We start from the raw sequence: 115,343 nt of genomic DNA, 5'->3' as shown, positions 1-115,343 counted from the left end.
CGCAGATCCAGACTTTCGGATTCAATCACTTTACGCGCAGACGCATCCGCACGAACGTTGAAGCCAACCAGGATAGCGTTGGACGCAGCAGCCAGGGTTGCGTCGGTTTCGGTGATACCACCTACGCCAGAACCGATGATCTTCACTTTCACTTCGTCGGTAGACAGTTTCAGCAAGGAGTCGGAGATCGCTTCCACAGAGCCCTGAACGTCGGCTTTCAGCACGATGTTCACTTCGTGAACTTCGCCCTCGGTCATGTTGGCAAACATGTTCTCGAGTTTAGATTTCTGCTGACGAGCCAGTTTAACTTCACGGAATTTGCCCTGTCGATACAGTGCCACTTCACGCGCTTTCTTCTCGTCACGCACAACGGTCACTTCGTCACCGGCTGCCGGAACACCGGACAGACCCAGGATTTCCACTGGAATGGACGGACCCGCTTCCAGCACTTCCTGACCCAGTTCGTTACGCATCGCACGAACGCGACCGTATTCGAAACCGCACAGAACGATATCGCCTTTATGCAGCGTACCTTCACGAACCAGAACGGTAGCAACCGGGCCACGTCCTTTATCCAGGAAGGATTCGATAACCGCACCGCTCGCCATACCGTTACGGATGGCTTTCAGCTCCAGAACTTCGGCCTGCAGCAGGATCGCGTCCAGCAGTTCGTCGATACCGGTACCCGCTTTCGCAGACACGTGTACGAACTGGCTTTCGCCACCCCACTCTTCCGGCAGGATACCGTACTGGGAAAGTTCATTTTTAACACGATCGGGATCCGCTTCTGGCTTATCGATCTTGTTCACGGCAACCACAACCGGCACACCGGCTGCTTTCGCATGCTGGATAGCTTCGATGGTCTGCGGCATGACGCCGTCGTCCGCCGCAACAACCAGAACAACGATATCCGTCGCCTGAGCACCACGAGCACGCATAGAGGTAAACGCGGCGTGGCCCGGGGTATCCAGGAAGGTGATCATACCGTTGTCAGTTTCTACGTGGTATGCACCGATGTGCTGGGTAATACCACCCGCTTCGCCAGAGGCAACCTTGGTAGAACGAATGTAGTCAAGCAGAGAGGTTTTACCGTGGTCAACGTGACCCATGATGGTCACTACCGGTGCGCGCGGTTCTGCCGCAGCACCTGTGTCACGGTCGCTCATTACTGCTTCTTCCAGCTCGTTTTCACGACGCAGGATAACTTTGTGGCCCATCTCTTCCGCAACCAGCTGTGCAGTTTCCTGATCGATCACCTGGTTGATGGTTGCCATCGCGCCCAGCTTCATCATCGCTTTGATGACCTGAGAGCCTTTAACCGCCATCTTGTTCGCCAGTTCGCCAACGGTAATGGTTTCGCCGATCACAACGTCACGGTTAACGGCCTGAGCCGGCTTCTGGAAGCCCTGCTGCAGAGCGGAACCTTTACGCTTGCCGCCTTTACCACCGCGAACCGCCGCGCGTGCTTCTTCACGGTCAGCTTTGGATTCAGCGTGCTTGTTACCTTTTTTCGCCGGACGCGCTGCTTTTGCATTACGACCACGGCCACGGCCGCCTTCTACTTCACGGTCGTTATCATCTTCAGCCTGACGTGCGTGCTGAGAAGTGGTCACGTGATAGTCGCTGGTGTCTTCAGACTGCTCAGCGGTATCAACACCGTTCTTCTCATTTTCTTCAGCCATACGACGCGCTTCTTCGGCGACGCGGCGAGCTTCTTCTTCCAGCTTACGGCGGGCTTCTTCTTCCGCTTTACGCTTCAGCTCGGCAGCTTCATTTTCACGGCGGGCTTTTTCAGCCTGGGCGGTTTTGGTCATTTCGTCTGTCTGTTGATTGCTCACTTTGTCTTTTTCCGCAGCGTCACGCTTCACTTTATCACTTGCGTCGCGTTTCGCTTTTTCTGCGGCCTCACGTTCAGCTTTTAATTCTGCTTCACGTTTGGCGGCTGCTTCCGCCTCACGCTGAGCTTGTTCTTCCGCTTCACGCTGTGCCTGCTCTTCCGCAGCAAGGCGTTCTGCCTCTTGCGGATCACGTTTTACAAAGGTGCGCGTCTTGCGGACTTCAATTTGTACCGATTTGCTTTTGCCACCGGTACCAGGGATGTTTAACGTGCTACGCGTTTTGCGCTGCAGCGTTAACTTGTCAGGCGTAGAGCCGTGTTCACGGTTCAGGTGCGTTAACAAGGTTTGTTTTTCTTGCGCGGTCACCGAGTCATCAGCGGACTTCGGGATCCCTGCATCAGCAAATTGCTGTACCAGGCGGTCCACGGAGGTCTGAATCTCAGCAGCCAGCGATTTTACAGTTACATCAGTCATGCTGTTCCTTCCTGCTACAGTTTATTACGCTTCGTCGCCGAACCAGCAAATATTACGTGCGGCCATGATGAGCTCGCCGGCTTTCTCGTCGGTTAAACCTTCGATATCAGCCAGGTCATCAACGCCTTGCTCAGCGAGATCTTCCAGCGTACAAACACCACGGGCAGCCAGCTTGAACGCAATCGCACGATCAAGACCTTCCAGATTCAGCAGGTCATCAGCCGGCTTCTTATCGCCAAGGCTTTCTTCCTGAGCCAGTGCCAGGGTGGTCAGTGCGTTTTTAGCGCGTTCACGCAGGGCTTCAACGGTTGGTTCATCCAGACCGTCAATTTCCAGCAGCTCTTTCATTGGCACATAGGCCAGTTCTTCCAGCGTAGAGAAACCTTCTTCAACCAGAACAGTGGCGAAGTCTTCGTCAATATCCAGGTATTTCGTGAAGGTATCGATCGCCGCATGGGCTTCAGCCTGATGCTTAGCCTGCAGGTCATCAACGGTCATGACGTTGAGTTCCCAGCCGCTCAGCTGTGACGCCAGGCGTACGTTCTGACCGTTACGGCCGATTGCTTGCGCCAGGTTGCCCGCTTCAACAGCGATATCCATGGTGTGTTTGTCTTCGTCAACAACGATAGACGCCACATCAGCCGGAGCCATTGCGTTGATCACGAACTGCGCCGGGTTGTCATCCCACAGAACGATATCAATACGTTCGCCGCCCAGCTCAGTAGAAACTGCCTGGACACGCGCACCGCGCATACCGACGCAAGCACCGACCGGGTCGATACGCTTGTCGTTGGTTTTCACCGCAATTTTCGCACGGGAGCCCGGATCGCGAGCCGCCGCTTTAATCTCAATAACTTCTTCACCGATTTCCGGTACTTCAATACGGAACAGTTCTACCAGCATTTCTGGTTTAGAACGGGTCACGAAGAGCTGTGCACCACGCGCTTCAGGACGAACGGCGTACAGAACACCGCGAATACGGTCGCCTGGGCGGAAGTTTTCACGCGGCAGCATATCTTCACGCAGGATCACGGCTTCAGCGTTACCCGGCAACCCTTCGGATTTGATCTCCAGGGAGATGTTGTCGCGGTTCACTTTCTTCACCACGCCGGTGATGATTTCGCCTTCCTGATCGCGGAACTGATCGACAACCAGCGCGCGCTCGGCTTCGCGCACTTTCTGCACGATAACCTGTTTAGCGGTCTGGGTGGTGATACGGTCGAAGGTCACAGATTCAATCTGATCTTCAACGTAGTCACCCACGTTCAGACTTTCGTCTTCAAAACGGGCGGCTTCCAGCGTGATCTCTTTGGTCGGCTGGGTCACTTCTTCAACGATTACCCAACGACGGAATGTATCGAAGTCACCGCTTTTACGATCGATTTCTACGCGAACATCGATCTCTTGTTCGTATTTTTTCTTGGTTGCTGTAGCCAGTGCACTTTCCAGCGCTTCAAAAATCTTCTCACGCGGCAGTGATTTCTCGTTGGAGACGGCTTCAACAACAGCCAAAATTTCTTTGTTCATCGCGGGCTTTTCACCTCAATCCAGACTGTTAAAAGTGGGGAACCAGGTTCGCCTTCTGGATATTACTCAGCGCGAACACTTCATCTTTGCCTTCGACTGTCACCGTGATCATTTCACCATCAACGGCTTTGATAATTCCCTGCCATTTACGGCGGTTCTGTACGGCCATACGCAGAACGAGAGCCACTTCTTCACCGGTAAAGCGCACATAGTGCTCGGCCGTGAACATCGGGCGATCGAGGCCAGGTGAGGAAACTTCCAGGTTGTACGCAACGGTAATTGGGTCTTCAACATCAAGAACCGCACTCACCTGGTGGCTGACATCAGCACAATCATCAACATTGATGCCATCTTCACTATCAATATAGATGCGCAGCGTCGATGTACGGCCGCGAACGAATTCGATGCCGACCAGTTCGTAGCCCAGTGCTTCGACCGGTGCAGTAATCATCTCTGTTAATTTTTGCTCTAATGTGGACAAGCCCACCCCCAAGACATAAAAAAAGGGCGTAAAGCCCAGTTATTCTGTAGTCAGATAACAAAAAACCCCGATAAATCGGGGCTTTAGATAACTGAACCCTATAGCCACAACTGTGGCCTGGAGCACTTTCCTAAAGAATTTTTTCAAATCCAGCTACGAAGGCTCTAAGTCTTCACAGTATATTTGAAAAAGAACTTTATGGGAAAGTGGTTGCGGGGGCCGGATTTGAACCGACGACCTTCGGGTTATGAGCCCGACGAGCTACCAGGCTGCTCCACCCCGCGCCTGAAACGTGGCAAATTCTACGCGTTTTGGACAGAATTTGCAAATAATGCTGGGATTTGGTACCGAAGACGGGACGTAAAATCGGCGTTTAGTATATTGATAGTTGACCCCACCTGTCAAGGCGACTTCCGCCAGATCGATCAGACCAAAATTTTTACAAAAAACGCACGAGTCTCTTCCGGTCTTCGCCAAAAGATGATTAAATGAATACTCACTTATTTTGCATAAAAATGCACAAGAGAGCGAAAGCGGTCTCTAATCAGTCAATCAAGCAGGGTTTTATTCTATGACGACGATTCTCAAGCATCTTCCGGTAGGACAACGTATTGGCATCGCTTTCTCAGGTGGCCTGGATACCAGCGCTGCACTGCTGTGGATGCGCCAGAAGGGAGCGGTTCCGTATGCCTATACTGCGAACCTGGGTCAGCCGGATGAGGACGATTATGATGCTATTCCTCGTCGCGCGAAAGAGTATGGTGCAGAGAACGCGCGCCTGATTGACTGCCGTAAGCAACTGGTCGCGGAAGGTATCGCGGCGATTCAGTGTGGTGCATTCCATAACACCACCGGCGGCCTGACCTATTTCAACACCACTCCGCTGGGCCGTGCGGTGACCGGCACCATGCTGGTTGCCGCCATGAAAGAAGACGGCGTTAACATCTGGGGTGACGGCAGCACCTATAAAGGAAACGATATCGAACGTTTCTATCGTTATGGCCTGCTGACCAACGCCGAACTGCAGATTTACAAACCGTGGCTGGATACCGACTTCATCGACGAGCTGGGTGGTCGTCATGAAATGTCCGAGTTTATGATCGCCTGCGGTTTTGACTATAAGATGTCAGTCGAGAAAGCTTACTCCACCGACTCCAACATGCTGGGTGCGACGCACGAAGCGAAAGACCTGGAATTCCTGAACTCCAGCGTGAAGATCGTTAACCCAATCATGGGCGTGAAGTTCTGGGACGAGAACGTGAAGATCCCGGCAGAAGAAGTGACCGTTCGTTTCGAACGCGGTCATCCGGTTGCGCTGAACGGCAAAACCTTCTCTGACGATGTGGAGCTGATGCTGGAAGCAAACCGCATCGGCGGTCGTCATGGTCTGGGCATGAGCGATCAGATTGAAAACCGTATCATCGAAGCGAAAAGCCGTGGTATCTATGAAGCCCCGGGGATGGCGCTGCTGCACATCGCTTACGAGCGTCTGCTGACCGGCATTCACAACGAAGACACCATTGAGCAGTATCACTCTCATGGCCGTCAGCTGGGCAAACTGCTGTATCAGGGCCGCTGGTTCGATCCGCAGGCGCTGATGCTGCGTGATGCGCTGCAGCGTTGGGTGGCGAGTGCAATCACCGGTGAAGTGACCCTGGAACTGCGTCGCGGTAACGACTACTCCATTCTGAACACCGTGTCTGACAACCTGACCTATAAAGCAGAGCGTCTGACCATGGAGAAAGGTGAATCCGTGTTCTCACCGGACGATCGTATTGGCCAGCTGACCATGCGTAACCTGGACATCACCGATACCCGTGAGAAGCTGTTCAACTATGTTGAGAACGGTTTGCTGTCAGCCAGTTCAGGTAACGGCCTGCCGCAGGTTGAAAACCTCGAGCACAGCGATAAGAAATAATCGCTGATGTAGCATGCAAAAGGCGTCCTGCGGACGCCTTTTTTATTTGGCCTTTCGTAGGGCGGGTAAGCGCAGCGCCACCCGCCATTTTGCCCGGTGGCGCTGCGCTTACCGGGCCTACGAAAAACTACACATAATTTACAGACGAAAAAAAGACGTCTTTCGACGTCTTTCTTCTGGAATATTGGTACCGAGGATGGGACTCGAACCCACAAGCCCGTTAGGGCACTACCACCTCAAGGTAGCGTGTCTACCAATTCCACCACCTCGGTACAGAATACTTAGTGCGGGATATCGCTGGTTGGCTTAGCCGGTGCAGCTGGCTGAGTCTGCTCAGTTTTCGCTGGCGCGCTCAGGTTTTCCCACTCGCTTCCTTTGCTGGTCTTGTTGCTGTTGATATTGCCAAGCACCAGGCTGATGATGAAGAACAGCGTAGCCAGAATCGCCGTAGTGCGGGTCATGAAGTTCGCAGAACCACTTGAACCAAACAGCGTACCGGAAGCGCCTGCTCCGAAGGAGGCTCCCATATCAGCGCCTTTACCTTGCTGCAGCATAATCAGCGCTACGAGAGCGATGGCTACAATAAGGAAAACAACTAAAAGAGCTTCGTACATAATCAACCTGTTCCTTGCGGATTTGCCGCATACCAATGCTTCGACCAATTAGCAGGATTTTTGTTTCCCACTGAAGCGGGTGTGAATACTAACCAAAGCGAATCACCTTCGCAAGGGCATTTTCGACGCATTGTATCAACTGCGGAAAAAAACAGCAAAAAGCCATTAATTGCTTAAAACAAAGGCGGCAAACGCCGCCTTTTTAAACATTTAGCGTGCAAGATTATGCAGCTTTTACGGCATCCGCAATACGGTGCGCAAATTCGGTTACCTGCGCTTCGTCTTCGCCTTCCACCATTACGCGGATCAGCGGTTCGGTACCAGACTTACGCAGCAGCACGCGTCCACGGCTGCCGAGGGCCGCTTCAACGTCAGCCATCACCGCTTTCACGTTCTCATTTTCCAGCGGGTCGCCTTTGCCGGCAGTAAAACGTACGTTGACCAGAATCTGTGGGAACATTTTCATGCCGCTGCACAGGTCGTGCAGGCTCATATGGTTGCGCGCCATCGCGGCAACCACCTGCAGCGCGGCCACAATACCGTCACCGGTGGTGGTTTTGTCGAGCAGGATCACGTGACCTGAGTTCTCCGCGCCGATACGCCAGCCCTTCTCCTGCAATTTTTCCAGCACATAGCGGTCACCCACTTTCGCGCGAACGAACGGAATACCGAGCTGTTTCAGCGCCAGTTCCAGGCCCATGTTACTCATCAGCGTCCCGACCGCACCGCCGCGCAGCTGACCCTGACGCAGACCTTCACGCGCAATAATGTAGAGGATCTGGTCGCCGTCGACCTTGTTACCTTCGTGATCAACCATGATCACGCGGTCACCGTCGCCGTCCAGCGCAATGCCCAGATCGGCTTTTTCTGCCAGAACGCGCGCCTGCAGGGCACGAACGTCCGTCGCGCCGACCTGCTCGTTGATGTTCAGACCATCCGGCTCACAGCCAATGGCGATCACTTTCGCACCGAGCTCGCGGAAGACATTCGGGGCGATGTGATAGGTCGCGCCATTTGCGCAGTCCACCACAATTTTGAGGTGCGCCAGGCTCAGCTCATTCGGGAAGGTGCCTTTACAAAATTCGATATAGCGACCCGCCGCATCAACGATACGGTTCGCTTTACCCAGCTCGGCGGAATCAACACAGGTGATCTCTTTTTCCATTTCAGCTTCAATGGCTTCTTCCACCTCATCCGGCAGCTTAGTGCCATCAATTGAGAAGAATTTAATGCCGTTGTCGTAGAACGGGTTATGAGAGGCCGAGATGACAATCCCCGCTTCCGCACGGAAGGTGCGCGTCAGATACGCGACCGCAGGCGTTGGCATTGGGCCTGTAAAAGAGGCGGACAGTCCAGCCGCCGCCAGACCCGCTTCCAGCGCGGATTCCAGCATATAGCCGGAAATACGGGTGTCTTTACCGATGATAATTTTACGTGAGCCATGACGCGCCAGAACCTTGCCGGCAGCCCAGCCGAGCTTCAGGACAAAATCAGGGGTGATGGGAGCATCGCCTACGCGCCCGCGGATACCGTCGGTACCAAAATATTTACGATTACTCATAGCGTTTGTTTTCCTTCGCTGCCAGTGTGGCTTCCACCACACGCATGGCTTCTACTGTTTCTTTGACGTCATGGACACGAATGATGTGCGCACCCTGCATCGCCGCAATCACCGCGCAGGCCAGGCTGCCGCTCAGGCGTTCGCTCGGGCCTACATTCAGCAACTGGCCAATCATCGATTTCCTCGACATCCCCACCAGCAGCGGCAGGCCAAAGTGATGAAATTCAGATAAGCGCGCAAGCAGCGCATAGTTGTGGGAGAGATTTTTACCGAAACCGAACCCCGGGTCGAGCAGCAATTTCTCTTTTGGGATACCTGCACGTTCGCAGCGTTCGATATGCTCAATAAAGAAGCGGTTTACGTCGGCAAAGACATCGTCATACTTCGGCGCGTCCTGCATGGTTTTCGGCTGCCCCTGCATATGCATCAGGCAAACCGGCAGCCCGGTTTCCGCAGCCGCCTCAATCGCCCCCGGTTCGGTAAGTGAACGAATATCATTGATAATGTGAGCGCCCACTCTCGCCACTTCACGGATCACTTCCGGTTTGGAGGTATCAACGGAGATCCACACTTCAAACCGCTGCGCGATAGCTTCAACGACCGGCACCACGCGCGCCAGCTCTTCTTCCACAGACACGTCCGCCGCACCGGGACGCGTCGATTCGCCGCCAACATCAATGATGGTGGCACCTGCATTGATCATTAAATTCGCGTGCTTAACCGCCTCGATAAGCGTGTTATGCGTGCCACCGTCAGAGAAGGAGTCAGGGGTAACATTCAGGATCCCCATCACATGGGGATGTGAAAGATCGAGATGCGAGTCCTGAGCGAATAATTTCATGGCGAAATCCCTGATATCTAAATGGTTAAACAGAAATGAAAAACCCCGGAGCAAGCTCCAGGGTTTGAGTTACAGACAAACGCTTCAACAGCAGTGACTTACTTATCGCCCAACTGTTCTGACATGGTGTTGCCCGGGTTTGGCGTACGCGGTTCATCAACCGGACGCGGCGCACGCGGGGTGCCATTGTTGTCAGAGTTATTGGAAGCGCCTGGGTCTTCCCAGCCTGCTGGCGGACGCACTTCGCGGCGCGCCATCAGGTCGTCAATCTGCGGTGCATCGATGGTCTCATATTTCATGAGCGCATCTTTCATGGAATGCAGAATGTCCATGTTGTCATTCAGGATCTGACGCGCGCGACCGTAGTTACGTTCAATCAGCGCTTTCACTTCCTGGTCGATGATACGAGCCGTTTCATCGGACATATGTTTCGCTTTTGCCACGGAGCGGCCCAGGAACACTTCGCCCTCTTCCTCTGCATAGAGCAGCGGACCGAGTTTGTCGGAGAAGCCCCACTGAGTCACCATGTTACGCGCCAGGTTTGTCGCCACTTTAATGTCGTTCGACGCACCGGTAGAAACATGTTCCGGACCGTAGATAATCTCTTCGGCCAGACGACCGCCGTACAGGGTTGAGATCTGGCTTTCCAGCTTCTGACGGCTGGCGCTGATCGCGTCGCCTTCAGGCAGGAAGAAGGTCACACCCAGCGCACGACCGCGCGGAATAATCGTCACTTTATGCACCGGATCGTGTTCCGGCACCAGACGACCGATAATCGCGTGACCGGCTTCGTGGTAAGCCGTGGACTCTTTCTGCGCTTCCGTCATCACCATGGAGCGACGTTCCGCACCCATCATGATCTTGTCTTTCGCTTTCTCGAACTCCACCATCGACACGACGCGCTTGTTACCGCGAGCGGCAAACAGTGCAGCTTCGTTGACCAGGTTAGCGAGATCCGCACCGGAGAAGCCCGGAGTACCGCGCGCAATGATTGCCGCGTCGATGTCGGGTGCCAGCGGTACGCGACGCATGTGAACTTTCAGAATCTGTTCACGACCGCGAACATCCGGCAGACCGACAACAACCTGACGGTCGAAACGGCCTGGACGCAGCAGCGCCGGGTCAAGAACGTCCGGACGGTTAGTCGCCGCGATAACGATGATACCTTCGTTACCTTCGAAGCCGTCCATCTCAACCAGCATCTGGTTCAGCGTCTGTTCACGTTCATCGTGACCACCACCCAGGCCTGCGCCACGCTGGCGGCCTACGGCGTCGATTTCATCGATGAAGATTATGCACGGTGCTGCCTTCTTGGCCTGCTCGAACATGTCACGCACACGAGATGCACCAACACCCACGAACATTTCGACGAAGTCAGAACCTGAAATAGTAAAGAACGGCACCTTCGCTTCACCCGCGATGGCTTTCGCCAGCAGGGTTTTACCGGTACCCGGAGGGCCAACCATCAGCACGCCTTTCGGGATTTTACCGCCCAGTTTCTGGAAACGGCTCGGCTCACGCAGGTATTCAACCAGTTCACCGACCTCTTCTTTCGCTTCGTCACACCCGGCAACGTCCGCAAAAGTGGTCTTGATCTGATCTTCCGTCAACATACGCGCCTTGCTCTTACCGAACGACATGGCACCTTTGCCACCGCCGCCCTGCATCTGGCGCATAAAGAAGATCCAGACGCCGATAAGAAGCAGCATCGGGAACCAGGAAATGAAGATAGAAGCCAGCAGGCTTGGTTCTTCTGGCGGCTCACCTACCACCTTGACGTTTTTAGTCAGAAGGTTATCAAGCAGCTTAGGATCGTTCACCGGGATGTAAGTCGTGTAACGGTTACTATCTTTCTTGGTAACGTTGATCTCACGTCCGTTGATACGCGCTTCGCGAACCTGGTCCTGATTGACCTCCTGCAGGAAGGTAGAATAATCCACCTTGCGGCCATTCGACTCGCTGGGCCCAAAGCTCTGGAATACTGACATCAGCACAACGGCAATGACCAGCCAGAGTATTAGGTTTTTCGCCATGTCACTCAAGGGATTAACCTCATATTACAACTGTGTTAAAAACAGCGTCAGGATACTCTATATCCAGTTTCATTCAAACTTTCGTCTGAAATCTCCCGGTTATCATTTTCGCCCGGTCGCTACAATATACACTTCACGGGAACGGGCCCGGGAAGAGTCCGGCTTACGAACTTTGACCTTCGCAAACAGGGAGCGAATTTCCTTAAGATACTCCTCGAAACCTTCGCCCTGAAACACCTTCACAACAAAACTACCACCAGGCGCTAGTACATCACGACACATTTCTAACGCTAGCTCCACCAGATACATGGCGCGGGGGATATCCACCGCCGGTGTTCCGCACATATTTGGTGCCATATCTGACATGACAACCTGGACCTTACTGTCACCTACACGATCAAGTAACGCTTTCAGCACTAATTCATCACGAAAGTCGCCCTGAAGGAAGTCGACACCGACGATGGGATCCATTGGTAAAAGATCGCACGCGATGATTCGGCCCGTTCCGCCGATCTGCGTTACCGCATACTGAGACCATCCGCCAGGTGCCGCACCGAGGTCAACAACCGTCATCCCCGGCTTAAAAAGTTTGTCACTTTGCTGTATTTCATCAAGTTTAAACCAGGCACGGGAACGCAACCCCTTTTTCTGTGCCTGTTGAACATATTTATCGCTAAAGTGTTCCTGGAGCCAGCGGCTGGAGCTGGCAGAACGCTTTTTACCTGTCATTTAACATTTCCGTCCTGGTTCATCGTTGCTTGCCTGTGACGTAAATTTCTACGCAGCTATTTGGCGATATAAGGGAGATGGCGGTAGAATGAACCGTTTTCAATCCCAACGTAAGCAAAAATATACGATGAATCTGAGTACTAAACAAAAACAGCACCTTAAAGGTCTGGCACATCCGCTCAAGCCTGTAGTGATGCTTGGCAACAATGGTTTGACCGAAGGGGTGCTTGCCGAGATTGAACAAGCGCTGGAACACCACGAGCTGATCAAGGTGAAAATCGCCTCTGAAGACAGAGACACTAAAAACCTGATCGTGGAAGCCATCGTGCGCGAAACCGGCGCCTGTAATGTACAGGTCATCGGTAAAACGCTGGTGCTCTACCGCCCGTCTAAAGAGCGTAAAATCTCGCTGCCACGTTAAGGATATCCTGAATTAAACACATTTTCTGTGTGAAACGAGGGATTTCTGTCAGCAGGCGAGCAAAATGCCATGCTCCTTGAGTTGATAAAAGGCCGCTACGCGGCCTTTTTCTTTTCTTTACAATGTATCAACATCTTAGTAGAGAAGCGAATTACAGGTATTCAACCTTAATAATTTCGTATTCTACTTCACCGCCAGGGGTGCGGATGGTGACAACATCGTCCTGCTCTTTGCCAATCAGGCCGCGAGCAATCGGCGAGTTCACCGAAATCAGGTTCTGTTTGAAGTCAGCTTCATCATCACCCACGATGCGATAGGTCTGCTCTTCGTCGTTGTCCAGGTTCAGCACGGTAACGGTAGAACCAAAGATCACACGGCCATTATTCGGCATCTTAGTGATATCGATAACCTGTGCATTGGACAGCTTTGCTTCGATATCTTTAATACGCCCTTCACAGAAACCCTGCTGCTCACGCGCGGCGTGGTATTCAGCATTCTCTTTCAGGTCGCCATGCTCGCGCGCATCCGCGATAGCGGCGATGATTTCAGGACGACGCACGGATTTCAGGAAATCCAGCTCTTCGCGCAGTTTTTCGGCACCACGTAAGGTCATCGGAATAGCTTGCATTTGTTATACCTCTTAAACATTCCTGTTGGGAGCAGTGTTCCCTGCTCCTGCCCCCCTTTAAGCGGGCAAGAAGCAAAAAGAAAACCGACCCGGGAGCGATGCCCCAGGTCAGCAGCAATTTTTCAATTTGATACGCATTTTACCGCGAAGTTCACTATGGGTCATCGTTTACTTTGCAGTGCCATGCACCGTAGTATGACGGTTTGTTTTCGGGTTGTTAGCGCGAGATTATGCGATTTTCCAGTTTTATCATCGGATTGACTACCAGTATAACGTTCACCGCTCAGGCCGCGAATGTTGATGAGTACATTAATCAGCTTCCCGCAGGCGCGAACCTCGCCCTGATGGTGCAGAAGGTTGGCGCACAGGCTCCCGAGATTGACTATCACAGTCAACAGATGGCGCTGCCTGCCAGTACCCAAAAGGTGATCACCGCCCTCGCCGCCCTGCTCCAGCTCGGGCCTGACTTCCGTTTTACGACCACTCTTGAAACCAAAGGTAACGTCGAGGGTGGCGAACTGAAAGGCGATCTTATCGCCCGTTTTGGCGGCGATCCGACCTTTAAACGCCAGGATATCCGCAATATGGTTGCGGTGCTGAAAAAAACCGGCGTGCAGAAAATTAACGGCAATGTGCTGATCGATACCTCCATCTTTGCCAGCCACGATAAAGCCCCGGGCTGGCCGTGGAACGACATGACGCAGTGCTTTAGCGCCCCGCCCGCCGCCGCGATTGTTGACCGCAACTGCTTCTCGGTTTCGCTTTACAGTGCGCCAAAGCCGGATGATTTAGCGTTTATTCGCATAGCGTCCTACTACCCGGTCACCATGTTTAGTCAGGTCCGCACGCTGGCCAAGGGCTCTCCTGATGCACAGTACTGCGAACTGGATGTGGTGCCAGGCGATCTTAACCGCTTCACGCTGACCGGCTGCCTGACGCAGCGCGCCGATCCGCTGCCGCTGGCCTTTGCGATACAGGATGGCGCAAGCTATGCAGGCGCCATTCTGAAAGATGAGCTGAAACAAGCGGGAATAACCTATTCCGGTACCCTGCTTCGTCAGACGCAGGTCAACCAGCCCGGCACGGTCATCGCCAGCAAACAGTCTGCGCCGTTGCACGATTTACTGCGAATTATGCTGAAAAAGTCGGACAACATGATTGCCGATACGGTGTTCCGCATGATTGGTCACGCCCGTTTCGGCGTGCCGGGAACCTGGCGCGCGGGTTCAGACGCGGTTCGGCAGATCCTGCGCCAGCAGGCGGGGATCGATCTGGGTAATACCATCGCCGTCGATGGCTCCGGACTATCGCGCCATAATTTGATCTCTCCGGCCACGATGATGCAGGTGCTTCAGTACATTGCACAACATGACACTGAACTAAACTTTATTTCAATGCTGCCGCTGGCCGGGCATGACGGTTCACTGCAGTACCGCGCAGGGCTTCACGCCGCGGGCGTGGATGGCAAAGTCTCCGCGAAAACAGGCTCACTGCAGGGGGTTTATAACCTTGCAGGCTTCATCACTACCGCCAGCGGACAGCGCATGGCATTCGTGCAGTATCTTTCCGGCTATGCCGTCGAACCGACCGACCAGCGCAATCGTCGTATTCCACTGGTTCGCTTCGAAAGCAGGCTTTATAAGGACATCTACCAGAATAACTAGCGATGAAACTACTTATAGTTGAAGACGATCTGTTATTGCAGGAAGGGCTGGCGCTGGGGCTGGCCAATGAAGGGTATGCTCTCGACTGTGCAGGCACGGCAGCAGAGGCGGATGCCCTGATCCAGAGCGGCGAATACAGCCTGGTGATCCTCGATTTGGGCTTGCCGGATAAAGACGGCGCCACGCTGCTCAGCCAGTGGCGACGTCGCGGCATCGCCAACCCGGTATTGATCCTGACGGCACGTGATGCCATTGAAGACCGTATCACCGGCCTCGATGCAGGCGCAGACGATTACCTGGTGAAGCCTTTTGCGCTCGCGGAGCTGCAGGCTCGGGTGCGAGCGTTGATTCGCCGCTATCAGGGCCATAGTGATAACTTACTGACCGACGGCGATATTACGCTGAATTTGCAAACCCAGCAGGTGCTGCGTCAGGATCAGGCCGTAGAGGTGACGCCAAAAGAGTTCGCCTTGCTTACGCGTCTGATCATGCGCAGCGGGCAAACGGTACACCGAGAAACGCTCCAGCAGGATATCTACTCCTGGCAGGACGATCCCGGGTCAAATACCCTTGAGGTCCATATTCATAACCTGCGGCGTAAGCTCGGCAAAGACAGGATCAAAACCGTTCGCGGCGTCGGCTACCGTCTGGAGAGCCAGAAATGAACAGCATGCGTCGGCGTTTGATGGTGCTGCTGGCGGTCATTCTGTTATTTTTCCAGCTGATAAGCGTCATCTGGCTCTGGCATGAAAGCCGTGAACAAATAGGGTTTCTGGTCAACGAAACGCTGTCAGCGAAAGCGCGCAATAATCACGTTGAGAAAGAGATCCGCGAAGCGATTGCCTCGCTGCTGGTCCCTTCCCTGGTGATGGTCGGTTTTACCCTGTTCTTCTCCTTCTGGGCCGTCACCTGGATAACCCGGCCGCTGAATAAGCTCCGCGACAGCCTCGCTAACCGCTCAGCCGATAACTTAACCCCGCTTCCTATGTATTCCGACATGGAAGAAATTGGCGCGGTGACGACCTCCCTGAACCAGCTGCTGGCCCGGCTGGATAGCACCATTCAACAGGAGCGTCTCTTCACCGCAGACGCCGCACACGAACTGAGAACGCCTCTGGCCGGTATCCGGCTCCATCTGGAGCTGATGTCGCAGTCAGGTGCGCCTCAGGCCGCCACGCTGGTTAGCCGTATCGATCAGCTCATGCATACCGTCGAACAGCTGCTGATGCTGGCCCGTGCCGGACAGGCAATGGCGAGCGGCCACTACGAAACCGTGAGCTGGACGGAAAATATCATCGAACCTCTCGGCCTTGGGCATGAAGCCAAAGAGCATACGGTGATTTGGCCCGCTAAAAGCGCGCTCACGGTTCAGGGAGACGCCGTTCTCCTGCGCCTGATGCTGCGCAACCTGCTGGAGAATGCCGGGCGCTACAGCCCGGCAGGGACAACGATTACAGTGACATTAACCGAGGTCGACGGCGGGACGCAGATCAGCGTTATCGATCAGGGCCCGGGAATTGATGAAGCGCATCGACAGTCCATTACCGAGCCATTCCGCCGTCTTGACCAGCGCTACGGAGGCAGCGGTCTGGGCCTGAGCATCGTACAGCGTATCCTCCAGCTCCACCACGGCAGGCTGACGCTTGAGAATGGCGCTGAAGGCGGTTTAATCGCCAGTTGCTGGCTGCCCGCAACGCTGGAATAAAAAAGCCCCCATAACGGGGGCTTTGAACAGCAATTAGTGCTTGTAGATGAACTCGACGCCTTCTTCGTCGTCTTCATCCCAGTCATCGTCCCAGTCTTCATCGTCTTCTTCCGCTTCCAGCTCTTCGAGCTGCTGGCGGTGGTAGTCATCCCACATGAATTCGACTTTTTCAGGCTGTTTGACTTCTTCCGCCTGAACAATTGGGTTCTCAATGATGAAGGTCATCACATCCCAGCACAGATCTTTCACGCCGACCTGGCTTGCCGCAGAGATCAGGTAGTATTTATCTTCCCAACCCATCGCTTCAGCAATGGCTTTTGCTTTTGCTTCCGCTTCGGCTTTGTCCATCAGGTCGATCTTGTTAAAGACCAGCCAGCGTGGTTTGTTCGCCAGTTTCTCGCTGTATTTCTCCAGCTCGCCAACGATAATGCGGGCGTTTTCAACCGGATCGGAACCGTCGATAGGATCGATATCGATAAGGTGCAGCAGCACGCGGCAGCGCTCAAGGTGTTTCAGGAAGCGAATACCCAGACCCGCCCCTTCCGCGGCGCCTTCAATCAGACCCGGAATATCGGCGACCACGAAGCTCTTCTCGTTATCCATACGGACAACGCCCAGGCTTGGTACCAGCGTGGTAAACGGATAGTCCGCCACTTTTGGCTTGGCTGCAGAGACGGCGCGAATAAACGTCGATTTACCCGCGTTTGGCATACCCAGCATGCCCACGTCAGCCAGAAGCATCAGCTCCAGCTGCAGGTCGCGCTTATCGCCCGGCGTACCCATCGTTTTCTGACGCGGCGTACGGTTAACGGAAGATTTGAAACGGCTGTTACCCAGACCGTGCCAGCCGCCTTTCGCCACCATCAGGCGCTGACCGTGTTTGGTCATGTCACCCATGGTTTCACCCGTCCCCTGGTCAATCACACGCGTACCGACCGGCACTTTAATGGTGACATCTTTACCGCGTTTCCCGGTACAGTCACGGCTCTGGCCGTTCTGACCACGTTCAGCGCGGAAGGATTTTTCGAAACGGTAGTCGATCAGCGTGTTGAGGTTCTCATCCGCCTCCAGCCACACGTCACCACCATCCCCACCGTCGCCGCCATCAGGACCGCCACGAGGGATATACTTTTCACGGCGGAAGCTCACGCAACCGTTGCCGCCATCACCAGCCACGACCAGGATCGTCGCTTCATCAACAAACTTCATTTTACTCTCCGTAACTCATTCGCCTGAGCGGGGGACTACTACAACCGCTTCATTTTTGCGCCAACGTCCCCAGAGACGATGACCAATGGCGGAATACATCGCGCCCGCAACCACGACAAACGCACCGAGATAACCCAACAGGTTGAGCATCGGTCTGACGAAGACATCGGGCCAGGCCATTGATAACAAATCTGAAAATAACAGCGTAAACAGCGGGGTAAGCGTGATCAACGCGCTCACCTGTGCTGCCTGCCAGCGCGCCATCGCTTCGGCCAGCGCGCCATAACCGACCAGCGTGTTCAGCCCACAAAAAATGAGGCACGCCAGTTGCCAGTCGCTAAGCTGGGTAATTACGCCCGGCTTCGCTAATGGCAGTAATGCTATTGTACACAAAGTGTACAGCAAAAAGAGGATCTGCTGTGAGGCAAGCCGACGCAATAACACCTTTTGCGCGACACCATAGCTCACCCAGACCGTTGCTGCCCCCACACCGAAAATGACACCCCATGTGTAATCCGTCAGGCGGGTAAAAATCTCGATCAGACTGGTGTTGAAGAACATCACCAGACCGCACAACAGCATGCTCGCCCCGATAATCTGCGTACCGCGCATCTTCTCCTTGAGGATAAAGACGCTGGCAACCATCATGCCCACCGGCGAAAGCTGACCAATCACCTGCGACGCCGTGGGGCTGAGATATTGCAGGGAAGAGCTGAACAGGATGAAATTACCGAACAGACCGCCCGTCGCGATAGCCAGCAGCACCAGCCAGCGCGGTTTACGGAAGAGCCGCAAGGGTGGAAGCTTACCTTTGACGGCCAGAATCGCCCCGAGGCCGATGCTTGCCATCAGAAAGCGATAAAAGACCACCGTAGGCGGCTCCATCACTTCCAGTACCTGCTTCATTGCAATTGGCAGCGCACCCCAGCACATTGCGGTTGTGAGCGCCAAAAGAATTCCTATGCCGGCCTGCTGCTTCATGCCCGTTTTCCCTACAGAAAAAATTACCGGGTTTCCAATGTAAAAAGCCCCGCAACTGGTTGCGGGGCTTTAATCCGTTACCGGACCGAGAAAACCTTACTCAGCAACGATGCTGATGTATTTACGGTTGTTCGGGCCTTTAACTTCAAATTTCACTTTACCGTCTGCTTTAGCAAACAGAGTGTGGTCACGACCGCAACCTACGTTGTTGCCAGCGTGGAATTTGGTACCACGTTGACGAACGATGATGCTACCCGCCAGAACGGATTCGCCACCGAAACGCTTAACGCCCAGGCGTTTAGCTTCTGAATCGCGACCGTTACGTGTGGAGCCGCCAGCCTTTTTATGTGCCATTTAAATCTCTCCTCAGGTCTTAGGCGCTGATGCCAGTAATTTTCACATCAGTGAACCACTGACGGTGGCCCTGCTGCTTACGGTAGTGCTTACGACGACGAAACTTAACGATTTTAACTTTCTCGCCACGACCGTGTGCAACAACTTCAGCTTTGATAACGCCGCCATCAACGAAAGGAACGCCGATTTTGACTTCTTCACCGTTTGCGATCATCAGAACTTCTGCGAATTCAACAGATTCGCCAGTTGCGATGTCCAGCTTTTCCAGGCGAACGGTCTGACCTTCGCTTACTCGGTGTTGTTTACCACCACTTTGGAAAACCGCGTACATATAAACTCCGCTTCCGCGCACGTCCTCGTATGAATCAGAGTGCGCTATAAATATTCACAATAGGGCGCGAATATTACGCAAAACGCGAGCCTTTGACAAGTGCTACCGTCAATACATGAAGAAAAAAAACACAACACGTACGGTAACGTTTATCTGAGCCGTTTTTTCAGTACAATCAGCACTACTATTGATAAACCGAAACCCTTCGTTACCCCATTGAAGATGGGATCAACAGGATAAAAAGCCCGGCTTTTGCGATGAATTTAGAAAAAATCAACGAGTTAACCGCGCAAGATATGGCGGGTGTGAATGCAGCAATCCTGGAGCAACTCAACTCTGACGTTCAGCTGATCAATCAGTTGGGCTATTACATTGTCAGCGGCGGCGGTAAACGCATTCGTCCGATGATTGCCATTCTGGCTGCCAGAGCCGTTGGTTATCAGGGAAATGCTCACATCACTATCGCAGCGCTCATCGAATTTATCCACACGGCGACGCTTCTGCACGACGATGTGGTGGATGAATCGGATATGCGTCGTGGCAAAGCCACGGCTAACGCCGCGTTCGGGAACGCCGCCAGCGTCCTGGTGGGGGATTTTATCTATACCCGCGCCTTCCAGATGATGACCAGCCTGGGTTCCCTGAAAGTGCTGGAAGTAATGTCTGAAGCCGTTAACGTCATCGCTGAAGGCGAAGTGCTGCAGCTGATGAACGTCAACGACCCGGACATCACCGAAGAAAACTACATGCGCGTCATCTACAGCAAAACCGCGCGTCTGTTTGAAGCGGCGGCCCAGTGTTCCGGCATTTTGGCTGGCTGTACCGAAGCACAGGAAAAAGGCCTGCAGGACTATGGCCGCTATCTGGGCACAGCCTTCCAGCTGATTGACGATCTGCTGGACTACAGTGCGGACGGCGAAACGCTCGGCAAAAACGTTGGCGATGACCTGAACGAAGGCAAACCGACCCTGCCGCTGCTCCACGCCATGCGTAACGGAACGGCAGATCAGGCGAAAATGATCCGTGAAGCGATTGAGCAGGGAAATGGTCGCCATCTTCTGGAACCCGTGCTGGAAACCATGGCGATCTGCGGCTCGCTGGAATGGACGCGTCAGCGTGCGGAAGAAGAAGCCGACAAAGCCATCGAAGCACTCCAGGTCATTCCCGACAGCCCATGGCGCGAGGCACTGATTGGCCTTGCCCACATCGCCGTTCAGCGCGACCGTTAATCTTGCTTTCTCTCCCCGCGTTCCTGGCGGGGAGATTCCAGTACACACCCGTAAATTCCGCATTCACGTAAATTCATCGGTTTAGAGACCGCATGAATAAAGCCGTGTCTTATTCTGAATATTCCTTCAAGTAACGCGAACTTTTTAGAACAAGAGTTCGAAATGGGTATAGTAAACCCGTCGTTTCAGAAGAAACGGCGTAGGTGAATCCGAACTTAAGGACGGCGTTATGGATACGAAATTTATCGACTGGCACACGGCTGATATTATTGCCGCACTGCGCAAAAGAGGCACTTCACTGGCAGCAGAGTCCCGCCGCCATGGACTGAGTTCTTCAACTCTGGCAAACGCCCTCACCCGCCCCTGGCCAAAAGGAGAATTAATTATCGCGACGGCGCTGGATACGCATCCGTGGGTGATTTGGCCTTCGCGCTACCACGATCCCGTTACCCATGAATTTATCGACAGATCGCGCATGATTCGCCAGAGAAAAGTAAAAAAAGAACCGCAGGAATAACGCGTTTTTTGACAGGAACAGCAACCCCCCGGTCATGTCTGGCAGGGGGCTGCCGGAACGATTACTCGCCCTTCACACGCTCGATATTGGCACCCAGCGCGCGCAGTTTATCTTCGATACGCTCATAGCCACGATCGATGTGATAAATACGATCCACGATCGTTGTACCTTCCGCGATACAACCCGCCAACACCAGGCTGGCAGACGCACGCAGATCGGTTGCCATCACCTGAGCGCCGGACAGTGTCTCAACGCCATGGCAAATCACGGTATTACTTTCGATCTCAGCACGTGCACCCATACGGATCAGCTCCGGTACGTGCATAAAGCGGTTCTCGAAAATGGTTTCAGTGATGAAGCCAGTCCCTTCGGCGACCAGGTTCAACAAGGTGAACTGCGCCTGCATGTCCGTTGGGAACGCCGGGTGTGGCGCCGTACGCACATTGACCGCTTTTGGACGCTGTCCATGCATATCGAGGCTGATCCAGTCTTCACCGATTTCGATATCCGCTCCGGCATCACGCAGTTTCGCCAGCACCGCATCCAGCGTATCAGGCTGTGCGTTGCGACAAACAATCTTCCCGCCAGAGATCGCGGCAGCGACCAGGAAGGTACCGGTTTCGATACGGTCCGGCAGTACGCGATAGACACCCCCGCCCAGACGCTCAACGCCTTCGATGGTGATACGGTCGGTACCCTGACCGGAGATCTTCGCGCCCAGTGCCACGAGGAAGTTAGCGGTATCCACAATTTCCGGTTCGCGCGCGGCGTTTTCGATGATAGTGGTCCCTTCTGCCAGCGTTGCCGCAGACATAATGGTTACCGTTGCGCCTACGCTCACTTTGTCCATAACAATGTGCGCGCCTTTCAGACGACCATTGACGGACGCTTTAACGTAGCCTTCTTCCAGCTTGATCTCTGCGCCCAGTTTTTCCAGACCAAAGATGTGCAGGTCAACTGGACGCGCACCGATGGCGCAGCCGCCCGGCAGCGAAACCTGACCCTGACCGAAACGCGCCACCAGCGGGCCAAGCGCCCAGATGGAAGCACGCATGGTTTTCACCAGATCGTAAGGGGCAGAGAAGTTGTTTACCTTGCTGGCATCGATCCAGACGGAACCGTTACGCTCGACTTTCGTGCCCAACTGAGTGAGCAGCTTCATGGTGGTGTCGATATCTTTCAGCTTCGGTACGTTCTGAATCTCTACCGGCTCTTCCGCGAGCAGCGCAGCAAAGAGGATGGGCAGCGCGGCGTTTTTCGCGCCAGAAATTGTGACTTCGCCCTGGAGACGCGTTGGCCCCTGTACACGAAATTTATCCATTGTGTGCTCTCTTATAAATTCAACCGTGCTGCGGGCCTGTCGCCCTCAGCTCAAAAACCGTTTAGTTTGCGATCGCGTGCCCACTCTTGCGGGGTGAACGCTTTAATCGACAGGGCGTGGATGCGGTTATCCGCAATATATTCCATCAGCGGCGCGTACACAGCCTGCTGTTTCTTCACACGGCTCATACCGTCGAACATCTCACCCACAGCAATAACCTGGAAGTGACTGCCATCGCCAGTGACGTGGGCTTCCTGAAGGGAGAGTGCATTCATCAGCACTGTCTGGATTTCATGATTTTCCATGGGTTCTTAATCATCTGATAGTGAAAACAAGCCCAACATCTTAGAGCAAAGTGGCGTCGTCTTAAACAAGCAAAAAGCCCCGACGATGAAACTGTCAGGGCTTTCGGAAGTAACGCACTGAAAATATTAACGAGGCAATACGTCCTGAGGGAGATTGTAGAGCTGCGCAAGGGTCACGACATTCTCGCTCGCGCCGCGAAGCGTGACGCTCGCCCCCTGCTTTTTCCCTACCGCAACCAGATGGGCAAGCAGCGCAACGCCTGCCGTATCCACCCGCGTGACGTCAGTTAAGTCAATGAGCGTCACGCCCTGCATGGCCTCATGGCGTTTATCCCATAAGGGGTTCAGCAGATCCTGATCCAGCTCACCGGACAGCTTTAACGTCTCGCCTTCACGCGACCAGCTGAGTTGCTGTGACATTACTTCTTCTCGTCCAGCGTGATTTTCTGACGAGCAATGGACTGCAGCTGCGCGGTCAAGCCATCAATCCCCTTGGTGCGCAGCAGGTCGCTCCACTCGTTCTGTTTGGTGGTGATCATGCTTACGCCTTCGGCGATCATGTCATACGCCTGCCAGTGGCCGGTCTGGCTGTTTTTACGCCACTGGAAATCCAGACGCACCGGCGGACGGCCGTTAGGATCGTTGATCGTTACGCGAATAGGGACGATGGTCGCATCACCCAGCGGCTGCTCAGGGGCGATCTGATAGGTCTGACCGTGGTACATCGCCAGCGCCTGACCATAAGCCTGCTTCAGGTATTCACGGAAAGCGGCAAAATAGGCCTCACGCTGCGCCGGGGTCGCGTCTTTGTAATAGCGGCCCAGCACCAGCGCTCCTGCATATTTGATCTGCACATACGGCAGCAGCTCCTGGTCAACCACGTCACGCAGGTAATCAGGATTAGCACGAATCTTAGGCTGCTCGTTTTTAAGACGATCGAAGGTTTTCTTCGCGGCCTCGTCCATCAGTTTGTACGGGTTACTCTGATCCGCCGCGTGGACCGCGGTGAGAGGGGCGATGACCAGCATGGCAACCATTAACAGTCGTTTAAACATGAATGACTTCTCCTGATATTAATTCGCAGCACCTGGGGTCGGCGCGGCATTGGTATGGTCTTCACTCTGCGCAGGGGCATTGTCAGACTTTTTATCATCCCCTTTACTGTTGTAAAGGAACTGACCAATCATATCTTCCAGCACCATGGCGGACTTGGTGTCCTGGATCACGCTCCCGTCCTTAAGGATAGTCGTTCCCAGCTCGGGGTCTTCAAAACCGACGTTAAGCGCCAGATATTGTTCGCCCAGCAGACCGGAAGTCCGGATAGACAGGGAGCTGGTGTCCGGAATATGGTTGTAACGCTCTTCGATATCCATCGCGACGCGCGGCAGATAGGTCTTCTCATCCAGCGTAATGTCAGATACGCGGCCGATCACCACGCCGCCAATACGGACCGGTGAACGCGCCTTCAGCCCGCCGATGTTATCGAAGGTGGCATAGATGCGATACGTCGGCTCGGTGCGCACAGACGTGATATCTGCCGCTCTCAGGCAGATAAACAACGCGGCCAGCAGCGCCAGCAGCAGGAATACACCGACCCAAATTTCATTTTTTCTCGTTTGCATGAACTCAATTCCCAAACATCAGTGCGGTGAGCACAAAATCCAGACCCAGTACGGCCAGCGACGAATGAACGACTGTACGTGTAGTAGCGCGGCTAATGCCCGCCGACGTCGGAATCGCATCGTAACCATTAAACAATGCAATCCAGGTAACCGTAATGGCAAATACCACGCTCTTAATCAGGCAGTTAACCAGATCCATTCGCAGGTCAATGGCGTCCTGCATGGCAGACCAGAAGAAACCGGCGTCAATGCCTTTCCAGTGCACGCCAACCAGCGAACCGCCCCAGATACCCACGGCGACAAACAGTATCGTCAGCAGCGGTAAAGAGATAACCCCCGCCCAGAAACGCGGCGAAATCACGCGACGCAGCGGATCGACCGCCATCATCTCCATGCTGGAGAGCTGCTCGGTCGCGCGCATCAGGCCAATTTCAGCGGTTAAGGCTGACCCCGCGCGACCGGCGAACAACAGCGCCGCCACAACGGGCCCCAGTTCACGCAGCAGCGAGAGCGCCACCAGCATCCCGAGGCTGGTTTCCGCACTGTAGGTTGTCAGCACCAGGTAGCCCTGCAGACCCAGCACCATCCCGATAAACAGACCGGAGACAATGATGATGAGCATCGACAGCACGCCGACATTATAAAGCTGGCGCACCAATAGCGGCGCGTGTTTACGGAATTCCGGCTTGCCGACCAGCGCGTTGAATAACATCAATCCGGCACGCCCGAACGTCCTGATGGTTTTTATGCCACGGTGTCCGAGAGCGGCCAACGCATTTAACAGCATGAGTGGCTTAACTCCCTATTCCCAGTAAATCGTCACGATAGTCGCCCGCCGGGTAGCGGAACGGCACAGGGCCATCGGCAATACCGTCAAGGAACTGCCGCACGCGTGGATCGCAATTTTCCTGCAGCGCCTGGGCGCTACCGTGTGCGACGATCTTTTTGTCCGCTACGATGTAGGCGTAATCGGCAATGCTCAGCACTTCAGGTACATCGTGAGACACTACAATGCAGGTGACGCCAAGCGCGCTATTCAGTTCAGAGATGAGCTTCACCAGCACGCCCATCGTGATGGGATCCTGCCCGACAAACGGTTCGTCGAACATGATTAAATCAGGTTCTAGTGCGATGGCGCGCGCCAGCGCGGCACGACGCGCCATCCCGCCGGACAGCTCCGAAGGCATCAGTTTCGCGGCGCCCCGCAGCCCGACGGCTTCAAGCTTCATCATCACCGTGCTTTTCAGCAGCGCAGGCGGCAGGCTGGTATGCTCGCGCAGCGGATAGGCCACGTTATCAAAGACGTTCATGTCGGTGAACAAGGCCCCCGACTGAAAGAGCATGCTCATGCGTTTGCGAACAGTATACAGGCGCGAGCGTGACATCTCCGGGATGTTTTCGCCATCAAAGAGGATCTCACCGCTATCCGGTGGGATCTGCCCGCCAATAAGGCGAAGCAGGGTCGTTTTACCGATCCCGGACGGCCCCATGATGGCAGTGATCTTGCCACGCGGCACGGTCAACGAAATATCATCAAATATCAATCTGTTGGCGCGAGAAAAACTCACCCCGCGGACATCGACTAAATTCGCCATAGTTTGGCTCATTTATGGTTCCTTTCTTATCCTGCTCACGTTAAGGCATGTAGCCTGAATCAGCCCTAAACTCAGCATTTTTACAGAATAATAACCGTAGAGGTTAGCGAAAGCTGGCATTTGTTTTACTTTTCCGGCGCATAAAGTCAAAATTAGGAATTCGTTACGCCTCAGACTGTATGCAGTCCAGCCATTCCCGAGCAATGGACCGACGAGTATACCTGAAGAAAGGACTTTTGATGCTTTTAGCAACAGCACTGTTAATAATTGGTTTACTGTTGGTGGTCTACAGTGCTGACCGTTTAGTGTTTGCTGCATCTATCCTGTGTCGCCTGAGTGGCGTACCGCCTGTCGTCATCGGGATGACCGTGGTCAGCGTAGGAACGTCACTTCCTGAAATCATCGTCTCTGTCTCGGCATCGCTGCATGGCCAGGTAGACCTGGCAGTCGGCACCGCGATTGGCTCTAACATCGTCAATATTTTATTGATTTTAGGCCTGGCCGCGCTGCTCCATCCATTTCGCGTGCATTCTGATGTTCTGCGCCGTGAATTGCCGCTAATGTTACTCGTAAGCCTGCTGGCAGGGTGCGTATTTTACGATGGCGTACTGAGCTACAGCGACGGCATTTTCTTGCTGGCTCTGGCCGTTATTTGGCTGCTGTATAGTGTTAAAATCGCCCGTCAGGCTGAAAAGCAGGGTCAGGATAGCCTCACGCGTGAGCAGGTCGCCGAGCTTCCACGAGAAGGCACGCTGCCTGTTGCCCTGCTCTGGCTGGGCGTCGCGCTGATCATCATGCCGATGGCAACGCGCATGGTCGTGGATAACGCGACGGTGCTGGCGAACTATTTTGCCATCAGCGAGCTGACCATTGGCCTGACGGTGATTGCCATCGGCACCAGCCTGCCGGAGCTGGCCACCGCCATTGCGGGGGCCCGTAAAGGTGAGGATGACATTGCCATTGGTAATATCATCGGCTCTAACATTTTTAATATCGCCATTGTGATGGGCCTGCCGGCCCTGATTTCGCCAGGGCCCTTTAATCCCCTGGCGTTCTCACGTGATTACGGCGTGATGTTGCTGGTCAGCGTGATTTTTGCCCTGCTCTGCTGGCGGCGGCAACGACAGATCGGTAAAGGCGCAGGCGCGCTGCTGACGGGTGGATTTATCGTATGGATGGCGATGCTGTACTGGCTCTCGCCTCTTCTCTCTGGGTAAACGGAAACGCATTATGTCGCAAATAGAATTGCAGCCGGGTTTTGACTTTCAGAAAGCAGGCAAAGACGTTCTGGAGATTGAACGTGAAGGTCTGGCGCAGTTAGATCAGTACATAAATCAGGATTTTAGTCTGGCATGTGAGAAGATATTCTACTGTGCCGGCAAAGTCGTGGTGATGGGGATGGGCAAGTCCGGCCACATTGGACGCAAAATGGCGGCAACCTTTGCCAGTACCGGCACCTCGTCCTTCTTTGTCCACCCGGGGGAAGCCGCGCACGGGGACCTGGGTATGGTCACGCCGCAGGATATCGTCATCGCGCTCTCCAACTCCGGTGAGTCCAATGAAATCCTGGCGCTGATCCCGGTACTGAAGCGACTGCAGGTCCCGCTGATTTGCATGACCAGCCGTCCGGAAAGCAGCATGGCGCGCGCAGCCGATATTCATCTGTGCGTGAAGGTTCCCAAGGAGGCCTGTCCGCTCGGCCTGGCTCCGACCTCCAGCACCACCGCGGCACTGGTTATGGGCGATGCGCTTGCCGTGGCGCTGCTGGAAGCCCGTGGCTTTACGCCGGAAGATTTCGCGCTGTCCCACCCGGGCGGCGCGCTGGGGCGCAAGCTCCTGCTGCGGGTAAACGATATTATGCACACCGGGGATGAGATCCCTCACGTCAGTAAAGAAGCCTCCCTGCGTGATGCGCTGCTGGAAATCACCCGCAAGAATCTGGGGATGACGGTCGTGTGCGACGATCTGATGAAAATTCAGGGGATCTTCACCGATGGCGACCTGCGTCGCGTGTTCGATATGGGTGTCGATGTCCGCACGCTCGGTATTGCCGATGTGATGACGCCCGGCGGCATCCGCGTGCGTCCGGGTACGCTGGCCGTGGACGTGCTGAACCTGATGCAGTCCCGCCATATCACCTCCGTTATGGTTGCCGATGGCGACCAGTTGCTGGGTGTGGTACATATGCATGATCTGCTGCGCGCAGGCGTAGTGTAATGAAGGATAAGACAATGAGTAATGCGGGTGCATCCCTTGCAACCTGTTATGGGCCGGTCAGTACACAGATGATGGCAAAGGCGGAAAACATTCGTCTGCTGATCCTGGATGTGGATGGGGTCCTCTCCGACGGCCTGATTTACATGGGCAATAATGGTGAAGAGCTGAAGGCGTTTAACGTTCGCGATGGCTACGGTATCCGCTGTGCGCTCACCTCGGGGATTGAGGTGGCGATCATCACCGGGCGAAACGCTAAACTGGTAGAAGACCGCTGTGAAACCTTAGGTATTACCCATCTGTATCAGGGTCAATCCGATAAGATGGCGGCGTTCAATGATTTACTGGGTAAACTGGCTATCGCGCCGGAAAACGTGGCTTACGTCGGGGACGACCTGATTGACTGGCCCGTGATGGCTGAAGTTGGGCTGAGCATCGCCGTTGCCGATGCGCATCCGCTGCTGATTCCGCGTGCCGACTACGTTACCCACATCAACGGTGGCCGCGGCGCTGTCCGTGAAGTCTGCGATCTGCTTCTGCTGGCGCAGGGCAAGCTTGATGAGGCCAAAGGGCAATCGATATGAGTAAAACCAGACGTTGGATTATCATTTTGCTTTCGCTTGTCGCACTGGTATTGATTGGCGTGAACCTTGCCGATCGCGACGATACGCAAACGGAAGTGATCAACAATAACGATCCAACCTATAAAAGCGATCACAGCGACACCGTGGTCTACAGCCCGGAAGGCGCGCTGAACTATCGCCTGATTGCCCAGCATGTTGAATATTTTTCAGATGACGGTATTTCGTGGTTTACCCAGCCTGTCATGACCACCTTTGATAAGGACAAAGTGCCGACGTGGTCAATTAAGTCAGATCGGGCAAAACTGACAAATGACCGTATGCTTTATCTGTATGGTCACGTTGAAGTCAACGCCCTGACCGCCGACTCGCAACTGCGAAAAATTACGACGGATAATGCCCAGATCAACCTGGTAACCCAGGACGTGACGTCGCAGGATCTGGTCACACTGTATGGCACAACATTTAATTCCAGCGGTTTGAGAATGCGCGGGAACTTACGCAGCAAGAACGCCGAGCTGATTGAAAAGGTTAGAACCTCCTATGAAATTCAAAACAAACAAACTCAGCCTTAAAGTAATTATCGCCAGCGCGATGCTGGCGACCAGTCTCCCCGCGCTTGCTGTAACGGGCGATACCGACCAGCCGATCCATATCGAGTCCGACACCCAGTCTCTCGATATGCAGGGTAACGTCGTCACCTTCACGGGTAACGTCGTCATGACCCAGGGCACCATCAAAATCAACGCCGACAAAGTGGTCGTGACCCGTCCGGGTGGCGAGCAGGGCAAAGAGATTATCGATGGCTATGGTAATCCGGCGACCTTCTACCAGATGCAGGACAACGGCAAGCCGGTGAAAGGCCGCGCCACGCACATGCACTATGAGCTGGCGAAGGACCTGGTCATCCTGACCGGCAATGCCTATCTGGAACAGCTGGACAGTAACATTACCGGCGACCAGATTACCTATCTGGTTAAAGAGCAAAAAATGCAGGCCTCCAGCGAGAAAGGCAAACGCGTCACCACCGTTCTGGTTCCGTCGCAGCTGCAGGATAAAGGCAAGGGCCAGGCCCCGGCACAGAAGAAGAGTAACTAATTCGTTATGGCAACATTAACTGCAAAAAATCTCGCGAAGGCCTATAAGGGCCGCCGTGTCGTAGAAGATGTCAGTCTGACCGTTAACTCCGGCGAAATCGTCGGGCTGCTTGGCCCGAATGGTGCGGGTAAAACGACAACCTTCTACATGGTCGTGGGTATTGTGCCGCGCGATGCCGGCAACATTATCATTGACGATGAAGACATCAGCCTTCTGCCGCTCCACGCGCGCGCGCGTCGCGGGATCGGCTATCTGCCGCAGGAAGCCTCCATTTTCCGTCGTCTCAGCGTTTACGACAACCTGATGGCGGTCCTGCAAATTCGTAACGATCTGACCAACGAACAGCGTCAGGATCGTGCCAACGAGCTGATGGAAGAGTTCCACATCGAGCATCTGCGCGACAGCCTCGGTCAGGCACTCTCCGGGGGCGAACGCCGTCGTGTTGAGATTGCGCGTGCGCTGGCCGCAAACCCGAAATTTATCCTGCTGGATGAACCGTTTGCGGGCGTTGACCCGATCTCCGTTATCGACATCAAACGTATCATTGAACACCTGCGCGACAGCGGGCTTGGCGTACTGATCACCGACCACAACGTGCGTGAAACGCTGGCCGTGTGTGAACGCGCCTATATTGTGAGCCAGGGCAATCTGATCGCCCACGGTACGCCGCAGCAGATCCTCGAAGACGATCATGTTAAGCGCGTCTATCTTGGGGAAGACTTCAGACTCTGATAGGGTAGAGGTAACGTAACGCCGAACCGGAGAAAAATGCTCTGAACATGAAGCAAGGTTTGCAATTAAGGCTCAGCCAACAACTGGCGATGACGCCGCAGCTACAGCAGGCAATTCGCCTGTTGCAACTGTCCACGTTAGAACTTCAGCAGGAGCTCCAGCAGGCGCTGGACAGCAACCCCCTGCTGGAACAAACCGATCTTCATGACGAGGTAGATACCCAGCAATCGCAGGATACAGAAGCGCTCGATACCGCGGATGCACTCGAACAAAAAGAGATGCCCGACGAGCTTCCGCTGGATGCCAGCTGGGATGAAATCTACACCGCCGGCACCCCTTCCGGTACGCGTGCAGACTACCAGGACGATGAGCTACCGGTCTATCAGGGAGAAACCACCCAGTCGCTGCAGGATTACCTGATGTGGCAGGTGGAACTCACCCCCTTCTCCGATACCGACCGCGCGATTGCCACGTCAATTGTCGATGCCGTTGACGACACTGGCTATTTGACCGTCACGCTGGACGATATTCTGGAAAGCATGGGCGACGACGAGATTGAGCTTGAGGAAGTTGAAGCTGTTCTGAAGCGCATCCAGCGTTTCGATCCGGTAGGCGTAGCCGCAAAAGATCTGCGCGACTGCCTGCTGATCCAGCTTTCTCAGTTCAGCAAAGAGACGCCATGGCTCGACGAGGCGCGCCTAATCATCAGCGATCACCTGGATCTGCTGGCGAACCACGATTTCCGCACTCTGATGCGCGTCACGCGCCTGAAAGAAGAGGTGCTGAAAGAAGCGGTGAATCTGATCCAGTCGCTCGATCCGCGCCCCGGTCAGTCGATCCAGACCAGCGAACCCGAGTACGTGATCCCGGATGTGCTGGTCAGAAAAAATAACGGCCGCTGGGTCGTTGAACTGAACTCTGACAGTATCCCTCGCCTGCAAATCAACCAGCAGTATGCCTCCATGTGCACCAGCGTGCGTAACGACTCCGACAATCAATATATTCGTAGCAATTTGCAGGAAGCGCGATGGCTGATCAAAAGTCTGGAGAGCCGAAATGATACGCTGCTACGCGTCAGCCGCTGCATTGTGGAACAGCAGCAGGCGTTCTTTGAGCAGGGTGAAGAGTATATGAAACCGATGGTACTGGCGGATATCGCCCAGGCCGTCGAGATGCATGAATCAACCATTTCCCGTGTCACCACGCAGAAGTATCTGCACAGTCCACGCGGTATTTTTGAGCTTAAGTATTTCTTCTCCAGCCATGTGAATACCGAGGGCGGCGGCGAAGCGTCGTCCACGGCCATCCGTGCCCTGGTGAAGAAGTTGATCGCCGCGGAGAACCCCGCGAAGCCGCTAAGCGACAGTAAGTTAACCACCATGCTGTCCGATCAGGGTATTATGGTGGCACGTCGTACTGTTGCGAAGTATCGAGAGTCTTTATCCATTCCGCCGTCCAACCAGCGTAAACAGCTGGTCTGACACAACCGATAAGGAAGACACTATGCAGCTCAACATCACTGGACAAAACGTCGAAATTACTGAGGCTTTACGCGACTTTGTGAACACGAAGTTTGCAAAACTCGAGCAGTATTTCGAAAGGATCAATCAGGTCTATATTGTGTTGAAAGTGGAGAAAGTGACTCATATCTCGGATGCCACCCTGCATGTTAACGGGGGAACTGCATGCCAGTGCGGAAGGGCAAGACATGTACGCTGCTATCGACGGCTTGATTGATAAGCTTGCGCGACAGCTCAATAAACATAAAGATAAACTGAAACAACACTAATTGTCCGGGCAGTTAACGGGTGCAGGACGGCCTGTTGTGAAACACAACAGGCCATTTGTACAGTTAGCGCTTAGGTGAAATTATGATGAACAACGATTCCGCTCTTCAACTGAGCAATGTCCTTAACCAGGAATGTACCCGCAGTGCGGTTCACTGCCAGAGCAAAAAACGTGCGCTGGAGATCATCAGTGAACTGGCCGCAAAACAGCTGGGCCTGCCGCCGCAGGTGGTGTTCGAAGCGATTCTGACCCGTGAAAAGATGGGCAGTACCGGTATCGGCAACGGCATCGCGATCCCGCATGGCAAACTGGAAGAGGATACCCTGCGTGCCGTCGGTGTGTTTGTGCAGCTTGAAACACCGATCGCCTTCGATGCCATTGATAACCAGCCCGTCGATCTCCTCTTCGCGCTGCTGGTGCCTGCTGACCAGACGAAAACCCATCTGCATACGCTGTCGCTGGTCGCCAAGCGTCTGGCTGACAAAACCATTTGCCGTCGACTGCGCTCGGCTCAAAGTGATGAAGAGCTCTATCAAATTATCACTGAAGCAGAAGGCAATCAGGATGATGCATAACCAGGAGATGGCCTTCACATCTGTTGTCCTGAGGAGAAACGGAACATGGTGCTGATGATTGTCAGTGGCCGTTCAGGGTCGGGGAAATCCGTTGCTCTGCGCGCGCTGGAAGACATGGGTTTTTACTGCGTCGATAACCTGCCGGTCGTGTTATTGCCCGAACTGGCCCGTACGCTGGCGGAGAGACAAACCTCGGCCGCCGTCAGTATCGACGTTCGTAACATGCCTGAATCGCCAGAGATCTTCGAACAGGCCATGAGTAACCTGCCCGATGCGTTCTCGCCGCAGCTGCTGTTCCTTGATGCAGACCGTAATACCCTGATCCGCCGCTACAGCGATACCCGTCGTTTGCACCCGCTTTCCAGTAAGAACCTCTCTCTGGAGAGTGCTATCGATGAAGAGAGCGATCTGCTGGAGCCGCTGCGTTCTCGTGCCGACCTGATTGTCGACACCTCTGAGATGTCCGTTCACGAGCTGGCTGAAATGCTGCGTACCCGGTTGTTGGGTAAACGCGAGCGCGAACTGACGATGGTGTTCGAATCCTTTGGCTTCAAGCACGGTATCCCGATCGATGCGGATTATGTTTTCGACGTGCGCTTCCTGCCGAACCCGCACTGGGATCCGAAACTGCGTCCTATGACCGGTCTGGATAAACCCGTCGCGGCCTTCCTCGACAGGCACACAGAAGTTCACAATTTTATCTACCAGACGCGAAGCTACCTTGAGCTATGGTTACCTATGCTGGAGACAAACAATCGTAGCTACCTGACGGTAGCGATTGGCTGTACCGGCGGTAAACATCGTTCGGTTTATATCGCCGAACAGCTGGCCGACTATTTCCGCTCGCGCGGGAAGAACGTTCAGTCCCGTCATCGCACGCTGGAAAAACGTAAAACATGACCGTAAAACAGACCGTTGAGATCACCAATAAGCTGGGCATGCATGCGCGCCCGGCGATGAAGCTGTTTGAGCTGATGCAGGGTTTCGATGCAGAAGTTCTGCTGCGGAATGACGAAGGTACCGAAGCGGAAGCGAACAGCGTGATCGCGCTGCTGATGCTGGATTCCGCCAAAGGGCGTCAGATTGAAGTCGAAGCCACCGGCCCCCAGGAAGAGGAAGCGCTGGCGGCGGTGATTGCGCTGTTTAACGCGGGGTTTGACGAAGATTAAGGTCTCTGCCCTTCAGGCGGGTGGCGCTGCGCTTACCCGCCCTACATAAGTTTGTTGCTCTCCATAAACCCTTCTCCTCCCAACTGACGCATCTGGCGCATGATCCACGCCTGACGGCTACGCACGTAGCCTGATGGGGCACTGGCTTTAAAACGGATGGGATTAGGCAGAACAGCCGCGAGCAGCGCCGCCTCCGACATGCTCAGCTTGCTGGCGGGTTTATTAAAATAGCGTTGTGATGCAGCTTCGACACCAAATATCCCGTCGCCAAACTCGGCAACGTTGAGATACACGGTCAGAATGCGCTTTTTGCTCCAGACCGTTTCCATGCCCAGGGTTAATCCTGCTTCCAGCCCCTTTCGCACCCAGCTGCGGCCGTCCCACAGAAACAGATTTTTGGCCGTCTGCTGCGACAACGTTGACGCGCCGCGCACGCGGTTTTCATGACGTTCGTTATGCGCCAGCGCCTTCTCAATCGCGGCCACATCGAATCCCCAGTGCTCCGGGAATTTCTGGTCCTCCGCTGCGATGACCGCCAGCCCCATGAACGGCGAGATCTCGTCCATGCTTACCCAGTCAGAATGGGCGACATAGCCGAAATCACCGCTGAGCCACGCACCGAGCTGACGCTCAACCATCACGGCGGAGAACGGGACCGGCATAATGCTGAACAGGGCGAGTCCACCGCCCCAAAACACCGCCAGCACCAGAACGATGCGCAATAAAGTACGTTTTACCCACGCACCTGCGCCGGATTGACGACTCATTCAGCCAGCACCAGCACGCGGGCGACCAGCTTTTCGATTCCCGTGGCCGCTTCTGCAATATTCTGCGCCAGCATATAGGCCGGCGTGGTGACAATTTTATTATCTTCATCAACCACAATGTCATCCACCGGGCACGGAACGTGTTCGCCCCCCATTTCCTCGACGATCTCCGCGGTATCAATATCCGTCCCGATGGTCAGGCGCAGCGGGAAATCAAAAATCTTAGGCAACATCGCCGGTGCGATACAGATAAAGCCCAGCGGTTTCCCTGCCGCATGCATGGCCTGCGACAGCGCTTTGAGATGAGGATCGATCTGACACTCCGCGCCCTGCGCGGCAAAGGTACTGAGATTTTTGGCCGCGCCAAATCCACCCGGCACAATGAGCGCATCAAGCTCTGCGGCGTCTGCCTGAATAAGAGGATGGATGTCACCTCGCGCAATACGTGCGGCTTCAATCAGCACGTTACGGGTTTCCGCCATTGGTTCACCGGTCAGATGGTTAATCACATCCGCCTGATTTTTGTCTGGCGCAAAACAAATCACCTCTGCTCCCTGCTTAGCCAGGGCCAGCAGCGTAATGACGGCTTCGTGTATCTCAGAACCATCGTAAACACCACATCCGCTGAGCACGACACCAATCTTTTTCATCATGACAATCCTTTTCTGCAACTTGCTGAAGCACATTAATAATTTTGATTAAAACGCTATGCTTCACACATTTCACTGATTCATGTAACAAACCATTTAAGATTTGCTATCTTATCTGCGTGCGGCCTAAATTTTTCAGGCAGCGCCCTTTCGAAAATAACGTTTAAAAACAGGCGCAGCCACGATTTCCCTGGTGTTGGCGCAGTATTCGCGCACCCCGGTTAATCCGGGGTCATTTTTTTCTGGTGTCAACCCAGGCTTTAAGCACCGCCACATCGTTTTGCCACTCTTGCTTCATCTCTTCAACCCAATCACCCACGTTATCTTCCCATGCAGGTAAATCAGGCGACTGAATCTGTTGCCCCAGCTGCTGCAGGTGGCGTAAACCAACAGAGCCGGCTGCACCTTTGATTTTATGTCCTTCTTCCACGATCCCCTTCTGGTCACGGGCCGTCAGGTTGGATTCCAGCACGCTCAGATAGCCCGGCATCATTTTTTCGAACACGGCCAGACCGTCGGTAATCAGTTTCGGCCCCACCAGATCGATATACTGCTCCAGCATCGCGGTATCGAGTATCGTTTGGGCTTTTGCGCTATCAACAGACGTCATGGTGCTCTCCTCTTCATCATGGGTATCCCAGAACTTTTTGATCATAGCGGTCAGAGCAGGCACCGCCAGCGGCTTGCTGAGTACATCATCCATACCGGCATCGAGATACTCTTTTTTATCTTTCAGCACGTTCGCCGTCAGGGCAACCAGCGGCGGCAGTTCGTCGGCCGCGTACTGACGCGTCAACTCGCGCGAGATATCCAGCCCGGTCATATCCGGTAATTGAATATCCAGCAGAACAAGATCGTATTCGCCGGGTTTAAACATCTCCAGCGCGGCTTTGCCGGTCATCGCGACATCCACGCTGTTGCCCAGTTTTTCCAGCACCGAGCGCGCCACGATCACGTTCAGCTCAATGTCTTCCACCAGCAGGACGTGCAGGGCAGGCAGCGGCATATCGTCATTTTCAAAGGTATCTTCTACCTCTTCCGCCACCGCTGGTGCATGGACCGTCAGCGTGAAGGTTGACCCTTTGCCCGGCTGGCTGGCTACGGTGATATCACCGCCCATGCTCTTCGCCAGACGTTTAGAGACCGCCAGGCCAATGCCTGTTCCGGTCGCCGGTTTCCCGCCGTTGCTGTCTTTCACCTGGTAGTACATGGCAAAGATCTTGTCCTGCTCCTCCTGCGGAATACCAATTCCGGAGTCCTCTACCTCGAAGTGCAGCATGTCGCCTTCGTCATAACGGATACGCACCGCCACCTGCCCCTTCTGGGTGAATTTCACCGCGTTGCTGATCAGGTTCCACAGGATCTGGCGCAGTCGCGTGCCGTCAGTCACCACTTTATGCGGCAGCGGCAGGGTGGGCTCCATAACAAAACTCAGGCCCTTCTGCTGCGCCTGCAGGCCGGACAGGTTTTCCAGATCGGCAAGGAAGCTGGTGAAATCAACCGGCTGGTTATCAAGCTGAACTTTACGGCGCTCCATCTTATCCATATCAATAATATCATTGAAGATATTACCCAGCGTGACCGCTGAGACATGGATAGTCTTGAGGTATTTTTCCTGCTCTGCGGTCAGGTCGGTATCCAGCAGAATACGACTCAGCCCGACAATGCCGTTGAGCGGCGTACGCAGCTCGTGGCTGATGGTGGAGATAAAAGTGGTCTTGTCGCGGCTGGCACGCTCAAGGGCATCCTGGTAGCGCTTACGCTCGGTAATGTCGCGGCCAAAGCCCATCAGGCCGTGGCGTTTGCCCACGCGGTCATAGTAGGGCACCTTACGGATCTCAAAGCAGGCTTTGCGTCCGTCCGGGTAATCCAGCCACTGTTCATAGGTCAGCGAGACGTTATGACGGAAGACTTTTTCGTCGGTCTCCATGACCTTGGCAGCCGCCTCTTCAGAGTAAACGTCCTGCGGCTTCAGGTGAATCAGCTGCTTCTCGCTTTTCCCGGTAAGCAACTCCATCGCCCGGTTACAGCCGGAAAATTCTTTATCTTCATTACGGTAGAACACCAGATCCGGCGACGCATCCAGGAACGACCGCAGGAAGGAGGATTGCTGCTCAAGCTGGATCTGCGTGACCTCGCGCTCTTTCATTTCAATTTTCAGCTGCTCCAGGGTGGCCTGACGCTCGGCCTCCGCCTTCTCACGATCTGAAATCTCCTGATTCAGCTGCGCAATGTTGTCTTTGAGCTGGACGTTGAGCTTCAGGTCGCGCTCGCGCATCTCTTCCAGTTTATCCACCAGCTTAGACAGACGCTGACGGGACTCTTCCAGCTGTTCAACCACTACGGAAAGGAAATAGACCGCCCAGGGCGTAATGAGCAAGCCAAAGAAGATGGAGCGGATGACGTCGATACTCTCGACCTGACCATGCAGAACCATGGTAACCGCCATTTGCACGACAATCGCCAGAACGACCAGCGCCAGCGCAAGCAGCATGGAAAAACGCACCAGCCCAAGCTTCATCATCAGGTCGACGTAATACTGGGCAAGCATTCGAATTTGCTTCATAGAGGATCCCTTCACGACGTTATCGCTCAATAATACTCAAATTCGCGGCGGGACGTTGAAGGTTGTGAGAAAAAGTGCGGGGTGAAACAGGAGATTAGCCTCGCTCCCGGGTAACCGGAAGCGAGGTAAGGTCAATCAGGAGCGTTTCAACAGCAGCCAGAGACTGATCAGGAGGAAGCTGGCGCTTGGCAGCAGCGCACCGATAATCGGCGGAATGCCATAAACCAGCGTCAGCGGACCGAAGATCTGATCGAGCACGTAGAACACAAAGCCGAAGCTGATGCCGGTCACGACGCGAACCCCCATCGGCACGCTGCGCAACGGGCCGAAGATAAACGACAGCGCCATCAGCATCATTACCGCCACGGACATCGGCTGGAAGATTTTGCTCCACATGTTGAGCTGATAGCGTCCCGCATCCTGTCCGCTCGACTTCAGGTATTTCACATAGTTGTGCAAACCACTGATGGAGAGCGCGTCAGGATCCAGCGCCACGACGCCGAGCTTATCGGGCGTCAGGTTGGTTTTCCACGTACCCGTTACCGTCTGAGAACCCGTAATCTGTTTCGGATCGGTCAGGTTAGATTCATCAACCTGGGACAACCGCCACTGCTTATGTTCGGCGTCAAACTTCGCCGAAGAGGCGTGGCGAACGGACTGCAGACGGCGCTGGTCATCGAAAGCGTAGATGCTCACTCCGCCCAGTTCATCATTCCCCTTCACCCGTTCGATGTAGACAAAGTTTTTACCGTCTTTCGCCCATAAACCTTGCTGAGTCGAGAGCAGTGATCCGCCGTACATCGCCTGAGCACGATAGTTACGCGCCATCTGTTCGCCCTGCGGCGCGACCCACTCGCCAATCGCCATGGTCAACAGCACCAGTGGGATGGCGGTTTTCATTACCGACAGCGCGACCTGCATGCGGGTAAAACCCGAGGCCTGCATAACGACCAGCTCGCTGCGCTGCGCCAGCATACCCAGCCCCAGCAGCGCCCCCAGCAGGGCCGCCATCGGGAAGAAGATCTGCACATCTTTCGGCACGCTGAGCAGGGTATACATCCCCGCGCCCAGCGCGTCATAGCTCCCCTGCCCGGCTTTTTTCAGCTGATCGACAAATTTGATAATGCCGGAGAGCGACACCAGCATGAACAACGTCATCATGATGGTGGTAAAAATGGTTTTACCGATATAGCGATCAAGAACGCCAAACGCCTGCATTAGATGGCTCCTTTACGCGAGAATCGGGCACGTATGCGGCGCACAGGCACCGTATCCCACAGGTTTAACCCCAGCGCCAGTAAGATGTACAGGCTGTTGACGAACCACGTCCAGACCATGGGATCCAGCTTGCCCTTCGCGCCGTTGGAGCGAATCGAGGTTTGCAGCAGGAAATAGATCAGGTAAAGCAGCATCGCCGGCAGCATAGAGAGCACGCGTCCCTGACGCGGGTTCACCACGCTCAGCGGAACGACAATCAGCGCCATCATAAACACGGTGAAGACGAGCGTAATACGCCAGTGGAACTCAGCGCGCGCTCGGTTGGTATCGGTATTCCAGAGGGTACGCATGTCCATTTGCTCGGTATCCGTTGGATCGAGCGACACCGTCTGATGGCCGATAATGGCCTGATAGTTCTGGAAATCCGTAATGCGGAAGTCACGCAGCATCGCGGTGCCTTCGAAACGGGTGCCTTTGTTCAGCGTCACGACCTGAGAACCATCTTTGCGCTGAGCCAGCTGACCGGAATCTGCCACCACCACGGAAGGACGTGCGTTACCTTTAGGACGCAACTGCGCCAGGAAGACATCGTTGAATTTACTGCCGTCAACGCTCTCAATAAACAGCACGGAGTTTCCGTCGGTTGCCTGCTGGAACTGCCCCTGGGCTAACGCCGCCATACCGGGGTTGGCTTTCGCTTCGGCCAGCACTTCGTCCTGATGGCGGGAAGACATGGGGCCCGCCCACATCACATTCACCGCCGCAACGATACCCGTGAACAGCGCCAGTATCATGGCGGCTTTCACCAGGACCGCTTTGCTCAGGCCACAGGCATGCATCACCGTGATTTCACTCTCGGTATAGAGTTTCCCAAGCGTCATGAGCAGGCCAAGGAAAAGACTTAGCGGCAGGATAAGCTGCGCCATTTCCGGGATCCCTAAACCAAGCAGGGAAAGCACCAGATTTGTTGGAATTTCGCCGTCAACGGCCGCACCGAGGATCTTAACCAGCTTCTGACAGAAAAAAATCAGCAGCAGGATGAAGAGGATCGCCAGTTGGCTTTTGAGCGTCTCCCGCACCAGATATCTTATGATTATCACTTTAAATACGCCCGTAAAAACCCGTCTCTTTGCTGGAAAATCGCTTGTTTCATGGCTTAAACGTCATTTATTCTCTTGAGTCGTCGAAATCATCGCTAAGATTAAAACATCCGGCGGATTCACGCTTCAGGACTTTTTCTGACGTGTCGAAACCGTAGTAACGTAAGATTAACACGAAGTCACCACAACAGCGGACATGAGTTACGAAAGGTTTCAATTCTATCCGTAGCAGCCGCCGTTGTCTTTAAGATTCAGGAGCGTAGTGCATGGAGTTCAGTGTAAAAAGCGGTAGCCCGGAGAAACAGCGGAGTGCCTGCATCGTTGTGGGCGTCTTTGAACCACGCCGACTCTCCCCGATCGCCGAGCAACTCGATAAAATCAGTGACGGCTATATTAGCGCCCTGCTGCGCCGTGGCGAACTGGAAGGCAAACCTGGGCAGACGCTGTTACTGCACCATGTTCCGAACGTACTCTCAGAGCGCATTCTGCTGATTGGCTGCGGCAAAGAACGCGAGCTGGATGAACGTCAGTATAAGCAGGTGATTCAGAAAACAATCAATACGCTGAATGATACAGGTTCAATGGAAGCCGTCTGCTTCCTGACCGAGCTGCACGTTAAAGGGCGTAACACCTACTGGAAAGTGCGTCAGGCGGTCGAAACGGCAAAAGAGAGCCTGTACAGCTTCGATCAGCTGAAGACCAATAAAAGCGAGCCGCGTCGTCCGCTGCGTAAAATGGTCTTCAACGTGCCAACCCGCCGCGAACTGACCAGCGGCGAACGCGCGATCCAGCACGGTCTGGCGATTGCTGCCGGCATTAAAGCGGCTAAAGATCTCGGCAATATGCCACCCAACATCTGTAACGCGGCGTACCTGGCCTCTCAGGCACGTCAGTTGGCCGACGCCTACAGCAAAAACGTCATCACCCGCGTCATCGGCGAACAGCAGATGAAAGAGCTGGGAATGCACTCTTACCTGGCAGTCGGTAACGGCTCGCAGAACGAATCCCTGATGTCCGTCATCGAGTACAAGGGCAACCCGGCCGAAGACGCGCGCCCTGTCGTGCTGGTCGGTAAAGGCCTGACCTTCGATTCCGGCGGTATCTCCATCAAGCCTGCCGAAGGCATGGACGAGATGAAGTATGACATGTGCGGCGCGGCGGCGGTTTACGGCGTCATGCGCATGGTCGCGGAACTTCAGTTGCCCATCAACGTGATCGGCGTTCTGGCGGGCTGCGAAAACATGCCTGGCGGTCGCGCTTATCGTCCGGGTGACGTCCTGACCACCATGTCCGGCCAGACCGTTGAAGTACTGAACACCGACGCCGAAGGCCGTCTGGTACTCTGCGATGTGCTGACCTACGTTGAGCGCTTCGAACCTGAAGCGGTCATTGACGTCGCCACGCTCACCGGCGCCTGTGTGATTGCGCTGGGCCACCACATTACCGGCCTGATGTCGAACCACAATCCACTGGCGCACGAGCTGATTGGCGCCTCGGAGCAGGCAGGTGACCGCGCATGGCGTCTGCCGCTGGGTGACGAATATCAGGAGCAGCTGGAGTCTAACTTCGCGGATATGGCGAACATCGGCGGACGTCCTGGCGGGGCGATCACCGCGGGCTGCTTCCTGGCGCGCTTCACCCGTAAGTACAACTGGGCGCACCTGGATATCGCGGGTACCGCATGGCGCTCCGGCAAGGCCAAAGGCGCAACCGGTCGTCCGGTAGCGCTGCTGTCGCAGTTCCTGCTCAATCGTGCGGGTTTTAACGGCGACGAATGATATAAAATGCCGGGTGGCGGCTTCGCCTTACCCGGCCTACAACGTCATTCAACCGTAGGCCGGGTAAGCGTAGCGCCACCCGGCTTTGCATTTGAATCCAAAACTAAGAAGCCCCATATATGAAGAATGCAACGTTCTACCTTCTGGACAACGACACCCATCAGGATGGCCTCAGCGCCGTCGAACAGCTGGTGTGTGAAATTGCCGCAGAACGTTGGCGCGCAGGCAAACGCGTGTTGATCGCCTGTGAAGATGAGCAGCAGGCGATTCGTCTCGATGAAGCGCTGTGGGCTCGCCCGCCGGAGAGTTTTGTTCCGCATAACCTGTCAGGCGAAGGGCCACGCGGCGGGGCGCCGGTTGAAATTGCCTGGCCGCAAAAGCGCAACAGCAGCGCGCGCGACATTCTGATTAGCCTGCGGATAGATTTTGCAGATTTTGCCACCGCTTTCACAGAAGTGGTAGACTTTGTCCCTTACGAAGAATCTTTGAAACAACTGGCGCGCGAACGCTATAAAGCGTACCGCCTGGCTGGTTTTAACCTGAATACGGCAACCTGGAAATAATGGAAAAGACATATAACCCACGCGATATCGAACAGCCGCTTTACGAGCACTGGGAACAGCAGGGCTATTTCAAGCCTAACGGCGACGAAAGCAAAGAGTCCTTCTGCATCATGATCCCGCCGCCGAACGTCACCGGCAGTTTGCATATGGGTCATGCTTTCCAGCAGACCATCATGGACACCATGATCCGCTACCAGCGCATGCAGGGTAAAAACACCCTGTGGCAGGCGGGGACTGACCACGCGGGTATCGCGACCCAGATGGTGGTAGAGCGTAAAATTGCCGCTGAAGAAGGGAAAACCCGCCACGACTACGGTCGCGACGCGTTCATTGACAAAATCTGGCAGTGGAAAGCGGAATCCGGCGGCACGATTACCCGTCAGATGCGCCGCCTCGGCAACTCCGTGGACTGGGAGCGCGAGCGCTTCACCATGGATGAAGGCCTCTCCAACGCCGTGAAAGAAGTCTTCGTCCGCCTGTACAAAGAAGACCTGATTTACCGTGGCAAACGCCTGGTCAACTGGGATCCGAAACTGCGTACCGCCATCTCTGACCTGGAAGTGGAAAACCGCGAGTCTAAAGGCTCCATGTGGCATATCCGCTATCCGCTGGCCGACGGCGCAAAAACCGCCGACGGTAAAGATTACCTGGTGGTCGCGACCACCCGTCCGGAAACCCTGCTGGGCGATACCGGCGTGGCCGTTAACCCGGAAGATCCGCGTTATAAAGATCTGATTGGCAAATTCGTGGTGCTGCCGCTGGTAAACCGCCGTATTCCGATTGTGGGCGACGAACACGCCGACATGGAAAAAGGCACCGGCTGCGTGAAAATCACCCCGGCGCACGACTTTAACGACTATGAAGTGGGTCGTCGTCACGCCCTGCCGATGATCAACATTCTGACCTTCGACGGCGATATCCGCGAAAGCGCAGAAGTGTACGACACCAAAGGCAACGAATCCGACGTTTATTCCAGCGACATCCCGGCCGAGTTCCAGAAGCTGGAACGCTTTGCCGCGCGTAAAGCGATTGTGGCTGCCGTTGACGCACTGGGCCTGCTGGAAGAGATCAAGCCTCACGACCTGACCGTGCCGTACGGCGACCGTGGTGGCGTGGTTATCGAGCCAATGCTGACCGACCAGTGGTACGTACGTGCCGACGTGCTGGCGAAACCGGCTGTGGAAGCGGTTGAAAACGGCAGCATTCAGTTCGTACCGAAGCAGTACGAAAACATGTACTTCTCCTGGATGCGCGATATTCAGGACTGGTGTATCTCCCGTCAGCTGTGGTGGGGTCACCGTATCCCGGCATGGTACGACAACGACGGCAACGTTTACGTTGGTCGCAGCGAAGATGAAGTGCGTCAGGAAAACAACCTGAGCGCAGACGTTGCCCTGCGTCAGGACGAAGACGTGCTGGATACCTGGTTCTCCTCCGCGCTGTGGACCTTCTCTACCCTCGGCTGGCCAGAAAACACCGACGCGCTGCGTCAGTTCCACCCAACCAGCGTGATGGTGTCCGGCTTCGACATTATCTTCTTCTGGATTGCCCGCATGATCATGATGACCATGCACTTCATTAAAGACGAAGACGGCAAGCCGCAGGTTCCGTTCCATACCGTCTACATGACCGGTCTGATCCGCGACGACGAAGGCCAGAAGATGTCCAAATCCAAGGGTAACGTCATCGACCCGCTGGATATGGTTGATGGTATCTCTCTGGAAGAGCTGCTGGAAAAACGCACCGGCAACATGATGCAGCCGCAGCTGGCGGAGAAAATCCGCAAGCGCACCGAGAAGCAGTTCCCGAACGGGATTGAGGCTCACGGTACCGACGCCCTGCGTTTCACCCTGGCGGCACTGGCCTCGACCGGTCGTGACATCAACTGGGACATGAAGCGTCTGGAAGGTTACCGTAACTTCTGTAACAAGCTGTGGAACGCCAGCCGCTTCGTGCTGATGAACACCGAAGATCAGGATTGCGGCTTCAACGGCGGCGAGATGACCCTCTCCCTGGCTGACCGCTGGATCCTGGCGGAATTCAACCAGACGGTGAAAGCGTTCCGCGAGGCGCTGGACAGCTACCGCTTCGACATCGCGGCGGGCATTCTGTATGAATTCACCTGGAACCAGTTCTGTGACTGGTATCTGGAGCTGGCGAAGCCGGTCATGAACGGCGGCACTGAGGCAGAGCTGCGCGGCACGCGCAACACGCTGATTACCGTTCTGGAAGGCCTGCTGCGCCTGGCGCACCCGGTTATTCCATTCATCACCGAGACCATCTGGCAGCGCGTGAAGGTGATTGCAGGCATCAACGCCGACACCATCATGCTGCAGCCGTTCCCGGCATTCGATGCGGCGAAAGTCGATGAAGCGGCGTCTGCGGATACCGAGTGGCTGAAGCAGGCGATCGTGGCGGTACGTAACATTCGTGCTGAAATGAACATCGCCCCGGGCAAACCGCTGGAGCTGCTGCTGCGCGGCTGCAGCGAAGCGGCCGTTCGTCGCGTCACCGAGAACAACACCTTCCTGAAAACCATGGCGCGTCTGGAAAGCATCACCGTGCTGCCTGCGGATGATAAAGGTCCGGTTTCCGTGACCAAAATCATCGACGGTGCCGAGCTGCTGATCCCGATGGCAGGTCTGATCGACAAAGACGCCGAGCTGGCTCGTCTGGCGAAAGAAGTGGCGAAAGTCGACGTGGAAATTGGCAAAATCGAAAGCAAACTGGCGAACGAAGGCTTTGTTGCCCGCGCGCCGGAAGCGGTCATCGCGAAAGAGCGTGAGCGTCTGGTTGCCTTCGCCGATGCGAAGACCAAGCTGATTGAGCAGCAGGCGGTTATCGCTGCCCTGTAATGCTTTTACCCCTTACGCTTCAGGGCGTAAGGGGTAACCTTCCTGAAAACTCCTCGCTTGCACTCCCCTTTCTGCGGTGCTATTAACAGCAGTTATGTGTCAATTTTTGTAATGAGTAATGCTATGAGCGTGATTACCCCCGTCGCGACGACGATGCGTCGGATCACTGAGCAGGATAATCCGGCTATCGCCGCCGTTATTCGCACCGTTTCTGCCGAATATGGCCTGACGGCTGACAAAGGCTACACGGTTGCCGACCCGAATCTGGACGCGCTTTTTCAGCTTTACAGCCAGCCGGGGCATGCCTACTGGGTAATCGAGCAGAACGGCCAGGTAGTCGGCGGCGGTGGCGTGGCGCCCCTCAGCTGCAGCGAGCCGGATATCTGCGAACTGCAAAAAATGTATTTCCTGCCAACGGCACGCGGACAAGGACTGGCCAAAAAGCTGGCGCTGATGGCGCTGGACCACGCGCGCAAGCAGGGCTTTACCCGCTGCTACCTGGAAACGACCGCCTTCCTCAAAGAGGCCATCGGCCTGTATGAACATCTGGGCTTTGAGCATATCGATGCGCCGCTGGGCTGTACCGGCCACGTTGATTGCGAAGTCAGGATGCTGAAAAGTCTGTAACTTTTGTTCCTGCCCTCTTCTGTTAAGCGGCTGTAAACTGAATGCTCTACACTCTCAGTTCACACCACAACGGGGGAAACACGATGTCGAAGATAAAAAGCTACGCCGCACCGCAGGCGGGTGCAGAACTTGAGCTGTACGAGTACGATGCGGGCGAACTAAAAGCAGAAGACGTCGAAGTACAGGTTGATTACTGCGGGATCTGCCACTCGGATCTCTCGATGATCGATAACGAATGGGGCTTCTCCAGCTATCCGCTGGTTGCCGGACACGAAGTCATTGGCCGCGTCGTGGCGCTCGGTAGCGCCGCGCAGGACAAAGGGCTGAAAGTGGGCCAGCGCGTAGGCATTGGCTGGACAGCGCGCAGCTGTGGTCACTGCGATGCCTGTATCAGTGGCAATCAGATCAACTGCCTCGAAGGCGCCGTTCCCACCATTCTGAACAAAGGCGGTTTTGCCGATAAACTGCGCGCCGACTGGCAATGGGTTATCCCGCTGCCGGAAAGCATTGATATCGAATCCGCCGGCCCGCTGCTGTGTGGTGGTATCACCGTCTTCAAACCGCTGCTGATGCACCATATCACCGCCACCAGCCGCGTCGGCGTCATCGGTATCGGCGGACTGGGGCATATTGCCATTAAGCTGCTGCACGCGATGGGCTGTGAAGTCACGGCGTTCAGCTCGAACCCGGCGAAAGAGAAAGAAGTGCTGGCGATGGGGGCGGATAAAGTGGTGAACAGCCGCGATCCGCAAGCGCTGAACGCGCTGGCGGGCCAGTTTGACCTGATCATCAACACCGTTAACGTGGATCTCGACTGGCAGCCGTACTTTGAAGCGCTGGCCTACGGCGGTAACTTCCACACCGTGGGTGCGGTGATGAAGCCGCTGCCGGTTCCGGCGTTTACCCTGATCGGTGGGGATCGCAGCATATCCGGTTCTGCAACCGGTACGCCGTACGAGTTGCGCAAACTGATGAAATTCGCCGGACGCACCAAAGTGGCGCCGACCACCGAACTGTATCCGATGTCGAAAATCAACGAAGCGATCCAGCACGTGCGCGACGGCAAAGCCCGTTACCGCGTGGTGTTGAAAGCAGATTTCTGATGTGACAGTGCCGGGTAATGGCTTCGCCTTACCCGGCCTACTTTCACTGCTGCGCCAATACGTCAAATACTTCCGCTACCGCGACCGCTCCCGGATCCATCACCCCATCCAGGTTCTCTTTATTGACATACGACGAGCGTCCCGCGCCGGCTTTCGCCATTTTCGACGTTGCTTCTGCGCCCTGCTGCGCGGCCTGCGCTGCCGCCTGAATATTGCCTTTCTGTAACGCCTCCAGTGCCGGTTGCAGCGCATCGATCAGCGTGCGATCGCCAAGATCCGCTCCGCCGTACTGCTTCATCTGCGCAAGTCCGCTGAGCAAGGCCTCCGGGAGCGTCTGACCATCGTGAAGCTTTTGCCCGGCCGCGGTGAAGAAGATCGACATCAGCACCCCGCTCGACCCGCCCATCACCGTGGCTAGACGCTCGCCAACCAGCAGTAGCAGCTTAGACACGTCATTAAGCGGGAGCGTGTTCTCCTCCAGGCGCTGCGCAATATCCCGCGCCCCTTGCGCAAAGGTAGAGCCGGTATCGCCATCCCCCACCCTGGCATCCAGCGCGTTCAGGCGGTTTTCCAGCTGGATCAGCGTTGTCGACACGGAGGAGACAAACGCACGCACCTGGGGATTGTCAGAGGGGGTATACTCCACACGGTCATGAATGGCGCTATGCGCCACGGTACGCAGTGGCGCAAACGCGACGGGCTTCTGCCAGCCCAGCGTCTCGACGTCGGCGTGAATCGCCTTTTCGAAGAAATCGTTGAGCTTCAGCAGCGTCAGAGAAAAGCCTTTCATATCCAGCGCGCTGACCAGCGGCGCAGGGCCAATCAGGTACGCGATACTCTCTTTCAGCGCCGAATGCGCCAGCTCTTTGGTCAGCAGCGCCATCTCCAGCGCCGATACGCCGCCAAGATTGTTAATCAGCACCGCAAAACGCCCCTCACCCGCCTGCGCGCTTAACGGCGTCACCAGGGTGTCGATAATGGCTTTGCTGTTTTGCGTATCTACCACGGAAGCCCCGGGCTCGCCGTGAATGCCCAGGCCCAGCTCGACATGGCCTTGTTTAATGCGCCCCTCTTCATCGTCGCTGCCCGGCAGGTTGCAGGTTTGCATCGCCACGCCCAGGCTCCAGAGGTTATCGCAGGCCAGTTGCGCAATATCCCGCACCTCGCTCAGCGATTTCCCCTGCTCCGCCGCGTAGCCCGCAATCTTGTGCACCAGTGCCGTACCGGCAATACCGCGCGGCTGCTTGTTATCCGGCAGCGCGATATCGTCTGCCACAATCACCATCTCCACCTTCAGGCCGTAGCGTTTGGCCTTCTCGGCCGCCAGGCCAAAGTTCAGGCGGTCGCCGGTGTAGTTTTTGACGATCAGCAGACAGCCGCGATCGCCCGTGACCGCGACAATGGCATTCAGCACCGCATCCACGCTCGGCGAGGCAAACAGATCGCCGCACACTGCCGCCGTCAGCATCCCTTTGCCGACAAACCCGGCGTGTGCGGGTTCGTGGCCTGAGCCGCCGCCGGAGATCACCGCCACGCGGCTTTTGTCCCAGTCGCCGCGGGCGACGATCCTGATGGCCGGATCGATATCAAGTTTGACGAGATTGGCATGTGGCGCAGAAAGCAGTATGCCTTCAATGGCATCGTTGACCAGCTGTTTGCGATCGTTAAAAAAGAATCTGGACATAGTTTCCCACTATTTTGTGAACCGTATGCAAAAGCATAGTCCGCGCTGGATAATGCGCCGCAAAGTCAGGAATTTACTCAACCAAATTGCTATCAGGTCGCCTATACTCCACCCAGGACTAAGAGAGGAAGCGCATCATGAGTACACCATTGTTAATTGCCCGGACGCTGGAAAAAGAGCTCTATTTACTGCCCGCGATGGCGAACCGCCACGGTCTGATCACCGGCGCGACCGGGACGGGGAAAACCGTCACCCTGCAAAAGCTGGCGGAGTCGCTTTCGGAGATTGGCGTACCGGTCTTTATGGCTGACGTAAAAGGCGATTTAACCGGTGTGGCTCAGGAAGGGACGGCCTCTGAAAAACTGCTCGAACGGCTGAAGAATATTGGCATCACGGACTGGACGCCCCACGGTAACCCGGTGGTGGTGTGGGACATCTTCGGTGAAAAAGGCCACCCGGTACGCGCCACCGTCTCCGATCTTGGCCCGCTGCTGCTGGCCCGTCTGCTTAACCTCAACGACGTGCAATCCGGCGTGCTGAATATTATCTTCCGCATTGCCGATGACCAGGGGCTACTGCTGCTTGATTTCAAAGATCTGCGCGCCATTACGCAGTACATCGGCGATAACGCCAAATCCTTCCAGAACCAGTACGGCAACATCAGCAGCGCCTCGGTGGGCGCTATTCAGCGCGGGCTACTGACGCTTGAGCAACAGGGCGCTGAACATTTCTTTGGTGAACCCATGCTGGATATCAAAGACTGGATGCGCACCGACAGCAGTGGCAAAGGCATTATTAACATCCTGAGCTCAGAGAAGCTCTACCAGATGCCGAAACTCTACGCCGCCAGCCTGCTGTGGATGCTCTCCGAACTCTATGAACAATTACCCGAAGCAGGCGATCTGGAAAAACCGAAGCTGGTGTTCTTCTTTGACGAAGCGCATCTGCTGTTTAACGATGCACCTCAGGTACTGCTGGATAAGATCGAACAGGTTATCCGCCTGATCCGCTCCAAAGGCGTCGGCGTCTGGTTTGTCTCGCAAAACCCGTCGGATATCCCCGACAACGTGCTCGGGCAGCTCGGCAACCGCGTGCAGCATGCCCTGCGCGCCTTTACGCCGAAAGATCAGAAAGCGGTGAAAGCCGCCGCGCAAACCATGCGCGCCAATCCGGCCTTTGATACCGAAGCGGCGATTCAGGCGTTAGGCACCGGTGAAGCGCTGATCTCGTTCCTCGATCCGAAGGGCAGCCCGTCCGTGGTGGAACGTGCCATGGTCATTGCGCCTTGCTCGCGCATGGGGCCGGTGACCGACGATGAGCGCAACGGCCTGATTAACCACTCTCCGGTTTACGGGAAATATGAAGACGAGGTGGATCGCGAGTCCGCGTTCGAGATGCTGCAAAAAGGGGTCCAGGCGACAACGGAATCGCAGGATGCACCTGCCGCTAAAGGGCAATCAGTCGCCGTGGATGACGGCATTCTCGGTGGGCTCAAAGACATTCTGTTCGGCAGCACCGGGCCGCGCGGCGGCAAGCGCGATGGCGTAGTGCAGACCATGGCGAAAAGCGCAGCCCGACAGGTCACCAATCAGATCGTGCGCGGCATGCTGGGGAGTTTGTTAGGCGGCCGTCGCCGGTAGACGCGGAACCCACGGGCGGCCCAGCGCCGAACCCTGAACGCCGTTCTCCTGCAGGTAGCGGTCTATTTCCACCATCCCCGTCCAGCGGTTCTCACACCACAGCGGTGCCAGAAGCGTTGGGCGGCGGGCGCTGGCCGAGATGCGGTGGTAGACAATCTCCGGTGGCGTGTGGCGAATCATCTCCCCCGCCGTCACCGTATAGTCCTCAAGCTCGATACCGCTTAACCGCCCGGCCTCCCAGGCTTTCGCCATAATGCTGCCTTTCACGATATGCAGCGGATGCAGCTTGATGCCGTCCACGCCGGTTTCAACGACCCTTTCCAACGTTTCAAGGCCATGCTGTTGACCTTCGCCGGGTAACCCAACAATCAGGTGCGAACAGACCTTCAGCCCGCGCTCGCGGGCCAGCCGCGTGGTGCGTTGGTAGCAGGCAAAATCATGCCCACGGTTAATGCGGTGCAGCGTTTTGTCATGTGCCGTTTGCAAGCCCAGCTCCAGCCAGATCTCGTAGCCTTGTTCTTTGTACTCGCTGAGCAGGTCCAGCACCGCGTCCGGTACGCAGTCCGGGCGGGTTCCCACGCACAGCCCAACGATACTGGCCTGGCTGACGGCCTGCTGATACATCGAACGCAATACCTGCACCTCCGCCCACGTGCTGGTATAAGCCTGAAAATAGGCCAGATACTGCTTCGCGCGGTTCACCAGGCTGGCCTGGTGGGCAAGCTGCTCAGCGATAGAATGGTGCTGCTGCGCTTCATCGGCAAACGACGCGACGTTACAGAAGGTGCAGCCGCCGCGCCCGATGGTGCCGTCGCGATTCGGGCAGCTAAACCCGCCGTGCAGCGTCAGCTTATGAACCTTTTGCCCGTACCGCTGCAAAAGATCCCCACCAAACATATTGACTAATTTCTGTAACTGCATAATCTGATAGACCGTCCCGGAGAAAGGGGACAAGCCTGCCATTTTTAGCCTCTGTCGGCGATGACCTGGATCAATCGCCCTGGACGGCCTTTATCTATATGAATAAATACTCAGGATTACTGCAATTTCATTCACGCCGTACGTAATTACTTTTCCTTATGTTCTGATTGTTTTTTTCATTTATAGCGCCAGCACTGAAAAACAGTGTGTTTATGCGGGTTTGCAGACAATGCCAGATTATTATTCTGCTATAAAACCGCTATTCAGCACGCTACATTGATAATACCGCTTTCATATAGTGAGTCAGATCACACTCCGCTGCGCTCTTTCAGGGCATTCAATCAATGTAAAACTAGTTAAATAACCTTTAAATACAATTAGATAATCTCTCTTTAGCACATTTTTGTATAAATAAGATTGCCATTTGACCTGTGTACCAATTCCCGATAAGTTGGAAATCCGCTGGAAGCTTTCTGGATGAGCGGCCTGCTCATCATATTTATGCAGTAATTGAGATTCCCTCTGAAGCAAGTCCTCAAACTTGTTTACCTGCGCGAAAGGATGAAAAAGAGGGCGAATGCGAGGTCCGCGTATGAAACGCAAACCCCGTCGCCATGCTCTTTCTGTGCCTGTGCGCCACGGTAAAGTTCAGTGGGAAGCCCGACGAGCCTGGGGAGGTTCACTGATATGTTGTACGATAAATCCCTTGAGAAGGATAACTGTGGTTTCGGCCTGATCGCCCACATAGAAGGCGAACCTAGCCACAAGGTAGTGCGTACTGCTATTCACGCACTGGCCCGTATGCAGCACCGTGGCGCCATCCTTGCCGATGGTAAAACCGGCGACGGTTGCGGCCTGCTGCTGCAAAAACCGGATCGTTTCTTCCGTATCGTGGCGGAAGAGCGCGGCTGGCGTTTAGCCAAAAACTACGCTGTCGGCATGCTGTTCCTGAATCAGGATCCTGAAAAGGCTGCCGCCTCACGCCGCATCGTCGAAGAAGAACTTCAGCGTGAAACCCTGTCGATTGTCGGCTGGCGCGATGTGCCAACCAACGAAGGGGTGCTCGGTGAAATCGCCCTCTCCTCGCTGCCTCGTATTGAACAGATTTTCGTCAACGCGCCTGCGGGCTGGCGTCCGCGTGATATGGAACGCCGTCTGTTTATTGCCCGCCGCCGCATTGAAAAACGTCTCCAGGACGATAAAGAGTTCTACGTCTGTAGCCTCTCTAACCTGGTGAACATCTATAAAGGTCTGTGTATGCCGGCTGACCTGCCGCGCTTCTACCTGGACCTGGCGGACCTGCGTCTGGAATCGGCCATTTGCCTGTTCCACCAGCGCTTCTCCACCAACACCGTACCACGCTGGCCGCTGGCTCAGCCGTTCCGCTACCTGGCGCACAACGGCGAGATCAACACCATCACCGGTAACCGCCAGTGGGCCCGCGCCCGTACCTATAAATTCCAGACGCCGCTGATCCCCGATCTGCACGATGCCGCGCCGTTCGTGAACGAAACCGGCTCGGACTCCAGCTCAATGGATAACATGCTGGAACTGCTGCTGGCGGGCGGGATGGATATCGTGCGTGCTATGCGTCTGCTCGTGCCGCCGGCCTGGCAGAACAACCCGGATATGGATCCTGAGCTGCGCGCGTTCTTCGACTTTAACTCCATGCACATGGAGCCGTGGGACGGTCCGGCGGGCATCGTCATGTCCGACGGTCGTTTTGCCGCCTGTAACCTGGACCGTAACGGCCTGCGTCCGGCGCGCTACGTCATCACCAAAGACAAGCTCATCACCTGTGCCTCTGAAGTCGGCATCTGGGATTACCAGCCAGACGAAGTGGTCGAGAAAGGCCGCGTCGGTCCGGGCGAGCTGATGGTGATCGACACCCGCGGTGGGCGCATCCTGCACTCCGCCGAAACCGACAACGATCTTAAGAGCCGCCACCCGTACAAAGAGTGGATGGAGAAAAACGTGCGTCGTCTGGTGCCGTTTGAAGATCTGTCGGACGAAGAAGTGGGCAGCCGCGAGCTGGACGATGACACCCTCGCCAGCTACCAGAAGCAATTTAACTACAGCGCGGAAGAGCTGGACTCCGTCATCCGCGTGCTCGGTGAAAACGGCCAGGAAGCGGTCGGCTCGATGGGTGACGATACCCCGTTTGCTGTGCTCTCCAGCCAGCCGCGCATCATCTATGATTACTTCCGTCAGCAGTTCGCGCAGGTGACTAACCCGCCAATCGATCCGCTGCGTGAAGCACACGTGATGTCGCTGGCCACCAGCATCGGTCGCGAGATGAACGTCTTCTGCGAGGCCGAAGGCCAGGCGCACCGTCTGACCTTTAAATCGCCGATCCTGCTGTACTCCGATTTCAAACAGCTCACCACTATGAAAGAGGAGCACTACCGCGCCGACACGCTCGACATTACCTTCGACGTGAACGAGGCGAGCCTCGAAGAGACGGTGAATGCGCTGTGTGACAAAGCCGAACAGATGGTGCGTAACGGTACCGTGCTGCTGGTATTGTCCGACCGCAACATCGCGAAAAACCGTCTGCCGGTACCGACCCCGATGGCAGTGGGCGCTATCCAGACGCGTCTGGTCGATAAGAGCCTGCGCTGCGACGCCAACATCATTGTTGAAACCGCAAGCGCGCGCGATCCGCACCACTTTGCCGTGCTGCTGGGCTTTGGCGCGACGGCGATCTATCCGTACCTGGCCTACGAAACGCTGGCCCGTCTGGTGGATACCCGCGCGATCGACAAAGATTATCGCGCGGTGATGCTGAACTACCGTAACGGTATCAACAAAGGTCTGTACAAGATCATGTCCAAAATGGGCATCTCGACCATTGCCTCCTACCGCTGCTCGAAGCTGTTTGAAGCGGTCGGCCTGCATGACGAGGTCGCCAACCTCTGCTTCCAGGGCGTGGTCAGCCGCATCGGCGGCGCCGGTTTTGCTGACTTCCAGCAGGATCTGGTGAACCTGTCCAAACGCGCCTGGCTGGCACGTAAGCCGCTGGATCAGGGCGGTCTGCTGAAATACGTTCACGGCGGCGAATACCACGCCTACAACCCGGACGTGGTGCGCACGCTGCAGCAGGCGGTTCAGAGCGGCGAATACCGTGATTATCAACAGTATGCTGAGCTGGTGAACAACCGTCCGGCGGCAACGCTGCGCGACCTCATTGCCCTGAATCCAGGTGATGAAGCGGTCAGCATTGACGACGTTGAGCCGGCATCCGAACTGTTTAAACGCTTCGATACCGCGGCGATGTCCATCGGCGCCCTGAGCCCGGAAGCCCACGAAGCGCTGGCGGAAGCCATGAACAGCATCGGCGGTAACTCTAACTCCGGCGAAGGCGGTGAAGATCCGGCCCGTTACGGCACCAACAAGGTGTCTCGTATCAAGCAGGTGGCATCCGGCCGCTTTGGCGTGACGCCAGCGTACCTGGTCAACGCCGACGTGATTCAGATTAAGGTCGCTCAGGGTGCGAAACCGGGCGAAGGCGGTCAGTTACCGGGTGATAAAGTCACGCCGTACATCGCCAAACTGCGCTACTCGGTACCGGGCGTGACGCTGATCTCCCCGCCGCCGCACCACGATATCTACTCTATCGAGGACCTGGCGCAGCTGATTTTCGACCTGAAGCAGGTCAACCCGAAGGCGATGATCTCCGTGAAGCTGGTTTCCGAACCGGGCGTCGGCACCATCGCGACCGGCGTGGCGAAGGCCTATGCGGACCTTATCACCATCGCCGGTTATGACGGCGGTACCGGTGCAAGCCCGCTCTCCTCCGTGAAATATGCGGGTTGTCCGTGGGAGCTTGGCCTGGTGGAAACCCAGCAGGCGCTGGTGGCTAACGGTCTGCGTCATAAGATCCGTCTGCAGGTGGATGGCGGTCTGAAAACCGGCCTCGACATCATCAAGGCGGCGATCCTCGGTGCGGAAAGCTTCGGTTTCGGTACCGGTCCAATGGTCGCGCTGGGCTGTAAATACCTGCGTATTTGCCACCTTAACAACTGCGCAACCGGCGTTGCAACCCAGGACGAGAAGCTGCGTAAGAACCACTATCACGGCCTGCCGTTCAAAGTGACTAACTACTTTGACTTCATCGCCCGCGAAACCCGCGAGCTGATGGCGCAGCTGGGCGTGAAGCGTCTGGTAGACCTGATTGGCCGCACCGACCTGCTGAAAGAGCTGGAAGGCTTCACCGCCAAACAGCAAAAGCTGGAGTTGAGCAAGCTGCTGGAAACCGCGCAGCCGCATCCTGGCAAAGCGGTCTACTGCACCGAGAACAACCCGCCGTTCGATAACGGCGTGCTTAACGCGCAGCTGTTGCAGCAGGCGAAGCCGTATGTGGACGACAAGCAGAGCAAAACGTTCTGGTTTGATATCCGCAACACCGACCGTTCCGTGGGTGCCTCCCTCTCCGGTTACATCGCGCAGACGCACGGTGACCAAGGGCTGGCGGCCGATCCGATTACCGCGCACTTCAGCGGTACCGCGGGTCAGAGCTTCGGCGTGTGGAACGCAGGCGGCGTTGAGCTATATCTGACCGGCGATGCTAACGACTACGTCGGCAAAGGCATGGCGGGTGGTCTGCTGGCGGTGCGTCCTCCGGTCGGCTCAGCCTTCCGCAGCCATGAAGCCAGCATTATCGGTAACACCTGCCTGTACGGCGCGACCGGCGGTCGTCTGTTCGCAGCAGGTCGTGCGGGCGAGCGTTTTGCGGTGCGTAACTCCGGTGCCATCACCGTGGTGGAAGGCATTGGCGATAACGGTTGTGAATACATGACGGGCGGGATTGTTTGCGTTCTGGGTAAAACCGGCGTGAACTTCGGCGCAGGCATGACGGGTGGTTTTGCCTACGTCCTGGATGAAGACGGTGAGTTCCGCAAACGCGTGAACCCGGAGCTGGTGGAAGTGCTGGACGTTGACACGCTGGCTATCCACGAAGAACACCTGCGCGGTTTGATTACCGAACACGTGCAGCATACCGGTTCTTCGCGCGGCGAAGAGATCCTGGCGAACTGGCCGGCGTTCTCTGCGAAATTCGCGCTGGTTAAGCCGAAGTCCAGCGATGTTAAAGCCCTGTTGGGTCACCGTAGTCGTAGCGCAGCAGAGCTGCGCGTGCAGGCGCAGTAAGGAATTCAGATGAGCCAGAACGTATACCAGTTTATCGACCTGCAGCGTGTTGATCCGCCAAAGAAACCGCTGAAGATCCGTAAAATTGAATTTGTTGAAATCTACGAGCCGTTTTCAGAAGGCCAGGCCAAAGCACAGGCAGACCGCTGCCTGTCCTGCGGTAACCCTTACTGCGAATGGAAATGTCCGGTACATAACTACATCCCGAACTGGCTGAAACTGGCCAACGAAGGACGTATTTTTGAAGCCGCCGAGCTCTCTCACCAGACCAACACCCTGCCGGAAGTGTGCGGCCGCGTGTGTCCTCAGGACCGTCTGTGCGAAGGTTCCTGTACGCTGAACGACGAGTTCGGCGCGGTGACCATCGGCAACATCGAGCGCTACATCAACGATAAAGCGTTTGAGATGGGCTGGCGTCCGGACATGACCGGCGTGAAGCAAACCGACAAGCGCGTGGCGATCATCGGCGCGGGCCCGGCGGGCCTGGCCTGTGCGGACGTGCTGACCCGCAACGGCGTGAAGGCGGTGGTCTTTGACCGTCATCCGGAGATCGGCGGCCTGCTGACCTTCGGTATCCCGGCCTTCAAGTTGGAAAAAGAGGTCATGACCCGTCGCCGCGAAATCTTCACCGGCATGGGCATTGAGTTCAAACTGAACGTGGAAGTGGGCCGCGACGTGCAGCTCGACGACCTGCTGAAGGATTACGACGCCGTGTTCCTGGGCGTGGGCACCTATCAGTCCATGCGCGGCGGTCTGGAGAACGAAGACGCGCCGGGCGTGTACGACGCGCTGCCGTTCCTGATTGCCAACACCAAGCAGATCATGGGCTACGGCGAAACCGCCGATGAGCCTTTCGTCAGCATGGAAGGCAAACGCGTGGTGGTGCTGGGCGGCGGTGATACCGCGATGGACTGCGTGCGTACCTCCATTCGTCAGAATGCGGCACACGTGATCTGCGCCTACCGTCGTGACGAAGAGAACATGCCGGGCTCTAAGCGCGAAGTGAAAAACGCGCGTGAAGAGGGCGTGGAGTTCCAGTTCAACATCCAGCCTCTGGGTATTGAAGTGAATGCCAACGGTAAAGTGAGCGGCGTGAAGATGGCGCGTACCGAGATGGGCGCACCGGATGCGAAAGGCCGTCGTCGCGCCGAGATCGTGGCCGGTTCTGAACACGTGATCCCGGCCGACGCCGTGGTGATGGCGTTTGGTTTCCGTCCCCACAGCATGGAATGGCTGGCGAAGCACAGCGTTGAGCTGGATTCACAGGGCCGTATTATTGCGCCAGAAGGTAGCGATAACGCGTTCCAGACCAGCAACCCGAAAATCTTCGCCGGTGGCGATATCGTTCGCGGTTCCGACCTGGTAGTGACGGCGATTGCCGAAGGCCGCAAGGCGGCTGACGGGATACTGAATTACCTGGAAGTGTAAGAAAAAAGGGAATAAACCTTCCGGTTTATTCCCTTTGCTAAATAAAGCGTAATTAAAATATAAATTACAGATATTTCAGCGTAAAAGTTGCCTGCCCATCAATGCTGGTATCATCGGTAATTGCCAGCGTCGTGGTGTCCTGAATCGCAAGCGAAATAGCCATTGGTACAACGGCCTGAGTAAAGGCCAGTGGTGCCGTTTCTCCGGAGGTTGCAACAGTCACAATTTCACTGGCGTTATTCTGCATCAGCGAACCCACGTTAGACCAGGACGTTCCATTATCTGAGCTGTAGGTCACTCCGACTGCATTACCATCTGCCGTTACGCTGTCGGTTTTAACAAACATGCTGTAGTTACCAATCTTCACGTTGCCTGCCGTGGTGTTTACGCCAAACAGGTTTACCGGCTGGAGGACGTCAACACCGGCTACGGTACCGTTTTTAACGACCACATTCGCCGCCGTGCCGCTACGGTCATCATTCACGCTAAAGCCCACTTTGATAGGCGCCTGGCAGCTAATCGTCAGGGAGAAATCTTTTTGTCCCAGTTGGTTAACTGCGGTGGCGCTCAGCGAGCCCAGATTGACGGTGCCGTAGTCAATGGTGCCACCGCCGCTCAGCGTTGGGGTACAGGACGCATTAGTTAACGTACCTTTTAACTTCAAAACGGCGCTCGGGTCAGCTGCAAATGCAGAAGAGACACAAAGAGACAGAACAGTTGCAAGCCATACTTTTTTCATTCGTTAATCCTTAACGTTTAATCTATTTATAACAAACCAATTACGGCATTCATGCCGTTAAATGAATATATATCTTTCCTCCCAGCGCATTCACTTATCAGAAAGGATAAAAATATTCATTTCATCGACGACAAAAATAATGAAGCTTATTTTCTCTTCATGATTTTTATTTATTACCCGAACCACTACTTCGTCAGGAGGGTCCAGGTTAAATCACTTTCCAGTGCGGTTTGATCGGTGATGCGGCTAAACGCATTGTCATCCAGCACGGGTGATAGCGTCACCCGGAAATTCATCTGCTGGCCTGAAGGCACCTGATTATTATCAACCGCAATAACCGCTTCATTATTACGCACATAAAACGGCGAAGGGGTGCCGCTTTGCGGAGTAAAATTGAGCTGGTCGACCGTTTTACCGACGGTATAATTTTTACCATCGACGGTCATCTCATCGATTTTCACCGCCATCCCGCCAGACTGGCCGAATGTGAAGCGCCCTTTATCGCCTGCCGTCCCCTGCAGCAACACCGCCATTTGCTGCGGCTGCGGACAGTAAACGTTAACGTTGAGGGTACGGTCCGCCATTTTGTGCCAGTTCTGCTGGGTTTTATCGATATTATCTCGACGCATTTCGTGGTAATCCACCACTGGCTGCGAGAGCGTTATTTGGCAATCTTCCGCATGTGCAGTCGCCGCGAAGAAAAGTATCCCCAGCGCGGTTAATCCAACTGTTTGTTGATAATTCATCGGCATACTCCGTTTACTTCTTCATAGAAGGCATCTTCATCGCGTTTCTCTGGAAGAGCGAAATCGAGTTTGCACAGACGATTGTTGTTGGCATCCATGGCGTAGAGCGCCGATAGCTGATCCGCATCGTTGATAAAGACATGACCATCATCAACGACCGTAACAATGTAGTTGCCCTTCTCATCCACGACCGTCAGCCCTTTTTTCAGCGGCTGACCATCGGCTTGCTTCATACGCAGCATCACTCGACGGCTGTTTAGCACCCTGAAGTCAAGCTCGCTGACTGAAGCGTGACCTGCGGCGATATATCGGATGCCGTTTGCCAGCGTCATATTCTGCGGCAGCTTGTTGGCATCCACTTCAATACGCGAATTGCGCCACTCGTTAAGCGAAGGTACAACCGCCTGTCCCCAGGCATCGGTCCAGACCGTACCCTGTGGCGTGGCGATTTCTACCCCGCTTTTCTTCTCGCTCAGTCTGGCAATGGCAAAGGTATCGCGAATCGCATACGGCGAGAACGTCACGCCATTTTTGTGCATAGCGATGCCGCCCGCCAGGGTGGCGTTATAGTTACGCTGATTATCACCGCTGGTGCCGCCACCCACGCTCAGCTGGGTATAGTGCAGGTTGGTGTTGATGTTACCGTTGAAGCTATTATCACTGGAGGACTGGTCACGATCCGCGGCGATATAGTAGTGCGTGTTGTCGCCCAGTGAGCCGCTGTTGGCGACACCGTAAGTGGTATTGTCGCCCTGCTTGCGCATGTAGGTGCTCACAGATTGCCCTGGACTCAACGGAATGCTGACGTTGATGTACAGCATTTCATCATCCTGGTCATCATCGACGTTGCCCACAGCGCTTTGCCAGTTGGCAGTCACGCTGGCATATTTGAACGTCTTACCCCACGACAGAAGCAGATAGCGGGAATCTTCATAGTCCCCGCTGCTCTGGTTGTAGTTGAAGCCTGCTGAGAAAACGCCTGCCAGATCGGATGAAAAATGTACGCTGCCGGAATAGGCGTTATCGTATCCCTGGTAATCGTCGTCCATTGCTTCTGCCATCTCACGATAGCCGCCGCTGTAGTGCGTCGCGCTGGTGGAAAGCGAGACATGGGAGGAAAGCGTAAGGTCGCTTCCCAGCTCGGTTTTAAGGCCACTGTTGCTGTCACCAAACGATTCCTGGCTTGCCGCAACCGTCGTGGAAACGGACCAGAGGTCGTTAATCAGAAAATCGGTGCGACCGCCAGCCGCCTGGTAATCCTGAGCGGCAGTACCGGAGGCCAGAAGATTCATCCACGGGAAAATGCGCCAGCCGTCGGACACGTTCATCACCAGCGGATCGCTGTAGTCGCTGTCGATGCTGCGCACCTGACCCGCTGACACGGTAAGCCCCTGCGGGCGTGAAAGGTTGCGCTGCTTCACGGCGGCTGCAGGAACAATAAAGTGATTCGTTGAGCCGTCAGACTCCACGACGGAAACGTCCAAATCGACGTTGTTACGCGCAATCGGGACGTCATCCAGCGTAAATGGCCCCGCGGGCACGAGCGTACTGAAAATCAGCTGATTATTCTGGCGAATCTCCACGCGAGCCTGGGAAGAACGGGCAATGCCGGACACGCTGACGCCGCTACCGTCTCTTGTCAGCCCGTTGGTCGGCATAAGCTGGATGCCGGTAATGGGTATGCCGCTCAACACATTAGACAGGGCGTTAATTTCACCGACCTGCATGGTTAACTTCTGCGGGACAAAAACATGCTCCGCATAGGTGTAAATGCTGTCGGCATTTTTCTTGCCATTGTCATCCGTCAGGATGTAATTACTGCGAAGCGACCAGTCAAAAGCGTTGAAACCCGCTTCCAGATTGGCCTGCGAGTAGCGGGAATTGTCGCTACCGCCATATTCGTTACGGGTACTGAACAGCGAATAGTTGAGCATCCCGGCGGCACCGCCGTGCTGGAAGTTTCGGATATCCGACGACAGGCTGTTTACCGCTTCAGGCGGCAGGTATAACTCAACGGCTTCCTGGTTTGGCAACGCGTTGATTACCGCTTTCGGGTAATCGTCACGGATGTCATGGCACGCCTCGCCTGCCTTCAGCGGAACCGGCATAAGACCGGCGAAATCAAGCAGATCGTTATCAAAACACAGCACGCCGTCCTTATCGAAACGGACGGCGGCCATGCCGCGATCTTCACCATTCACTTTGACGTTCACGGAATGGGTTCCGGGCAGAAAACGCGGTGCTTCAGCGAAGTAATGGTTCAAATCGCTCGTTAACCCCAGCGTTTTCATTACTCCCGTATCAAACGTCACTTCCCTTGCGAGTACGGAAGCGGAGTCAAACATCATCAGAGGCAAGGTGCCGCAGAGAACTGCGCGGACACAAAGTGCAATACGGCTTTTTTTATTCACCGTTTTATCCCTATTTTATTTATTTAATTCAGAGGTAAAGCTCGGCACTTCAACGCCATAGCGGCTGGCCGGGAAAAATTTAACGTGGCTGTCACCACTGGTTGTTTTATTCAACGCAGCCGTCATCGTCTCACCTGGCAGAAGGTAAGTTTTGGAAAGCGTGGCGTTTGCGCCTGAAGGCTGTAATACGACTTTTTGCGCCAGACGGACAACGTACTTACTTGGGTTGGTGACTTTTACAGACGACCCGACGGTTGACCATTTGAGGTATTTCCATGCGTCCGTCACAACCCCCAGCGTAGCCGGGCGTATTAGCACTGGAATATCCTGGCGGATGTTAATACCAATTTTAATTTTTTTATCGTCATTTTTTGGCGGAATGCCGTCAAACGTTACGCGTTTGAAATGCTCAACGTCCAGCGGTTGCTTGCTTTGCAAAATAAAACGAAGCTGCTGCGTTTGACCGGGTTCAAGGCGAACGACAGGCTGCGTGACGATCAGCTTAAGCCCCTGATCATCCGGCAGGTCAACCACGTTTGTATATAAAAGGGATGGGTGTGAATCCGTATTTTTTACGTTGATGGTACCGCTGTGCGTGGCTTCATCAATAATCAGCAGACTGGTTTCCGGCACCATACCTTCTGCATGTACTGCAAAATGGGTAGAAAATAAAGCGAGGGTGAAAAGTGTTTTAAATATATTCGATTTTACGCATTGCATAATATTATCTCCTTGATAGCCCAACAGAACATTCCATGTTTATCGCGCTGTTAAAAAGAGAGTAAATGCAGAACATTCACTCTCTGGATTATTTTAAAATTACTTTTACTCAATAAAGTCTTACAGATAACGCAGGCTGATGGTCAACTGACCGTCAAGCTGAGTATCGTCGGTAATCGCCAGAGTTGCGGTGTTCTGAACAGCCAGTGAGGTTGCCAGCGGGAAGGTCGCGGTCTGGAAAGCCAGCGGGTCCAGAGTGCCCGTAGACGCGACGGTGAAATCACGAATATGGCTGCCCTGACTAGAACCGTTGGTAGACTTGGTCCAGTTGCCCGTTGCGTTCTGCTGATAGATTGGATCTGCCGCAGCACCATCAGCCGTTACGCTGTCAACTTTAACCATCAGAGCGTAAGTACCGATGTTAACGCCACCCGCAGTTTTGCCCACACCGTAAGTTTGACCAGCGCCGCTAAGAGATCCGCCACCAACCAGAGCGTTTGCAACGGTCAGGTTCGCATTAGAATCAGAGCGGTCATCAACCATATTCCAGGACACTTTTGTTGCCGCGGTGCAATTAATGGTCAGGTCGATATTTTTCTGGCCCAACTGGTTGGTTGCAGTCGCACTCAGATCGCCCAGGTTAATTGTACCGTAGTCAACAGTACCGCCGTTGCTCAGAACGGGTGTACATGCTGCATTGGTCAGCGTACCTTTAACCTTCAGTACCGCTGAAGGGTCTGCAGCAAATGCTGATGTCACACACAGAGAAAGCGCAGTCGCGAGTAAAACTTTTTTCACTTGTTAATCCTTAACATATGAGTAATTGCAATATTTAATCTAGTAATGATAAATACCTTTACCAGTTACTGATTGTCGTCATGCTTGTCAGCATGTGCACATAGTATTGTTTTTATAAATACATGCAATTTAGCAAAATTAACGATTCTATTAAGGATAACGAAAAACTGATCTTTTCCTTAATTTATTAAGGAATTACCCATTTAAAAAAAGAGATTAACATCAAAAAAAGAATACTACTCTGAATTTAACTTTACTTTTCTCAGCGCTTTGATATTACTTTACACCTCATTGATTCACACCATTTATAAATCTAGTTAATTATTAACCAGACAATAAAGAAATAAGAGATATAAACAATGCTTATTTAAAAATGTTGCAGCGGTTGATGGATATAAAGAAAAAAGCCAGTGAATCACTGGCTTTTATAAACGGACGACAAAGGGATTTATTTGACGACGCGTAGCGCCGGGCGACCACCGCGCGGAGGCGGATCGTCATCAGGGTCATTGTCGTCGTGATGATCGGGTTTGTCGCCATCGATAAGTGACATCACCGTGTCGCTTTCGCGCTCATCAGATGCATTGTCATCATTTAGGCTGGCAACCTCTTCATCGTACGCCGCTTCCGGCTCAAACATAGTACCCGCCCCGTTTTCACGGGCGTAGATAGCCAGCACAGCGGCCAGCGGCACGGAAACCTGACGCGGTACGCCGCCGAAACGCGCGTTGAAGCGCACTTCATCGTTCGCCAGTTCCAGATTACCCACCGCGCGCGGGGCGATGTTCAGTACGATCTGTCCGTCACGTGCGTATTCCATTGGAACCAGCACGCCCGGCAACGTCACATCCACAACCAGGTGCGGCGTGAGCTGGTTATCCAGCAGCCATTCATAGAAGGCGCGCAGCAGATACGGACGGCGTGGGGTAAGTTGTGACATTTCCACAGTCATTAGCCTCGGCCGAGACGCATTTCACGTTCCGGTTCAGTTAAAGATGCCAGGAAAGAGTCGCGTTCGAATACGCGAGTCATGTAGCCTTTCAGCTCTTTCGCGCCAGGACCGCTGAACTCTACGCCCAGGGTTGGCAGACGCCACAGCAGCGGTGCCAGGTAGCAGTCTACCAGGCTGAACTCATCGCTCAGGAAGAACGGCTTCTGACCAAACACCGGGGCGATTGCCAGCAGTTCTTCACGCAGTTGCTTACGCGCAGCGTCGGCTTCGGCAGCGGATCCGCTGGTAATCACGTTCATCAGCGAATACCAGTCTTTCTCGATACGCTGCATGTACAGGCGGCTTTCACCACGCGCAACAGGGTAAACAGGCATCAGCGGCGGATGTGGGAAACGCTCATCCAGATATTCCATAATGATACGGGATTCCCACAGGGTCAGCTCGCGATCCACCAGCGTCGGTACGCTTTGGCTCGGGTTGAGATCGATCAGATCCTGAGGCGGGTTATCCTTTTCCACATGCTCGATCTCAAAACTGACACCCTTCTCGGCCAGCACGATACGAACCTGATGGCTATAAATGTCAGTAGGACCAGAAAACAGCGTCATTACCGAACGTTTGTTGGCAGCGACAGCCATGAAAACCTCCAGGTATATTCAGAATTTTTACTGCTACCAGCCCAACAGGGGCCAGCCAGATGTTGTATCGCCCATCCCAGAGAAGACACATTGTTCAAGAATCGAACAAAAATCGAGTATTCACCGATATTTGGGCAGAAAATTGGATGATAGTTTACCAGATTTTGATGGCTTTGTGGTGAGGGGATTCTGGAAATGTGGAAAAAGAGAAGATATATGCATGGATATTGTGGATAACCTGCGCATTATCCATAAAAAAACCCGCCGAAGCGGGTTTTTCGCCAATCGTTCTGCGTAAGCAGAATGGATTAACGTTTGGAGAACTGTGGACGACGACGTGCTTTACGCAGACCCACTTTCTTACGTTCAACCTGACGCGCGTCACGAGTAACGAAGCCAGCTTTACGCAGTTCAGAACGCAGGGATTCGTCGTACTCCATCAGAGCGCGGGTGATACCGTGACGGATCGCACCTGCCTGACCGGAGATACCACCACCTTTAACGGTGATGTACAGATCCAGTTTTTCTACCATATCAACCAGTTCCAGCGGCTGGCGAACTACCATGCGGGCAGTTTCGCGACCGAAGTACTGTTCCAGAGAACGCTGGTTGATTACGATTTTACCACTGCCCGGTTTGATGAAAACGCGAGCTGCGGAACTTTTGCGGCGACCAGTGCCGTAGTATTGATTTTCAGCCATTGCCTATAATCCCGATTAGATGTCAAGAACTTGCGGTTGCTGTGCCGCGTGGTTGTGCTCGTTGCCTGCGTAAACTTTCAGTTTACGGAACATAGCACGACCCAGCGGGCCTTTTGGCAGCATGCCTTTAACCGCGATTTCAATCACACGCTCAGGACGGCGAGCAATCATCTCTTCAAAGGTCGCTTCTTTGATACCACCGATGTGGCCGGTGTGGTGGTAGTACATTTTGTCAGTACGCTTGTTGCCGGTTACAGCAACTTTATCAGCGTTCAGAACGATGATGTAATCACCGGTATCAACGTGCGGAGTGTATTCCGCTTTGTGCTTACCGCGCAGGCGACGAGCCAGTTCAGTAGCCAGACGGCCCAGAGTTTTACCGGTCGCGTCAACAACATACCAGTCGCGCTGTACGGTTTCTGGTTTAGCTGTAAAAGTTTTCATTAAAAGCTTACCCAAATAATAAGTTACACGTTGGTGAACACCCAAACGTTTAGTCAGTTGAGGTTCACACGACAAAGTCCGGCAAACCTACCCCTTCGAATAGCTCATGCCGACACATAGAAAGTTTCGGGAAAAAAACCTTCTCGTAACGTGGGGTCGCAAGATTATAGAGAAGTTGAGGTCAAAGATCGACCCTTAAATGTGATTTGGAATGGGTTTTTCGAGGGGGCTGAAAATGCCGGGTGGCGGCTGCGCCTTACCCGGCCTACAAGGCTCCCTTCTCAGGGAGAGGGTGGCATTTGTTACGGCATATGCTCCAGCTTCAGGTATTCCTCGCTCTGCATCTCCTGCAGACGAGACAGGCAGCGCTGGAACTCAAACTTCAGCCGCTCGCCCTGGTAGATCTCATATAAAGGAACCTCGGCGCTGACCACCAGCTTGACGTGGCGCTCATAAAACTCGTCCACCAGCGCAATGAAGCGTCGCGCCTCGCTCTCCATCAGCCGCGTCATCACCGGTACATCCAGCACCATCACGGTGTGGAACAGACGCGAAAGCGCAATGTAGTCGTGCTGGCTACGAGCATCAACACAGAGCGTCGTAAAGGAGACCGCCAGCGTTTGGTTTTCAACGCCGAGCGTAGGCAACGGACGATGGTTAATCTCAAGTTCCAGGGCGTGCTCGCGTTTTGCTCCCGCCAGCGCCAGCCAGAGTGTATCCATCTCGCGGGTGGTCTCTGCATTTAACGGCGAGAGCCACAGGTGCGCCTGGGTTAACGTGCGCAGACGATAATCGACACCGGCATCAACATTCATAATGTCGCAGTGCTGCTTAATGGCGTCGATGGCGGGCAGGAAGCGTGCCCGCTGCAGGCCGTTGCGGTACAGCTCGTCCGGCGGGATATTCGACGTGGCCACCAGCGTAATCCCGCGGGCAAATAACGCCTTCATCAGGCCGCCTAACAGCATGGCATCGGTGATGTCAGACACAAAAAATTCATCGAAGCAGAGCACGTCCGTTTCCGCCTTGAACCGGTCGGCCACAATCTCCAGCGGATCGCTTTTACCCTGCAGCGCAGTCAACTCTTCATGCACCCGCAGCATAAAGCGGTGGAAGTGCAGACGCTGTTTACGCTCCCCCGGCAGGCTCTGGTAGAACATGTCCATCAGCCAGGTTTTTCCGCGACCGACCCCGCCCCACATATATAAACCGCGCACCGGCGCGTGAGCCTGTGGCGCTTTTTTTCCGAGCAACCGCCCAAATGCCGCCTTTAGCCCGCCATTCTGTTCGGTTTCAGCGGGTTTGGCCGTGAGCTCCTGATAAATCATCTCCAGACGGCTTACCGCCTCACGTTGAACGTCATCCGGCTGATGGGTACCCTCGTTAAGGGCCAGTTGATATCGCGATGCAGGGGACAGGTTTTGCATAATCTTATTGTTATTCCTTCAATTAACGCTCACCAGCAGACGTGACTGATGAAAAAAAGGCCGTTCTACACTACGCGATGATACGTCAGGATTCCACTTCTACGGAAATAGCGGTTATAGTGGCATTATCAGGCACAGGCAGGAGCCGAGCCAACACCCTACGGAACAACAAGACAACGGGAGAAGTTCATGACCTGGGAATATGCGCTAATCGGTTTAGTCGTCGGCATCGTCATTGGTGCTGTGGCCATGCGTTTCGGTAATCGCAAATTGCGTCAGCAGCAGTCACTGCAGTACGAACTGGAAAAGAACAAAGCCGAGCTGGAAGAGTATCGTGAAGAGCTGGTCAGCCATTTTGCCCGTAGCGCCGAGCTGCTGGACAACATGGCGACCGACTATCGTCAGCTGTATCAGCATATGGCAAAAAGCTCCAGCAGCCTGCTGCCGGAAATGACGGCGGAAACCAACCCATTCCGCAACCGTCTGGCAGACTCTGAGGCCGGTAACGATCAGGCGCCCGTTCAGATGCCTCGCGACTATTCAGACGGCGCGTCCGGCCTGCTGCGTGGCGGTGTAAAACGCGATTAATCGCACAACCTGAATTTATTTTACGGGCGCAGCGATTGCGCCCGTCCTTTCTTCATGACCCCAGCTATCATTTAGTTAAACACCTCATTGTTCAGCGGTTTAAAATTCAATAACATCAACGTGTTTTTGGGGCCGTTTTTCCTTTATTCCAGGTTACGAGAGTCAACATCGATGAAGAAAAAAAACCAGCTGTTGAGCGCTATCGCGTTAAGTGTCGGGTTATCTCTCTCGGCGTCCGTTCCTGTATTTGCCGCCATTCCCTCCCAGGTGCCTGGCCAGGCGGCCATTCCAAGCCTTGCACCCATGCTGGAAAAAGTGTTGCCTGCGGTCGTCAGCGTTCAGGTTGAAGGCACGGCGGTACAAAGCCAACGCGTCCCTGAAGAACTGAAGAAGTATTTTGGTGATGAGTCTCCCGACCAGCAGGCCCAGCCTTTTGAAGGCCTGGGGTCTGGCGTCATTATCGATGCGGCAAAAGGATATATTCTGACTAACAATCATGTCATCAGCCAGGCCGATAAAATCAGCGTCCAGCTAAACGATGGCCGCGAATTTGATGCCAAACTGATTGGCGGCGATGACCAGAGCGACATCGCGCTGCTGCAGGTGCAAAACCCGAGCAACCTGACCCAGATTGCCATCGCGGATTCCGACAAACTGCGCGTCGGCGACTTTGCCGTCGCCGTAGGCAACCCCTTTGGCTTAGGGCAAACCGCCACCTCCGGGATCGTCTCCGCGCTGGGACGTAGCGGCCTCAATCTGGAAGGGCTGGAAAACTTTATCCAGACCGATGCCTCAATCAACCGCGGGAACTCCGGCGGGGCATTGCTCAACCTTAACGGTGAGCTGATTGGGATCAACACGGCGATTCTGGCCCCGGGCGGCGGCAGCATTGGGATCGGTTTTGCGATTCCCAGCAACATGGCCAAAACGCTGGCACAGCAGCTCATTCAGTTCGGTGAAATCAAACGCGGGCTGCTGGGTATTAAAGGTATGGAGATGAGCGCGGATATCGCAAAAGCGTTCAACATCAACGTTCAGCGCGGGGCGTTTGTCAGTGAAGTGCTGCCTAACTCCGGCTCGGCAAAAGCAGGTATCAAATCGGGCGATGTGATCGTCAGCCTCAACGACAAGCCGCTGAGCAGCTTTGCCGAGTTGCGCTCGCGGATAGCCACCACCGAACCCGGCGCCAAAGTGAAGCTGGGTCTGATCCGTGACGGTAAACCGCTGAACGTTGAAGTGACGCTGGATAAGAGCACCTCCTCCTCTGCCAGTGCGGAGCTGATCGCCCCGGCGCTGCAGGGTGCGACGCTGAGCGATGGACAGCTGAAGGACGGTACGAAAGGCATTCGCATCGACACCGTTGAAAAGAGCAGCCCTGCTGCTCAGGCCGGGTTGCATCAGGAAGATGTGATCATTGGCGTAAACCGCAATCGCGTGCAGTCCATTGCCGAACTGCGCAAGGTGCTGGAGAGTAAACCAGCGGTTATTGCCCTGCAGGTCATGCGCGGCAATGAGTCTATCTATATTCTGTTGCGCTAAGCATTTGCGACCCGGACATCACCGCTGCGTGTGATGTCCGGATAACTCATGTTATGCTGCAAATCGTTCCTTTTTTAACGACACGCGCATCATGCTTTTAAAGCTCTTACGTTCTATTGTCATCGGTTTGATTGTCGCTGGCCTGCTGCTGCTGGCGCTGCCGTCTTTACGTCAGTTCAATAAACTGTCGGCTCCCCAGTTCGATAGCACGGATGAAACACCGGCCACCTATAATCAGGCCGTCCGCCGAGCCGCACCTGCCGTGGTTAACGTCTATAACCGTGGTCTGAATACCTCAGCTCACAACCAGCTGGAGATCCGCACCCTCGGCTCCGGCGTGATCATGGACGAGCGCGGCTACATTATTACCAACAAGCACGTGATAAACGATGCCGACCAGATCATCGTCGCCCTGCAGGATGGCCGCGTGTTTGAGGCATTACTCGTTGGCTCTGACAGCCTGACCGATCTCGCCGTCCTGAAGATTAACGCCACGGGCGGTTTGCCGGTCATCCCGATCAACCGTAAACGTACCCCGCATATAGGCGACGTCGTCCTGGCGATTGGTAACCCTTACAACCTGGGCCAGACCATCACTCAGGGGATCATCAGCGCGACCGGCCGTATTGGTCTGAACCCCTCCGGGCGGCAGAACTTCCTGCAAACCGATGCCTCCATCAACCACGGTAACTCCGGCGGTGCGCTGGTCAACTCGCTGGGCGAACTGATGGGCATCAACACCCTGTCGTTCGATAAGAGTAACGACGGTGAGACGCCGGAAGGGATCGGCTTTGCCATTCCGTTCCAGCTGGCGACCAAAATTATGGATAAGCTGATCCGCGACGGACGCGTGATCCGTGGCTATATCGGTATCGGTGGCCGCGAAATTGCGCCGATGCATACCCAGGGTGGCGGTATCGATCAGATCCAGGGCATCGTGGTGAACGAGGTGGCGCCAGGGGGTCCGGCGGCCAACGCAGGGATTCAGGTCAATGACGTCATTGTGTCGGTCAACGGCACGCCAGCGGTTTCTGCGCTGGAGACGATGGACCAGGTGGCAGAAATTCGCCCGGGCTCTATCATCCCAGTTGAAGTCATGCGCAACGATAAGAAACTGACGCTGCAAGTCACCATTCAGGAATACCCGGCAACAAACTGACAGGCATAAAAAAACGGAGCGATAAGCTCCGTTTTTTTGCCGGGGGACGGTTCGTATTACTTGTTAACGAACTCTTCACCCAGGGTGATATCTTTCTTCAGCGTATCCAGCATGCCTTCCATCGCGTGTTGCTCAAACGCGCTCAGCTTGCCAATGGATTTACGCTCTTCGATACCATTTTTACCCAGCAGCAGCGGCTGAGAGAAGAAGCGAGCGTGTTCGCCATCGCCTTCAACGTAAGCGCATTCAACAACGCCTTTCTCGCCCTGCAGCGCGCGAACCAGTGACAGACCGAAACGTGCAGCCGCCTGGCCCATAGACAGAGTTGCAGAACCGCCACCCGCCTTCGCTTCCACCACTTCGGTGCCCGCGTTCTGGATGCGTTTGGTCAGGTCAGCCACTTCCTGCTCGGTGAAGCTTACGCCTGGGATCTGCGACAGCAGAGGCAGAATGGTAACGCCAGAGTGACCGCCGATGACCGGCACTTCCACTTCTGTTGGCTGTTTGCCCTTCAGCTCAGCAACGAAGGTGTTGGAGCGGATGATATCCAGCGTGGTTACGCCGAACAGTTTGTTTTTGTCGTAAACGCCCGCTTTCTTCAACACTTCTGCCGCGATAGCAACGGTGGTGTTCACCGGGTTAGTGATGATACCGATGCATGCTTTCGGGCAGATTTCTGCAATCTGCTGCACCAGGTTTTTCACGATGCCCGCGTTGACGTTGAACAGGTCTGAACGATCCATGCCTGGCTTACGCGCCACGCCTGCAGAAATCAGCACCACGTCGGCACCCTGCAGTGCAGGACGCGCATCTTCACCGGAGAAGCCTTTGATTTTTACAGCAGTTGGTATGTGGCTCAGGTCAACCGCCACACCTGGGGTTACCGGAGCAATATCGTACAGGGAGAGTTCGAGCCTGAAGGCAGTTGGGTTTTCAGTAGTAGGGCAAGCGCCTGGCCGATACCACCAGCAGCGCCGAGGACTGCGACTTTCATCCTAAACTCCTTATTATGGTTAACTTAAGTATCTGTAAATCCGTTGCGGCGACCATAATTCAGCAAGTAAATAATTACAATTTTCGTAGCTAAAGAATTTGAGGTCACGCGACTTTATCTCTCTTCAGAAGACGCTCTGACGACAGACGGCGACGAATTAAGAGGTGGTTACAATACACCCTGCCCCACCACCAAAACAACATCATTTTGATAACATTTAATTTACTTTTAAGCTTATTTGCGCGGCGTGACCCAGGCATGTTTTCTGATAACGAATTCTGATAAAATCACTCCCTTTCATAACATTATTTCAGCCTGGCGCTGAGTAGATAATTTGCATAAAAATTCATCCACATGCATAATAATGTTGTTTCTATCGTCATATTCCGGGTGACTTATGCGAAGCTCGTCTAAGCAAGAAGAATTAGTCAAGGCGTTTAAAGCGCTACTTAAAGAAGAGAAATTCAGTTCTCAGGGAGAAATTGTTCAGGCGCTGCAGGAACAAGGCTTCGATAACATCAATCAGTCGAAAGTCTCCCGCATGTTAACGAAATTTGGCGCGGTGCGTACCCGTAACGCCAAGATGGAGATGGTCTATTGCCTGCCGGCGGAACTTGGCGTGCCGACCACCTCCAGCCCGCTGAAGAATCTGGTTCTGGATATCGACTACAACGACGCCGTTGTGGTGATCCACACAAGCCCTGGGGCCGCACAGCTGATTGCCCGCATGCTGGACTCGTTGGGTAAAACAGAAGGCATCCTCGGGACTATCGCCGGCGATGACACCATCTTTACCACGCCGGCTAGCGGTTTCTCCGTTAAAGATCTCCACGAAGCGATTCTGGTTCTGTTCGAACAGGAACTCTAATCCCCTTTCCCCGTAGCGCCGCTGCGGGGATCGTTCTGCCCCCACGCCGTTTCCCCCTCTTTTCCACTGCCCCTGACTTTGACAAATAGTGCTTTTTACCACCCATTAACATTCATCTGGTGAATGCTAAATCAAAAAATCGCACAAAAAATCAAAAGCTGATATCCATATGATTTTATTAGATATAACCAACATAAATGCGCAAAAAATGCCCAATATTATGCAATTTGGTTATAAAAAACTGAGTGGTTAACACGTAATAACAATAGAAACCATTAGTCTGGTATTAATTTTTACCGTTATTAGTGTATACTTGATTTTGTGATGAGGGTCACGAAACAAGACCCCACTAAAAAATTCGACGAGGTAAAAATCATGAAAATCAAATCAACTGTAGCGGCGCTGAGCGTCCTGTCTGTCCTGTCATTCGGTGCTTTCGCGGCTGACGCTATCAATGCTGATCAGGCGCAATCACGCGAGACCATCGGTACGGTTTCTGTCGGCGCGGTCGGCACATCGCCAATGGACATGCGTGAGATGCTGAACAAAAAAGCGGAAGAAAAGGGTGCGTCATCCTACCGCATCATCGAAGCGCGTTCTGGTGCCCACTGGCACGCCACCGCTGAGCTGTACAAATAAGTTTGAGCAATAACTGAAAACGTAAATCTCCACTCAACGGCACCAGGCATAAAAATAGCGGTTCAACCCTTCTCGCCGTTGAGCAAAAACCCTATTCAGGAGTAAAGACTATGAAAACCAAATTGATCATCGCAACCCTCGGTCTGGCATCTGTTCTCTCTTTCGGCGCAAGCGCAGCCGTGCAGCAGGTGAATGCCGACCAGGCACAAAATCTGCAGCCTATGGGCAGCATCTCCGTGACGTCTGTTACCGGCTCTCCGATGGATATCCGTCACGAACTGGCTGCCAAAGCTGAAAAAGCAGGTGCCAGCAGCTATCGCGTCACCGAACTGAATCAGGGTGACCACTGGCATGCAACTGCAGAACTGTATAAATAAACCCTCGTCGTATCTCATCATACGACTTGCCCCTGGCCTCATAGTCAGGGGCTTTTTTCATTCAGTGCCGCGCGTTAAAACGCAGCTGCCCTTCCAGCTCTTCTTCCGCTTCATCGAACAGTAATATCAGTGCGCCAAAGCGTCTGCGCAGCTTATCGGGCAAATGAATGAACTCAATTTCCAGCGGTAGCGGCAGCAGACTCCCGGTCACCACGTCCCACAGCGTATCCAGATTCGTCACGCTTTCCCGTTCAAGATCAAACACCCGGATAAATTCACGGTAGAAGTCTTCCTGACTGTCGATCTCGTCAAAATCAAAAGTATAGGTTTTCATTGCCAGCCACCCAGTCCAGGCGAGCGGCAGATGCCGCCCTGTCTATTATAATCCCCCGATGTGAAGGGTTTTCACTTCCAGGTACTCTTCCAGGCCCAGCACGGAGCCCTCACGACCCAGGCCTGACTCTTTTACGCCGCCAAAGGGCCCCAGTTCCGTGGAGACGGCACATTCGTTAATGCCGATCATCCCACTCTCGATCGCCTGGGAAACGCGGAAAACACGTGAGAGATTCTGGGTATAGAAGTAAGCCGCCAGCCCATAGGGCGTGTTATTGGCACGCTGGATAACTTCATCTTCCGAGGTGAAACGGAAACATGCCGCAACCGGGCCAAACGTCTCTTCTTCTGCCAGCTTCATGCCTTCATGGCAGTCGCCCAGCACGGTTGGCATCCAGAAATTCCCGCCAAGCGGATGGGGCTTACCCCCTGCCAGTACGGTTGCCCCCCGTGAGACGGCATCGTCGACATGCTCACGCACCTTGTCGACCGCAGCAGATTCAATCAGCGGCCCGACGACAACGCCCTCGTCAAGGCCATTCCCCACCTTGAGCGCCTTCACGGCATCGGCAAGTTTATTCACAAACTTGTCGTAGACGGTTTCCTGAATATAAAAACGGTTCACGCTGACGCAGACCTGCCCGGCATTGCGGAACTTGTTGGCAATCGCCCCCTTCACCGCCGCGTCGATGTCTGCATCCTCAAAAACGATATACGGGGCATTTCCCCCCAGTTCCATCGAGACTTTCTTCATGGTTTCGGCAGCATTACGCACCAGCGTTTTGCCGACGGAGGTCGAGCCGGTAAAGGAGATTTTACGCACGTCTCGGCTTGCCATGATCGCATCGCTGATTTCATGCGTATTCCCGGCCACGGCGTTGAGCACGCCGTCGGGCACGCCAGCCTGTTTTGCCAGGGTAAGCAGCGCAAAGGCACTGAGCGGCGTGTTATTGGCCGGTTTGATCACCCCGGTACACCCTGCAGCCAGCGCCGGGCCTAACTTGCGGGTGAGCATGGCCATCGGAAAGTTCCACGGCGTTATCGCCGCGACCACGCCAATGGGTTCACGGGTCGCCAGAATGCGCGAGCCGGGTTTGATCGGCGGAATAATTTCACCGTTCGCGCGCTTGGCCTCTTCGGCAAACCACTGGATAAAGCTGGCAGCGTACTCCACCTCGCCTTCGGCCTCTTTCAGCGGCTTACCCTGCTCGGTGGTCATTAACTGCCCGAGCCAGCTTTTATTCTCAATGATCAGTTCGTACCAGCGATAAAGAATCGCCGAGCGCTCTTTCGCGGTTTTGGCACGCCAGGCCGGGAAGGCTTTGGTGGCCGCTGCGATAGCGTCTTCGGTTTGTGCTTTACCCGCTTTGGCGACTTTCGCGATGACTTCCCCGGTTGCGGGGTTAAGCACATCGAAGGTCGTGTCCAGCGTTTTCCAGATTCCGTTGACCAGATAACCGGTCTGAAAAAGGATGTGATCCTGAAGCGCCTGGGTCGTCATGTGTCCTCCCTTCCTGAAATGTAAGAACGTGCTGGAATAAGTATAGCCACAAAAAAACCGACGCTTTTGGCATCGGTTTTTTTACTTCGGTCAGCTATCCGTGAGGGCATTCTGGTAGCGATGCAGCATAAACACCAGCCGTCCTACCGGCTCGGTCACCTGTGGCGGCGCTTCCCAGGTTTTAAGCTTCTCCTGGTAGATATCCAGCTCTTCAAGCAGTTGCGTAAAGTAGCGACGTCGTTTGTCATCACTGCTGGCAGAAAGCACGTGGTCAGCGGTACGACGCAGCTGGCGGTGCCAGGCCGACAGATCGTCGTTGATCGGCACCGGTGCGTTACGCAGACGCTGGTGTGCAATGATCATGGTCAGCGCCAGCCGGAACTTGCCGATATCGCCCGGGAACTTGTTCAGCAGTAAAAACAGCTGCTGGTAGAGCGCGGGCAGATGGTTCTCTTTACGGCGCGCGGTGTTGGTTGTCATCGACGACACGGCGGCCGACACAAACTGGTTCAACAGCACGCGGCCCGTTCTTGCCTGCGAATTATCGCGGACCAGCAGAATCACCATCATTGCCAGGAAACAGCCCACCAGCTGACCTAACGCGCTGTCGAGGAACTGGCTGAAATGGAAGGTCATCGGGTTATCGAGCACAATGATGTTAATCGTACTTGCCAGTGCCCCCAGCGATCCCAGACGTCGCTTTTGCACTTCAATGCCGATAAAGAACGCCATCACCGCCAGACTAATACAGAGCAGCAGCATGCTCTGCTGCGTCGACGGGATGATGACCAGAAAGTAGAGCGCGCCTATCGGCAGGGCGGCAATGGTGCCGTACAGGAAATCGATGGCGACCATACGCGGATTAGGCAGACGCATCGCCAGTGCGGTCACGACGGCAATCATCACCATCGCGCCGCTGCCGGACGTCCAGCCCGTCCACAGCCAGAACAGCGTGCCGAGCATACAGGCGAGCGTCGTACGCCAGAAGTTAACCATCGCGTGATGGCGCTCGGCGGATTCCGCCTTGATCACCACTTCGCCCTGCAGCACCTCTTCTTCCGCCGCGCTGATTTTGGTATTCCCGATCACGCCGCGTTTCAGCAGCAGGTAGCGCGTCGCGGCGCCGACCCAGGTGTAGATGGTTACCGGCGTGTCGCGCTCCCCTGTCCAGGCGATCACCCTGCGCATACGCTTCAGCTGCTTGTGCACGTCCTGCACCGTTTCCACCGGCTCGGCGAACAGTTCGCGGAAGGTATCGGTGACCGCTTCCGGGCGCGTGTTCTGTATCAGATAGGTTTCACATGCCTGGGTAATCAGCGTTAACGAGACCGTATTAAGAGCTTTCAGACGACGGTTAGCGCGGGCCCAGCGTGACGACTCCATATTGAGATTGCTGCGCATCCCCTCCAGCGCCTGCGTGCGGCGAACCAGCCCGCTCCAGGCTTTATCCACCTCTTCGCTGTCGCCGTGCTTGATGCAGAGCTGCATCAGCTGGTACTGAGCGACAATCAACGCGTCAAGCTCACGGTCGACTTCCTGCTTGATGGAGCGCGGGGAGAACAGCAGGTCCGCGACAATCGCACTCACGATTCCAATGACAATTTCGCTGCACCGCTCCACCGCAAACTGCGGAGCCAGCAGCGGCTCGGACTGGATGGTGATGATAATAATCAGCGCGGTATAGCCCGCCAGCCCCCAGGCGTAGGAGTTCTCCACTTTCACCAGAGACGAGATCCAGGTGCAAAAGCCCGCCCAGATACAGCACACCATCAGCATCAGCAGCGGCGTGCGGATCATCAGAATAATAATGGTGAGCGCCGCAAAACAGCCGATAAACGTCCCGATGATACGCAACATTCCGCGATAGCGGATCGCGCCTGAATAGGGTTCCCCACCCGCAGCAAAGGCCGGGCCCGCCGCGACAATCGCAGCCGTCAGCACTGCCCAGCGAGGGGTTTCAAGCTGGAAGTGAAAGCCAACAAACAGCGCCAGCACAATGGCACACGCCAGCTTCACGGCGAAGCGAATGTGCTGGCTGGCGATGGAAAAGATGCCCATAGCGATTAACCAAACTCGCGCAGACGGTGGGCGATTTTACGGAAGAACGAGTCCTGGCTGGCATCCCGATCTTTTTCACCGGTAATCACCACTGTCGCCGTGGTACCCGCAGGCCACAGGTTGCCCTGCTGTTCGTCCAGATGGATACGGACCGGCACGCGCTGGGCCAGACGCACCCACTCGAGATTGGAATCCACCGTTGCCATCCCTTTTGCATCGTTCGAGCTGCTGGAGTTAGTCACCCCTGCGGCGACGCTGTCGACGGTACCTTTAAAGACGCGGTTGCTGCCCAGCGGCGTGATTTCTGCCCGGTAGCCCGGACGTACGCCTTCCAGCTTGGTCTCTTCCATATAGGCGAGTACGTAGAAGGAGTTCTGTTTCACCAGCGCCACGGCGGTTGAGCCACGGGTAATAAACTCCCCGGCATAGACGTTAAGGTTGGTCACCCAGCCATCAGACGGTGCGCGGATCACGGTACGCTCCAGATCGAGCTTCGCCAGATCGCGCGTTGCTTGTGCTTTCGCCAGCTGGTGCAGCACGGTTTGCAGCACGTTGTTGGACTGATCAATCTCTTCACGGGACATAGCCTGAACACCAAGCTGGTTACGACGGCCAGCTTCTCGGCGTTTCTCCGCAGCCAGCGCCTGGTAATAGGCCACGTCCGCTTCCGCCTCTTCCAGTGCTTTCTGGTAACGAGGCTGGTCGATGGTGAACAGAACCTGATCTTTTTTCACCAGTTGGTTATCGTGTACGTTGACCGCCGTGATGAGACCGGCCACGTCAGGGGCGATCGCCACCACATCGGCGCTGAAGCGTGCATCACGCGTCCACGGTGATTCGGTGTAATAGACCCAGGCGCGGAAAATAGCGATGAAGGCGAGGATAACCAGCGCCATGGTGATGGCAGTGCGGGAGATTTTTCTTGTTAGCGTTTTCACATCAACCTCAGACAAACATGCGCGATATCAGGTAGAACAGGCAGCAATACAGCGCGGTATTGAACAATGCAGGGTGCCAGACGAAATCGTAGATCCCGGTAGGGACCAGCACCTTGCGCACCAGCCAGAAGATCGCCAGTGATAAAAGAAGCTCGAAAAATATCGGTGGGAAGGACAAACCGAACACCACGATAACGGGAAACAGACTCATGTTGACCTTGATTAGAGAGAGTGCAGGCTTCAGAATTTTTTAGCGCACGCCATCGCAGGAGAGCAAGAAACGCCGGGCGAGAATGGCGCAGCCGTTATGTAATAAATAATATATTAACGTAACTGTTATGCTGTTATCTATAATATGTGATCTAAATCACTTTTAAGCCAGAGTGAACAATGGAACGTTTAAAACGCATGTCAGTCTTCGCCAAAGTGGTTGAACTGGGCTCCTTTACCGCCGCTGCACGCCAGCTTCAGATGAGCGTCTCATCCATCAGCCAGACGGTGTCTAAACTGGAAGATGAGCTTCAGGTCAAGCTGCTCAACCGCAGCACCCGCAGCATTGGGCTGACGGAAGCGGGCAAAATTTACTATCAGGGCTGTCGCCGTATGCTGCTTGAAGTGCAGGATGTTCACGAACAGCTCTACGCCTTCAACAACACTCCCATCGGCACGCTGCGCATCGGGTGTTCTTCAACTATGGCACAAAATGTTCTCGCTGCCATGACGGCGGATATGCTGAAAGAGTATCCCGGGCTTACCGTTAATCTGGTGACGGGTATCCCGGCGCCGGATCTGATAGCCGACGGTCTGGACGTGGTGATCCGCGTCGGCGCGCTGCAGGATTCCAGCCTGTTCTCGCGTCGGCTGGGCAGCATGCCGATGGTCGTCTGCGCTTCGAAGAGCTATCTGGCCCAGTACGGTGTGCCGGAGAAACCCGCCGACCTCACCAACCACTCGTGGCTGGAGTACAGCGTGCGGCCCGACAATGAATTTGAGCTGATTGCCCCGGAGGGGATCTCCACCCGACTGCTGCCGGAAGGACGGTTTGTCACCAACGATCCGATGACCATTTCGCGCTGGCTGGTAGCCGGCGCCGGGATCGCCTACGTGCCGCTGATGTGGGTGATCAACGAGATCAACAGCGGCGTGCTGGAGATCCTCTTCCCGCGCTACCAGTCCGATCCGCGTCCGGTGTACGCCCTGTATACCGAAAAAGACAAGCTTCCGCTGAAAGTCCAGGTATGTATTAACTATCTGACCGAGTATTTTGTGGACGTGGCGGAGCTGTTTCAGGGGATGCGGGGAAGAAGAAAGGAATAATCCATTTATTTCTGAACGCATAGAGGCAATGAATATTCCCAGGATGAATCTCTTGTTGATTCAGGAATATTCCTTCGCCACTATCAGGAATAGAGAATTGACACTGCCGCTACCAGCCCATTACTTTATATGCAGTCTGCTCGTCAGACTGTTATTAATTTGTTGCTGATATGAATAATAAAATGTATTCCGCAGGATGACGTTAAACAAGGAAAAGAAATGAATCTATTTGAACAAACATCGCCTTCACGCAGGCGCTATGGACTCGCCGCGTTCATCGGTTTAATTGCAGGGATTGTCTCCGCGTTTGTTAAATGGGGAGCCGAAGTACCGCTTCCGCCACGCAGTCCCTCCGACTTATTCACCGGTGCATGTGGACCCGAGCAATTAATAAGAGCCGCAAGCCAGATTGACTGTTCCCGCAATTTTTTAAACCCTCCCTATGTATTTTTACGCGACTGGCTGGGCGTTGTTGATCCTAACGCGGCAGTTTATACATTTGCCGGGCATATATTTAACTGGGTTGGCGTGACGCATATTATTTTCTCAATCGTCTTCGCTGTTGGCTATTGTGTCGTGGCTGAAGTCTTCCCGAAAATTAAACTCTGGCAGGGTTTGCTGGCGGGTGCGTTAGCTCAGCTCTTTGTGCATATGATCTCCTTCCCGCTGATGGGGCTGACGCCGCCGCTGTTTGAGCTGCCGTGGTATGAACACGTTTCAGAGATCGTAGGCCATCTGGTCTGGTTCTGGTCGATCGAAATTATTCGTCGTGACTTGCGTAACCGCATCACACACGAGCCGGATCCGGAGATCCCGCTGGGTAACTTACGTTAAAAAAAAGGCGCTACATCAGTAGCGCCATTTTTTTTATGCCGCTTCAGGTCAGGCAGTGCCGCCTACCGTCAGGTTGTCCACTTTCAGCGTTGGCTGGCCCACGCCCACCGGCAGGCTCTGGCCCTCTTTACCGCAGACGCCCACGCCGTTATCCAGCTTCAGATCGTTACCGACCATCGAGATCTGCTGCATGGCTTCAATACCGGAGCCAATTAGCGTCGCACCTTTCACCGCTTTGGTCACTTTGCCCTTCTCAATCAGGTACGCTTCTGAGGTAGAGAAGACAAACTTACCGGAGGTGATGTCCACCTGGCCACCGCCAAAGTTTGGCGCAAAGATACCGTAATCAACGGATTCGATAATCTCCTGCGGCGTGGATTTGCCCGGCAGCATATACGTGTTGGTCATGCGCGGCATCGGCAGGTGCGCGTAAGATTCGCGACGTCCGTTGCCCGTCGGCGCGACGCCCATCAGGCGCGCGTTGAGTTTGTCCTGCATGTAGCCTTTCAGCACGCCGTTTTCAATCAGCACATTGTACTGACCTGGTGTACCTTCATCGTCGATAGCCACCGAGCCACGACGATCAAGCATGGTGCCGTCATCCACCACGGTGCACAGCTCAGAGGAGACGAGTTGCCCGATCTGACCGCTGAACACGGACGTCCCGCGACGGTTAAAATCGCCTTCCAGACCGTGGCCCACCGCCTCGTGCAGTAACACACCCGGCCAGCCGGCACCCAGCACCACCGGGAATGACCCCGCCGGTGCCGCGACGGCATTCAGATTCACCAGCGCCATACGCACGGCTTCTTTTGCCCACGCGTCAGCGCGCGCTTCACCGTCAACGTCGCCCAGGAACCAGTCATAGCCAAAACGACCGCCGCCACCGCTTGAGCCGCGCTCGCGTTTGCCGTCCTCATCGACCTGCACGCTGATGGAGAGACGCACCAGCGGACGGACATCAGCCGCCAGGGTGCCGTCCGTTGCCGCCACCAGAATCAGTTCATACACACCGCTCAGGCTGGCTGAGACTTCCTGCACGCGTTTGTCCGCCGCGCGGGCGACTTTGTCCACGCGACGCAGGATATCCAGCTTCTCTTCACGGCTCATGCTCTGCAGCGGATCGATGCTGGTATAGAGCGCAGAGTGCTGCACTTCTCCCAGCGTTTTCACACGTCCATCACCGGTATCACGCACAATGGTGCGCGCCGCCTGCGCGCTCTGCTCAAGTGCGGCGAGGCTAATCTGATCCGCATAGGCAAAACCGGTTTTCTCGCCGCTGACGGCGCGGACGCCGACGCCCTGGTCAATGTTGTAAGAGCCATCTTTGATGATGCTGTCTTCTAAAACCCAGGATTCGTGATAGCTCGACTGGAAATAAAGGTCGCCGTAGTCGAGACGGCGTTCGGTCAGTTGACCAAGAATGGAGAACAGGTCCTGATGGCTCAGGCCGTTCGCTGCGAGCAAATGTTCACTTACCAGGTTCAGACTCATCGTATTGCTACTCGTTCGTTGCCGCCCGTGGCGGTATAAAGATCGTATTTATTGAGAGTGAGGCAATTACCTGCCCACGTCAAATCATTGCTGTGCATCTTTGCGCGGCTGGCGCAGCACCTCGTTAATCTGCGGTTTATCGATCGGACCGGTAATGCGGTAGCGCAGAATGGAGACCTTGCTCCACAGCGGCCCCAGCACTTTGCTGGCGGCAAACACCGCCGCACCGACAATCGGGTTCACCACAAAGGCCGCCGCAACGCCCACGCTCGCGGAAATTTCCGGTGCCACCACGGCTTCCATATCCAGCTCGCGGCGCACGAGGTTAACGGAGCCTTTCATGGCAATGTCCGCTTCCAGGCCATCCACCAGCGTATCGTCCGTATGCAGAACGCCGTCCTTGATCCACGCCGTACTGCGGATGGAATCATAGTAGAACCCTTCGCTGAAGGTATCGCTGAAATCGAAGCGCAGCTTGCGCAGCAGCGCATCAAAGCTGAGGAGGCGCAGGATCTGGCCGGCGCGCCCCGTGCTCACGTCGGCGATCTCACCTTTGCCGAAGTGGGTTTTCAGAATGCCGTTCAGCGAGGCTTCATCCGGCTTCCACGGTGCGTCGCGCCAGTGAAGATCGTAATTAACGTCAAATGATGAACCGCGCAGCGGCGTGCTGATGCCAAAGAAATTGGCTGCTGCATCCAGTTTGTTGCCTTTAATGTCGCCCTTGAGGGACGTCCGCTGCTCGCCCGGATTATTCACCCATTCCCCGCCCGCCGTCATGCGGCCAAAGCCGGTATCAACCAGGCCGCCCGAGAGCGTAAGCGTGTTTCCCTGGATGGCAAAATCACCGTCGATGCGGCCATATTTCTGCCCCCACAGCCAGCACTCTGCACAGCGCAGCTGGAGATCGGGCCAGCCGCTAAAATCGACGCGGGAGATTTGACTCAGCGGCGACGTCGCAGCCGGTTTGTCTTTCCCGCTCGCGGCGCTTGCCGGGTTGTAGTAGAGGTAGCGGATCGCCGCCTGCCACGGCGCGTGATTGCGCATGGTCAGCGTACCGTTGATCTCTCTGCCCTGGGCTTCCACCTTCGTACCGTTAGCGCCAGGCTGTGAGACGATGCTCAGGTTGTTCCACTGCTGCCCGCCGAGCATCAGCGACGGCGTGCGTATGGTAATGGCTTGCGGGAACTGGGCGGTTTCATCGACGTTTTGCCCAACGCCTTTCTGGAACAGCGCCAGCCACTCTGCACCGTCCATCGGCGGAAGATTCAGCTCAATGCCCGCCTGCTCCGGTAGCGGTGGCGTGGAGCGGCTATCCGTCGTCCAGATGGCTTTGTCGAGGGTGAGCTTGCGGTTAAGCAACCAGCGGCTGTTGAAGTGGTTCGTCCCGCCCGCGCTGCCGGTCAGCGCGAAGCTGTTCAGGTTGCCATCCACGTTCAGCTTCACCGGCAGCGGCTGTCCGGCCTGTTTATCCAGCGGCGCAGGCAGCTGGCTGTGAAGGTTTTTCAGATCGCCCGTGATGTCGACCTTGTACTGGGCACCCGCGTGATAAGGCAGGTCTATTGCCACTTTACCTTTCCAGGCGACCGCGCCCTCCACGGACGCCTCAATCGGTTTCGGCAGGACGTCCATTCGCGCTGGCTGCCAGTTGCCGTCCAGATTGACGGCCACCTGATACGCCTTTTCACCCTCTGTGGTCGTGAAGTCAATATTCACGGGCTGATTAAACCAGCTGGCGGTAAGCGGTTCGCTCTTCAGGTTGCCGTTCTCAAAGCTGAACTGCCCGCTGAGATTTTTCAGGGTGCTCTCAAGGGGTTTGATGTACAGACTGTTGTTCTTCAGACGGACGTCGCCTTTCGCGGTGGTCATCTCACCGTCCAGCGGGATATCAAGATGTAAGCGAGCATTCACATCACCATCAAGCTGGAGCTGCTGAAGCGTCGCGGCCAGCGACTCTTTGAGAGGGGTCTCCTCAAAGTACGGTCCCACCGCCTTGCCGGGACCGTTGATGTCGGCATCAATCAGCAGCTTCTCTTTTGAGTAGTCCGGAATGTTGGCCGTCAGGTTGCTGGCCGTCACGCCCCCCAGCGCCACGCTGTCGGACTTCATCCACAGGCCGTCATTGAGGAAATTAAGTTCGATATCCAGGTTTTTCAGCGCGGGCCAGCCCGGCTGGAACGCGAAGGTGGCGTCATGCAGCGGCACCAGAACCTGGAACTGACCTTCATTATGTTTGTACGGGAACAGATGGGGATTACCGCCGTAAACCAGCGTCGCATTATCCGCCTGACCGCCCTGAATCGCACCGCTCAGATAGTCTACCAGCGCTTTCCCCATCAGGTTTTCCGGGAAATAGCGCCAGGCCTGGGAGCCGTCATCGGTACGGATCCCGGCCAGAATCCCCAGCCACGGCTCATCCCCTTCAGGCTGCAAATAGCGGAAATCGCCACGCGCATGCACCGCTTTCGCTTTGACGTCGATATGCCGGCCATCGAGCTGGAAACCCTTGTCGTTACGGAGCCAGTTAAGCACTGCGTTGCCCTGTTCGATTTCCAGCGGCGCGCGGAAGACCGTCTCGTAAGGCATTTTGGCGTCGTGCATATCAACCGTCAGCCTGCCGTTCTCCACGCTGCCTTCCAGCTTGCCACTAAAGTGCTCCGCACCCGGCAACAGCTTCCACTGCTTCCAGGCAAGATCTTTCCATGTCGCCTGGAAACGGGTTTTTTCCGTCGCCTGAAGCGGGATATCCAGCGCCAGAGAATCAATCTTTCCGCTCGGCTGCGTAGCCAGCCAGATCTCGCCCAGGTCAGGAGAGAGCTTTGCCGCCATCGAGCGCAGCCCTTCAATAGCGGCCAAATCCAGGTTACTGGCACGGATGCGCAGCTCGTCGCTGCGTTTACTGGCCGTGCCGCCAACGTCCTGCTCCGGCATCCAGGCCAGCGTCAGCGCACCGCGCGGCCACGGCTTGCCGTCCATCGTGATGCGCGTATCGGGAATGGCAAACTGCCAGCCCTCTTTCTCCTGCGTCACGTGCGCGGTGAGGTTATCGACGGAAAGCTGATGCTGCTGGTTTTCACCTTTCCAGCTCGCGCCTCCCTGCTTGAGCCAGATATCGCCGCTGGCAAATTCGCCTTTCGTCAGGGTCAACCAGCCTTCAAGACTGAAGCGGGCCGTTTCCAGCTGCATATTTTGCTGGAGCCAGTCGCCCAGCCACGGCTTGACGTCCACATCGTCGGCCTGCAGCCAGACTTTGCCGTTATTTAACAGGCCGTCATCGTCGCGCAGATCCATACGCACCTGCATCACGCCGTGCTGGCCGTTCAGGCTTGAGAGATTGACCTGCCCCTCGGCGCGGTGCCGATCCTTACCGTTGAGCCAGGTCAGCTGCGGGATCGCCAGCTCGGCGCGCTGGCCGGAAAGGGTAATAAAGCTCACTTCGCTGTCGCGCAGATCGAAATGATCGAACTGGCGGAGGAAAAGATCGCTGAAGCGGTTGGCTTCAAGACCCTGACCGCTATCGCCGCCAGACAGCGGCGTATTGGTCAGGAACTGGAGCTGATAAAAAGTGAGATCGCGAAACTGCCAGCGCAGATGCAGCAGGCTTTGCCAGACGTCCAGCGCCAGGGTCACGCGTTTGATTTTCAGGTAGCCGCCATCTTTCAGGCTGGCGTTGATATCCCGGACATCGAGCGTCGGGCCAAAATTCTGCCAGCTAGCGCTGACCTGGCTGACGTTCACCGGCACGCCGGTGGTGGATTCGATTTTCGCCAGCAGCTGCGGACGCCAGCTGTCCAGATGCGGTAAAACGAGGCGTAGCCCGCTCACGAGCAACGCGACAATCACGACCAGCGTTGCCCCTGTAAGCAATAAAATCCCCGGCAATCGCCTCACGCATCTCTCCTTGTCAGCATTCGTCACGCAGCGTACTGCGCTTACATCATCACGACGTCAAACTGCTCCTGGTTATAGAGCGGTTCAATTTGTACTTTTACCTGTTTGCCGACAAAGATTTCCACTTCCGCCAGCGCGTGTGACTCTTCGCCTTTCAGCGCTTCAGCCACCGCAGGGGAAGCATAGACCAGAAAACGGTCGGAGTCGTAGGCATGATGCACACGCACAATTTCACGCATGATCTCGTAACAGACGGTCTCAACCGTCTTTACCGTTCCGCGTCCATGGCAGGTTGGGCATTCATTACACAGCACATGCTCCACGCTCTCGCGGGTACGCTTACGCGTCATTTCCACCAGCCCCAGCTGTGAGAAGCCGTTGATGCTGGTTTTCACACGATCTTTACTCAGGGCCTGCTCAAGCGAGTGCAGCACGCGGCGACGATGGTCTTCATTACTCATATCGATGAAGTCGATGATGATAATGCCGCCCAGATTGCGCAGACGAAGCTGGCGCGCAATCGCCTGCGTCGCTTCAATATTGGTGTTGAAAATGGTGTCATCCAGGTTACGATGGCCGACGAACGCACCGGTGTTGATATCGACGGTCGTCATCGCTTCGGTCTGATCGATGATCAAATAGCCGCCGGACTTCAGCTCAACCTTACGCTCCAGGGCACGCTGGATCTCGTTTTCGACATCATAGAGATCGAAGATCGGCTGACGCCCGGTGTAGTGCTCCAGCAGGCCTGGCATCTCCGGGATATATTCGGCGGTAAACTCCAGCAACGCTTCATACGTCAGGCGAGAGTCCACGCGGATGCGGTCGAGCTGCGCGTCGGCAAAGTCACGCAGAACGCGCTGCGCCAGCGCCAGCTCACCATAGAGCTGATAGCGGGTCTGGTTGCGTTTTTTACGCTCCATCACTTTTGTCCAGACGCGCTTCAGGTAAGCCGCATCCGACGCCAGGTCTTCCTCGCTGATCCCCTCCGCGGCGGTACGGATGATAAATCCGCCCTGTTCATCGCAGTAGGCGCTGACCACTTTTTTCAGACGCTCGCGCTCGCTTTCGCTCTCAATACGCTGTGAGACGCCCACATGCGACGCGCCGGGCATAAAGACCAGATAGCGGGAAGGTAAGGTGATATCGGTGGTCAGACGGGCGCCTTTGGTGCCGAGGGGATCTTTCACCACCTGCACCATCAGATCCTGTCCCTGACGCACCAGCTCAGAAATGTCGCGCACGGCAAACTGCTTTTGCTCTTCGCCCGCGACGCACTCGGTGTGCGGCATGATATCGGAGGCATGTAAAAATGCCGCCTTATCGAGTCCAATATCTACAAAAGCCGCCTGCATACCCGGTAGTACACGACTGACACGACCTTTGTAGATATTGCCTACTATTCCGCGCCGCGCTTCACGCTCAATATGAATTTCCTGAAGAATGCCACCATCAATATAGGCCACACGGGTTTCCGATGGCGTTACGTTTACCAACAATTCAGCCGTCATAATTATCCCTTCCCTCACGCAGTGAGTTAAAATTGCTCAGCAACTCATACGTTTCCACCAGCGGTAAGCCGACTACGGCGTGATAGCTGCCATGAATCTTCCTGACAAAACAGCCACCCAGCCCCTGAATACCGTATGCACCTGCTTTATCCATCGGTTCACCGCTGGCAATATAAGCGGCGATGTCGTCGTCGGTAAGTACTCTGAAGGTCACTTCCGTCACCACCAGGCAGTCCAGCACGTGCTGGCGATCGGCCAGCGCGACGGCCGTCATCACCTGATGCGTTTGTCCGGACAGCTTGCGCAGCATGCGCGCTGCATGATCGGCGTCGTGCGGTTTCTCCAGCACTTCACCGTTCAGGATAACGATGGTATCTGCCCCCAGCACAGGGAGATCGCGTGGCACACTGGCCACGCCCGCCTGCGCTTTCTCCCGCGCCAGACGTGACACGTACTGTTGAGCACTTTCACCCTCAGCACGTTGTTCTTCAATGCCGGTCACGATGCGTTCAAAAGAGACCCCTAGCTGCGTCAGGAGTTCCTGACGGCGCGGGGAGCCGGAAGCGAGATACAAAGACGTCATAGAAACCTTTTATTGCACAGCAAACTGCTGGCGAACCTTACGCATCAGCAGGAACAGCCATGGCCAGAGCACACCGTTTACTACACTACTCCAGAACACTTCCGGTCGGAAAGAGACGTTGATCACTAAAAACTCTGCCCAGAAAACAACGATATCCGCAGCGAGCGACAACAACATCACAACCAGGGCCTGTTGCCAGAGCGCAAGGTTACGGAAGAGCTGAAATTTGAGTGCGACGAGGTACGCAATAATGCTCATGGACAAGGCGCGTACGCCAAGCGTTGAGCCGCTAATGAGATCCAGTATGGCACCCATCACAAAACCTGTGCCGACATTTACGCGATGCGGCAGGGCAAGGATCCAGTAGAGCAAAATGAGCAATACCCAGTTTGGCCGGAAAACGAGAATGTCATCCGGCCAGGGCATCACTTGCAGCAACAGTGCAATGAGAAACGAGAGCCAGATGACCCAGCGTCCCTGGCTACGATAGCTTGCCACTACTGCCCTCCCGAAGAGAGTTTAGGCGGTGGCGGCGCATCCGGCAGCGGCTGCGTTAACCCGGTTGCCGGCGCCGGGACTGGCGCAGGCGGCCCCATGGAGTCCGCAGGCGGGAGAACCTGCGGCATCATCTGCATCAGACGTTCATTTGCCACACGATGCACCTCTTCAGGCGTCATCGGGTTAGCCCCGTTACGATCGGCGCCCCACAGCAGCAGCAGATAGCGCAGACGCTGCAAACCGGCGGTTGGACGCGCCTGAATCACGGTGTAGGCTCGCTGCGTATCCAGCTTCACCGAAGAGACCACCGCAACCGGATAACCTTCAGGGAAGCGGCCACCCAGACCGGAGGTCACCAGCACGTCGCCCACGCGGATATCCGTATTGGCCGGCAGGTGTTCCAGCTGCAGGTCATCCGTACAGCCGTTCCCGGCCGCAATCACGCGGATGTCGTTGCGCAGCACCTGGATCGGCAGCGCATGCGTGGCATCACAAATCAGCAGCACGCGGCTGGTCAGTTTGGCCACGGCAACCACCTGGCCCACGACGCCTTTATCACTGATAACAGGCTGACCTTCATACACCCCGTTCACGCTCCCTTTGTCGATCACAACCTGATCGCTGTAAGGGTCGTTCACGGTGGAGATCACCTGAGTGACCATTTTCTGCTCATCCTGACGCAGCGGCGAGCCGAGCAGTTCACGCAGACGCGCATTTTCCTGCTTGTATTGCCCCAGCATTAGCAGTTCGCTGTTTTTCAGCAACAGTTCCTGACGTAATGCCCGGTTTTCGAGTTCGAGTTGGTCACGTGAAGACAGCGTTTGAGAAACGGAGTCGAGCAGTTCACGGGGACCATTGGATATAAAGTAGAAAGGACTGACGGCGGTATCCATGTACGTTCGGATCTGGCTGAACGTACCGAGGCGGCTATCGGCAATAATGACCCCAAGCGCAACCAGAACCGCCAGAATGAGGCGAAACTGTAGCGATGGGCCACGGCTAAAAATTGGCTTCATAGGCTATGCGTATTCTCGCGTCAGAGAGAAAGGGTAGCAAATTGCTACCCTCTCAAACTCGACTACTCTTCGCTGAACAAATCGCCGCCGTGCATGTCGATCATTTCCAGCGCCTTGCCACCACCACGGGCGACGCAAGTCAGTGGATCTTCTGCAACTACGACAGGAATACCTGTCTCTTCCATTAACAGGCGGTCGAGGTTACGCAGCAGCGCACCACCACCGGTCAGAACCATACCGCGCTCGGAGATATCGGACGCCAGCTCTGGTGGGCACTGTTCCAGCGCGACCATTACCGCGCTCACGATACCCGTCAGTGGTTCCTGCAGTGCTTCCAGAATTTCGTTGGAGTTCAGGGTGAAACCGCGTGGCACACCTTCAGCCAGGTTACGGCCACGCACTTCGATCTCACGCACTTCATCGCCCGGATACGCAGAGCCGATTTCGTGTTTGATACGCTCTGCGGTGGCTTCACCGATCAGAGAGCCGTAGTTACGGCGTACATAATTAATGATGGCTTCGTCGAAGCGGTCACCACCGATACGTACGGAAGAGGAGTACACCACGCCGTTCAGAGAGATAACGGCCACTTCAGTGGTACCACCACCGATATCCACCACCATGGAACCGGTCGCTTCAGACACAGGCAGACCTGCACCGATTGCCGCCGCCATTGGCTCTTCAATCAGGAACACTTCACGCGCACCTGCACCCTGGGCAGATTCACGAATTGCGCGACGCTCTACCTGGGTTGCGCCAACCGGCACACACACCAGAACACGCGGGCTTGGACGCATGAAGCTGTTGCTGTGAACCTGCTTGATGAAGTGCTGAAGCATTTTTTCAGTCACGAAGAAGTCGGCGATAACGCCGTCTTTCATTGGGCGAATAGCGGCGATGTTGCCAGGGGTACGACCCAGCATCTGCTTCGCGTCATGACCCACAGCGGCCACGCTTTTCGGCGAGCCTGCACGATCCTGACGAATGGCCACAACGGAAGGCTCATTCAATACGATGCCTTGTCCTTTTACATAAATAAGGGTATTCGCAGTACCCAGGTCAATGGACAGGTCATTGGAAAACATGCCACGAAATTTTTTCAACATACTAAGGGATAATCCTGAAAGCTGGGGCGGAAAACAAAATCCGCTTACTTTACCAACCACACGCAGCAGCGACAAGGCGCAAAAATCATCTGCAACGGTGAAAATTTGTGCAGTACGTTTCCTGATGTTACAAAATCATCCCCTGACTCCCTCAGGGCTGAGTAAACAGTAGCGTTCCCCACTGACGTTTGTAACCCGTTAAGGTCGTTCACTGGCTTTTTGCTCGACATACTCAAAGCTACAGGCGCGATATTCTACGTGAAAACAGCGTAAACGGCAGGTCAAACAGAGTATCTTTGCAAATATTTTTTCACGTTGGTGTCAAGCGGTTGAGAGGCAGCAAAAAAATCCCCCTGACCACCCATGACACCGCGCTCTGTTAACATCTGCCATTCCCCTCTGGAGCGCACGCCCGTAGCAAATACTTGTGTTCGCGTTCCCTTGCATGCTTCTACCAGACTCTGTACCAGCAGCTGGTTTTCCGTACGCTTCTCAATATTCCTTACCAGCCCTGGATGTAGCTTTAATAACTCCACATCCAGCGCCTTAATCCAGTCGGTACTGACCAGCGTTAAACCTGCCTGCGTCACCGCGACACGCGCACCGAGCGCATTGATCAAACGTACCACCGGACGTAACCGGCTGATGTGTTGACCTACATCGGCCTCAGCAAGTTCAAAAATAATGTGTTTGCGTTGCGATTTTTCGCATTGCATTAATGTATCACGTAGCCAGCGCTGAAAACGTGGGCGTATTAACGACTCCACGGTGACCTGCAGCGCCAGGCTCTCTTCCGGCCAGAAAGATAAAAACGGAATTAACCGGGTAATTTGCTGGCGGTCATACTCTTCGGACAGACCAAATTGCAGTACCATCGGCAGATATTCCGCAGAAATAACCTCTTCCGTACCGTCAAAAATACGACACATCAGTTCACGGTGATGAACGTTGCCGTTTTTCATGACCGCGGGTTTTTGATAAATACGCGGTCCGCCGCGGCTCAGCATTTGCTCAATCAAAGTACGCCAGCGCACGTTGCCGCGCCCTTTTTCCGGCAGGGAGTCATCATACACCGCCCATCCGTTCGCGCCCTGCAACACGGCGTTGCGGGTGGCCGCTTCCGCATGTTCCATCACCTGTTCTGTCGATTGCCCGCCACGCCAGGCGCAGATCCCCATGTGGACCATATCGTCCCTGTCGAGCATTTTGCTCTGCGGCAGCGCATCCACCGCCTTCAGCAGCTGGCTGGCGATGCTTTCCGACTCTTTCAGCGTTCGGTGCGGCAGCAACACGGCAAAGTCGCTGCGGTGATAGCGGGCCAGCAGCGCACCCGGGTAGCGCATAATAAAGGTGGAGAGCAGGTTGATCAGCGTAAAGAGATTTTCTTCCGCGGCCCGCTGTCCCCAGGTATCGCGCAGGAGATCAAAGTCAGGCAGGCGAATCATCATCACCACCCCGTGCGTCCCCACTTTTTCCGAATCGTCGAGCAGCGTGGCGAGTTGATTATCAAAGAAGAGGCGGTTGTTCAGGCCAGTTTTATTATCCTGGGCGGCATAGGAGCGGATCAGCGAATCCATACGGCTGCGCTGGTCGCTGGCAAACTGGATTTCCGAGAGCAGCGTATCCAGCGCACTGCTGGCGCGTGACGGCCATTCGTGGACGGAACCACGCACCTGCGGGCCGCGCTCACCGTTAAGGATCCGCACGGAGCGCATCTCCAGCAGCTCCTGTCCGGAGAGCTGGCGGCGCAGCCAGCGGACCGCGAGAAAGATCAGCAGGACGATAAACGCCACCGCCACGGTGAGCGGCGCGGTGGTCATCATGGAACGGAAATAGCTGGCCATCGGATCGAGGTAGACCATGTGGATGGTCATCCCCGGATTTTTCAGGGAATGCACCGTCACTTCCCGGTACTGGCTCACCACGCCCGCAGGCCGATAACCTCCCGGCCGTTCATGGCGTAACACACGATGCTTTCCCTGCTGAATGTCGATTTGAACAATATCAACAGGTACCATCAACTCATCGAGCTCACGGGTGAGCGCCGGTAGCGGCGTCGTCAGCAGACGCGTATCAATCACCGACGCGACGGACTGCACCCGGTTGACCAGTTTGTCCTGAATGGCGTTGTAAAAGCTCAGAGAGCAGCCCAGAAGGGTGACAAAAATGGTAAGCCCCGTCAGCAAAGTGATAAAAGCTGAGAACTTCGTCGTTAATCGCATCCTTGAGATTACTCCGTGGGTTGATGGGGTAGCGAGTAAGCGCTAACTTGCATTTCGAATGCGGCATACTACCAAATCGGGTGTATCTGGCAATTTATTGCGTTAAATCGGCACTGCGTTTCCCTGAGCGAGTATAGTCTTCAGAAATTATTTTCCAATCATATGAGTCGAGAGGACCCCGTATGCAGGCTTTGATCTTAGAACAGCAGGACGGCAAAACGCTTGCCTCAGTGCAGGCGGTAGAAGAGAGTCGCCTGCCGGAAGGCGAAGTAACCGTCGACATCGACTGGTCCAGTTTAAATTATAAAGATGCGCTGGCGATTACCGGAAAGGGTAAAATCATCCGAAATTTCCCTATGGTGCCAGGTATTGATTTTGCGGGCCGAGTTCATACCAGCGAGGATCCGCGCTTCCACCCGGGCCAGCAGGTGCTACTCACCGGCTGGGGCGTAGGTGAAAATCACTGGGGCGGGCTGGCCACGCAGGCGCGCGTGAAGGGCGACTGGCTGGTACCGATGCCGAAAGGCATGGATGGCCGCAAAGCGATGATCGTCGGCACGGCAGGCTTTACCGCGATGCTGTGCGTGATGGCGCTGGAAGAGGCGGGTATCCGCCCTGAATCGGGCGAAATTGTCGTCACCGGTGCCAGCGGGGGCGTGGGGAGCACGGCAGTGACGCTACTGCATAAACTGGGCTATCAGGTCGCGGCGGTTTCCGGTCGTGAAAGCACCCACGATTACCTGCGCCAGCTCGGTGCCAACCGCATTCTCAGCCGTGACGAATTCGCTGAAACCCGTCCGCTGGAAAAACAGGTCTGGGCAGGCGCGGTAGATACCGTCGGTGATAAGGTGCTGGCAAAAGTCCTGGCGCAGATGAACTACGGCGGCTGCGTGGCTGCCTGCGGACTGGCGGGCGGATTTGCCCTGCCCACCACCGTGATGCCATTTATTTTGCGTAACGTCCGCCTGCAGGGTGTGGATTCCGTGATGACCCCAGCGGCTCGCCGTGCGCAGGCATGGGAACGTCTGGTACGCGACCTGCCGGAATCCTTCTACACCCGGAGCGCCACGGAGATTACGCTCAGCCAGGCACCGGACTATGCCAGTAAGATCATGGATAACCAGTTCCACGGTCGCGCGCTGGTGAAAATCGCCTAATCTTCAAATTTTCGTGACATATTCGCGCGAATCCCTCTCCTCCGTCATGCTTAGGAAAACGTATGACGGAGGATGCCATGAAAAACCGAAAACTGACGGAAGCCGACGTAACGTCTGAGTCTGTCTTTATGTTACAGCGCCGCCAGATCCTGAAAATGCTTGGCATCAGCGCCACCGCGCTCTCGCTCTCGCCGGCAGCACACGCCGACCTGCTCGACTGGTTTAAAGGCAACGATCGGCCGAAGGCCCCTTCCGGCGCCCCGCTCACCTTTACGAAACCCGCCCAATGGCAGAACAAACTCGCGCTTACGCCAGAAGATAAAGTCACCGGCTACAACAACTTCTACGAATTTGGTCTCGACAAGGCCGATCCTGCCGCCAACGCCGGTAGCCTCAAAACCGATCCGTGGACGCTGAAGATTGAGGGCGAAGTGGCGAAACCTTTGACGCTGGATCATCACGATCTGACCACCCGTTTCCCGCTCGAAGAGCGTATCTACCGTATGCGCTGTGTGGAAGCCTGGTCGATGGTGGTGCCCTGGATTGGCTTCCCGCTGCATAAATTACTGGCGATGGTTGAGCCCACCAGCAACGCAAAATATGTCGCCTTCCAGACGCGCTATGCGCCGGACGAGATGCCTGGACAAAAAGACCGGTTTATTGGCGGCGGGCTTGAGTATCCGTATGTGGAAGGGTTACGCCTCGATGAGGCGATGCACCCGCTTACCCTGCTGACCGTCGGCGTTTACGGTAAGGCGCTTCCGCCGCAGAACGGTGCCCCCATTCGTTTAACCGTACCGTGGAAATACGGTTTCAAAGGAATTAAGTCCATCGTCAGCATTAAGCTCACCCGCGAGCGCCCGCCAACCACCTGGAATCTGGCGGCCCCGGACGAATACGGTTTCTTCGCCAACGTGAACCCGCATGTGGATCACCCGCGCTGGTCGCAGGCGACCGAGCGGTTTATCGGTTCCGGCGGTGCGCTGGACGTAAAGCGTCAGCCCACGCTGCTGTTTAACGGTTATGCGGATGAAGTGGCCTCGCTGTACCGTGGCCTCAATTTACGGGAGAACTTCTGAGTGCGTTTAACGGCAAAACAGATTACCTGGCTGAAAGTGCTTCTGCATCTGGCCGGGCTGCTTCCTTTTATATGGCTGTTCTGGGCCGCCAGCCAGGGGCTCTTTAGCGCCGATCCGGCCAAGGATATCCAGCATTTTACCGGTCGGATGGCTCTGAAATTTTTGCTGGCCACCTTGCTCGTCTCGCCGCTGGCGCGCTACGCTAAACAGCCACTATTGATACGCACCCGTCGGCTGTTAGGGCTATGGTGTTTTGCCTGGGCGACGCTGCATCTCACCAGCTATGCCCTGCTGGAGCTGGGAATTAACAATCTGGCACTGCTTAGCCGCGAACTGGTGACACGCCCTTATCTGACGCTGGGTATTGTGAGCTGGGTGATTTTACTGGCGTTAGCGCTGACCTCCACACAATATGCACAGCGAAAACTGGGCAGGCGCTGGCAGCTCCTGCACAACTTCGTCTATCTTGTCGCGATCCTCGCTCCCATTCATTACCTGTGGTCGGTGAAGATCCTCTCCCCGCAGCCGGTCCTGTACGCACTGGCCGCCGTGGCGCTTTTAGCATGGCGTTACAAGAAGTTCCGCCAGTGGTTGCGATAGTGCGCGAAACTGTGCGTTTTCCCGCATATTCCCCGTCAACCGCAAATCTTTTTCGGATAGCGGTTGATAATCTTCCCTGATAAGACCAGTATTTAGCTGCTAAATGCTACGAAATCGTTATAATGTGCGACCTTGGTTCGCCTGACAGCGGTTTTAAGCCTCTGAAAAGGTGACATTTGCGTTTCGAAGGTATATTTTGTTTTTTACCCGAAAATCGCAGGAGATAGCGGCATAATGACTGATAAGTTCCATATCTTAGTTTTGAACGGACCGAACCTGAACATGCTCGGAACCCGTGAGCCAGAGAAGTACGGCACGCTGACATTGAGTGAAATTGTTAACCGTCTGGGAACGGAAGCAGCGTCACTGAATGTGGATTTGGATCATTTTCAGTCGAATGCGGAGTACGCAATCATCGACCGTATTCATCAGGCTAAAGACAATGTGGACTATATCCTGATCAATCCGGCCGCGTTTACGCACACCAGTGTTGCTATCCGCGACGCACTGCTCGCGGTGAGTATCCCGTTTATCGAGATCCACCTGAGTAACGTGCACGCCCGAGAGCCGTTCCGCCACCATTCGTATCTGTCAGATATCGCTGCTGGCGTTATCTGTGGACTGGGCGCAGACGGCTATTCATACGCTTTACAGACAGCGGTAAAACGCTTGTCACAATCACACTAAACAAGAGTACGGAACCCACTCATGGATATTCGTAAGATTAAAAAACTGATCGAGCTGGTTGAAGAATCAGGCATCTCCGAACTGGAAATTTCTGAAGGCGAAGAGTCTGTACGCATCAGCCGTGCAGCCCCAGCCGCTAGCTTCCCGGTAATGCAGCAGGCTTATGCTGCGCCAGTGCAGCAGCCTGCGCTCTCCGCAGCCGTTGCGCCAGCAGCAACTGAAGCCGCACCTGCCGCTGCAGCAGAAATCAGTGGTCACATCGTACGTTCCCCAATGGTTGGTACTTTCTACCGCACCCCGAGCCCGGACGCGAAGGCGTTCATCGAAGTGGGTCAGAAAGTCAACGTAGGCGATACCCTGTGCATCGTTGAAGCGATGAAAATGATGAACCAGATCGAAGCAGACAAATCAGGTACTGTAAAAGCGATTCTGGTCGAAAGTGGTCAGCCGGTTGAATTTGACGAGCCGCTGGTCGTCATCGAGTAACGAGGCGAACATGCTGGATAAAATTGTTATCGCCAACCGCGGCGAGATTGCTCTGCGTATTCTTCGTGCCTGTAAAGAACTGGGCATCAAGACCGTCGCGGTGCACTCAAGCGCGGATCGCGATTTAAAACACGTATTGCTGGCGGATGAGACGGTCTGTATTGGCCCGGCTCCGTCCGTAAAAAGCTATCTGAACATCCCGGCTATCATCAGCGCCGCTGAAATCACCGGCGCGGTGGCAATTCATCCGGGTTACGGCTTCCTCTCTGAGAACGCCAACTTTGCTGAGCAGGTTGAACGCTCTGGCTTCATCTTCATCGGTCCGAAAGCCGACACCATCCGCCTGATGGGCGACAAAGTGTCTGCAATCACCGCGATGAAAAAAGCCGGTGTGCCAACCGTACCAGGCTCTGACGGCCCTCTGACCGACGACATGGATGCTAACCGTGCTCATGCTAAACGCATTGGCTACCCGGTTATCATCAAGGCGTCCGGCGGCGGCGGCGGTCGCGGTATGCGCGTTGTGCGTAGCGATGCCGACCTGGCGCAGTCCATCTCCATGACCAAAGCTGAAGCGAAAGCCGCTTTCAGCAATGACATGGTATACATGGAAAAATACCTGGAAAACCCACGCCACATCGAAATTCAGGTGCTGGCTGACGGTCAGGGTAACGCGATCTATCTGGCAGAACGTGACTGCTCCATGCAGCGTCGTCACCAGAAAGTGGTCGAAGAAGCGCCAGCACCGGGTATTACCCCGGAACTGCGTCGCTACATCGGCGAGCGTTGCGCCAAAGCGTGTGTCGATATCGGCTATCGCGGGGCGGGTACCTTTGAGTTCCTGTTCGAAAACGGCGAGTTCTATTTCATCGAAATGAACACCCGTATTCAGGTTGAACACCCGGTTACCGAAATGATCACCGGCGTTGACCTGATCAAAGAACAGCTGCGTATCGCTGCAGGCCAGCCGCTCTCCATCAAGCAGGAAGAAGTTGTGGTGAAAGGCCATGCGATCGAGTGTCGTATCAACGCCGAAGACCCGAACACCTTCCTGCCAAGCCCGGGTAAAATCACGCGTTTCCACGCGCCGGGTGGTTTTGGTGTGCGCTGGGAGTCTCATATCTACGCCGGTTACACCGTACCGCCGTACTATGACTCAATGATCGGCAAGCTCATCTGCTACGGCGAAAACCGTGACGTGGCAATTGCCCGCATGAAGAACGCCCTGCAGGAGCTGATCATCGACGGTATCAAAACCAACGTTGATCTGCAGATGCGTATCATGAGCGACGAGCACTTCCAGAATGGTGGAACCAACATCCACTATCTCGAGAAGAAACTCGGTCTTAACGAGAAGTAAGACTGCGCGCGCACGAAAAGGCCGGATTATCCGGCCTTTTTTATTTCTGGGGCCTGGAAAGCCTCATCATGTACAATCCCCGCTTTCTTCATCCACAAGGGACAAAAAATGGACAAACGTTTTGTTCAGGCCCATAAAGAAGCGCGCTGGGCGCTGTGGCTGACCCTTCTCTATCTCGCCGCATGGTTAGTAACTGCTTACTTACCGAATTCAGCCTCCGGTATCACCGGCCTGCCGCACTGGTTTGAAATGGCGTGTCTGCTGGTACCGTTGATTTTCATTTTGCTCAGCTGGCTGATGGTGCGCTTTATCTTCCGCGATTTCCCGCTGGAGGATCGTGATGCAAACTGAAATCATCACCGTACTGGTTGTCTATTTGATCGTGGTTTTTGGCCTCTCTTTCTATGCCATGCGCAAACGCAGTACCGGATCGTTCCTGAGCGAATATTTCCTCGGCAGCCGTTCGATGGGCGGGTTTGTGCTGGCGATGACGTTGACCGCCACGTACGTGAGCGCCAGTTCGTTCATTGGCGGGCCGGGCGCGGCGTATAAATACGGGCTGGGCTGGGTACTGCTGGCCATGATCCAGGTGCCCACGATCTGGCTGTCACTGGGTATTCTGGGCAAAAAATTTGCCATACTCGCTCGCCGCTATAACGCCATTACGCTAAACGATATGCTGCAGGCGCGTTATCAGAGCCGCGCGGTGGTCTGGATTGCCAGTATCAGCCTGATTGTCGCCTTCGTCGGCGCCATTGCCGTTCAGTTTATTGGCGGCGCGCGCCTGCTGGAAACGGCAGCGGGTATTAAGTACGAGACCGGGCTGCTCATCTTCGGGATCACGATTGCGCTGTACACCGCGTTTGGCGGCTTCCGCGCCAGCGTGCTGAACGATACCATGCAGGGCATGGTGATGCTGATAGGCACCCTTGTGCTGCTGGTCGGCGTCATCTACGCGGCCGGTGGATTACACAATGCGGTGCAAACGCTGGAGCAGATCGATCCTAAACTGGTCAGCCCTCATGGTGCTGATGATATCCTGACGCCCGCGTTTATGACCTCCTTCTGGGTGCTGGTCTGCTTCGGGGTTATCGGTCTGCCGCACACCGCCGTGCGCTGTATCTCCTATAAAGACAGCAAAGCCGTTCATCGGGGAATTGTGATTGGTACCGTCGTTGTCGCGCTGCTGATGCTGGGTATGCATCTGGCGGGCGCCCTGGGGCGGGCTGTATTACCTCACCTGACCGTGCCGGATCAGGTGATCCCTACGCTGATGGTGCAGGTTCTTCCCCCGTGGGCCGCAGGTTTGTTCCTTGCTGCACCGATGGCGGCCATCATGTCTAACGTTAACGCGCACCTGCTGCAGGCTTCCGCCACTATCATCAAAGATCTGTGGCTCAGCGCGCGTCCGGCTAAAATGCATAATGAGCAAAAGCTGAAACGCATCTCGACGTGGACCACGCTGGTGCTCGGCATTCTGATGATGTTAGCCGCATGGCGCCCGCCGGAGATGATCATCTGGCTGAACCTGCTGGCGTTTGGTGGGCTTGAAGCGGTATTCCTGTGGCCGCTGGTGTTAGGGCTCTACTGGGAGCGTGCAAACGCGGCGGGCGCGCTGAGCGGCATGATTGTCGGCGGTGTGCTGTACGCCGTTCTCGCAACGTTTAAGATTCAGTACCTGGGCTTCCATCCGATTGTGCCTTCGTTACTGCTAAGTTTACTGGCGTTTGTGGTGGGGAACCGTTTTGGTCAGCCCGTCCCACAGCCCGCTATGATTTCTACTGATAAATAAAGAGTTTTGCCATGCCGTGGATCCAACTAAAACTGAACACAACCGGCGCTAACGCCGAGGAACTGAGCGATGCGCTGATGGAGGCCGGCTCGGTCTCTATCACCTTCCAGGACACGCATGACACGCCGGTCTTTGAACCTCTGCCGGGCGAAACCCGCCTGTGGGGTGATACCGACGTTATCGGCCTGTTTGATGCTGAAACCGACATGAAAGAGGTCGTCGCGATTCTGGAAAACCACCCTCTGCTGGGCGCTGGGTTTGCGCACAAAATCGAACAGCTGGAAGACAAAGACTGGGAACGCGAGTGGATGGATAACTTCCACCCGATGCAGTTCGGCAAGCGTCTGTGGATCTGCCCGAGCTGGCGTGAGGTTCCTGATGAAAACGCGGTTAACGTCATGCTCGATCCGGGTCTGGCGTTTGGTACCGGCACCCATCCCACGACGTCCCTGTGCCTGCAGTGGCTGGATGGTCTCGATCTGGACGGTAAGACGGTGATCGACTTCGGCTGTGGATCCGGGATCCTCGCGATTGCCGCCCTGAAATTGGGTGCGGCTAAAGCCATCGGGATCGATATCGATCCGCAGGCCATTCAGGCCAGCCGCGACAACGCCGAGCGTAACGGCGTTTCCGATCGTCTGGAGCTGTATCTGCCGGATGCACAGCCAGAAGCCATGAAAGCCGACGTGGTGGTCGCAAACATTCTGGCAGGCCCACTGCGTGAGCTGGCCCCGTTAATCAGCGTGCTGCCCGTTGAGGGCGGTCTGCTGGGGCTTTCGGGTATCCTGGCAAGCCAGGCGGACAGCGTGTGCGACGCCTACGCCGATCTTTTCACTCTCGACCCGGTGGTGGAGAAAGAAGAGTGGTGTCGTATTACCGGTCGTAAAAAATAAGCATTTGGCGTGGTCATCTGACCACGCCTTTCTCCCACTGATAATCCTCTCTCCCTCTGCCATTCTTCGGTAAAATAACCACACAAATCATGTTGATTTGTATTATAAAAATTCACCGGAAGAATATGATGAAACACATTACAGGCAAGGCAGCGCTGCTGGCGCTGAGCATGGTTTCGGCTTCAGCATTTGCGTCACACTGGAGCTACGAAGGGGAAGGTTCACCGGAACACTGGGGCGAACTGGACGAGGCTTACAAGACCTGTCAAAGCGGAATGAACCAGTCTCCAATTAATATTGATTCAACCGCTAACGCCCATCTCTCCCCGCTTAAAACGCACTACATTGATGGCCCAGTGGGGCTGACAAACAATGGCCACACCATTCAGGCCAGCGAAAAGGCAGATACCCGCAACACGATAACCCTGGACAAGCAAACCTGGACGTTACAGCAGTTCCACTTCCATGCGCCGAGCGAAAACACCGTGCACGGCAAAAAGTACGCGATGGAGATGCATCTGGTTCATAAAAACAGCGCGGGTGAGCTGGCCGTGGTGGCCGTCATGTTTGATAAAGGTGCTGCGAATCCGGAGCTGGAAAAGCTGTGGAGCGTGATGCCGCAGCAGGCTGAACAGAACGTAACCCTTGAGAAGGATCTCAACCTGAACAAACTGCTGCCAAAGGTGAAAACCTACTGGCGCTTTAGTGGCTCGTTGACCACGCCACCGTGTTCTGAAGGGGTCACCTGGATCGTGCTCAAACAGCCGTTAACCGTCTCAGCAGAACAGCTTGAGAAATTTACTCATACCATGCATCACGATAATAACCGTCCGGTACAGTCTCTGCATGGGCGTGTTGTGGTCGAATAACGCCCATCCAGAGGCTTAAGATCATGTTCTAAAATGCGACGCAGATCGCAAAGAAGAGGGAAAATCTGCTGCTAAAAACAGCAGATTATCCCGCTGAGGTAAGCCGTTTATTCAGAAATGATGAGAAGTTACGGGAAATTGTAAGCGCCCATAAAATAGCCATTCCAACATAACATAATGATTTAAATAGTGAATAATTCTTAACGGAAAGATTGAGCGGCGATTCCTTGATCTACAACAGTGGATTGTTCAAAGTTTGGCCTTTCATCTCGTGCAAAAAATGCGTAATATACGCCGCCTTGCAGTCACAGTATGGTCATTTCTTAACTCATGCGCATCGGACACCACCAGCTTAGAAATCGCCTGATCGCAGCCCCTATGGCAGGTATTACCGACCGGCCGTTCAGGACGCTGTGCTATGAGATGGGAGCCGGTTTAACCGTATCCGAGATGATGTCGTCTAACCCGCAGGTTTGGGAAAGCGATAAATCCCGCCTTCGGATGGTGCACATTGATGAACCGGGTATTCGCACCGTGCAAATTGCCGGAAGCGTGCCTGAAGAGATGGCAGATGCCGCGCGTATCAACGTGGAAAGTGGTGCCCAGATTATTGATATCAATATGGGGTGCCCGGCCAAAAAAGTGAATCGCAAGCTTGCAGGTTCAGCCCTTCTGCAATACCCCGACCAGGTGAAAGCTATCCTGACGGCGGTTGTCAGCGCAGTGGACGTTCCTGTTACGTTAAAGATTCGCACGGGTTGGTCGCCGGAACACCGTAACTGTGTAGAGATTGCCCAACTGGCCGAAGACTGTGGCATTCAGGCCCTGACCATTCATGGACGCACGCGCGCCTGTTTGTTCAACGGTGAAGCTGAATACGACAGCATTCGGGCAGTTAAGCAGAAAGTTTCCATTCCGATTATCGCGAATGGCGACATAACTGACCCGCTTAAAGCCAGAGCTGTGCTCGACTATACGGGAGCTGATGCTCTGATGATAGGACGTGCCGCTCAGGGAAGACCCTGGATCTTTCGGGAAATCCAGCATTATCTGGACACTGGAGAGCTGCTTGCTCCACTGCCTCTGGCAGAGGTTAAGCGCTTGCTTTGTTCGCATGTTCGGGAACTGCATGACCACTACGGTCAGGCGAAAGGGTACCGAATTGCGCGTAAACACGTTTCCTGGTATCTCCAGGAGCACGCTCCAGATGACCAGTTTCGGCGCACATTCAACGCCATAGAGGATGCCAGCGAACAGCTGGAGGCGTTGGAGGCATACTTCGAAAATCTTGCGTAATGAAATAAAGAGCTGACAGAACTATGTTCGAACAACGCGTAAATTCTGACGTACTGACCGTTTCTACCGTTAACTCTCAGGACCAGGTAACTCAAAAGCCCCTGCGTGACTCGGTTAAACAGGCACTGAAGAACTATTTTGCTCAACTGAACGGTCAGGATGTTAATGACCTGTATGAGCTGGTACTGGCTGAAGTTGAACAGCCACTGTTGGACATGGTGATGCAATACACCCGCGGTAACCAAACCCGCGCTGCGCTGATGATGGGTATCAACCGTGGTACTCTGCGTAAGAAACTGAAAAAATACGGCATGAACTGATACTAATCAGTTAAATGCTTGTTTAAAAAGGCGCTCTTCGGCATGGGGAAGCGCCTTTTTTATTTCCTGCTTCAGTCCGTCAACGCTTTGTAAACCTTCGCTTATCCCGCTTTAAAACCGCCGCTTTTGGTGTATATTTCCCCCACTCTACTGGCGCTCTTCTCGCGGAATGACACAATGATTCGTAAATACTGGTGGCTGGTTGTCTTTGCAATCTCCGTTCTGATTTTCGATGCACTCCTGATGCAGTGGATTGAACTGATGAGCACCGAAACCGATAAGTGTCGCAATATGAACTCCGTGAATCCCCTGAAACTCGTGAACTGCTCAGAGCTCGACTAATCGCCTGATTGCGCAAATCTCCCCGTTATTACCCACTAAAAACGGGGATTTAAATCCCTTTGAGCCATTACCCGACGGTGATAATGTCTCGCCCTTCTCAACCGCTCTAGCGTAACCTCACACTCGAGTAGAACCATCCATGCTGGTCAGCCAATACAACCATATCCTTGTTGTCCTCTCCTTTGTTGTTGCCATTCTTGCCGCATATACCGCACTGAATATGGCGGCACGTGTCGCCGGGAGTCAGGGCGTCGCAGCCCGCGTCTGGCTGGCTGGCGGCGGTATTGCAATGGGCATAGGCGTGTGGGCCATGCATTTTATCGGCATGCTGGCGATGGACCTCTCCATGAGCATGAGCTACAACGCCACCCTGACGGTGTTATCCATGGTCATCGCCGTGGGGTCGTCACTGTTTGCGCTCTGGCTCGTTAGCTGCGATCGGTTACGCTTGCGCCGTCTGCTGCCCGGTGCGCTGGTGATGGGAAGCGGTATTGTTGCCATGCATTACACCGGCATGGCTGCGCTGGAGGTGATGCCCGGGATTATCTGGGACAAGGTCTGGGTGGCCATTTCGGTCGCCATTGCGCTTGCCGCTTCACTCGCTGCATTATGGCTGACCTTCCGCCTGCGTCACGATGCCGCTCAGGTCGTGCTGATGCGCACGGGGGCCGCTATCACCATGGGCATTGCCATTGCCGGGATGCACTACGCCGGGATGAAAGCCGCACAGTTTCCGATATCCACAATGGTTCACCATGAGGGTATCAACGGGAGCTGGCTGGCGGTGCTGGTTAGCGTCGTCGCGCTTTCTATTCTTGGGATTACCCTGCTGGTATCAATGCTGGATGCCCGCCTTCAGGCACGTACCGCCCTTCTGGCCTCGTCGCTTGCAGAAGCTAACCGGGAACTCGCACAACTGGCCCTGCACGATACCCTGACGCGTCTCCCCAACCGTATCCTGCTGGAAGATCGACTCGATCAGGCCATCAGCAAAGCCGATCGTGAAGGGACCCATTTCGCCCTGATGTTCATGGATCTCGACGGTTTTAAAGCCATCAATGACGCTTACGGCCATGATGTCGGTGACAAGCTGCTGATTGCCGTTACGGAGCGTCTGCTGCATCTCCTGAAGGGCCAGTTCACCCTGGCACGTATCGGCGGTGATGAGTTTGTTCTGCTGGCCGAGGGAGAAGGCCCGGACGATGCGGCATCGCTGGCGAATTCGCTGGTGCGCGCGATCGATAACCCGTTCAACCTCGACCACTATGAACTGGTGGTGACCCTCAGCATTGGGATCGCGCTGTATCCTCACGACGGCAAAACCGAACGTGAGCTCATGTTTAACGCCGACGCGGCGATGTACCATACCAAGCACATGGGCCGGAACGGTTACCACTTTTTCCAGCCCTCGATGAATACGCTGGCGCAGACCCATCTTCAGTTAATGAACGATCTGTGGATGGCGATCGATCGCAATGAGCTACGCCTGCTGTACCAGCCAAAATTTCACGCCCCCGCCGGCCCTATCCTTGGATTTGAGGCGTTATTGCGCTGGCAGCATCCTAAGCAGGGGTTACTGACCCCGGACCTTTTCCTGCCGCTGGCGGAGAAAACGGGGCTGATTATCCCTATCGGCAACTGGGTAATTAATGAAGCCTGTCGCCAGCTGCGTGAATGGCATCTTCAGGGACATCAAAGCTGGTCAATGGCGGTAAACCTGTCGACGCTGCAGTTTGAACAGCCTTCGCTGGTCAACACGGTTCTCAATTGTCTGGCACTTCATCATGTGCCACCAGAAATGTTGATCCTGGAAGTGACGGAAACCACGGCAATGAGCAACCCGGATGAAAGTGTGCGGGTGCTGACAGAGCTGACAGAAGCGGGCGTAAAGGCCTCCATTGATGACTTTGGTACCGGATATTCGAGCCTGCTGTACCTCAAGCGCTTACCGGCCTGTGAATTGAAAATCGACAGGGCGTTTGTGAAAGAGCTAAGCGGGGAAAGCGAGGATGCCACCATTGTCTCAGCGATTGTGGCCCTCGCCAAAACACTCAACCTGAAAGTCGTGGCTGAAGGTGTGGAAACCGAAGCACAGCAAGCCTTTTTAACCGAGCTGGGTTGCAACACCCTTCAGGGTTATCTGTTAGGTAAACCCGTCAGCGCGCAAACCATTGAGGCACTTTGCGCGCGAGGAGAAATGTTACCTGGCGCTGAGCTGTAAGCATCATCATGAGGCGATACGCGAATGACAGGCAGTGTCGCCAGAATGCTATCGACCAGGGCGGGAGCCTGCTGAAAAAGATTGAAACTGTCGTTATTCATTAACCAGTTTTTAATGATTCCGCTAAAAAAACCGTGGAATATGATCAGGGTCAGATCAACATTTACCTTTGGCGAAATGATGTTACGTGAAATACAGGCCTCCAGCGTGGCACGCAGCGTGTCATAATTGAACCCAATCCGTTTTCTGATCTCACTCTCAGAAATCATATCGCTGCTAAATTCACATTTGTGATACAGAATTTGTAAAAGGGCACATTGTCGGGGCTCACGCGCAATATACTGCAGCGCAGTAATAAATTGCTCACGAAGTATTAACAATGGATCATCACCTTCGGAAAGGGAAAGCCGGTCGCGAATAATGTCGCGAAGCGGTAATTGCTGCTCCCAGATGGCATTAAATATTTCGGCTTTACTGGTGAAGTGCCAGTAAATGGCACCGCGCGTAACCTTTGCGGCATCCGCGATGTCCGTCAGCGTCGTGTTGGCTACGCCACGCGTCGCAAACTGCCCGATAGCCGCCTCAATCAGCTGCTGCCGGGTTTGTTGAGCTTCTTCTTTCTTTTTACGCGCCATAGACAACTACTCGCTACTCACAAGATTTATACGTAACACAGGGGTCAGGAGAAAGAAAGTATTCACCAAATTCCGTTTTAATTTTGCACAAAAAAAGTCAATCTTCTTAATTTATAGCTTAGCTAAATACATATTTAAGTTTAAATTCACAACATGAATAATTAAATCATGTTAAGCGCTATTTAACTGATTAGCTTGCCGGAAGATGACGGAGAAATAAACCGAGCCTGATTCTGATTTTTCCGCTCAGACCTTGTCATTCGCACTTATAAATTAAAAAACATTAAATACCCTCATTATTATACGCAGCTACATTTTATTTTTTATCCCGCAGCCCCTGCTACCGATTCACGCCAAATATCGGTTTCTGGGTATTTAAAGGACCAGTAATGACGAATCATTTCAGACGCTTACCTTTAGCCGGTTTCATTGTCTGCGCTGTACTGCTCTCAGGATGCGATGGCCAGGAAAACCAACCGCAACATCCGCAGGCCCCCCAGGTCAGCGTGCATATTGTGAAAAGCGCACCGCTGGCTGTCACCACTGAACTCCCGGGCAGAACTGATGCGTTCCGCGTAGCAGAGGTTCGTCCCCAGGTTAGCGGTATTATCCTGCGCCGCAACTTCACGGAAGGCAGCGATGTAAAAGCCGGGGATTCGCTTTATCAGATTGATCCTGCAACCTATCAGGCGGCTTACGATAACGCGAAAGGCGAGCTGGCGAAGGCCCAGGCGGCGGCCAATATTGCGCACCTGACGGTGAAACGTTATCTCCCGCTGGTTGGCACACAGTATGTCAGCAAGCAAGAGTATGACCAGGCCGTCGCCACGGCCCAGCAGGCAGATGCCAGCGTCGTCGCCGCCAAAGCGGGCGTTGAAAGTGCACGCATCAATCTTGCCTATACCAAAGTGACGTCTCCCGTCGATGGCCGCATCGGCAAATCCAGCGTGACGGAAGGCGCGCTCGTGACGAACGGACAAACCGCGGCGCTGGCAACGGTCCAGCAGCTTGATCCGATTTACGTCGATGTGACCCAGTCCAGTAATGATTTTATGCGTCTGAAGCAGACGAGCCTGCAAAAAGGCGATACCGCCAGCAGCGTTGAGCTACTGATGGAGAACGGGCAGCCCTATCCGCTGAAAGGCACATTGCAGTTCTCCGACGTCACGGTGGATGAAAGTACCGGCTCGATTACCCTGCGCGCCATTTTCCCGAATCCTCAACATCTGCTGTTACCCGGTATGTTCGTTCGCGCCCGCATTGATGAAGGTACACAGCCGGATGCGATACTGGTTCCCCAGCAAGGCGTGACCCGCACACCGCGAGGCGATGCCACCGTGATGGTGGTGAACGATAAAAATCAGGTTGAGTCTCGCACCGTCGTTGCGCCACAGGCGATTGGCGACCGCTGGCTGGTAACGGAAGGGCTGAAAAACGGTGACCGCGTGATTGTCAGCGGACTACAGAAGGTTAGACCGGGCGTAACCGTCGTCGCTACGCCTGATACCACCACCGCTCCGGCCAGTTAAGGGACGACGACATGGCTAATTTCTTTATTCAGAGACCGGTTTTCGCCTGGGTACTTGCCATCATTTTGATGATTGCAGGCGGACTGGCCATTCTCAAACTTCCCGTCGCACAGTATCCGACCATTGCACCTCCCGCCGTGGCGATATCCGCGACCTACCCGGGAGCAGATGCCCAGACGGTACAGGATACCGTGACCCAGGTTATCGAACAGAACATGAACGGTATCGATAACCTGATGTATATGTCCTCCACCAGCGATTCAGCGGGTAACGTCACGATCACCCTGACCTTCGAGTCCGGAACCGATCCGGACATCGCCCAGGTGCAGGTTCAGAACAAGCTGCAGCTCGCCATGCCGCTGCTGCCGCAAGAGGTGCAGCAGCAGGGGATTGGCGTTGAGAAGTCCAGCAGCAGCTTCCTGCTTGTTGCCGGTTTTGTATCAGACAACAAAAACCTGACGCAGGATGACATCTCCGACTATGTCGCCTCGAACGTCAAAGATGCCATCAGCCGAACGTCTGGCGTCGGTGACGTGCAGCTGTTTGGCGCTCAGTATGCGATGCGTATCTGGCTCGACAGCAATGCGATGAACAAATACCAACTGACGCCGCTGGATATCATCAACCAGTTGAAAACGCAGAACGACCAGATAGCGGCAGGCCAGTTGGGCGGGACGCCGTCCATCCCGGGACAACAGCTGAATGCCTCGATCATCGCGCAAACCCGCCTGAAATCACCGGAAGAGTTCGGTCGCGTGACGCTCAAGGTGAACCAGGACGGCTCGACGGTGCATCTGAAGGATGTGGCTCGCATTGAGCTGGGTGGCGAAAACTACAACATGGTGACAAAAATCAACGGGCAGGCGGCAACCGGCCTGGGGATTAAGCTGGCAACCGGGGCCAATGCGCTGGATACGGCAGCAGCCATCAAGAGCAAGCTGGCACAACTGCAGCCGTTCTTCCCGCAGGGGCTCAAAGTCGTCTACCCCTATGACACCACGCCGTTTGTGAAAATCTCCATCCACGAAGTAGTGAAGACCCTGTTTGAGGCGATCGTTCTCGTCTTCCTGGTCATGTACCTGTTCCTGCAAAACCTGCGGGCAACGCTCATCCCGACGATCGCGGTTCCGGTCGTTTTGCTGGGTACCTTCGCGGTTCTGGCGGCGTTCGGTTTCTCCATCAATACCCTGACAATGTTCGGCATGGTGCTGGCGATAGGCCTGCTGGTTGATGACGCTATTGTGGTCGTCGAGAACGTTGAACGCGTCATGGTCGAGGACAAGCTGCCGCCTAAAGAGGCCACGCAGAAGTCGATGGGGCAGATTCAGGGTGCGCTGGTGGGGATCGCCATGGTGCTCTCGGCGGTCTTTATCCCGATGGCCTTTTTTGGCGGCTCGACGGGGGCGATCTATCGCCAGTTCTCGCTGACTATCGTTTCCGCGATGGCGTTGTCCGTACTGGTTGCGCTAATCCTGACGCCTGCACTCTGTGCAACGTTGCTTAAGCCCGTATCCGCCGATCATCATGAGAAAAAAGGGGGCTTCTTCGGCTGGTTTAATGCGCTTTTTGATAAGAGCGTGGAGCACTACAGTCACAGCGTGAGCGGTATCTTGCGCAAAACCGGGCGCTACCTGGTGGTATACGTCATTATTGTCGGTGGGATGGCGGTGCTCTTCCTGCGCTTACCCACCTCCTTCCTCCCCGAAGAGGATCAGGGGGTGTTTATGACGATGGTTCAGCTGCCTGCGGGGGCAACCCAGACGCGTACTCAGCAGGTCCTCGATCAGGTTCAGGACTACTACCTGAATAAAGAGAAGGCGAATGTTGAATCCGTCTTTACCGTAAACGGCTTTAGCTTTAGTGGCCAGGGCCAGAACTCCGGTATTGCCTTCATCAGCCTGAAGCCCTGGGAGGAGCGTCCTGGGGCACAAAATGGGGTCGAGGCGATTGTGGGGCGTGCGACGAAAGCCTTCAGTCAGATTAAAGACGGCCTTGTTTTCCCGTTTAACCTGCCTGCCATTATTGAGCTGGGTACCGCCACGGGCTTCGACTTTGAACTGATCGATCAGGCTAACCTCGGACATACCCAACTGACGCAGGCGCGTAACCAGCTGCTCGGCATGGTGAAAGAGCACCCCGACCTGCTGGTACGCGTGCGTCCTAACGGTCTGGAGGATACGCCACAGTTCAAGCTGGACGTCGACCAGGAGAAAGCCCAGGCGCTGGGCATCAGTCTTTCTGACGTCAACCAGACGATTTCAACAGCCTTAGGCGGCACCTATGTGAATGACTTTATCGATCATGGGCGCGTGAAAAAGGTCTACGTCCAGGCTGATGCAAAATTCCGTATGTTGCCAGGAGATATTAACAATCTTTACGTGCGCAGTGCGAACGGGGAAATGGTGCCGTTCTCAGCCTTTAGCAACGCTCACTGGGTTTACGGTTCACCTCGTCTGGAGCGCTACAACGGAATGCCCTCTATGGAGATCCTCGGTGAATCAGCCCCGGGTAAAAGTACCGGCGAAGCCATGGCTATGATGGAAAGCCTCGCGGCAAAACTGCCTTCCGGCATCGGTTATGACTGGACGGGAATGTCTTACCAGGAGCGACTTTCGGGTAACCAGGCGCCTGCACTGTACGCCATCTCACTGATCGTGGTGTTCCTGTGTCTGGCGGCGCTGTATGAAAGCTGGTCCATTCCGTTCTCCGTCATGCTGGTTGTGCCGCTGGGGGTCATCGGGGCGCTTCTCGCAGCATCACTGCGCGGGTTAAACAATGACGTCTATTTCCAGGTCGGCCTGCTTACCACGATTGGTCTGTCAGCGAAAAACGCCATTTTGATCGTCGAATTTGCTAAGGACCTGATGGAGAAAGAGGGTAAAGGCATCATTGAGGCCACGCTGGAGGCGTCAAGGATGCGCCTTCGACCGATCCTGATGACGTCTCTGGCCTTTATACTGGGCGTCATGCCGCTGGTGATCAGCTCCGGGGCCGGGAGCGGTGCGCAAAACGCCGTCGGTACGGGCGTGATGGGAGGAATGCTTTCCGCAACGCTGCTGGCGATTTTCTTCGTACCCGTCTTCTTTGTGGTGGTCCGTCGACGCTTTACCCGCCATAAAGATTAACATTTCCCTAAAAAGGCACCTCGCGTGCCTTTTTTATTTTTAACATAAACAATGAATTAGGCATTAAGCAAAACTAATGTTAAAAATACGATGATTTGCATTAAGTAAAAATACTCTCTTGCGGCTTCATAATGTCCCCATTAATTCGTCCTGAAACCGACTTTTCTCCACGATTTTTACAAACGACATAATTTGAGATTATTCCTCGTGTAACGCGGACTTACCCCGGTGGTAAAATAACCTCCAGTTCGTTAATTGCCCTCCTGGCTTTATAGCGGATGAGAAATAATATTGAGGTAACATCATGAAAAGATTCATTTCCGTTGCACTACTCGCTGCGCTGCTTGCTGGTTGCGCGCACGACTCTCCATGTGTACCGGTTTACGACGACCAGGGCCGACTGGTTCATACCAATACCTGCATGAAAGGCACCACCCAGGATAACTGGGAAACTGCAGGTGCTATCGCCGGCGGTGCTGCCGCAGTGGCAGGTTTGACGCTGGGTATTGTTGCCCTGACGAAGTAACAGCTGTTAAGAAAGCGCGGCTCTGACCGCGCTTTTGCTTTTAATCAGTGCACTATTTTCAAATAAGTAAAAAAATAGCCCCGTATTTATTCGCGCTGTTCATTTCATCCTGAAACCAGTCACATCTTTTTCGTATACTCATTTAAATTACCGGTTCTATTGTGATGATTTTCACACATTAATATTATTGACTACCCTGCCAATATTCACGCTAGAAACTATCTTGTCTTTTTCCTGACGCGACTCATAACTTTTGCTCCAATTTGTGGCACAGGTTGTAATTTCGCACCGTTTCAGGGCGCTCGTTTTATTTAAGCCTGTCTACACTCAGCATTAAGCGTTCACTCATCTCTTATTTTGTCGAACGCAAAACTGGCATTACGTTTGCTTTATAAACGTTGGCCAACGCCACAGACAGGTAAAGCGTTTAAAAACGCCTCTATAACGATAAATTTCGCCACACAGGATGCATTATGAAAAAGACGATGATAGCCAGCCTGGCCGCTGCAGGCATGATGTTTGCCGTAGCCGGTCAAGCCCATGCGGGAACGACACTGGATGCCGTTAAAAAGAAAGGTTTTGTTCAATGCGGTATTAGTGACGGTTTGCCTGGCTTCTCTTATGCCGATGCGAACGGCAAATTTACCGGTATCGATGTGGACGTCTGCCGTGGCGTTGCTGCCGCCGTTTTTGGTGATGACAGCAAAGTAAAATATACCCCGCTGACGGCGAAAGAACGCTTTACGGCGCTGCAGTCCGGTGAGGTTGACATGCTCTCCCGTAATACCACCTGGACTTCCTCCCGCGACGCAGGGATGGGGATGTCATTCACGGGCGTGACCTATTATGACGGTATCGGCTTCCTGACCCACAATAAAGCGGGCCTGAAAAGCGCCAAAGAGCTGGATGGCGCTACCGTTTGTATTCAGGCGGGCACCGATACCGAGCTGAACGTGGCCGATTATTTCAAAGCAAATAACATGAAATACACGCCAGTGACATTCGACCGCTCGGATGAGTCGGCCAAAGCGCTGGAATCCGGCCGTTGCGACACGCTGGCCTCTGACCAGTCACAGCTGTATGCCTTACGCATTAAGCTGAGCAATCCTGCAGAATGGATTGTTCTGCCTGAAGTGATCTCCAAAGAACCTCGGGCCGGTGGTACGTCGTGGCGATGAAGACTGGTTCTCCATTGTTCGCTGGACGCTGTTTGCCATGCTGAACGCAGAAGAGATGGGCATCAACTCGAAAAACGTGGATGAGAAAGCGGCTAAACCATCCAACCCGGATATGGCACACCTGCTGGGTACAGAAGGTGATTTCGGCAAGGATCTGAAGCTGGATAACAAGTGGGCCTACAACATCATCAAACAGGTGGGCAACTACTCTGAGATCTTTGAACGCAACGTGGGATCGGAAAGCCCGCTGAAGATCAAACGCGGCCAGAACAATCTCTGGAACAACGGCGGTATTCAGTACGCACCACCAGTACGTTAAGTCATAGCTGTAACGGGCACTGCTCCGGCAGTGCCCACTCCAGAGTCATGGTTACTGAGGTTTCTTTATGTCCCATCGCCGCTCAGCCGTAAAAGGATCGCTATCCTTTTCTCATCCCGCGGTCCGCGCCTGGCTATTCCAGATTATTGCTATTGTTGCGGTTGTTCTCATCGCCGTGTATCTCATCCATAACACCATCACCAACCTGAATAATCGCGGCATTACCTCCGGTTTCGCGTTTTTAGATCGCAGCGCGGGGTTTGGCATTGTTCAGCATCTTATTGATTACCAGGAAGGTGACACGTATGGACGCGTGTTCGTGGTCGGTTTACTGAATACGCTGCTGGTATCGGCGCTTTGTATCGTCTTCGCGTCGATACTGGGCTTCTTTATTGGTCTGGCGCGTCTTTCTGAAAACTGGCTCCTGCGGAAGCTGTCGACTGTTTATATTGAAACGTTCCGCAATATCCCCCCGCTCCTGCAGATCTTCTTCTGGTATTTTGCCGTATTGCGTAACCTACCCGGCCCCCGTCAGGCCGTCGACGCGTTTGAGCTTTTTTTCCTGAGCAACCGTGGGCTGTCCATTCCTTCTCCTCTGCCAGGTGAAGGTCTGTACGCTTTTATCGGCGCGATTGCGATCGCGCTTGCTCTCACTGTTGGGGTATTCCGTTTTAACCGCACGCATCAGATCAAAACCGGCCAGCTTCGCAGAACCTGGCCGACGGCTGTCGTCCTGTTCGTTAGCCTGCCGCTGGTGGCTCACTGGCTGTTTGGGGCCGCACTGCACTGGGACATTCCCCATCTGCGGGGCTTCAACTTTCAGGGCGGGATGGTATTAATTCCCGAGCTGGCAGCTCTGACATTGGCGCTGTCGATTTATACGTCCGCGTTTATTGCCGAGATTATCCGTGCCGGGATCCAGGCCGTACCTTACGGACAGCACGAGGCGGCACGCTCACTGGGATTACCGCATACGGTAACGCTTCGCCAGGTCATCATCCCGCAGGCTTTACGGGTCATCATTCCCCCTCTGACCAGCCAGTATCTTAATATTGTCAAAAACTCGTCGCTGGCCGCTGCCATTGGTTATCCCGATATGGTGTCACTCTTCGCCGGAACCGTGCTTAACCAGACCGGACAAGCCATTGAAACCATCGCCATCACCATGTCTGTCTATCTGATCATCAGCCTGGTAATTTCACTGCTGATGAACCTCTATAACCGTCGTATAGCACTGGTCGAGCGCTAAGGATTTATGATGACAAAAGCGATACTGTCGCACTCCTCGCGCCCTGCCAACTCGACAGGTGGACGTTTCATTCTTTGGGCGCGCAAGAATCTGTTCTCCAACTGGAGTAACAGCCTGCTGACGATTGTCTGCCTGTGGCTCATGTGGGAGTTGATTCCTCCCCTGCTGAACTGGGCGTTTTTACAGGCCAACTGGGTCGGTTCAACCCGGGCAGACTGTACAAAAGCCGGCGCCTGCTGGGTGTTTATCCATGAACGCTTCGGTCAGTTCATGTATGGGTTGTATCCGCATGAACAGCGCTGGCGGATTAATCTGGCGCTGGTTATCGGTCTGCTCTCTGTCGCAGTCATGTTCTGGAAAAAGCTGCCTCACCGTGGACGCTATATTGCCGTCTGGGCGGTGGTTTATCCGATTATTGTCTGGGTGCTGCTCTATGGCGGTTTTCTGGGGCTGGAACGCGTTGAAACACGCCAGTGGGGCGGGCTGACGCTGACGTTGATTATCGCATCAGTGGGGATAGCCGGTGCTCTGCCGTGGG

The 115,343-nt window shown here is 54.8% G+C and carries 103 protein-coding genes, 2 tRNA genes and 3 pseudogenes (2 of these 108 running past the window's edge); 54 read left to right on the top strand and 54 right to left on the bottom strand.

Translation table 11 applies throughout. The features are described 5' to 3' along the window. The 4 genes from infB to ACMGGE_RS19460 all read right to left on the bottom strand — a co-directional run. Positions 1-2,312, bottom strand: the 5' portion of a protein-coding gene (gene infB, locus ACMGGE_RS19475; RefSeq protein ID WP_045910098.1) for a translation initiation factor IF-2. It extends 376 nt beyond the left edge of the window; 2,312 of the gene's 2,688 nt are visible here — the first part of the coding sequence; its start codon is at positions 2,310-2,312; the stop codon falls past the left edge of the window. A gap of 24 nt (positions 2,313-2,336) precedes the next feature. Then, positions 2,337-3,839 carry a transcription termination factor NusA gene (gene nusA, locus ACMGGE_RS19470; protein ID WP_003861798.1) on the bottom strand — a complete coding sequence of 501 codons (1,503 nt, stop codon included), beginning with the start codon at positions 3,837-3,839 and terminating at the stop codon, positions 2,337-2,339. Positions 3,840-3,867: 28 nt separating this feature from the next. Next, a complete protein-coding gene (gene rimP, locus ACMGGE_RS19465; RefSeq protein WP_014833432.1) occupies positions 3,868-4,320 on the bottom strand; it encodes a ribosome maturation factor RimP in 453 nt (150 codons plus the stop codon). 207 nt (positions 4,321-4,527) lie between these two features. Continuing rightward, positions 4,528-4,604: transfer RNA gene (locus tag ACMGGE_RS19460), tRNA-Met, on the bottom strand. A 287-nt stretch (positions 4,605-4,891) separates the two neighbouring features. Between ACMGGE_RS19460 and argG the strand changes: the two genes are divergently transcribed. Next, positions 4,892-6,238, top strand: coding sequence for an argininosuccinate synthase (gene argG, locus ACMGGE_RS19455; RefSeq protein ID WP_014833433.1), 1,347 nt, complete (start codon positions 4,892-4,894; stop codon positions 6,236-6,238). Positions 6,239-6,423: 185 nt separating this feature from the next. On the opposite strand, the gene ACMGGE_RS19450 is transcribed toward argG, so the two are convergent. From ACMGGE_RS19450 to rlmE, 6 genes are all read right to left on the bottom strand, one after another. Then, a tRNA-Leu gene (locus ACMGGE_RS19450) sits at positions 6,424-6,510 on the bottom strand. Positions 6,511-6,519: 9 nt separating this feature from the next. Continuing rightward, positions 6,520-6,852: a preprotein translocase subunit SecG gene (secG, locus tag ACMGGE_RS19445; protein WP_023309338.1), complete on the bottom strand. Its 333-nt coding sequence runs from the start codon at positions 6,850-6,852 to the stop codon at positions 6,520-6,522. A 223-nt stretch (positions 6,853-7,075) separates the two neighbouring features. Continuing rightward, positions 7,076-8,413 carry a phosphoglucosamine mutase gene (gene glmM, locus ACMGGE_RS19440; RefSeq protein ID WP_021242257.1) on the bottom strand — a complete coding sequence of 446 codons (1,338 nt, stop codon included), beginning with the start codon at positions 8,411-8,413 and terminating at the stop codon, positions 7,076-7,078. Next, a complete protein-coding gene (gene folP, locus ACMGGE_RS19435; protein ID WP_045910100.1) occupies positions 8,406-9,254 on the bottom strand; it encodes a dihydropteroate synthase in 849 nt (282 codons plus the stop codon). The genes glmM and folP overlap by 8 nt, the downstream gene beginning before the upstream one ends. A gap of 98 nt (positions 9,255-9,352) precedes the next feature. After that, on the bottom strand, positions 9,353-11,287 hold the full coding sequence (gene ftsH, locus ACMGGE_RS19430) for an ATP-dependent zinc metalloprotease FtsH (protein WP_013098921.1): 1,935 nt from the start codon (positions 11,285-11,287) through the stop codon (positions 9,353-9,355). A gap of 102 nt (positions 11,288-11,389) precedes the next feature. Then, complete coding sequence (rlmE, locus tag ACMGGE_RS19425; protein WP_003861812.1) at positions 11,390-12,016, bottom strand: 23S rRNA (uridine(2552)-2'-O)-methyltransferase RlmE; 627 nt, start codon at positions 12,014-12,016, stop codon at positions 11,390-11,392. A 127-nt stretch (positions 12,017-12,143) separates the two neighbouring features. Between rlmE and yhbY the strand changes: the two genes are divergently transcribed. After that, positions 12,144-12,437: a ribosome assembly RNA-binding protein YhbY gene (gene yhbY / locus ACMGGE_RS19420; RefSeq protein ID WP_003861814.1), complete on the top strand. Its 294-nt coding sequence runs from the start codon at positions 12,144-12,146 to the stop codon at positions 12,435-12,437. Positions 12,438-12,588: 151 nt separating this feature from the next. Here yhbY and greA read toward each other — a convergent pair whose 3' ends face one another. Then, positions 12,589-13,065 carry a transcription elongation factor GreA gene (gene greA, locus ACMGGE_RS19415; RefSeq protein ID WP_014171793.1) on the bottom strand — a complete coding sequence of 159 codons (477 nt, stop codon included), beginning with the start codon at positions 13,063-13,065 and terminating at the stop codon, positions 12,589-12,591. 230 nt (positions 13,066-13,295) lie between these two features. On the opposite strand from greA, the gene dacB reads away from it, so the two are divergent. The 3 genes from dacB to pmrB are packed head-to-tail and all read left to right on the top strand — an operon-like array spanning position 13,296 to position 16,434. Then, positions 13,296-14,729, top strand: coding sequence for a serine-type D-Ala-D-Ala carboxypeptidase (dacB, locus tag ACMGGE_RS19410; protein ID WP_063622531.1), 1,434 nt, complete (start codon positions 13,296-13,298; stop codon positions 14,727-14,729). A gap of 2 nt (positions 14,730-14,731) precedes the next feature. Beyond that, complete coding sequence (gene pmrA / locus ACMGGE_RS19405) at positions 14,732-15,394, top strand: two-component system response regulator PmrA (protein WP_024906362.1); 663 nt, start codon at positions 14,732-14,734, stop codon at positions 15,392-15,394. Further along, positions 15,391-16,434 (top strand): two-component system sensor histidine kinase PmrB, encoded by a 1,044-nt coding sequence (gene pmrB / locus ACMGGE_RS19400; RefSeq protein ID WP_262822137.1) that lies wholly within the window; start codon positions 15,391-15,393, stop codon positions 16,432-16,434. The genes pmrA and pmrB overlap by 4 nt, the downstream gene beginning before the upstream one ends. A gap of 33 nt (positions 16,435-16,467) precedes the next feature. Here pmrB and cgtA read toward each other — a convergent pair whose 3' ends face one another. The 4 genes from cgtA to rplU all read right to left on the bottom strand — a co-directional run bounded on the left by cgtA (position 16,468) and on the right by rplU (position 19,309). Next, on the bottom strand, positions 16,468-17,643 hold the full coding sequence (gene cgtA, locus ACMGGE_RS19395) for an Obg family GTPase CgtA (RefSeq protein WP_021242261.1): 1,176 nt from the start codon (positions 17,641-17,643) through the stop codon (positions 16,468-16,470). Between the two features lie 15 nt (positions 17,644-17,658). Continuing rightward, positions 17,659-18,624 (bottom strand): DMT family transporter, encoded by a 966-nt coding sequence (locus ACMGGE_RS19390; protein WP_014833443.1) that lies wholly within the window; start codon positions 18,622-18,624, stop codon positions 17,659-17,661. A 96-nt stretch (positions 18,625-18,720) separates the two neighbouring features. Next, positions 18,721-18,978, bottom strand: a complete 258-nt coding sequence (gene rpmA, locus ACMGGE_RS19385) for a 50S ribosomal protein L27 (RefSeq protein ID WP_004385076.1) — start codon at positions 18,976-18,978, stop codon at positions 18,721-18,723. 19 nt (positions 18,979-18,997) lie between these two features. Next, complete coding sequence (gene rplU / locus ACMGGE_RS19380; protein ID WP_003025032.1) at positions 18,998-19,309, bottom strand: 50S ribosomal protein L21; 312 nt, start codon at positions 19,307-19,309, stop codon at positions 18,998-19,000. A gap of 257 nt (positions 19,310-19,566) precedes the next feature. Here rplU and ispB point away from each other — a divergent pair, with 257 nt between their 5' ends. Both ispB and sfsB read left to right on the top strand, forming a co-directional pair. Next, on the top strand, positions 19,567-20,538 hold the full coding sequence (ispB, locus tag ACMGGE_RS19375; protein WP_008501461.1) for an octaprenyl diphosphate synthase: 972 nt from the start codon (positions 19,567-19,569) through the stop codon (positions 20,536-20,538). A 229-nt stretch (positions 20,539-20,767) separates the two neighbouring features. Then, complete coding sequence (gene sfsB / locus ACMGGE_RS19370; RefSeq protein WP_048028843.1) at positions 20,768-21,055, top strand: DNA-binding transcriptional regulator SfsB; 288 nt, start codon at positions 20,768-20,770, stop codon at positions 21,053-21,055. 61 nt (positions 21,056-21,116) lie between these two features. Here the strand turns inward: sfsB and murA are convergent, their stop codons facing one another. From murA to mlaF, 7 genes are all read right to left on the bottom strand, one after another. Beyond that, complete coding sequence (murA, locus tag ACMGGE_RS19365) at positions 21,117-22,376, bottom strand: UDP-N-acetylglucosamine 1-carboxyvinyltransferase (RefSeq protein ID WP_045910105.1); 1,260 nt, start codon at positions 22,374-22,376, stop codon at positions 21,117-21,119. A 50-nt stretch (positions 22,377-22,426) separates the two neighbouring features. Beyond that, entirely contained in the window at positions 22,427-22,681 is a 255-nt protein-coding gene (ibaG, locus tag ACMGGE_RS19360) for a BolA family iron metabolism protein IbaG (RefSeq protein WP_008501458.1), read from the bottom strand. A 126-nt stretch (positions 22,682-22,807) separates the two neighbouring features. After that, positions 22,808-23,101: a lipid asymmetry maintenance protein MlaB gene (gene mlaB / locus ACMGGE_RS19355; RefSeq protein ID WP_048028841.1), complete on the bottom strand. Its 294-nt coding sequence runs from the start codon at positions 23,099-23,101 to the stop codon at positions 22,808-22,810. Next, entirely contained in the window at positions 23,101-23,736 is a 636-nt protein-coding gene (gene mlaC / locus ACMGGE_RS19350; protein ID WP_045910107.1) for a phospholipid-binding protein MlaC, read from the bottom strand. Before mlaC ends, mlaB begins: the two co-directional genes overlap by 1 nt. Positions 23,737-23,754: 18 nt before the next feature. Continuing rightward, positions 23,755-24,303, bottom strand: coding sequence for an outer membrane lipid asymmetry maintenance protein MlaD (mlaD, locus tag ACMGGE_RS19345; RefSeq protein ID WP_008501455.1), 549 nt, complete (start codon positions 24,301-24,303; stop codon positions 23,755-23,757). A gap of 4 nt (positions 24,304-24,307) precedes the next feature. Continuing rightward, entirely contained in the window at positions 24,308-25,090 is a 783-nt protein-coding gene (gene mlaE, locus ACMGGE_RS19340; protein ID WP_010436044.1) for a lipid asymmetry maintenance ABC transporter permease subunit MlaE, read from the bottom strand. A gap of 7 nt (positions 25,091-25,097) precedes the next feature. Next, complete coding sequence (gene mlaF, locus ACMGGE_RS19335; RefSeq protein ID WP_008501452.1) at positions 25,098-25,910, bottom strand: phospholipid ABC transporter ATP-binding protein MlaF; 813 nt, start codon at positions 25,908-25,910, stop codon at positions 25,098-25,100. A 227-nt stretch (positions 25,911-26,137) separates the two neighbouring features. On the opposite strand from mlaF, the gene ACMGGE_RS19330 reads away from it, so the two are divergent. The 11 genes and pseudogenes from ACMGGE_RS19330 to npr all read left to right on the top strand — a co-directional run bounded on the left by ACMGGE_RS19330 (position 26,138) and on the right by npr (position 34,055). After that, a complete protein-coding gene (locus ACMGGE_RS19330) occupies positions 26,138-27,115 on the top strand; it encodes a calcium/sodium antiporter (protein WP_045334591.1) in 978 nt (325 codons plus the stop codon). Positions 27,116-27,128: 13 nt separating this feature from the next. After that, the gene (kdsD, locus tag ACMGGE_RS19325) at positions 27,129-28,115 is read left to right on the top strand and encodes an arabinose-5-phosphate isomerase KdsD (RefSeq protein ID WP_008501450.1); all 987 of its coding nucleotides are present in this window, start codon (positions 27,129-27,131) and stop codon (positions 28,113-28,115) included. 14 nt (positions 28,116-28,129) lie between these two features. Then, positions 28,130-28,696 (top strand): 3-deoxy-manno-octulosonate-8-phosphatase KdsC, encoded by a 567-nt coding sequence (kdsC, locus tag ACMGGE_RS19320; protein ID WP_008501449.1) that lies wholly within the window; start codon positions 28,130-28,132, stop codon positions 28,694-28,696. After that, a complete protein-coding gene (gene lptC, locus ACMGGE_RS19315; RefSeq protein WP_024906353.1) occupies positions 28,693-29,268 on the top strand; it encodes an LPS export ABC transporter periplasmic protein LptC in 576 nt (191 codons plus the stop codon). Before kdsC ends, lptC begins: the two co-directional genes overlap by 4 nt. Further along, positions 29,237-29,791: a lipopolysaccharide ABC transporter substrate-binding protein LptA gene (gene lptA, locus ACMGGE_RS19310; RefSeq protein ID WP_020883526.1), complete on the top strand. Its 555-nt coding sequence runs from the start codon at positions 29,237-29,239 to the stop codon at positions 29,789-29,791. The genes lptC and lptA overlap by 32 nt, the downstream gene beginning before the upstream one ends. A gap of 6 nt (positions 29,792-29,797) precedes the next feature. After that, complete coding sequence (gene lptB / locus ACMGGE_RS19305; protein ID WP_008501446.1) at positions 29,798-30,523, top strand: LPS export ABC transporter ATP-binding protein; 726 nt, start codon at positions 29,798-29,800, stop codon at positions 30,521-30,523. 47 nt (positions 30,524-30,570) lie between these two features. Continuing rightward, positions 30,571-32,004, top strand: coding sequence for an RNA polymerase factor sigma-54 (gene rpoN / locus ACMGGE_RS19300; protein WP_048225120.1), 1,434 nt, complete (start codon positions 30,571-30,573; stop codon positions 32,002-32,004). 22 nt (positions 32,005-32,026) lie between these two features. Continuing rightward, a pseudogene (gene hpf, locus ACMGGE_RS19295) lies at positions 32,027-32,312 on the top strand (ribosome hibernation promoting factor). An 82-nt stretch (positions 32,313-32,394) separates the two neighbouring features. Next, positions 32,395-32,886 carry a PTS IIA-like nitrogen regulatory protein PtsN gene (ptsN, locus tag ACMGGE_RS19290; protein ID WP_008501443.1) on the top strand — a complete coding sequence of 164 codons (492 nt, stop codon included), beginning with the start codon at positions 32,395-32,397 and terminating at the stop codon, positions 32,884-32,886. Between the two features lie 45 nt (positions 32,887-32,931). Beyond that, entirely contained in the window at positions 32,932-33,786 is an 855-nt protein-coding gene (gene rapZ, locus ACMGGE_RS19285; protein ID WP_045910110.1) for an RNase adapter RapZ, read from the top strand. Beyond that, positions 33,783-34,055, top strand: a complete 273-nt coding sequence (npr, locus tag ACMGGE_RS19280; RefSeq protein ID WP_003861872.1) for a PTS phosphocarrier protein NPr — start codon at positions 33,783-33,785, stop codon at positions 34,053-34,055. The genes rapZ and npr overlap by 4 nt, the downstream gene beginning before the upstream one ends. 41 nt (positions 34,056-34,096) lie before the next feature. Here the strand turns inward: npr and mtgA are convergent, their stop codons facing one another. The 5 genes from mtgA to lptF form a co-directional block, all read right to left on the bottom strand. Continuing rightward, positions 34,097-34,822, bottom strand: a complete 726-nt coding sequence (gene mtgA, locus ACMGGE_RS19275) for a monofunctional biosynthetic peptidoglycan transglycosylase (RefSeq protein ID WP_420294058.1) — start codon at positions 34,820-34,822, stop codon at positions 34,097-34,099. Beyond that, on the bottom strand, positions 34,819-35,472 hold the full coding sequence (gene elbB, locus ACMGGE_RS19270) for an isoprenoid biosynthesis glyoxalase ElbB (RefSeq protein WP_048029292.1): 654 nt from the start codon (positions 35,470-35,472) through the stop codon (positions 34,819-34,821). Before elbB ends, mtgA begins: the two co-directional genes overlap by 4 nt. 232 nt (positions 35,473-35,704) lie before the next feature. Further along, entirely contained in the window at positions 35,705-38,038 is a 2,334-nt protein-coding gene (gene arcB, locus ACMGGE_RS19265; protein WP_045910113.1) for an aerobic respiration two-component sensor histidine kinase ArcB, read from the bottom strand. Positions 38,039-38,173: 135 nt separating this feature from the next. Beyond that, positions 38,174-39,256, bottom strand: a complete 1,083-nt coding sequence (gene lptG, locus ACMGGE_RS19260) for an LPS export ABC transporter permease LptG (protein WP_045910114.1) — start codon at positions 39,254-39,256, stop codon at positions 38,174-38,176. Next, a complete protein-coding gene (gene lptF / locus ACMGGE_RS19255; protein ID WP_045910115.1) occupies positions 39,256-40,356 on the bottom strand; it encodes an LPS export ABC transporter permease LptF in 1,101 nt (366 codons plus the stop codon). Before lptF ends, lptG begins: the two co-directional genes overlap by 1 nt. Positions 40,357-40,622: 266 nt before the next feature. Here lptF and pepA point away from each other — a divergent pair, with 266 nt between their 5' ends. The 5 genes from pepA to ahr all read left to right on the top strand — a co-directional run bounded on the left by pepA (position 40,623) and on the right by ahr (position 47,282). Further along, a complete protein-coding gene (gene pepA / locus ACMGGE_RS19250; RefSeq protein WP_024906344.1) occupies positions 40,623-42,134 on the top strand; it encodes a leucyl aminopeptidase in 1,512 nt (503 codons plus the stop codon). Between the two features lie 119 nt (positions 42,135-42,253). Beyond that, positions 42,254-42,697 (top strand): DNA polymerase III subunit chi, encoded by a 444-nt coding sequence (gene holC / locus ACMGGE_RS19245; RefSeq protein WP_008502815.1) that lies wholly within the window; start codon positions 42,254-42,256, stop codon positions 42,695-42,697. Further along, complete coding sequence (locus tag ACMGGE_RS19240) at positions 42,697-45,552, top strand: valine--tRNA ligase (RefSeq protein WP_045910116.1); 2,856 nt, start codon at positions 42,697-42,699, stop codon at positions 45,550-45,552. Before holC ends, ACMGGE_RS19240 begins: the two co-directional genes overlap by 1 nt. Positions 45,553-45,675: 123 nt before the next feature. Then, positions 45,676-46,179, top strand: coding sequence for a GNAT family N-acetyltransferase (locus ACMGGE_RS19235; protein WP_111967955.1), 504 nt, complete (start codon positions 45,676-45,678; stop codon positions 46,177-46,179). A gap of 83 nt (positions 46,180-46,262) precedes the next feature. Next, complete coding sequence (gene ahr, locus ACMGGE_RS19230; protein ID WP_045403564.1) at positions 46,263-47,282, top strand: NADPH-dependent aldehyde reductase Ahr; 1,020 nt, start codon at positions 46,263-46,265, stop codon at positions 47,280-47,282. Between the two features lie 43 nt (positions 47,283-47,325). On the opposite strand, the gene ACMGGE_RS19225 is transcribed toward ahr, so the two are convergent. Further along, positions 47,326-48,966 carry a dihydroxyacetone kinase subunit DhaK gene (locus tag ACMGGE_RS19225; protein ID WP_420294057.1) on the bottom strand — a complete coding sequence of 547 codons (1,641 nt, stop codon included), beginning with the start codon at positions 48,964-48,966 and terminating at the stop codon, positions 47,326-47,328. Between the two features lie 137 nt (positions 48,967-49,103). On the opposite strand from ACMGGE_RS19225, the gene ACMGGE_RS19220 reads away from it, so the two are divergent. Beyond that, positions 49,104-50,606 (top strand): helicase HerA-like C-terminal domain-containing protein, encoded by a 1,503-nt coding sequence (locus tag ACMGGE_RS19220; protein ID WP_248222414.1) that lies wholly within the window; start codon positions 49,104-49,106, stop codon positions 50,604-50,606. Here the strand turns inward: ACMGGE_RS19220 and ACMGGE_RS19215 are convergent. Then, entirely contained in the window at positions 50,586-51,527 is a 942-nt protein-coding gene (locus ACMGGE_RS19215; protein WP_139125313.1) for a TIGR01212 family radical SAM protein, read from the bottom strand. The genes ACMGGE_RS19220 and ACMGGE_RS19215 overlap by 21 nt on opposite strands. 687 nt (positions 51,528-52,214) lie before the next feature. On the opposite strand from ACMGGE_RS19215, the gene gltB reads away from it, so the two are divergent. Continuing rightward, complete coding sequence (gene gltB, locus ACMGGE_RS19210) at positions 52,215-56,675, top strand: glutamate synthase large subunit (protein ID WP_420294056.1); 4,461 nt, start codon at positions 52,215-52,217, stop codon at positions 56,673-56,675. Positions 56,676-56,684: 9 nt separating this feature from the next. Next, complete coding sequence (gltD, locus tag ACMGGE_RS19205; RefSeq protein WP_014833470.1) at positions 56,685-58,103, top strand: glutamate synthase subunit GltD; 1,419 nt, start codon at positions 56,685-56,687, stop codon at positions 58,101-58,103. A 64-nt stretch (positions 58,104-58,167) separates the two neighbouring features. Here gltD and ACMGGE_RS19200 read toward each other — a convergent pair whose 3' ends face one another. The 10 genes from ACMGGE_RS19200 to zapE form a co-directional block, all read right to left on the bottom strand. Beyond that, positions 58,168-58,842, bottom strand: a complete 675-nt coding sequence (locus ACMGGE_RS19200; protein WP_196365203.1) for a DUF1120 domain-containing protein — start codon at positions 58,840-58,842, stop codon at positions 58,168-58,170. A gap of 185 nt (positions 58,843-59,027) precedes the next feature. Continuing rightward, positions 59,028-59,588 carry a hypothetical protein gene (locus ACMGGE_RS19195; protein WP_048028813.1) on the bottom strand — a complete coding sequence of 187 codons (561 nt, stop codon included), beginning with the start codon at positions 59,586-59,588 and terminating at the stop codon, positions 59,028-59,030. Then, complete coding sequence (locus tag ACMGGE_RS19190; protein ID WP_420294055.1) at positions 59,585-61,999, bottom strand: fimbrial biogenesis outer membrane usher protein; 2,415 nt, start codon at positions 61,997-61,999, stop codon at positions 59,585-59,587. The genes ACMGGE_RS19195 and ACMGGE_RS19190 overlap by 4 nt, the downstream gene beginning before the upstream one ends. 15 nt (positions 62,000-62,014) lie before the next feature. Next, a complete protein-coding gene (locus ACMGGE_RS19185; RefSeq protein ID WP_045910125.1) occupies positions 62,015-62,719 on the bottom strand; it encodes a fimbria/pilus chaperone family protein in 705 nt (234 codons plus the stop codon). A gap of 120 nt (positions 62,720-62,839) precedes the next feature. Next, the gene (locus ACMGGE_RS19180) at positions 62,840-63,517 is read right to left on the bottom strand and encodes a DUF1120 domain-containing protein (protein WP_262778752.1); all 678 of its coding nucleotides are present in this window, start codon (positions 63,515-63,517) and stop codon (positions 62,840-62,842) included. A 448-nt stretch (positions 63,518-63,965) separates the two neighbouring features. Continuing rightward, positions 63,966-64,463, bottom strand: a complete 498-nt coding sequence (gene sspB / locus ACMGGE_RS19175) for a ClpXP protease specificity-enhancing factor (protein WP_045355426.1) — start codon at positions 64,461-64,463, stop codon at positions 63,966-63,968. Positions 64,464-64,468: 5 nt separating this feature from the next. After that, positions 64,469-65,107 carry a stringent starvation protein SspA gene (gene sspA / locus ACMGGE_RS19170; RefSeq protein WP_025756674.1) on the bottom strand — a complete coding sequence of 213 codons (639 nt, stop codon included), beginning with the start codon at positions 65,105-65,107 and terminating at the stop codon, positions 64,469-64,471. Between the two features lie 308 nt (positions 65,108-65,415). After that, complete coding sequence (gene rpsI, locus ACMGGE_RS19165) at positions 65,416-65,808, bottom strand: 30S ribosomal protein S9 (protein WP_003860436.1); 393 nt, start codon at positions 65,806-65,808, stop codon at positions 65,416-65,418. A 15-nt stretch (positions 65,809-65,823) separates the two neighbouring features. Beyond that, a complete protein-coding gene (rplM, locus tag ACMGGE_RS19160; protein ID WP_003860434.1) occupies positions 65,824-66,252 on the bottom strand; it encodes a 50S ribosomal protein L13 in 429 nt (142 codons plus the stop codon). 302 nt (positions 66,253-66,554) lie between these two features. Beyond that, positions 66,555-67,679, bottom strand: a complete 1,125-nt coding sequence (gene zapE / locus ACMGGE_RS19155) for a cell division protein ZapE (RefSeq protein WP_420294054.1) — start codon at positions 67,677-67,679, stop codon at positions 66,555-66,557. A 189-nt stretch (positions 67,680-67,868) separates the two neighbouring features. Here zapE and zapG point away from each other — a divergent pair, with 189 nt between their 5' ends. The 3 genes from zapG to degS all read left to right on the top strand — a co-directional run bounded on the left by zapG (position 67,869) and on the right by degS (position 70,965). Next, positions 67,869-68,267 (top strand): Z-ring associated protein ZapG, encoded by a 399-nt coding sequence (gene zapG / locus ACMGGE_RS19150; RefSeq protein WP_008502832.1) that lies wholly within the window; start codon positions 67,869-67,871, stop codon positions 68,265-68,267. Positions 68,268-68,438: 171 nt separating this feature from the next. After that, positions 68,439-69,806 (top strand): serine endoprotease DegQ, encoded by a 1,368-nt coding sequence (degQ, locus tag ACMGGE_RS19145; protein WP_045910128.1) that lies wholly within the window; start codon positions 68,439-68,441, stop codon positions 69,804-69,806. A gap of 91 nt (positions 69,807-69,897) precedes the next feature. Beyond that, complete coding sequence (gene degS / locus ACMGGE_RS19140) at positions 69,898-70,965, top strand: outer membrane-stress sensor serine endopeptidase DegS (protein WP_008502834.1); 1,068 nt, start codon at positions 69,898-69,900, stop codon at positions 70,963-70,965. Positions 70,966-71,021: 56 nt separating this feature from the next. On the opposite strand, the pseudogene mdh reads toward degS, so the two are convergent. Further along, positions 71,022-71,959 (bottom strand): annotated as a pseudogene (gene mdh, locus ACMGGE_RS19135) (malate dehydrogenase). A 397-nt stretch (positions 71,960-72,356) separates the two neighbouring features. Here mdh and argR point away from each other — a divergent pair. From argR to yhcN (ACMGGE_RS19120), 3 genes are all read left to right on the top strand, one after another. Then, positions 72,357-72,827 (top strand): transcriptional regulator ArgR, encoded by a 471-nt coding sequence (argR, locus tag ACMGGE_RS19130; RefSeq protein ID WP_008502836.1) that lies wholly within the window; start codon positions 72,357-72,359, stop codon positions 72,825-72,827. Between the two features lie 375 nt (positions 72,828-73,202). Beyond that, complete coding sequence (gene yhcN / locus ACMGGE_RS19125; protein WP_045910130.1) at positions 73,203-73,466, top strand: peroxide/acid stress response protein YhcN; 264 nt, start codon at positions 73,203-73,205, stop codon at positions 73,464-73,466. 110 nt (positions 73,467-73,576) lie between these two features. After that, a complete protein-coding gene (yhcN, locus tag ACMGGE_RS19120; RefSeq protein ID WP_008502838.1) occupies positions 73,577-73,843 on the top strand; it encodes a peroxide/acid stress response protein YhcN in 267 nt (88 codons plus the stop codon). Positions 73,844-73,904: 61 nt separating this feature from the next. On the opposite strand, the gene ACMGGE_RS19115 is transcribed toward yhcN (ACMGGE_RS19120), so the two are convergent. From ACMGGE_RS19115 to aaeX, 5 genes are all read right to left on the bottom strand, one after another. Continuing rightward, positions 73,905-74,177 (bottom strand): barstar family protein, encoded by a 273-nt coding sequence (locus ACMGGE_RS19115; protein WP_008502839.1) that lies wholly within the window; start codon positions 74,175-74,177, stop codon positions 73,905-73,907. Positions 74,178-74,222: 45 nt separating this feature from the next. Next, positions 74,223-75,677 carry an NAD-dependent succinate-semialdehyde dehydrogenase gene (locus ACMGGE_RS19110; protein WP_032664520.1) on the bottom strand — a complete coding sequence of 485 codons (1,455 nt, stop codon included), beginning with the start codon at positions 75,675-75,677 and terminating at the stop codon, positions 74,223-74,225. A 90-nt stretch (positions 75,678-75,767) separates the two neighbouring features. Then, positions 75,768-77,735 (bottom strand): p-hydroxybenzoic acid efflux pump subunit AaeB, encoded by a 1,968-nt coding sequence (aaeB, locus tag ACMGGE_RS19105; RefSeq protein ID WP_045910132.1) that lies wholly within the window; start codon positions 77,733-77,735, stop codon positions 75,768-75,770. 5 nt (positions 77,736-77,740) lie between these two features. Beyond that, positions 77,741-78,673 (bottom strand): p-hydroxybenzoic acid efflux pump subunit AaeA, encoded by a 933-nt coding sequence (aaeA, locus tag ACMGGE_RS19100; protein WP_023309394.1) that lies wholly within the window; start codon positions 78,671-78,673, stop codon positions 77,741-77,743. A gap of 7 nt (positions 78,674-78,680) precedes the next feature. Further along, entirely contained in the window at positions 78,681-78,884 is a 204-nt protein-coding gene (gene aaeX / locus ACMGGE_RS19095) for a p-hydroxybenzoic acid efflux pump operon protein AaeX (RefSeq protein ID WP_003860416.1), read from the bottom strand. A gap of 179 nt (positions 78,885-79,063) precedes the next feature. Here aaeX and aaeR point away from each other — a divergent pair, with 179 nt between their 5' ends. Further along, complete coding sequence (aaeR, locus tag ACMGGE_RS19090; protein WP_023309395.1) at positions 79,064-79,990, top strand: HTH-type transcriptional activator AaeR; 927 nt, start codon at positions 79,064-79,066, stop codon at positions 79,988-79,990. Positions 79,991-80,209: 219 nt separating this feature from the next. Continuing rightward, a complete protein-coding gene (locus ACMGGE_RS19085; protein WP_252073655.1) occupies positions 80,210-80,824 on the top strand; it encodes a YagU family protein in 615 nt (204 codons plus the stop codon). 48 nt (positions 80,825-80,872) lie between these two features. On the opposite strand, the gene tldD is transcribed toward ACMGGE_RS19085, so the two are convergent. From tldD to csrD, 8 genes are all read right to left on the bottom strand, one after another. Further along, positions 80,873-82,318: a metalloprotease TldD gene (tldD, locus tag ACMGGE_RS19080; protein ID WP_045910133.1), complete on the bottom strand. Its 1,446-nt coding sequence runs from the start codon at positions 82,316-82,318 to the stop codon at positions 80,873-80,875. A gap of 84 nt (positions 82,319-82,402) precedes the next feature. After that, entirely contained in the window at positions 82,403-86,206 is a 3,804-nt protein-coding gene (gene yhdP, locus ACMGGE_RS19075) for an AsmA2 domain-containing protein YhdP (RefSeq protein WP_420294053.1), read from the bottom strand. A gap of 41 nt (positions 86,207-86,247) precedes the next feature. Beyond that, a complete protein-coding gene (gene rng / locus ACMGGE_RS19070; RefSeq protein WP_008502847.1) occupies positions 86,248-87,717 on the bottom strand; it encodes a ribonuclease G in 1,470 nt (489 codons plus the stop codon). Beyond that, positions 87,707-88,300 carry a Maf family protein gene (locus tag ACMGGE_RS19065; RefSeq protein WP_048028803.1) on the bottom strand — a complete coding sequence of 198 codons (594 nt, stop codon included), beginning with the start codon at positions 88,298-88,300 and terminating at the stop codon, positions 87,707-87,709. Before ACMGGE_RS19065 ends, rng begins: the two co-directional genes overlap by 11 nt. 9 nt (positions 88,301-88,309) lie before the next feature. After that, positions 88,310-88,798, bottom strand: a complete 489-nt coding sequence (mreD, locus tag ACMGGE_RS19060) for a rod shape-determining protein MreD (RefSeq protein WP_023309399.1) — start codon at positions 88,796-88,798, stop codon at positions 88,310-88,312. Next, on the bottom strand, positions 88,798-89,814 hold the full coding sequence (gene mreC / locus ACMGGE_RS19055; protein WP_032650442.1) for a rod shape-determining protein MreC: 1,017 nt from the start codon (positions 89,812-89,814) through the stop codon (positions 88,798-88,800). Before mreC ends, mreD begins: the two co-directional genes overlap by 1 nt. Positions 89,815-89,876: 62 nt before the next feature. Then, entirely contained in the window at positions 89,877-90,920 is a 1,044-nt protein-coding gene (mreB, locus tag ACMGGE_RS19050; RefSeq protein ID WP_000913396.1) for a rod shape-determining protein MreB, read from the bottom strand. A 281-nt stretch (positions 90,921-91,201) separates the two neighbouring features. After that, positions 91,202-93,142, bottom strand: a complete 1,941-nt coding sequence (gene csrD / locus ACMGGE_RS19045) for an RNase E specificity factor CsrD (protein ID WP_420294052.1) — start codon at positions 93,140-93,142, stop codon at positions 91,202-91,204. A 182-nt stretch (positions 93,143-93,324) separates the two neighbouring features. Between csrD and ACMGGE_RS19040 the strand changes: the two genes are divergently transcribed. From ACMGGE_RS19040 to ACMGGE_RS18975, 14 genes are all read left to right on the top strand, one after another. Then, on the top strand, positions 93,325-94,299 hold the full coding sequence (locus ACMGGE_RS19040) for an MDR family oxidoreductase (protein WP_047071260.1): 975 nt from the start codon (positions 93,325-93,327) through the stop codon (positions 94,297-94,299). Positions 94,300-94,376: 77 nt separating this feature from the next. After that, positions 94,377-95,378 carry a protein-methionine-sulfoxide reductase catalytic subunit MsrP gene (gene msrP / locus ACMGGE_RS19035; RefSeq protein WP_048028796.1) on the top strand — a complete coding sequence of 334 codons (1,002 nt, stop codon included), beginning with the start codon at positions 94,377-94,379 and terminating at the stop codon, positions 95,376-95,378. After that, positions 95,379-95,978, top strand: a complete 600-nt coding sequence (gene msrQ, locus ACMGGE_RS19030; protein ID WP_420294051.1) for a protein-methionine-sulfoxide reductase heme-binding subunit MsrQ — start codon at positions 95,379-95,381, stop codon at positions 95,976-95,978. A gap of 234 nt (positions 95,979-96,212) precedes the next feature. Further along, positions 96,213-96,665: a type II 3-dehydroquinate dehydratase gene (gene aroQ / locus ACMGGE_RS19025; protein WP_024906320.1), complete on the top strand. Its 453-nt coding sequence runs from the start codon at positions 96,213-96,215 to the stop codon at positions 96,663-96,665. Positions 96,666-96,686: 21 nt separating this feature from the next. After that, a complete protein-coding gene (gene accB / locus ACMGGE_RS19020; protein WP_013098992.1) occupies positions 96,687-97,151 on the top strand; it encodes an acetyl-CoA carboxylase biotin carboxyl carrier protein in 465 nt (154 codons plus the stop codon). Positions 97,152-97,161: 10 nt separating this feature from the next. Further along, positions 97,162-98,511: an acetyl-CoA carboxylase biotin carboxylase subunit gene (gene accC / locus ACMGGE_RS19015; RefSeq protein ID WP_024906319.1), complete on the top strand. Its 1,350-nt coding sequence runs from the start codon at positions 97,162-97,164 to the stop codon at positions 98,509-98,511. A gap of 108 nt (positions 98,512-98,619) precedes the next feature. Continuing rightward, positions 98,620-98,862, top strand: a complete 243-nt coding sequence (locus ACMGGE_RS19010) for a YhdT family protein (RefSeq protein WP_048028794.1) — start codon at positions 98,620-98,622, stop codon at positions 98,860-98,862. Then, a complete protein-coding gene (gene panF, locus ACMGGE_RS19005) occupies positions 98,852-100,303 on the top strand; it encodes a sodium/pantothenate symporter (RefSeq protein WP_032650448.1) in 1,452 nt (483 codons plus the stop codon). The genes ACMGGE_RS19010 and panF overlap by 11 nt, the downstream gene beginning before the upstream one ends. A gap of 11 nt (positions 100,304-100,314) precedes the next feature. Continuing rightward, entirely contained in the window at positions 100,315-101,196 is an 882-nt protein-coding gene (gene prmA / locus ACMGGE_RS19000; protein WP_045910140.1) for a 50S ribosomal protein L11 methyltransferase, read from the top strand. A gap of 128 nt (positions 101,197-101,324) precedes the next feature. After that, positions 101,325-102,065 (top strand): carbonic anhydrase, encoded by a 741-nt coding sequence (locus ACMGGE_RS18995; protein WP_045910141.1) that lies wholly within the window; start codon positions 101,325-101,327, stop codon positions 102,063-102,065. Positions 102,066-102,395: 330 nt separating this feature from the next. After that, the gene (gene dusB, locus ACMGGE_RS18990) at positions 102,396-103,361 is read left to right on the top strand and encodes a tRNA dihydrouridine synthase DusB (RefSeq protein WP_008502861.1); all 966 of its coding nucleotides are present in this window, start codon (positions 102,396-102,398) and stop codon (positions 103,359-103,361) included. 23 nt (positions 103,362-103,384) lie between these two features. Beyond that, complete coding sequence (gene fis, locus ACMGGE_RS18985) at positions 103,385-103,681, top strand: DNA-binding transcriptional regulator Fis (RefSeq protein ID WP_000462905.1); 297 nt, start codon at positions 103,385-103,387, stop codon at positions 103,679-103,681. Between the two features lie 177 nt (positions 103,682-103,858). Then, on the top strand, positions 103,859-104,023 hold the full coding sequence (locus ACMGGE_RS18980) for a DUF2556 family protein (protein ID WP_008502862.1): 165 nt from the start codon (positions 103,859-103,861) through the stop codon (positions 104,021-104,023). A gap of 139 nt (positions 104,024-104,162) precedes the next feature. Beyond that, the gene (locus ACMGGE_RS18975; RefSeq protein ID WP_420294050.1) at positions 104,163-106,244 is read left to right on the top strand and encodes a putative bifunctional diguanylate cyclase/phosphodiesterase; all 2,082 of its coding nucleotides are present in this window, start codon (positions 104,163-104,165) and stop codon (positions 106,242-106,244) included. On the opposite strand, the gene envR is transcribed toward ACMGGE_RS18975, so the two are convergent. Further along, a complete protein-coding gene (gene envR, locus ACMGGE_RS18970; protein ID WP_048028792.1) occupies positions 106,160-106,879 on the bottom strand; it encodes an acrEF/envCD operon transcriptional regulator in 720 nt (239 codons plus the stop codon). The genes ACMGGE_RS18975 and envR overlap by 85 nt on opposite strands. 389 nt (positions 106,880-107,268) lie before the next feature. On the opposite strand from envR, the gene ACMGGE_RS18965 reads away from it, so the two are divergent. From ACMGGE_RS18965 to ACMGGE_RS18940, 6 genes and pseudogenes are all read left to right on the top strand, one after another. Continuing rightward, a complete protein-coding gene (locus tag ACMGGE_RS18965; protein ID WP_069719890.1) occupies positions 107,269-108,408 on the top strand; it encodes an efflux RND transporter periplasmic adaptor subunit in 1,140 nt (379 codons plus the stop codon). An 11-nt stretch (positions 108,409-108,419) separates the two neighbouring features. After that, positions 108,420-111,533 (top strand): efflux RND transporter permease subunit, encoded by a 3,114-nt coding sequence (locus tag ACMGGE_RS18960; RefSeq protein ID WP_420294049.1) that lies wholly within the window; start codon positions 108,420-108,422, stop codon positions 111,531-111,533. Positions 111,534-111,837: 304 nt separating this feature from the next. Then, positions 111,838-112,059: a lipoprotein gene (locus ACMGGE_RS18955; RefSeq protein ID WP_008502867.1), complete on the top strand. Its 222-nt coding sequence runs from the start codon at positions 111,838-111,840 to the stop codon at positions 112,057-112,059. Positions 112,060-112,532: 473 nt separating this feature from the next. After that, a pseudogene (locus tag ACMGGE_RS18950) lies at positions 112,533-113,556 on the top strand (amino acid ABC transporter substrate-binding protein). Between the two features lie 67 nt (positions 113,557-113,623). Next, positions 113,624-114,805 (top strand): amino acid ABC transporter permease, encoded by a 1,182-nt coding sequence (locus tag ACMGGE_RS18945; RefSeq protein ID WP_069719888.1) that lies wholly within the window; start codon positions 113,624-113,626, stop codon positions 114,803-114,805. Between the two features lie 9 nt (positions 114,806-114,814). Next, positions 114,815-115,343, top strand: the 5' portion of a protein-coding gene (locus ACMGGE_RS18940; protein WP_048225192.1) for an amino acid ABC transporter permease. It continues 575 nt past the right edge of the window; 529 of the gene's 1,104 nt are visible here — the first part of the coding sequence; the start codon lies at positions 114,815-114,817; its stop codon lies off the right edge, out of view.

This window comes from Enterobacter sp. BNK-22, assembly GCF_048684805.1.
Classification (GTDB): domain Bacteria; phylum Pseudomonadota; class Gammaproteobacteria; order Enterobacterales; family Enterobacteriaceae; genus Enterobacter; species Enterobacter quasiroggenkampii.
This window is presented reverse-complemented; position numbering and strand designations above follow the sequence as displayed.

What these genes read in the sequence shown, in the direction of transcription:
- nusA (WP_003861798.1), bottom strand. Translation starts at nt 3,839, where the DNA reads ATGAACAAAGAAATTTTGGCTGTTGTTGAAGCCGTCTCCAACGAGAAA.
- argG (WP_014833433.1), top strand. Translation starts at nt 4,892, where the DNA reads ATGACGACGATTCTCAAGCATCTTCCGGTAGGACAACGTATTGGCATC.
- secG (WP_023309338.1), bottom strand. Translation starts at nt 6,852, where the DNA reads ATGTACGAAGCTCTTTTAGTTGTTTTCCTTATTGTAGCCATCGCTCTC.
- glmM (WP_021242257.1), bottom strand. Translation starts at nt 8,413, where the DNA reads ATGAGTAATCGTAAATATTTTGGTACCGACGGTATCCGCGGGCGCGTA.
- folP (WP_045910100.1), bottom strand. Translation starts at nt 9,254, where the DNA reads ATGAAATTATTCGCTCAGGACTCGCATCTCGATCTTTCACATCCCCAT.
- ftsH (WP_013098921.1), bottom strand. Translation starts at nt 11,287, where the DNA reads ATGGCGAAAAACCTAATACTCTGGCTGGTCATTGCCGTTGTGCTGATG.
- rlmE (WP_003861812.1), bottom strand. Translation starts at nt 12,016, where the DNA reads ATGACAGGTAAAAAGCGTTCTGCCAGCTCCAGCCGCTGGCTCCAGGAA.
- yhbY (WP_003861814.1), top strand. Translation starts at nt 12,144, where the DNA reads ATGAATCTGAGTACTAAACAAAAACAGCACCTTAAAGGTCTGGCACAT.
- greA (WP_014171793.1), bottom strand. Translation starts at nt 13,065, where the DNA reads ATGCAAGCTATTCCGATGACCTTACGTGGTGCCGAAAAACTGCGCGAA.
- dacB (WP_063622531.1), top strand. Translation starts at nt 13,296, where the DNA reads ATGCGATTTTCCAGTTTTATCATCGGATTGACTACCAGTATAACGTTC.
- pmrA (WP_024906362.1), top strand. Translation starts at nt 14,732, where the DNA reads ATGAAACTACTTATAGTTGAAGACGATCTGTTATTGCAGGAAGGGCTG.
- pmrB (WP_262822137.1), top strand. Translation starts at nt 15,391, where the DNA reads ATGAACAGCATGCGTCGGCGTTTGATGGTGCTGCTGGCGGTCATTCTG.
- cgtA (WP_021242261.1), bottom strand. Translation starts at nt 17,643, where the DNA reads ATGAAGTTTGTTGATGAAGCGACGATCCTGGTCGTGGCTGGTGATGGC.
- ACMGGE_RS19390 (WP_014833443.1), bottom strand. Translation starts at nt 18,624, where the DNA reads ATGAAGCAGCAGGCCGGCATAGGAATTCTTTTGGCGCTCACAACCGCA.
- rpmA (WP_004385076.1), bottom strand. Translation starts at nt 18,978, where the DNA reads ATGGCACATAAAAAGGCTGGCGGCTCCACACGTAACGGTCGCGATTCA.
- rplU (WP_003025032.1), bottom strand. Translation starts at nt 19,309, where the DNA reads ATGTACGCGGTTTTCCAAAGTGGTGGTAAACAACACCGAGTAAGCGAA.
- ispB (WP_008501461.1), top strand. Translation starts at nt 19,567, where the DNA reads ATGAATTTAGAAAAAATCAACGAGTTAACCGCGCAAGATATGGCGGGT.
- sfsB (WP_048028843.1), top strand. Translation starts at nt 20,768, where the DNA reads ATGGATACGAAATTTATCGACTGGCACACGGCTGATATTATTGCCGCA.
- murA (WP_045910105.1), bottom strand. Translation starts at nt 22,376, where the DNA reads ATGGATAAATTTCGTGTACAGGGGCCAACGCGTCTCCAGGGCGAAGTC.
- ibaG (WP_008501458.1), bottom strand. Translation starts at nt 22,681, where the DNA reads ATGGAAAATCATGAAATCCAGACAGTGCTGATGAATGCACTCTCCCTT.
- mlaB (WP_048028841.1), bottom strand. Translation starts at nt 23,101, where the DNA reads ATGTCACAGCAACTCAGCTGGTCGCGTGAAGGCGAGACGTTAAAGCTG.
- mlaC (WP_045910107.1), bottom strand. Translation starts at nt 23,736, where the DNA reads ATGTTTAAACGACTGTTAATGGTTGCCATGCTGGTCATCGCCCCTCTC.
- mlaD (WP_008501455.1), bottom strand. Translation starts at nt 24,303, where the DNA reads ATGCAAACGAGAAAAAATGAAATTTGGGTCGGTGTATTCCTGCTGCTG.
- mlaE (WP_010436044.1), bottom strand. Translation starts at nt 25,090, where the DNA reads ATGCTGTTAAATGCGTTGGCCGCTCTCGGACACCGTGGCATAAAAACC.
- mlaF (WP_008501452.1), bottom strand. Translation starts at nt 25,910, where the DNA reads ATGAGCCAAACTATGGCGAATTTAGTCGATGTCCGCGGGGTGAGTTTT.
- ACMGGE_RS19330 (WP_045334591.1), top strand. Translation starts at nt 26,138, where the DNA reads ATGCTTTTAGCAACAGCACTGTTAATAATTGGTTTACTGTTGGTGGTC.
- kdsD (WP_008501450.1), top strand. Translation starts at nt 27,129, where the DNA reads ATGTCGCAAATAGAATTGCAGCCGGGTTTTGACTTTCAGAAAGCAGGC.
- kdsC (WP_008501449.1), top strand. Translation starts at nt 28,130, where the DNA reads ATGAGTAATGCGGGTGCATCCCTTGCAACCTGTTATGGGCCGGTCAGT.
- lptC (WP_024906353.1), top strand. Translation starts at nt 28,693, where the DNA reads ATGAGTAAAACCAGACGTTGGATTATCATTTTGCTTTCGCTTGTCGCA.
- lptA (WP_020883526.1), top strand. Translation starts at nt 29,237, where the DNA reads ATGAAATTCAAAACAAACAAACTCAGCCTTAAAGTAATTATCGCCAGC.
- lptB (WP_008501446.1), top strand. Translation starts at nt 29,798, where the DNA reads ATGGCAACATTAACTGCAAAAAATCTCGCGAAGGCCTATAAGGGCCGC.
- rpoN (WP_048225120.1), top strand. Translation starts at nt 30,571, where the DNA reads ATGAAGCAAGGTTTGCAATTAAGGCTCAGCCAACAACTGGCGATGACG.
- ptsN (WP_008501443.1), top strand. Translation starts at nt 32,395, where the DNA reads ATGATGAACAACGATTCCGCTCTTCAACTGAGCAATGTCCTTAACCAG.
- rapZ (WP_045910110.1), top strand. Translation starts at nt 32,932, where the DNA reads ATGGTGCTGATGATTGTCAGTGGCCGTTCAGGGTCGGGGAAATCCGTT.
- npr (WP_003861872.1), top strand. Translation starts at nt 33,783, where the DNA reads ATGACCGTAAAACAGACCGTTGAGATCACCAATAAGCTGGGCATGCAT.
- mtgA (WP_420294058.1), bottom strand. Translation starts at nt 34,822, where the DNA reads ATGAGTCGTCAATCCGGCGCAGGTGCGTGGGTAAAACGTACTTTATTG.
- elbB (WP_048029292.1), bottom strand. Translation starts at nt 35,472, where the DNA reads ATGAAAAAGATTGGTGTCGTGCTCAGCGGATGTGGTGTTTACGATGGT.
- arcB (WP_045910113.1), bottom strand. Translation starts at nt 38,038, where the DNA reads ATGAAGCAAATTCGAATGCTTGCCCAGTATTACGTCGACCTGATGATG.
- lptG (WP_045910114.1), bottom strand. Translation starts at nt 39,256, where the DNA reads ATGCAGGCGTTTGGCGTTCTTGATCGCTATATCGGTAAAACCATTTTT.
- pepA (WP_024906344.1), top strand. Translation starts at nt 40,623, where the DNA reads ATGGAGTTCAGTGTAAAAAGCGGTAGCCCGGAGAAACAGCGGAGTGCC.
- holC (WP_008502815.1), top strand. Translation starts at nt 42,254, where the DNA reads ATGAAGAATGCAACGTTCTACCTTCTGGACAACGACACCCATCAGGAT.
- ACMGGE_RS19240 (WP_045910116.1), top strand. Translation starts at nt 42,697, where the DNA reads ATGGAAAAGACATATAACCCACGCGATATCGAACAGCCGCTTTACGAG.
- ACMGGE_RS19235 (WP_111967955.1), top strand. Translation starts at nt 45,676, where the DNA reads ATGAGCGTGATTACCCCCGTCGCGACGACGATGCGTCGGATCACTGAG.
- ahr (WP_045403564.1), top strand. Translation starts at nt 46,263, where the DNA reads ATGTCGAAGATAAAAAGCTACGCCGCACCGCAGGCGGGTGCAGAACTT.
- ACMGGE_RS19225 (WP_420294057.1), bottom strand. Translation starts at nt 48,966, where the DNA reads ATGTCCAGATTCTTTTTTAACGATCGCAAACAGCTGGTCAACGATGCC.
- ACMGGE_RS19220 (WP_248222414.1), top strand. Translation starts at nt 49,104, where the DNA reads ATGAGTACACCATTGTTAATTGCCCGGACGCTGGAAAAAGAGCTCTAT.
- ACMGGE_RS19215 (WP_139125313.1), bottom strand. Translation starts at nt 51,527, where the DNA reads ATGCAGTTACAGAAATTAGTCAATATGTTTGGTGGGGATCTTTTGCAG.
- gltB (WP_420294056.1), top strand. Translation starts at nt 52,215, where the DNA reads ATGTTGTACGATAAATCCCTTGAGAAGGATAACTGTGGTTTCGGCCTG.
- gltD (WP_014833470.1), top strand. Translation starts at nt 56,685, where the DNA reads ATGAGCCAGAACGTATACCAGTTTATCGACCTGCAGCGTGTTGATCCG.
- ACMGGE_RS19200 (WP_196365203.1), bottom strand. Translation starts at nt 58,842, where the DNA reads ATGAAAAAAGTATGGCTTGCAACTGTTCTGTCTCTTTGTGTCTCTTCT.
- ACMGGE_RS19195 (WP_048028813.1), bottom strand. Translation starts at nt 59,588, where the DNA reads ATGAATTATCAACAAACAGTTGGATTAACCGCGCTGGGGATACTTTTC.
- ACMGGE_RS19185 (WP_045910125.1), bottom strand. Translation starts at nt 62,719, where the DNA reads ATGCAATGCGTAAAATCGAATATATTTAAAACACTTTTCACCCTCGCT.
- sspA (WP_025756674.1), bottom strand. Translation starts at nt 65,107, where the DNA reads ATGGCTGTCGCTGCCAACAAACGTTCGGTAATGACGCTGTTTTCTGGT.
- rpsI (WP_003860436.1), bottom strand. Translation starts at nt 65,808, where the DNA reads ATGGCTGAAAATCAATACTACGGCACTGGTCGCCGCAAAAGTTCCGCA.
- rplM (WP_003860434.1), bottom strand. Translation starts at nt 66,252, where the DNA reads ATGAAAACTTTTACAGCTAAACCAGAAACCGTACAGCGCGACTGGTAT.
- zapE (WP_420294054.1), bottom strand. Translation starts at nt 67,679, where the DNA reads ATGCAAAACCTGTCCCCTGCATCGCGATATCAACTGGCCCTTAACGAG.
- zapG (WP_008502832.1), top strand. Translation starts at nt 67,869, where the DNA reads ATGACCTGGGAATATGCGCTAATCGGTTTAGTCGTCGGCATCGTCATT.
- degQ (WP_045910128.1), top strand. Translation starts at nt 68,439, where the DNA reads ATGAAGAAAAAAAACCAGCTGTTGAGCGCTATCGCGTTAAGTGTCGGG.
- degS (WP_008502834.1), top strand. Translation starts at nt 69,898, where the DNA reads ATGCTTTTAAAGCTCTTACGTTCTATTGTCATCGGTTTGATTGTCGCT.
- argR (WP_008502836.1), top strand. Translation starts at nt 72,357, where the DNA reads ATGCGAAGCTCGTCTAAGCAAGAAGAATTAGTCAAGGCGTTTAAAGCG.
- yhcN (WP_045910130.1), top strand. Translation starts at nt 73,203, where the DNA reads ATGAAAATCAAATCAACTGTAGCGGCGCTGAGCGTCCTGTCTGTCCTG.
- yhcN (WP_008502838.1), top strand. Translation starts at nt 73,577, where the DNA reads ATGAAAACCAAATTGATCATCGCAACCCTCGGTCTGGCATCTGTTCTC.
- ACMGGE_RS19115 (WP_008502839.1), bottom strand. Translation starts at nt 74,177, where the DNA reads ATGAAAACCTATACTTTTGATTTTGACGAGATCGACAGTCAGGAAGAC.
- ACMGGE_RS19110 (WP_032664520.1), bottom strand. Translation starts at nt 75,677, where the DNA reads ATGACGACCCAGGCGCTTCAGGATCACATCCTTTTTCAGACCGGTTAT.
- aaeB (WP_045910132.1), bottom strand. Translation starts at nt 77,735, where the DNA reads ATGGGCATCTTTTCCATCGCCAGCCAGCACATTCGCTTCGCCGTGAAG.
- aaeX (WP_003860416.1), bottom strand. Translation starts at nt 78,884, where the DNA reads ATGAGTCTGTTTCCCGTTATCGTGGTGTTCGGTTTGTCCTTCCCACCG.
- aaeR (WP_023309395.1), top strand. Translation starts at nt 79,064, where the DNA reads ATGGAACGTTTAAAACGCATGTCAGTCTTCGCCAAAGTGGTTGAACTG.
- ACMGGE_RS19085 (WP_252073655.1), top strand. Translation starts at nt 80,210, where the DNA reads ATGAATCTATTTGAACAAACATCGCCTTCACGCAGGCGCTATGGACTC.
- tldD (WP_045910133.1), bottom strand. Translation starts at nt 82,318, where the DNA reads ATGAGTCTGAACCTGGTAAGTGAACATTTGCTCGCAGCGAACGGCCTG.
- rng (WP_008502847.1), bottom strand. Translation starts at nt 87,717, where the DNA reads ATGACGGCTGAATTGTTGGTAAACGTAACGCCATCGGAAACCCGTGTG.
- ACMGGE_RS19065 (WP_048028803.1), bottom strand. Translation starts at nt 88,300, where the DNA reads ATGACGTCTTTGTATCTCGCTTCCGGCTCCCCGCGCCGTCAGGAACTC.
- mreC (WP_032650442.1), bottom strand. Translation starts at nt 89,814, where the DNA reads ATGAAGCCAATTTTTAGCCGTGGCCCATCGCTACAGTTTCGCCTCATT.
- mreB (WP_000913396.1), bottom strand. Translation starts at nt 90,920, where the DNA reads ATGTTGAAAAAATTTCGTGGCATGTTTTCCAATGACCTGTCCATTGAC.
- csrD (WP_420294052.1), bottom strand. Translation starts at nt 93,142, where the DNA reads ATGCGATTAACGACGAAGTTCTCAGCTTTTATCACTTTGCTGACGGGG.
- ACMGGE_RS19040 (WP_047071260.1), top strand. Translation starts at nt 93,325, where the DNA reads ATGCAGGCTTTGATCTTAGAACAGCAGGACGGCAAAACGCTTGCCTCA.
- msrP (WP_048028796.1), top strand. Translation starts at nt 94,377, where the DNA reads ATGAAAAACCGAAAACTGACGGAAGCCGACGTAACGTCTGAGTCTGTC.
- aroQ (WP_024906320.1), top strand. Translation starts at nt 96,213, where the DNA reads ATGACTGATAAGTTCCATATCTTAGTTTTGAACGGACCGAACCTGAAC.
- accB (WP_013098992.1), top strand. Translation starts at nt 96,687, where the DNA reads ATGGATATTCGTAAGATTAAAAAACTGATCGAGCTGGTTGAAGAATCA.
- accC (WP_024906319.1), top strand. Translation starts at nt 97,162, where the DNA reads ATGCTGGATAAAATTGTTATCGCCAACCGCGGCGAGATTGCTCTGCGT.
- ACMGGE_RS19010 (WP_048028794.1), top strand. Translation starts at nt 98,620, where the DNA reads ATGGACAAACGTTTTGTTCAGGCCCATAAAGAAGCGCGCTGGGCGCTG.
- panF (WP_032650448.1), top strand. Translation starts at nt 98,852, where the DNA reads ATGCAAACTGAAATCATCACCGTACTGGTTGTCTATTTGATCGTGGTT.
- prmA (WP_045910140.1), top strand. Translation starts at nt 100,315, where the DNA reads ATGCCGTGGATCCAACTAAAACTGAACACAACCGGCGCTAACGCCGAG.
- ACMGGE_RS18995 (WP_045910141.1), top strand. Translation starts at nt 101,325, where the DNA reads ATGAAACACATTACAGGCAAGGCAGCGCTGCTGGCGCTGAGCATGGTT.
- dusB (WP_008502861.1), top strand. Translation starts at nt 102,396, where the DNA reads ATGCGCATCGGACACCACCAGCTTAGAAATCGCCTGATCGCAGCCCCT.
- fis (WP_000462905.1), top strand. Translation starts at nt 103,385, where the DNA reads ATGTTCGAACAACGCGTAAATTCTGACGTACTGACCGTTTCTACCGTT.
- ACMGGE_RS18980 (WP_008502862.1), top strand. Translation starts at nt 103,859, where the DNA reads ATGATTCGTAAATACTGGTGGCTGGTTGTCTTTGCAATCTCCGTTCTG.
- ACMGGE_RS18975 (WP_420294050.1), top strand. Translation starts at nt 104,163, where the DNA reads ATGCTGGTCAGCCAATACAACCATATCCTTGTTGTCCTCTCCTTTGTT.
- envR (WP_048028792.1), bottom strand. Translation starts at nt 106,879, where the DNA reads ATGGCGCGTAAAAAGAAAGAAGAAGCTCAACAAACCCGGCAGCAGCTG.
- ACMGGE_RS18965 (WP_069719890.1), top strand. Translation starts at nt 107,269, where the DNA reads ATGACGAATCATTTCAGACGCTTACCTTTAGCCGGTTTCATTGTCTGC.
- ACMGGE_RS18960 (WP_420294049.1), top strand. Translation starts at nt 108,420, where the DNA reads ATGGCTAATTTCTTTATTCAGAGACCGGTTTTCGCCTGGGTACTTGCC.
- ACMGGE_RS18955 (WP_008502867.1), top strand. Translation starts at nt 111,838, where the DNA reads ATGAAAAGATTCATTTCCGTTGCACTACTCGCTGCGCTGCTTGCTGGT.
- ACMGGE_RS18945 (WP_069719888.1), top strand. Translation starts at nt 113,624, where the DNA reads ATGTCCCATCGCCGCTCAGCCGTAAAAGGATCGCTATCCTTTTCTCAT.